At 71.6% G+C, this 98964-nt stretch carries 93 protein-coding genes and 2 pseudogenes; 56 read left to right on the forward strand and 39 right to left on the reverse strand.

Going from position 1 to position 98964, the window contains the following annotated elements; translation table 11 throughout:
* Positions 1-525, reverse strand: a 525-nt coding sequence (locus tag BU52_RS25620) for an RNA-binding S4 domain-containing protein (RefSeq protein WP_167343542.1), incomplete at its 3' end; no start/stop codon positions are given.
* Positions 526-600: 75 nt separating this feature from the next.
* On the opposite strand from BU52_RS25620, the gene BU52_RS25625 reads away from it, so the two are divergent.
* Complete coding sequence (locus BU52_RS25625) at positions 601-1314, forward strand: uracil-DNA glycosylase (protein ID WP_037938507.1); 714 nt, start codon at positions 601-603, stop codon at positions 1312-1314.
* 41 nt (positions 1315-1355) lie between these two features.
* A complete protein-coding gene (gene pip / locus BU52_RS25630) occupies positions 1356-2327 on the forward strand; it encodes a prolyl aminopeptidase (RefSeq protein WP_037938699.1) in 972 nt (323 codons plus the stop codon).
* Between the two features lie 14 nt (positions 2328-2341).
* On the opposite strand, the gene BU52_RS25635 is transcribed toward pip, so the two are convergent.
* The 3 genes from BU52_RS25635 to BU52_RS25645 all read right to left on the reverse strand — a co-directional run bounded on the left by BU52_RS25635 (position 2342) and on the right by BU52_RS25645 (position 4443).
* On the reverse strand, positions 2342-2806 hold the full coding sequence (locus BU52_RS25635) for a GNAT family N-acetyltransferase (RefSeq protein ID WP_037938510.1): 465 nt from the start codon (positions 2804-2806) through the stop codon (positions 2342-2344).
* Entirely contained in the window at positions 2803-3216 is a 414-nt protein-coding gene (locus BU52_RS25640) for a RidA family protein (RefSeq protein ID WP_037938512.1), read from the reverse strand. Before BU52_RS25640 ends, BU52_RS25635 begins: the two co-directional genes overlap by 4 nt.
* A gap of 90 nt (positions 3217-3306) precedes the next feature.
* The gene (locus tag BU52_RS25645; protein WP_037938513.1) at positions 3307-4443 is read right to left on the reverse strand and encodes a glutathione-independent formaldehyde dehydrogenase; all 1137 of its coding nucleotides are present in this window, start codon (positions 4441-4443) and stop codon (positions 3307-3309) included.
* A gap of 208 nt (positions 4444-4651) precedes the next feature.
* On the opposite strand from BU52_RS25645, the gene BU52_RS25650 reads away from it, so the two are divergent.
* The gene (locus tag BU52_RS25650; RefSeq protein WP_037938516.1) at positions 4652-4843 is read left to right on the forward strand and encodes a hypothetical protein; all 192 of its coding nucleotides are present in this window, start codon (positions 4652-4654) and stop codon (positions 4841-4843) included.
* Between the two features lie 16 nt (positions 4844-4859).
* Here the strand turns inward: BU52_RS25650 and glpK are convergent, their stop codons facing one another.
* The gene (gene glpK / locus BU52_RS25655) at positions 4860-6377 is read right to left on the reverse strand and encodes a glycerol kinase GlpK (protein WP_037938519.1); all 1518 of its coding nucleotides are present in this window, start codon (positions 6375-6377) and stop codon (positions 4860-4862) included.
* 32 nt (positions 6378-6409) lie between these two features.
* A pseudogene (locus tag BU52_RS25660) lies at positions 6410-7242 on the reverse strand (MIP/aquaporin family protein).
* Positions 7243-7607: 365 nt separating this feature from the next.
* On the opposite strand from BU52_RS25660, the gene BU52_RS25665 reads away from it, so the two are divergent.
* Positions 7608-9467, forward strand: a complete 1860-nt coding sequence (locus BU52_RS25665) for an FUSC family protein (protein WP_078903444.1) — start codon at positions 7608-7610, stop codon at positions 9465-9467.
* A 10-nt stretch (positions 9468-9477) separates the two neighbouring features.
* Here the strand turns inward: BU52_RS25665 and BU52_RS25670 are convergent, their stop codons facing one another.
* Both BU52_RS25670 and BU52_RS35355 read right to left on the reverse strand, forming a co-directional pair.
* Positions 9478-10431, reverse strand: coding sequence for an endonuclease/exonuclease/phosphatase family protein (locus BU52_RS25670; RefSeq protein WP_037938526.1), 954 nt, complete (start codon positions 10429-10431; stop codon positions 9478-9480).
* A gap of 12 nt (positions 10432-10443) precedes the next feature.
* A complete protein-coding gene (locus tag BU52_RS35355) occupies positions 10444-10608 on the reverse strand; it encodes a hypothetical protein (protein ID WP_157847913.1) in 165 nt (54 codons plus the stop codon).
* 398 nt (positions 10609-11006) lie between these two features.
* On the opposite strand from BU52_RS35355, the gene BU52_RS34095 reads away from it, so the two are divergent.
* A complete protein-coding gene (locus BU52_RS34095) occupies positions 11007-11189 on the forward strand; it encodes a hypothetical protein (protein ID WP_078903445.1) in 183 nt (60 codons plus the stop codon).
* A gap of 27 nt (positions 11190-11216) precedes the next feature.
* Here the strand turns inward: BU52_RS34095 and BU52_RS25680 are convergent, their stop codons facing one another.
* A complete protein-coding gene (locus tag BU52_RS25680; protein ID WP_037938530.1) occupies positions 11217-11657 on the reverse strand; it encodes a hypothetical protein in 441 nt (146 codons plus the stop codon).
* On the reverse strand, positions 11654-12367 hold the full coding sequence (locus BU52_RS32880; RefSeq protein WP_078903446.1) for an ATP-binding protein: 714 nt from the start codon (positions 12365-12367) through the stop codon (positions 11654-11656). Before BU52_RS32880 ends, BU52_RS25680 begins: the two co-directional genes overlap by 4 nt.
* Positions 12368-12590: 223 nt before the next feature.
* Between BU52_RS32880 and BU52_RS25690 the strand changes: the two genes are divergently transcribed.
* The 3 genes from BU52_RS25690 (at position 12591) to BU52_RS25700 (ending at position 14630) form a co-directional block, all read left to right on the forward strand.
* Positions 12591-13451: a helix-turn-helix domain-containing protein gene (locus tag BU52_RS25690; protein WP_037938532.1), complete on the forward strand. Its 861-nt coding sequence runs from the start codon at positions 12591-12593 to the stop codon at positions 13449-13451.
* The gene (locus BU52_RS25695; protein WP_037938534.1) at positions 13452-13736 is read left to right on the forward strand and encodes a DUF397 domain-containing protein; all 285 of its coding nucleotides are present in this window, start codon (positions 13452-13454) and stop codon (positions 13734-13736) included.
* Between the two features lie 90 nt (positions 13737-13826).
* Entirely contained in the window at positions 13827-14630 is an 804-nt protein-coding gene (locus tag BU52_RS25700) for an SAM-dependent methyltransferase (RefSeq protein WP_037938536.1), read from the forward strand.
* Positions 14631-14687: 57 nt separating this feature from the next.
* Here the strand turns inward: BU52_RS25700 and BU52_RS25705 are convergent, their stop codons facing one another.
* A complete protein-coding gene (locus BU52_RS25705) occupies positions 14688-16178 on the reverse strand; it encodes a glutamate synthase subunit beta (protein WP_037938537.1) in 1491 nt (496 codons plus the stop codon).
* Positions 16179-16320: 142 nt separating this feature from the next.
* Positions 16321-16803 carry an anthrone oxygenase family protein gene (locus BU52_RS25710; protein ID WP_037938538.1) on the reverse strand — a complete coding sequence of 161 codons (483 nt, stop codon included), beginning with the start codon at positions 16801-16803 and terminating at the stop codon, positions 16321-16323.
* A 264-nt stretch (positions 16804-17067) separates the two neighbouring features.
* Here BU52_RS25710 and BU52_RS25715 point away from each other — a divergent pair, with 264 nt between their 5' ends.
* Together BU52_RS25715 and BU52_RS25720 are read left to right on the forward strand one after the other, a co-directional pair.
* A complete protein-coding gene (locus BU52_RS25715; protein ID WP_037938539.1) occupies positions 17068-17700 on the forward strand; it encodes a nucleoside/nucleotide kinase family protein in 633 nt (210 codons plus the stop codon).
* Between the two features lie 154 nt (positions 17701-17854).
* Complete coding sequence (locus BU52_RS25720) at positions 17855-18283, forward strand: CBS domain-containing protein (protein ID WP_037938541.1); 429 nt, start codon at positions 17855-17857, stop codon at positions 18281-18283.
* Between the two features lie 45 nt (positions 18284-18328).
* On the opposite strand, the gene BU52_RS25725 is transcribed toward BU52_RS25720, so the two are convergent.
* The 3 genes from BU52_RS25725 to BU52_RS25735 all read right to left on the reverse strand — a co-directional run bounded on the left by BU52_RS25725 (position 18329) and on the right by BU52_RS25735 (position 21444).
* Complete coding sequence (locus BU52_RS25725) at positions 18329-19447, reverse strand: magnesium and cobalt transport protein CorA (protein ID WP_037938544.1); 1119 nt, start codon at positions 19445-19447, stop codon at positions 18329-18331.
* 161 nt (positions 19448-19608) lie between these two features.
* Positions 19609-20526, reverse strand: a complete 918-nt coding sequence (locus BU52_RS25730) for a carbohydrate kinase family protein (RefSeq protein WP_037938546.1) — start codon at positions 20524-20526, stop codon at positions 19609-19611.
* Between the two features lie 6 nt (positions 20527-20532).
* A complete protein-coding gene (locus BU52_RS25735; RefSeq protein WP_037938547.1) occupies positions 20533-21444 on the reverse strand; it encodes a pseudouridine-5'-phosphate glycosidase in 912 nt (303 codons plus the stop codon).
* Positions 21445-21545: 101 nt separating this feature from the next.
* Here BU52_RS25735 and BU52_RS25740 point away from each other — a divergent pair, with 101 nt between their 5' ends.
* Positions 21546-21974, forward strand: coding sequence for a VOC family protein (locus tag BU52_RS25740; RefSeq protein ID WP_037938549.1), 429 nt, complete (start codon positions 21546-21548; stop codon positions 21972-21974).
* Positions 21975-21998: 24 nt separating this feature from the next.
* Here BU52_RS25740 and BU52_RS25745 read toward each other — a convergent pair whose 3' ends face one another.
* Both BU52_RS25745 and BU52_RS25750 read right to left on the reverse strand, forming a co-directional pair.
* Positions 21999-22574 (reverse strand): methylated-DNA--[protein]-cysteine S-methyltransferase, encoded by a 576-nt coding sequence (locus BU52_RS25745; protein WP_037938552.1) that lies wholly within the window; start codon positions 22572-22574, stop codon positions 21999-22001.
* An 85-nt stretch (positions 22575-22659) separates the two neighbouring features.
* On the reverse strand, positions 22660-23532 hold the full coding sequence (locus BU52_RS25750; RefSeq protein ID WP_037938554.1) for a glycerophosphodiester phosphodiesterase: 873 nt from the start codon (positions 23530-23532) through the stop codon (positions 22660-22662).
* A 280-nt stretch (positions 23533-23812) separates the two neighbouring features.
* Here BU52_RS25750 and BU52_RS25755 point away from each other — a divergent pair, with 280 nt between their 5' ends.
* The 6 genes from BU52_RS25755 (at position 23813) to BU52_RS25780 (ending at position 32343) form a co-directional block, all read left to right on the forward strand.
* Entirely contained in the window at positions 23813-24676 is an 864-nt protein-coding gene (locus BU52_RS25755; protein WP_037938556.1) for an MHYT domain-containing protein, read from the forward strand.
* 40 nt (positions 24677-24716) lie between these two features.
* On the forward strand, positions 24717-26867 hold the full coding sequence (gene uvrB, locus BU52_RS25760; RefSeq protein ID WP_037938559.1) for an excinuclease ABC subunit UvrB: 2151 nt from the start codon (positions 24717-24719) through the stop codon (positions 26865-26867).
* 136 nt (positions 26868-27003) lie between these two features.
* On the forward strand, positions 27004-27582 hold the full coding sequence (locus tag BU52_RS25765; protein WP_037938564.1) for a TerD family protein: 579 nt from the start codon (positions 27004-27006) through the stop codon (positions 27580-27582).
* 82 nt (positions 27583-27664) lie between these two features.
* Positions 27665-29671: a TerD family protein gene (locus BU52_RS25770; RefSeq protein WP_037938567.1), complete on the forward strand. Its 2007-nt coding sequence runs from the start codon at positions 27665-27667 to the stop codon at positions 29669-29671.
* Between the two features lie 284 nt (positions 29672-29955).
* Complete coding sequence (locus BU52_RS25775; RefSeq protein ID WP_037938570.1) at positions 29956-30957, forward strand: TerC/Alx family metal homeostasis membrane protein; 1002 nt, start codon at positions 29956-29958, stop codon at positions 30955-30957.
* A 285-nt stretch (positions 30958-31242) separates the two neighbouring features.
* Positions 31243-32343, forward strand: coding sequence for a calcium:proton antiporter (locus tag BU52_RS25780; RefSeq protein WP_037938577.1), 1101 nt, complete (start codon positions 31243-31245; stop codon positions 32341-32343).
* Positions 32344-32363: 20 nt separating this feature from the next.
* Here BU52_RS25780 and BU52_RS25785 read toward each other — a convergent pair whose 3' ends face one another.
* Positions 32364-33410 carry a S66 family peptidase gene (locus BU52_RS25785; protein ID WP_037938581.1) on the reverse strand — a complete coding sequence of 349 codons (1047 nt, stop codon included), beginning with the start codon at positions 33408-33410 and terminating at the stop codon, positions 32364-32366.
* 102 nt (positions 33411-33512) lie between these two features.
* Here BU52_RS25785 and aroQ point away from each other — a divergent pair, with 102 nt between their 5' ends.
* A complete protein-coding gene (gene aroQ, locus BU52_RS25790) occupies positions 33513-33986 on the forward strand; it encodes a type II 3-dehydroquinate dehydratase (RefSeq protein WP_037938583.1) in 474 nt (157 codons plus the stop codon).
* A gap of 46 nt (positions 33987-34032) precedes the next feature.
* On the opposite strand, the gene BU52_RS25795 is transcribed toward aroQ, so the two are convergent.
* Together BU52_RS25795 and BU52_RS25800 are read right to left on the reverse strand one after the other, a co-directional pair.
* Positions 34033-34689, reverse strand: coding sequence for an MBL fold metallo-hydrolase (locus BU52_RS25795; protein ID WP_037938586.1), 657 nt, complete (start codon positions 34687-34689; stop codon positions 34033-34035).
* Positions 34690-34763: 74 nt separating this feature from the next.
* Entirely contained in the window at positions 34764-35453 is a 690-nt protein-coding gene (locus tag BU52_RS25800; protein WP_037938587.1) for a maleylpyruvate isomerase family mycothiol-dependent enzyme, read from the reverse strand.
* A 223-nt stretch (positions 35454-35676) separates the two neighbouring features.
* Here BU52_RS25800 and uvrA point away from each other — a divergent pair, with 223 nt between their 5' ends.
* Positions 35677-38691, forward strand: coding sequence for an excinuclease ABC subunit UvrA (gene uvrA, locus BU52_RS25805; RefSeq protein WP_037938589.1), 3015 nt, complete (start codon positions 35677-35679; stop codon positions 38689-38691).
* Between the two features lie 78 nt (positions 38692-38769).
* Here the strand turns inward: uvrA and BU52_RS25810 are convergent, their stop codons facing one another.
* A complete protein-coding gene (locus BU52_RS25810) occupies positions 38770-39687 on the reverse strand; it encodes a carbohydrate kinase family protein (RefSeq protein WP_037938592.1) in 918 nt (305 codons plus the stop codon).
* Between the two features lie 51 nt (positions 39688-39738).
* Positions 39739-40791, reverse strand: coding sequence for a LacI family DNA-binding transcriptional regulator (locus BU52_RS25815; protein WP_037938595.1), 1053 nt, complete (start codon positions 40789-40791; stop codon positions 39739-39741).
* A 528-nt stretch (positions 40792-41319) separates the two neighbouring features.
* On the opposite strand from BU52_RS25815, the gene BU52_RS25820 reads away from it, so the two are divergent.
* Positions 41320-41739, forward strand: coding sequence for a Rieske (2Fe-2S) protein (locus BU52_RS25820; RefSeq protein ID WP_037938597.1), 420 nt, complete (start codon positions 41320-41322; stop codon positions 41737-41739).
* A gap of 8 nt (positions 41740-41747) precedes the next feature.
* Here BU52_RS25820 and BU52_RS25825 read toward each other — a convergent pair whose 3' ends face one another.
* Both BU52_RS25825 and BU52_RS35800 read right to left on the reverse strand, forming a co-directional pair.
* On the reverse strand, positions 41748-42695 hold the full coding sequence (locus BU52_RS25825) for a hypothetical protein (protein WP_037938598.1): 948 nt from the start codon (positions 42693-42695) through the stop codon (positions 41748-41750).
* Positions 42696-42958: 263 nt separating this feature from the next.
* Positions 42959-43126: a hypothetical protein gene (locus BU52_RS35800; protein ID WP_167343543.1), complete on the reverse strand. Its 168-nt coding sequence runs from the start codon at positions 43124-43126 to the stop codon at positions 42959-42961.
* 181 nt (positions 43127-43307) lie between these two features.
* Between BU52_RS35800 and uvrC the strand changes: the two genes are divergently transcribed.
* The 12 genes from uvrC to BU52_RS25885 all read left to right on the forward strand — a co-directional run bounded on the left by uvrC (position 43308) and on the right by BU52_RS25885 (position 58638).
* Positions 43308-45392, forward strand: coding sequence for an excinuclease ABC subunit UvrC (gene uvrC / locus BU52_RS25830; protein ID WP_037938599.1), 2085 nt, complete (start codon positions 43308-43310; stop codon positions 45390-45392).
* Complete coding sequence (gene rapZ, locus BU52_RS25835; RefSeq protein ID WP_037938602.1) at positions 45389-46393, forward strand: RNase adapter RapZ; 1005 nt, start codon at positions 45389-45391, stop codon at positions 46391-46393. The genes uvrC and rapZ overlap by 4 nt, the downstream gene beginning before the upstream one ends.
* A complete protein-coding gene (locus BU52_RS25840) occupies positions 46390-47457 on the forward strand; it encodes a gluconeogenesis factor YvcK family protein (RefSeq protein WP_037938604.1) in 1068 nt (355 codons plus the stop codon). The genes rapZ and BU52_RS25840 overlap by 4 nt, the downstream gene beginning before the upstream one ends.
* A complete protein-coding gene (gene whiA, locus BU52_RS25845; protein WP_037938607.1) occupies positions 47448-48437 on the forward strand; it encodes a DNA-binding protein WhiA in 990 nt (329 codons plus the stop codon). The genes BU52_RS25840 and whiA overlap by 10 nt, the downstream gene beginning before the upstream one ends.
* Positions 48438-48582: 145 nt before the next feature.
* Positions 48583-51537: a M14 family metallopeptidase gene (locus tag BU52_RS25850; RefSeq protein WP_037938609.1), complete on the forward strand. Its 2955-nt coding sequence runs from the start codon at positions 48583-48585 to the stop codon at positions 51535-51537.
* 226 nt (positions 51538-51763) lie between these two features.
* Positions 51764-52771 (forward strand): type I glyceraldehyde-3-phosphate dehydrogenase, encoded by a 1008-nt coding sequence (gap, locus tag BU52_RS25855; RefSeq protein ID WP_037938614.1) that lies wholly within the window; start codon positions 51764-51766, stop codon positions 52769-52771.
* Between the two features lie 146 nt (positions 52772-52917).
* Positions 52918-54129, forward strand: coding sequence for a phosphoglycerate kinase (locus BU52_RS25860; RefSeq protein WP_037938617.1), 1212 nt, complete (start codon positions 52918-52920; stop codon positions 54127-54129).
* A gap of 6 nt (positions 54130-54135) precedes the next feature.
* The gene (tpiA, locus tag BU52_RS25865; protein ID WP_037938619.1) at positions 54136-54912 is read left to right on the forward strand and encodes a triose-phosphate isomerase; all 777 of its coding nucleotides are present in this window, start codon (positions 54136-54138) and stop codon (positions 54910-54912) included.
* 95 nt (positions 54913-55007) lie between these two features.
* Complete coding sequence (gene secG / locus BU52_RS25870; protein ID WP_235216422.1) at positions 55008-55244, forward strand: preprotein translocase subunit SecG; 237 nt, start codon at positions 55008-55010, stop codon at positions 55242-55244.
* A gap of 222 nt (positions 55245-55466) precedes the next feature.
* The gene (locus BU52_RS25875; protein ID WP_003957010.1) at positions 55467-55802 is read left to right on the forward strand and encodes an RNA polymerase-binding protein RbpA; all 336 of its coding nucleotides are present in this window, start codon (positions 55467-55469) and stop codon (positions 55800-55802) included.
* Positions 55803-55939: 137 nt separating this feature from the next.
* Positions 55940-57592, forward strand: coding sequence for a glucose-6-phosphate isomerase (gene pgi, locus BU52_RS25880; RefSeq protein ID WP_037938622.1), 1653 nt, complete (start codon positions 55940-55942; stop codon positions 57590-57592).
* 89 nt (positions 57593-57681) lie between these two features.
* Entirely contained in the window at positions 57682-58638 is a 957-nt protein-coding gene (locus BU52_RS25885; RefSeq protein WP_037938623.1) for a DUF3824 domain-containing protein, read from the forward strand.
* 20 nt (positions 58639-58658) lie between these two features.
* On the opposite strand, the gene BU52_RS25890 is transcribed toward BU52_RS25885, so the two are convergent.
* The 3 genes from BU52_RS25890 to BU52_RS25900 are packed head-to-tail and all read right to left on the reverse strand — an operon-like array spanning position 58659 to position 62245.
* Complete coding sequence (locus tag BU52_RS25890; RefSeq protein WP_037938625.1) at positions 58659-60941, reverse strand: ABC transporter permease; 2283 nt, start codon at positions 60939-60941, stop codon at positions 58659-58661.
* Between the two features lie 39 nt (positions 60942-60980).
* Positions 60981-61733, reverse strand: a complete 753-nt coding sequence (locus BU52_RS25895) for an ABC transporter ATP-binding protein (protein ID WP_037938627.1) — start codon at positions 61731-61733, stop codon at positions 60981-60983.
* Positions 61730-62245, reverse strand: coding sequence for a PadR family transcriptional regulator (locus tag BU52_RS25900; protein ID WP_037938629.1), 516 nt, complete (start codon positions 62243-62245; stop codon positions 61730-61732). Before BU52_RS25900 ends, BU52_RS25895 begins: the two co-directional genes overlap by 4 nt.
* Positions 62246-62370: 125 nt before the next feature.
* Between BU52_RS25900 and BU52_RS25905 the strand changes: the two genes are divergently transcribed.
* From BU52_RS25905 to BU52_RS25925, 5 genes are all read left to right on the forward strand, one after another.
* A complete protein-coding gene (locus tag BU52_RS25905; RefSeq protein ID WP_037938630.1) occupies positions 62371-63642 on the forward strand; it encodes an ABC transporter substrate-binding protein in 1272 nt (423 codons plus the stop codon).
* 181 nt (positions 63643-63823) lie between these two features.
* Positions 63824-65446, forward strand: a complete 1623-nt coding sequence (locus tag BU52_RS25910; RefSeq protein ID WP_037938632.1) for a glycoside hydrolase family 13 protein — start codon at positions 63824-63826, stop codon at positions 65444-65446.
* 37 nt (positions 65447-65483) lie between these two features.
* Positions 65484-66812, forward strand: coding sequence for an ABC transporter substrate-binding protein (locus BU52_RS25915; protein ID WP_037938633.1), 1329 nt, complete (start codon positions 65484-65486; stop codon positions 66810-66812).
* A 5-nt stretch (positions 66813-66817) separates the two neighbouring features.
* Positions 66818-68182, forward strand: coding sequence for an ABC transporter permease (locus tag BU52_RS25920; RefSeq protein WP_037938636.1), 1365 nt, complete (start codon positions 66818-66820; stop codon positions 68180-68182).
* Positions 68179-69018: a carbohydrate ABC transporter permease gene (locus BU52_RS25925; RefSeq protein WP_037938637.1), complete on the forward strand. Its 840-nt coding sequence runs from the start codon at positions 68179-68181 to the stop codon at positions 69016-69018. Before BU52_RS25920 ends, BU52_RS25925 begins: the two co-directional genes overlap by 4 nt.
* A gap of 120 nt (positions 69019-69138) precedes the next feature.
* On the opposite strand, the gene pgl is transcribed toward BU52_RS25925, so the two are convergent.
* Genes pgl through tkt form a run of 5 tightly spaced genes read right to left on the reverse strand, consistent with a single transcriptional unit; the run spans position 69139 to position 75771 of the window.
* Complete coding sequence (gene pgl, locus BU52_RS25930; RefSeq protein ID WP_037938640.1) at positions 69139-69924, reverse strand: 6-phosphogluconolactonase; 786 nt, start codon at positions 69922-69924, stop codon at positions 69139-69141.
* Positions 69921-70973: a glucose-6-phosphate dehydrogenase assembly protein OpcA gene (gene opcA / locus BU52_RS25935; protein ID WP_037938643.1), complete on the reverse strand. Its 1053-nt coding sequence runs from the start codon at positions 70971-70973 to the stop codon at positions 69921-69923. Before opcA ends, pgl begins: the two co-directional genes overlap by 4 nt.
* Positions 70970-72493: a glucose-6-phosphate dehydrogenase gene (gene zwf / locus BU52_RS25940; protein ID WP_037938646.1), complete on the reverse strand. Its 1524-nt coding sequence runs from the start codon at positions 72491-72493 to the stop codon at positions 70970-70972. Before zwf ends, opcA begins: the two co-directional genes overlap by 4 nt.
* A gap of 4 nt (positions 72494-72497) precedes the next feature.
* Positions 72498-73616: a transaldolase gene (gene tal, locus BU52_RS25945; RefSeq protein WP_037938648.1), complete on the reverse strand. Its 1119-nt coding sequence runs from the start codon at positions 73614-73616 to the stop codon at positions 72498-72500.
* Between the two features lie 34 nt (positions 73617-73650).
* On the reverse strand, positions 73651-75771 hold the full coding sequence (gene tkt, locus BU52_RS25950) for a transketolase (RefSeq protein WP_037938650.1): 2121 nt from the start codon (positions 75769-75771) through the stop codon (positions 73651-73653).
* A gap of 343 nt (positions 75772-76114) precedes the next feature.
* Between tkt and BU52_RS25955 the strand changes: the two genes are divergently transcribed.
* From BU52_RS25955 to BU52_RS36525, 4 genes and pseudogenes are all read left to right on the forward strand, one after another.
* Positions 76115-77068 (forward strand): heme o synthase, encoded by a 954-nt coding sequence (locus tag BU52_RS25955; RefSeq protein WP_037938651.1) that lies wholly within the window; start codon positions 76115-76117, stop codon positions 77066-77068.
* 92 nt (positions 77069-77160) lie between these two features.
* Entirely contained in the window at positions 77161-77481 is a 321-nt protein-coding gene (locus tag BU52_RS25960; protein ID WP_037938652.1) for a hypothetical protein, read from the forward strand.
* Positions 77482-77580: 99 nt separating this feature from the next.
* Positions 77581-78687 (forward strand): amidohydrolase family protein, encoded by a 1107-nt coding sequence (locus BU52_RS25965; protein WP_037938654.1) that lies wholly within the window; start codon positions 77581-77583, stop codon positions 78685-78687.
* Between the two features lie 32 nt (positions 78688-78719).
* A pseudogene (locus tag BU52_RS36525) lies at positions 78720-78961 on the forward strand (nucleotidyltransferase); the annotation flags it as partial.
* Here the strand turns inward: BU52_RS36525 and BU52_RS25970 are convergent.
* The 4 genes from BU52_RS25970 to BU52_RS25985 are packed head-to-tail and all read right to left on the reverse strand — an operon-like array spanning position 78919 to position 82535.
* Positions 78919-79968, reverse strand: coding sequence for a COX15/CtaA family protein (locus BU52_RS25970; protein WP_200881295.1), 1050 nt, complete (start codon positions 79966-79968; stop codon positions 78919-78921). The pseudogene BU52_RS36525 and the gene BU52_RS25970 overlap by 43 nt on opposite strands.
* Positions 79969-80000: 32 nt before the next feature.
* A complete protein-coding gene (locus BU52_RS25975; protein ID WP_051858603.1) occupies positions 80001-80717 on the reverse strand; it encodes an ABC transporter permease in 717 nt (238 codons plus the stop codon).
* A gap of 50 nt (positions 80718-80767) precedes the next feature.
* Positions 80768-81676, reverse strand: a complete 909-nt coding sequence (locus BU52_RS25980) for an ABC transporter ATP-binding protein (protein WP_037938660.1) — start codon at positions 81674-81676, stop codon at positions 80768-80770.
* A 46-nt stretch (positions 81677-81722) separates the two neighbouring features.
* The gene (locus BU52_RS25985) at positions 81723-82535 is read right to left on the reverse strand and encodes an aminoglycoside N(3)-acetyltransferase (protein ID WP_037938661.1); all 813 of its coding nucleotides are present in this window, start codon (positions 82533-82535) and stop codon (positions 81723-81725) included.
* 159 nt (positions 82536-82694) lie between these two features.
* On the opposite strand from BU52_RS25985, the gene BU52_RS25990 reads away from it, so the two are divergent.
* The 11 genes from BU52_RS25990 (at position 82695) to dapD (ending at position 91285) form a co-directional block, all read left to right on the forward strand.
* Positions 82695-83408: a helix-turn-helix transcriptional regulator gene (locus BU52_RS25990; protein ID WP_037938663.1), complete on the forward strand. Its 714-nt coding sequence runs from the start codon at positions 82695-82697 to the stop codon at positions 83406-83408.
* Positions 83405-84826, forward strand: a complete 1422-nt coding sequence (gene sufB / locus BU52_RS25995) for a Fe-S cluster assembly protein SufB (protein ID WP_037938665.1) — start codon at positions 83405-83407, stop codon at positions 84824-84826. The genes BU52_RS25990 and sufB overlap by 4 nt, the downstream gene beginning before the upstream one ends.
* A gap of 58 nt (positions 84827-84884) precedes the next feature.
* A complete protein-coding gene (gene sufD / locus BU52_RS26000) occupies positions 84885-86105 on the forward strand; it encodes a Fe-S cluster assembly protein SufD (RefSeq protein WP_078903449.1) in 1221 nt (406 codons plus the stop codon).
* The gene (locus BU52_RS26005) at positions 86102-86419 is read left to right on the forward strand and encodes a non-heme iron oxygenase ferredoxin subunit (RefSeq protein ID WP_037938670.1); all 318 of its coding nucleotides are present in this window, start codon (positions 86102-86104) and stop codon (positions 86417-86419) included. The genes sufD and BU52_RS26005 overlap by 4 nt, the downstream gene beginning before the upstream one ends.
* A 7-nt stretch (positions 86420-86426) precedes the next feature.
* Positions 86427-87191, forward strand: coding sequence for a Fe-S cluster assembly ATPase SufC (gene sufC, locus BU52_RS26010; protein WP_037938672.1), 765 nt, complete (start codon positions 86427-86429; stop codon positions 87189-87191).
* On the forward strand, positions 87188-88444 hold the full coding sequence (locus tag BU52_RS26015) for a cysteine desulfurase (RefSeq protein ID WP_037938674.1): 1257 nt from the start codon (positions 87188-87190) through the stop codon (positions 88442-88444). Before sufC ends, BU52_RS26015 begins: the two co-directional genes overlap by 4 nt.
* Before the next feature lie 11 nt (positions 88445-88455).
* Entirely contained in the window at positions 88456-88920 is a 465-nt protein-coding gene (gene sufU / locus BU52_RS26020; protein WP_037938675.1) for a Fe-S cluster assembly sulfur transfer protein SufU, read from the forward strand.
* Positions 88917-89249: a metal-sulfur cluster assembly factor gene (locus BU52_RS26025; protein ID WP_004989638.1), complete on the forward strand. Its 333-nt coding sequence runs from the start codon at positions 88917-88919 to the stop codon at positions 89247-89249. Before sufU ends, BU52_RS26025 begins: the two co-directional genes overlap by 4 nt.
* A 94-nt stretch (positions 89250-89343) precedes the next feature.
* Positions 89344-89664, forward strand: a complete 321-nt coding sequence (locus BU52_RS26030) for a DMT family transporter (protein ID WP_037938678.1) — start codon at positions 89344-89346, stop codon at positions 89662-89664.
* Positions 89664-90242: a TetR/AcrR family transcriptional regulator gene (locus tag BU52_RS26035; RefSeq protein ID WP_051858596.1), complete on the forward strand. Its 579-nt coding sequence runs from the start codon at positions 89664-89666 to the stop codon at positions 90240-90242. The genes BU52_RS26030 and BU52_RS26035 overlap by 1 nt, the downstream gene beginning before the upstream one ends.
* A 53-nt stretch (positions 90243-90295) precedes the next feature.
* Entirely contained in the window at positions 90296-91285 is a 990-nt protein-coding gene (gene dapD / locus BU52_RS26040) for a 2,3,4,5-tetrahydropyridine-2,6-dicarboxylate N-succinyltransferase (protein ID WP_037938681.1), read from the forward strand.
* A 140-nt stretch (positions 91286-91425) separates the two neighbouring features.
* Here dapD and dapA read toward each other — a convergent pair whose 3' ends face one another.
* Positions 91426-92304 (reverse strand): 4-hydroxy-tetrahydrodipicolinate synthase, encoded by an 879-nt coding sequence (dapA, locus tag BU52_RS26045; protein WP_235216423.1) that lies wholly within the window; start codon positions 92302-92304, stop codon positions 91426-91428.
* Positions 92305-92435: 131 nt separating this feature from the next.
* On the opposite strand from dapA, the gene BU52_RS26050 reads away from it, so the two are divergent.
* The gene (locus BU52_RS26050) at positions 92436-92852 is read left to right on the forward strand and encodes a phage holin family protein (protein ID WP_037938683.1); all 417 of its coding nucleotides are present in this window, start codon (positions 92436-92438) and stop codon (positions 92850-92852) included.
* On the forward strand, positions 92849-93199 hold the full coding sequence (locus BU52_RS26055; protein WP_037938685.1) for a DUF3618 domain-containing protein: 351 nt from the start codon (positions 92849-92851) through the stop codon (positions 93197-93199). The genes BU52_RS26050 and BU52_RS26055 overlap by 4 nt, the downstream gene beginning before the upstream one ends.
* 76 nt (positions 93200-93275) lie before the next feature.
* On the opposite strand, the gene BU52_RS26060 is transcribed toward BU52_RS26055, so the two are convergent.
* Positions 93276-95084 carry an endonuclease/exonuclease/phosphatase family protein gene (locus BU52_RS26060; RefSeq protein ID WP_037938688.1) on the reverse strand — a complete coding sequence of 603 codons (1809 nt, stop codon included), beginning with the start codon at positions 95082-95084 and terminating at the stop codon, positions 93276-93278.
* A gap of 213 nt (positions 95085-95297) precedes the next feature.
* Here BU52_RS26060 and BU52_RS26065 point away from each other — a divergent pair, with 213 nt between their 5' ends.
* A complete protein-coding gene (locus BU52_RS26065) occupies positions 95298-96728 on the forward strand; it encodes a hypothetical protein (RefSeq protein ID WP_037938689.1) in 1431 nt (476 codons plus the stop codon).
* Between the two features lie 113 nt (positions 96729-96841).
* Entirely contained in the window at positions 96842-98287 is a 1446-nt protein-coding gene (locus BU52_RS26070; protein ID WP_037938691.1) for an alkaline phosphatase PhoX, read from the forward strand.
* Between the two features lie 64 nt (positions 98288-98351).
* Here BU52_RS26070 and BU52_RS26075 read toward each other — a convergent pair.
* Positions 98352-98964 (reverse strand): TerD family protein (locus tag BU52_RS26075; RefSeq protein WP_037938694.1); only part of this gene is annotated, 613 nt, incomplete at its 5' end.

Here is a 98964-nt window from a genome sequence, read left to right on the forward strand (position 1 = left end):
CGCGGCGCCCGGGTCACCGGGCTCACCCGCCCCACCCGTCCAGCCGGGGCCGGCGAAGCTCCCGGGGCCGGCGAACCCGCCCGGTCCGCCCAGCCCGCGCAGGCGATCCATGTCGCGGCGGTCGCGCTTGGTCGGACGGCCCGCGCCGCGGTCGCGGACACCGGCCGGGGCGACGGCCTCACGCGGCGGGGGCGGCGGGGAGTTGTCGACGTAGCACTGGACCGCCACCGGGGCGCCCACCCGCTTGCGGATCAGCCGCCTGACGACGACGACCCGCTCCCGGGTCTCGGCCCGCAGTCGCACCTCGTCACCGACACGGACGGAGTGCGAGGGCTTCACCCGCTCGCCGTTCACCCGGACGTGCCCGCCCCGGCAGGCGGCGGCACCGAGGGACCGCGTCTTGACCAGGCGCACCGACCAGATCCAGCTGTCGATCCGTACGGACTCACCGGCCCCCGGCCCGGCCGCCTCGGCGGCGGCCACGGCAGCGGCGGTCCTGGGGTCCTCGGCACTCTCAGAAGCCATGGTTCCGACCTTAGTCGCCGACTGGACCGGTGGTGCGGGGATTTTCCCGCTCCCGGCGGCGCCTACCGTGGAGCCATGGACCCCAGTGGCCTTTCCCGTCTCGACCGGCGCATCGCGGGCTGCCGTGCCTGCCCCCGGCTGGTCGACTGGCGTGAGGAGGTCGCCCGTACCAAGCGCGCCGCGTTCGCGGACTGGACGTACTGGGGCAGGCCGGTGCCCGGGTTCGGCCCACCGGACGCCCGGCTGCTGATCGTCGGACTGGCACCCGCGGCGCACGGCGGGAACCGCACGGGCCGCATGTTCACCGGGGACCGCTCCGGGGACGTGCTGTACCAGGCGCTGTACGACGTCGGGCTCGCCTCGCAGCCGACGTCCGTGCACACCGGGGACGGCCTGGAGCTGTACGGCGTCCGCGTCACGTCGCCCGTGCACTGCGCCCCGCCCGCCAACAGGCCCACGCCCGGGGAACGGGACGCCTGCAGGCCCTGGCTGGTGCAGGAGCTGCACCTGCTGCGGCCGACGGTCCGGGCCGCGCTGGTCCTCGGTGCCTTCGGCTGGCAGGCCGCGCTGCCCGCGTTCGCAGCGGCGGGCTGGACCGTTCCCCGGCCCCGGCCCGCCTTCGCGCACGGCGCCCGCGTCACGCTGGACGCCGCCGACGGGCCCGGCCTCGACCTCTTCGGCTGTTTCCACGTCAGCCAGCGCAACACCTTCACCGGCCGCCTCACCCCCGGGATGCTCCGCGCGGTGCTGCGTTCCGCCGCCGACGCGGCGGGACTGGGCACGGCGTAAAGGAGATGATCGGCCCCGCCCGGGGGCGTTACGGTGCTCCGATGGCCAGATACCCGGAGATCGAACCGTACGACCACGGCATGCTCGACGTCGGGGACGGCAACCGCGTCCACTGGGAGACCAGCGGGAACCCGCACGGCAAGCCCGCGCTGGTGCTGCACGGTGGTCCGGGCTCGGGGACGGGCCCGAACCTCCGGCGCTACTTCGACCCGGCCGCCTACCGGATCGTCATGCTCGACCAGCGCGGCGCCGGGCGGTCGCTGCCGCCCGCGAGCGACCCCGCCACCGACATGAGCGTCAACACGTCCGCGCACCTCATGGCGGACCTCGAGCGGCTGCGCGCCCACCTGGGCATCGAGCGGTGGCTGGTGTGGGGCGTGTCATGGGGGTCGGTCCTGGGACTGCGGTACGCGCAGACGCACCCGGGCGTCGTCTCCGAACTCGTCCTCACCGGGGTCGCCACCGGCTCGAACGCCGAAGTGGCGCTTCTGACCCGCGGACTGGGCAAGATCTTCCCCGAGGCCTTCGAGCGCTTCCTGGCGGAACTGCCCCCCGGCGAGCGCGACGGCAACCTGGCCGCCGCCTGCAACAGACTGCTCGAGTCACCCGACCCGGCGGTCAGGGAACGGGCCGCGCGGGCCTGGACCGACTGGGAGACGGCGATCATCCCCGCCCCGCCGGGCTCGGTCGCACGCTTCCAGGATCCCGGGTTCCGCAGGGGCTTCGCGCGTACCGTCACCCACTACTGGGGCAACGACCACTTCCTCGGCGAAGGCGAGGACGACGGCGGGGGCGTCGTCCTCCGTGACGCCCACCTCCTGCGGGGCATCCCCGGCACCCTGGTGCAGGGCAGCCTGGACCTGGGCAATCTCCTCGGCATCGTCTGGCGGCTCCACCACGCCTGGCCGGACAGCGAGCTGGTGATCATCGACGAGGCGGGCCACGACGCGGGCGCAGCCGGCGACGACGCCCTCGTCGCGGCGACGGACCGGTACGCCCGCCGCCACGACTGACGCCCGCGCCCCGCCTACGGCCGCCACACGTACCGCACGTCCGGCTCCCTCTCCTCGTTCCCGGAGCCGTCCGTCCACTCCACGGCCGTGAAGCCGTGCCGTGCGTAGAAGCGGTGCGCGGGCGTGTTGACCTGGAAGGTCCACAGGGAGAGACCCCCGGGGCTGCGCTCCTTGGCGAGGGCGACGAACCGGTCACCGACCCCGCGCCCGCGCCAGGCGGGGTCGAGGTACAGCTGCTCCAGTTCCTCGCCGTCCAGCACCAGCACACCGATGACGCCGTCGTCCGCCGTCCGGGCCACCCACGTCTCCCGCAGGGGCACCAGGACGTGCCGGAAGTACTCGCGGACCTCTTCGTCGGACCGGGGCCGGACCACGCTCGGCAGTGCGGCGGCGAAGGACCGCAGCCAGACGCCGGCCGCCGCCTCGGCGTCGGGGGGAAGGGCGCGGCACACCTTCACGGCCCCCTCGCCGGCCGTCACGCGCCGGCGGCGTCGGGCACGACCGCCGTCGCCGTGATCTCCACGAGCTGCCCGGTGTAGCCGAGGCAGGCCACACCGAGCAGCGTCGACGAGTGGGGCCCCGTACTCAGCCCGGACGCCTCCACGACGTCCCACACGGCGGACAGCACGGCCGGCTCGGAACTGACGACGTACACGTCCGTCGAGACGACGTGCTCGAGGCCGCTGCCCACCGCACGCAGTTGTTCCTGGAGATGGGCGATCACCTGCCGGGCCTGTCGCACCGGGTCGTCCCCGCCGACCAGTTGCCCGTCGGCGTCCAGGGGGACCGATCCGGCGAGGAACGCCAGCCGGGTGCCCGCCTCGACGACCGAGGCGTGGGAGTAGCGGGGCGGCGGGAACAGGGAGGGCACGGTGACGCGCTGGATCACGGGGACTCCTGGAGCGGCGGACGGTGGACGCCGTCGATCGTCCACGGGCCCGGCCGCCGCCGCATCCGAATTACTCCCGCCGGCCCGGGGCTACGGGTGCAGCACCACCTTCGTGTAGCCCTCGATCCGCTTGTCGAACTTGTCGTAGGCCGACGGTGCCTGGTCCAGGGGCAGCTCGTGGGAGACCACGAAGCTGGGCTTCGCCCTGCCGTCGATGATCATGTCGCGCAGGAACCGGTTGTAGCGCTTCACGTTGCACTGGCCGGTCCCCATCCGCAGGCCCTTCTCGAAGAGCTTGCCGACCGCCACCAGGAGCATGCCCTGCTTGGACTGCTCGTCCGGGGCACCGGGGTCGGACGGGACGTAGAGCCCGGGCACGCCGAGCATTCCGGTGGCCCGCACGGTACGGACGAGGGAGTTCAGGACGGTCGCCGGTTCCTCGCGGTCCGTGCCGCCGCCCGCCGCGGCCTGGTACCCGACGGCGTCGACGCCCTTGTCGGTGCCCATGCCCTCGGTCTGCGCGTGGATCTGCTCGACCGGGTCGCCCTCGGCGAAGTTGATGGGAACCGCGCCGATCTCCTCGGCCTTCTGCAGCCGCTCGGCGACCCGGTCCACGACGAACACCTTGCGCGCGCCGCGCAGCAGCGCCGAGTAGGCGGCCATGAGACCGACCGGGCCCGCGCCGTACACCGTCACGCTCTCGCCGGGCCGGACCTGGGCCAGTTCACAGCCGTGATAGCCCGTGGGGAAGATGTCGGCGAGCAGAATGAAGTCGTTCTCGTGCTCCTTGCCCTCCGGCAGTTTCAGGCAGTTGAAGTCGGCGTAGGGGACACGCAGGTATTCGGCCTGGCCGCCCTTCCACGGTCCCATGGCGACATAGCCGTAAGCGCCGCCGGGGAAACCGGGATTGACGGTCAGACAGTATCCGGTGAAGCCCTCGACGCAGTTGGTGCAGAACCCGCAGGCGACGTTGAAGGGCATGACCACGCGGTCGCCCTCCTTGAGCGCGGTGACGCCCGGGCCGACCTCCGCGATGATGCCCATGTTCTCGTGGCCGAAGGTGATGCCGGGCTCGGCAGCGGTACGGCCTTCGTACATGTGCAGGTCCGAGCCGCAGATCGCGGTGGAGGTGACCTTGACGATCACGTCGTTCGGATGCTGGATGCTGGGGTTGTCGACTTCCTCGACCGCGACTTCGAACGGTCCCTTGTACACGACGGCCTTCATGGCTACGACCTCCACTCGGTGGCGTACGTGTCCGGTTGTCGCGCCTCTTCTGATGATTCGCGTGACCGATATCTCATAATTCTCCGGTCTGCCCGATGGGGCAAGCCGGTAAAATTTCCAGGAATATCGTCCGGCGTCGTACGGAGAGTGTCGTACGAAAAGGAATGCCGCACGAGGAATGTTCTTCCGAGAATGGAGAGGGGCCGACATGGCAGCGCAGCGGCTGGGCACCCTGCTTGTTTCCGTGCCCGGGCTGTCCGGCACCACCTATCCGCCGGGCACGACGGTGACGGTCCGCGGCCGCGGCGCCACCGTCGACGGTTACGTGAACGGCGACTGGCTCCCGCTGACGTGGTGGGAGTTCTCCGACGGCCTGCGTGAGGACATCGCCGACCGCTGAGCGCCGCCCGGCCGCGTCAGGTGACCTTGACCCAGTCCAGGGTGCGCTCCACGGCCCGCTTCCAGTCCTGGTAGCCCTGCTGGCGCCGCTCCTCGCTCCACTGCGGTTCCCAGCGCTTCGACTCGTGCCAGTGCGTGCGCAGTTCGTCGGTGTCGCGCCAGAAGCCGGTGGCGAGTCCCGCGGCGTAGGCGGCGCCCAGCGCGGTGGTCTCGGCGACCACGGGACGGCTGACCGGCACACCCAGCACATCGGCCTGGATCTGCATGCACAGGTCGTTCGAGGTGACGCCGCCGTCGACCTTCAGCACGTCCAGGTGCACACCCGAGTCCTGCTCCATGGCCTCGACCACGTCACGGCTCTGGTAGCAGATCGCCTCCAGGGTCGCCCGCGCGATGTGCCCGCCGGTGTTGTACCGGGCCAGCCCCACCATGGCGCCGCGCGCGTCGGAGCGCCAGTAGGGGGCGAACAGGCCGGAGAACGCCGGGACGAAGTACATCCCGCCGTTGTCCTCCACCGAACGCGCCAGCTGCTCGCTGTCCGGGGCGCTCCCGATGATCTTAAGCTGGTCGCGCAGCCACTGCACGGCCGCGCCCGTGACGGCGATGGATCCCTCCAGCGCGTAGACCGCGGGGCTGCCCGCGAACTGGTACGCCACCGTCGTCAGCAGACCGTGCTGCGAACGCACCAGCTCCGTACCGGTGTTGAGCACGAGGAAGTTGCCGGTGCCGTAGGTGTTCTTGGCCTCGCCGGGGGAGAAGCAGACCTGGCCGACGGTCGCCGCGTGCTGGTCGCCGAGCACACCGGTGATCGGAACGGCGGCGCCCAGCGGCCGGGAGGTGCGGGCCTCGCCGAACGCCTCGGGATCGGACGAGGGGTGGATGGCCGGCAGCATGGACCGCGGGATGCCGAAGATCGCCAGCAGCTCGTCGTCCCAGTCCAGCGTCTCCAGGTTCATCAGCATGGTGCGGCTGGCGTTGGTCACGTCCGTGGCGTGCACCCCGCCGTTGGGCCCGCCGGTGAGGTTCCACAGCACCCAGGCGTCCGTGTTGCCGAACAGGGCGTGGCCCGCCTCGGCGGCCTCGCGCAGCCCGTCGACGTTCTCCAGCAGCCACTTGATCTTTCCGCCGGAGAAGTAGGTGGCCGGCGGCAGACCGGCCTTGTGCCGGATGACGTCGCCGTGGCCGTCCCGTTCGAGGGCGGCGGCGATGCTGTCGGTGCGGGTGTCCTGCCAGACGATGGCGTTGTAGTACGGACGTCCGGTGCGCGGGTCCCAGACCACCGTCGTCTCGCGCTGGTTGGTGATGCCGACGGCCTTCAGGTCGGCGGCCGTGAGACCGCCGTCCCGCAGGCCGTTCTGGATCACCGTGTTGGTGCGCTCCCAGATCTCGACCGGGTCGTGCTCGACCCAGCCGGACCGCGGCAGGATCTGCTGGTGCTCGAGCTGGTGCTTCGCCACCTCGTTCCCGTCGTGGTCGAAGATCATGAAGCGGGTGCTGGTGGTCCCCTGGTCCACCGCGCCGACGAATTCGGGCATCGCTGCCACCTCTCATGGTGTGACGACAGGGACTAGGGTTCCTCGGTGGCCGGGCCTTCTTCCTGCGCCCCCGCCCTGGCTTTGATCACCGGCTTGATGATCAGGTCGTACACGAGGACTCCGACGACCCCGCCGATCAGCGGGCCCACGATGGGGATCCACCAGTAGCCGCTGAACCACCCGAATGTGCCGGGAAGGGCGATGTCGCCCCAGCCCTCGAAGTAGGTGAGAAGTCGCGGTCCGAAATCTCGTGCGGGATTGATCGCGTATCCGGCATTGGTGCCGAACGTCAATCCGATCGCGACGACCACCAGGCCGATGAGGAACGGGTGGAGATTCGACAGCGGAGCCGTGTTCCGCATGTCGATCAGGGCGCAGATGAGCAGAAGGAGAATCCCTGTTCCCACGATCTGGTCGAGCAAGGGGCCCCACCAGGAATCACCGAAGTATTCGGCGGGAAACGTGGCGAAGATGGAGTAGGTGCCCAGCGATTCGTCCCGGGGGAGTCCCGCCTTCGTGTCGGCCGCGTCGATCGCCCACCGGTAGCAGGCGTAGATGAGCGCCGCGGCGACGAAGGCGCCCAGGACCTGGGCCAGCCAGTACGGGAGCACCTTGCGCCAGGGGAAGTCCTTGCGCACGGCGAAGGCGAGCGTCACCGCGGGATTGAGGTGAGCACCGCTGATGCTCCGGCCACATAGACGCCGAAGACGACGGCGAGGCCCCAGCCCCACGAGATGATGAGCCAGTTCGCCGGCCCGAATTCCACCGCCTGTCGCCCCGATCCCGGTAGGCCGACGACGGCGACCGCCACCGACCCGATGCCCAGCAGAAGCAGGACAAAGGTCCCCAGGAATTCGGCGAGCATGTCACCGCCGACACCTTCTCGATAACCACGTCGACGTGTAGTGCGTTCAGCCGTGATGCGTTCAGCCATCGGCTCTCCTCGGCAGGAATGGCGTGGGCCTTTCCTCCCCCTACCGGCAGCGTATGCGTATCGCGGTGATCGGGCGCGCGGGGCGTCGTCTTTCCGTCCGATGGAGCAATGCGCGACCCTCCCGGGTGGCCACCCGGCCCCTGTCGTGCCCCCGCGCGCGGGGGCTCATTTCACGTGCCGGAAACACGGCCGTTCACCTGCCTCCCCCGGCACCGCTTACCGTGGAGACCCCACCCTCGGCCCGGTCGGCGTCGTCCGCGAGCTCGACTGCGATCCCGTGCGACGACTGGAGCCCCGTGAGCCGTTCCGCCCCCGCCGTTCCCCCGTGGCTCGCCCATGCCCTGCGGACCCAGGGAGGGCCGGTCGCCCGGAGTGCGGTCGTGCGGGGCGCGCTGGGAGGCGGGCCCCTGCTGCTCGCCGCGGTTCTCGCCGGGCGTCCCACCCTGGGGGTCGTCGCCGCGATCGGGGCCATGTTCGCCGGGATCAACGACCGGCCCGGCAGCCGGCGGGCCTCGGTGGGGCGGATCGGGGGGCCCGCCCTCGCGGGGGCGGCCGGACTGGCCGTCGGAACGTACGCCGGCGACCGTCTGCCGGCCGTACTGCTCACGGTGCTGCTGACCGCGCTCGGGCTGGTGGCCGGCGCGGTCAGCGCACCGGGGCCCGTGGGATCCGCCGTCGGCACGCAGTTGCTCGTCGGCGCGGCGGTCGGGGCCGGAATGCCGCTGCCCGAGCCGGGATGGCAGCGGGCGCTCGCCCTCCTCGCCGGCGCCGGGTGGCTGCTGGGGCTTCGGCTGGCGCTGCCTGGCTCACTGGCCGGCACCCTTCGGCTGGACTTCCGGTTCGACGGTGAGCGGGGCGCCGTCGCCGGGGTGTACGACGCCGTCGCCGCGCTGCTCGACGCCACCGGGACGGAGGCCGCCACCGCACGCAGGGCCGCGCTCACCGCCGCCCTCGACCATGCACAGGACGCGCTCGCCGGGCCCCGGCTGCGCCGCTGCGCCTCCTCCGCGGCCGAACGCCGGCTCCACGCCCGGTACGCGGCCGCCCTGCCGCTCGCGGAGGCCGCGACCGCGCTGGCCTGGGCGGGGGAGGCGGTACCGGCCCGCGCGTCCGAAGGGCCCCGGCGCCTCGCCGCCGCCGTACGCGGCGGCACCCCGACCGGGCCGCTGCCGGCCCCTTCCCGCACGGCGCCCGCCCTGCGCGCTCTCGACGACGCCCTGCTGCGCGCCGCCGAGGCCTTCGACGGGGGCGGGGGCGGCGACCTGCACAGCCGGAAGCGGCCCCGGGCCGGCCGCCTGCGGACCGTCCTCGGCGCCCGGGGCCGGGAGTACGGGATGCGGGTCGCCCTCTGCTTCGGGGTGAGCGTCGCCGTCGCCCAGGCCCTGCACCACGCCCGCTGGTACGGACAGCACACCCACTGGTACTGGCTGCCCGCCACCGCCGTCTTCCTCGTCAAGCCCGACCTCGGGCCGCTCGCCTCCCGGGTACTGTCCCGGGCCGCCGGAACCGTGCTCGGGGCGCTCCTGTTCGCCGGGTTCGCCGCGGTGCTGCCCCGGCCGGAGGGGCTCGTCGCCCTGGTCGTGGCCGGCGGGGCGCTGATCCCCTTCGCCGCACGGCACTTCGCCGCGCAGACCGCCGTCGTCACGGTGCTGGTGCTCGCCCTGGTGATGGCGGGCGGCGAACCGCAGGCCTCCGTCGGCCGGATCGGCGAGACCCTGCTGGCCTGCGCCATCGTGCTGGTCGTCGGCCATCTCCCGATGCCGGGACAGCGCGGCGACGCCATCCGCGCCCTGCTCGCGGAAGCGGGCGGCGCCGCCCGGGCCTACCTCGACCACGTCCTCGGCGGGTCCGAGGACCGCGCGGCCCGCTGGGCCCTGCGCCGCGAGGCGTACCGCACCCTCGCGGAAGCCCGTACGGCCATCGCCCTGGCCTCCGCCGAGCTGCCCGCGCTCGCCCGGCACGCCGACGGCACCGACGAGATCGCCGCGACCCTCGAACTGCTCGTCGACACCACCACCGCCTGCGCCGTCCACCTCGACGACACCGGCCGGCTCGACCCCCGGCAGATGGCGCGGCTCGCCGAACTCAGGGACGAACTCGCCCGGGGCCACGACCGGGTGGGCCTGAAGGCGCCCGAGTTGCGGGTCGCCGGGTGAAGCGCCCAGCTCAGGCCACCCGCACCCACACCGGCGCGTGGTCCGAGCCCGCCGCGCCGCGCCGCTGCCCGGGGTCCGGCCCGACCGACGGCAGCCTCGGCGGGCCCTCGTCCGGCAGCCCGGCGCCCGCCACCGTCACCCGGCGCACCAGACGGTGACTGAGCAGCACGTGGTCGATCAGCTCCCGGCGGCCGGAGTTCACCCGTGAATAGCGCTGGGCGGCGGGGATGAGCGGGGCCACGTCCCACAGCCGCGCCGCGTCGCCGTCGTCCGGACGGTCGTAGCCGGGCGTGCCGATCTCCGAACCGGGCGGGCCGAGCAGCAGCTGGGTGGTCGCCGCCTGCACCTCGTCGTTGAGGTCGCCGAGCACCGCCACGTCCCGGTCCCGTCCGTCACCGTCGAGCAGGTCGTCCGCCAGGGAGCGCAGAGCCGTCGCCTCCGCCGTCCGCCGGTAGAGGGCGTAGGCGCCGTAGCGGGCCCGTTCGCCCTCGTCCCGCGGGTGGAAACGGTGGCCCGGGTACGACAGCAGCTTCGACTTCAGGTGACAGACCGCCACCCGCAGCGGCGACCCGTCCGGGCCGGCCGCCTCCACCGCCAGGAAGCCGCGGCCGGCCTCACCGGCCGTCAGCCCCGCGTCGTCCGCCTGCACCGGGCGCAGCTCCGCCGGGAACGCCGTGGTGTCGGCGACCACCGTCAGCTCCGTACGGCTGAGGAAGCCGACCCGTATGCCCCGGCCGTCCGCGTGCTCGGACAGGGCGATCCGCCAGTCGTCGTCGAGCATCCCGGCCAGATCCTCCAGCGCGCCGGGGTCGCCGACCTCCTGCACGCCGAGCAGCCTGGGATCGAGCTCCGTGACGACGGCGGCGAGCGCCGCCAGTTTCGACTCGTACGCGGCCTCGTCCCCGGGCCCGAACGGGCCGCCAGGCCGGTAGAGGTTCTCGAGATTCCAGGTGCCGAGGAGCATTCCGGGCCCCTTTCAGCCGTGGGCGGGCTCGTGGTGGGGCCGGGTGTGCGCCCGGCCCGCCCCGCGACGGAGCCGCGACGGGATGTCGCGGTTCGGCTCACTCCGGGTCAGGACCGCGTCGTACGTCGTCGTGATGACGCCTGCTGCCGTGGAGAGTCCCGCCGGGCTCATCATCACCGGATGCACCGTCCTCCCGCACGACGATCAAGAGCGGATCGGATGCGCGGAGGATGCGGCCGTCGTCGTGCGTGACGGGACCTGCTGACGATCGACGTGCCCGAGGTGCTGCGGGAACTCCGGGAGCAACCGCCGGCCCTGTCGGCATGAACGTGTCAGACACCACCGGGGCGCGCGCGACGGCTCCCGTGCCGCCTGCGAAAACTGAGCCCGCCCGCCGCCACGGCAGGTACGGCGGGCGACACGGACGGTGACGGATTGCTCCGGAAAGCCGAGAGCCCGCTCACACTTGGCGGTGAACAGGTGTCAACTACGTCTCAGTACCATCACTGGGCGAGGCGTTCGCCCCATGGTTGGCGTTTAACTCTACGAGTACAGCGCAACATGGAGGTGGCAGGGTGAACGGGCGAACAGTGCTCGAACGCTTTCCCGCAGGTGGACCGCGTGGCTCGTGGCCGGCGGAGGAGTTCGCGCACGCGCGGCGCCTGGAGGGACTGCCCGCCGAGGTTGTCATGGACCTCGCTACCGACATGTTCCTGGTGATCGTCCGCGGCGACGGCGGCGGTGACGCGACGGCGTGAGCGGACGCGGGGGACGTCCGGGCGCTGCTACGCGCTGACCGGGCTGGACCAGGCCGGAGCCGTGTCCGTCAGCCGGCACAGGGTCAGATAGAGGGGTATCGGCGGCGTGTAGGGGAGCGTGCCGTCGGGGCGGTGGATCAGGCCGGGCAGCTCGGCCGGCCCGGCGTCGGGGAGGACCGCGCCGGCGGCGTAGTGCGCGGGCGCGGGCCACTCCAGCGCGTAGTCGGAGTCGGACGGAACGAGCCACCACCAGTGCGCCCGGTCCGCGTAGACGCAGCCCACCCGGGGCAGCCGGGGCAGCACCAGCGGGCCGAAGCGGGCGGGTACCGCCACCGCGTCGCAGCCCATGGGCGCCGTCATGCCGTCGGGTACCGGGAGCCGCCGGAGGGCGGCCGGGGCGTTCCGTCCGCGCCGGAGGCGGACCAGCGAGTCGAGGCTCAGTACGCGGGCACCGGCGGCTCCTGTCACACCAGGCCCCCGTCCTGGGGGACGCGCCGGCGCGGGGGCGGGTCCGCGGTCGCCGCCGGGTGTGCGTTCCGGGCCGGCGCCGGCGTCGCCGTGACCCGGTGCGCCTGGGTGGCCTTGTCGCCCTCGCCGTCACCGTCGTCCGGGTCGCCTCCCGGAACGGGCTTCGGGCGGGCGCCCCACCCCAGGTCGTCGCGGGGCTGGGCGGGGGCGGACGGGGTGACCGCCCCGCGGGGGAGATCGGCCCAGACGAGCAGTCCGGGGCCGTGTTCGTGGGCGCCCCACGCATGACACAGGGCGTCGACGAGGAGCAGTCCCCTCCCGTGCTCCTCCTCCGGCTGCTGCCGGGTGTTCGCCCGCGGCCGGCCGGGCGCGCAGCCCTCGTCCCGCACGGCTATGCGCACCAGGTCCTCACCGTCGTGCAGTTCGCAGACGACGCGGCCGCTCGCGGTGTGCACGATGGCGTTGGTGACCAGCTCGGAGACGACCAGTTCCGCGGTGTCGCAGACGTCCTCGCACACGGACCAGCCGGTCAGCCGTGCCCTCGTCAGGCGTCTGGCCTGAGCCGGGGAACCCGGATGAGCGGCCAGTTCGAAACGGAACCGGCGCTCGGCGAGGGTTCCCGACGGGACGGGTGCCGAGGTGGCGCCGAGGCCGATGGAACCTGCGGCGGCGTCTGTTCCTAAGGGCGCGGACGGAATCACGCTTGCCACTATCGCCCCGCCGTGAACACTTGGCAAGTGTCACTCTGAAAAATGCAGAGTGCTGTATGACGGTCTGGAACGCCGTGGCACACTGCTCGCAACAGCACCTCGCGCGGCGCCAGTTGGGATCGCCGGAGATTCATTCGAACGAGAGTTCGCATTCCATGGATCTTCGAAAGGATCTTCGAATGGCGCCGCCGGGCTGTCAGGATTTGTTCGAGGGAGGTGGAGTGTGAGTGAACCCCGGTCCGCGCCGACGGTGGGCCAGGTCGTCCTCGGCCGGCGCCTGCTGGACCTGCGGGAACGCGCGGGACTGAAGCGCGAGGAGGCCGCCCGCATCCTCCGGGTCGCCCCCGCCACCGTGCGCCGCATGGAGATGGCCGAGGTCGCGCTCAAGATTCCCTACCTCCAGCTCCTGCTGAAGGCGTACGGAGTCTCCGACGACGAGGCCGACGCCTTCGTGCAACTGGCGGAGGACGCCAACCGCCCCGGATGGTGGCAGCGCTTCCACGACATCCTGCCCGGCTGGTTCTCGATGTACGTCAGCCTGGAGGGCGCGGCCTCCCTCATCCGCAGTTACGAACCCCATTTCGTCCCCGGAGTGCTCCAGACCGAGGACTACGCGCGTGGCGTGCTGCGCTCAGGTGCCATTGGGCAGACCCGGCCCGAGGACATCGAGCGCCACGTCGACCTGCGCATGCAACGGCAGGAACTGCTCACTCGTAAGGACGCGCCCCGGCTGTGGGTCGTGATGGACGAGACCGTGCTCCGCCGCCGGGTCGGCGGCCCGGAGGTGATGCGTGCCCAGATCGACAAGTTGCTCGAGGCTACGAAGCTGCCCCATGTGACGCTGCAGGTCGCGACCTTCGCCGGGGGGCCGCACCCCGGCACGTACGGGCCGTTCGTGCTGTTCCGATTCGCCATGCCCGAACTGCCGGACATGGTCTACAGCGAGTACCTGACCGGCGCCGTCTACCTCGACGCGCGCACCGAGGTGGCGACCCACCTCGAGGTCATGGACCGCATGGCGGCGCAGGCCGCTACGGCACATCGCACGAAGGAGATCCTCCGGGATCTCCGCAAGGAGCTGTGAATGGAACTCATCAAACGCCCGAAGTCGCTGCCCCGCCCGCAGGCGCACGCCGGAAGGATCTACAACGGCATGCCCGCGCGGGACCTGGGCAGCGAGGGCTGGCACAAGCCGTGGAGCGGCGGCAACGGAGGGAACTGCCTGGAGGCCATGAAGCTCGACGACGGCCGGATCGCCGTACGCCAGTCCACCGATCCGGACGGCCCCGCGCTCATCTACACCTCTGCCGAGATGACGGCCTTCATCGAGGGAGCGAAGGCGGGAGAGGCGGATTTCCTGCTGTCCTGAGACCTGTTGCCCGCTCTACCTTTGCGTTCCACCTTCTGATTGTGGCGCTGACTTGACTACTAACAGTTGCGAAGAATCACGGAGTCCGTCATGACCGGGCAGCACCCCGCGGAGATCGACACGAGCAGGCCGCACCCCGCTCGGATGTACGACTGGTACCTCGGCGGCAAGGACAACTACCCGGTCGACGAGGCCATGGGCCGGCAGATGCTGGCCCTGGACCCGCGGGTGCCGGTGATGGCACGGGTGAACCGCGCCTTCATGCAGCGGGCCACGCGGTGGCTGGCCGGGCACGGCGTACGCCAGTTCCTCGACATCGGCACCGGCATCCCCACCGAGCCCAACCTGCACCAGGTGGCCCAGGGGATCGTGCCGGACGCCCGCGTCGTGTACTGCGACAACGACCCCATCGTGCTGGCCCACGCGGCGGCGCTGCTGCGGGGCACGGACGAGGGGGTGACCGAGTACCTCCAGGCCGACGTGCGGGAACCGGACGCCATCCTGGAGGGCGCGCGGAAGATCCTCGACTTCGACGAGCCGATCGCGCTCTCGCTCATCGCGCTGCTGCACTTCGTCCCCGACGAGGACGGCGCGCACGAACTGGTCGGGCGGCTGCTGGCGGCCCTCCCCTCCGGCAGTCACCTGGTCGTCACCCACGCGACGGCCGACTTCACCCCCGAGGAGTCGAGGGCGGCGACCGAGAAGCTCAGGGCCGCGGGCGTCACCCTGGCCCTGCGCTCCCGGGAGGAGTTCACCCGCTTCTTCGACGGCCTGGACCTCGTCGACCCGGGCGTCCGGGTCCCGCACGAGTGGCACCCCGAACTGGGCGACCCGGTGACGGGCCAGGACGACGGTGTGATCCCGGGCTACGGAGCGGTGGCCCGCAAACCGTAACCGCCGCCGCTGGCGGACGCGGACGGCGTGACACCCCCCGGCTCCCGGCCGGGGGCGTCACGCCGTCATCGGACGGTCGTACGGACCGATCGGCGCCGGCAGGCGGCTCGGCGCGTCGATCAGGAAACGGTCGACCGCCGCCGCCACCGCCCGCCCCTCGGCGATCGCCCACACGATCAACGACTGGCCCCGGGCGGCGTCCCCCGCCGCGAACACACCCGGCACGTTCGTCGCGAAGTCCGGTCCCCGCGCGATCGTCCCCCGAGGCTCCATCGCGAGCCCCAGCCGGGCGACGAGCCCGTCCCCGGGATCCGGTCCGGAGAACCCGAGCGCGAGCAGGACGAGATCGGCGGGCAGCGTCCGCTCCGTGCCCTGCACCGGCCGGCGCGCGGAGTCCACCTCGACCAGACACAGCGCACGCACGCGTCCCTCCCCGTCCCCCGTGAAGCGCAGCGTCGATGCCGCGAACAGCCGCGCATCCGCTTCCGCCACCGGCGCCGTCCGCAGATCACGCGCCTCCTCGTGCGCGGCGGACAGCCGGTACAGCCTCGGATACGTCGGCCACGGCTCGGCGTCCTCGTCCCGCTCGGTACCCGGCCGGCGGTAGATGTCGAGCTGGGTGACCGACGCGGCTCCCTCACGCACGGCCGTCCCCAGACAGTCCGCACCCGTGTCGCCGCCGCCCACGATGACGACGCGCCGGCCCGCGGCGGACAGCGGCGACGAATCGAGGTCCCCCTCGCACACCCGGTTGGCCAGCGGCAGGTACTCCATCGCCTGGTGGACACCGCACAGTTCCCGTCCGGGCACCGGCAGCTCGCGCCACGCGGTCGCCCCCGTGGCGATCACCACGGCGTCGTAACGGGTCCGCAGCTCCGCCGCGTCCACGTCCCGCCCGACCGTCGTGGACGTACGGAACCGCGTCCCCTCCGCCCGCATCTGCTCCACCCGCCGTTCCAGATGACGCTTCTCCATCTTGAACTCGGGGATGCCGTACCGCATCAGCCCGCCGATCCGGTCGTCCCGCTCGTACACGGCGACCGTGTGACCGGCCCGGGTGAGCTGCTGGGCCGCGGCCAGTCCGGTGGGGCCGGAGCCGACGACCGCGACCGTCCGGCCGGAGAGCCGGTCCGGCGGCACCGGGGGAGCGAAACCCTCTTCCCAGGCCCGGTCGGCGATCGCGCACTCGACGTTCTTGATGGTGACCGCCGGCTGGTTGATGGCGAGTACACAGCCGGCCTCGCAGGGCGCCGGACACAGCCGGCCGGTGAACTCGGGGAAGTTGTTGGTGGCGTGCAGCCGCTCCGCCGCCGCCCGCCAGTCCTCCCGGGACACCAGGTCGTTCCACTCGGGGATGAGATTGCCCAGCGGACAGGCCTCGTGGCAGAAGGGCACGCCGCAGTCCATGCAGCGGCCGGCCTGTGCGCCGACGATGGGCAGCAGCGCCCCGGGGACGTACACCTCGTTCCAGTCGCGGACGCGTTCCGCCACCGGCCTGCGCGGCCATTCCTCGCGGGGCGTGGTCAGGAAACCCTTGGGATCGGCCATGGCCGTCTTCCTTGCGTGCGCGATGACAGGCCGTGCGTCGTCGGGCGGCGCTCTCGCGGCCACGATACGTCCGCCCACCCACGCCCGCAGAGTGCCGCGACAGCGCTTTCCCGGACACGGGCGGGGGACGGCGGCGGGCCCGTCAGCCCGCGAGAGCCAGGACGTACGCCAGCGCCGCCCCGGCCGAGGCCAGCGTGCGGACGTGATTCCACAGCGTCCACCCGCGCACGTAGGCCGGCCAGTACGCGGCCGCCTCGGGGCTCCCCGGTTCCAGCCGGGCCAGCGTTTCGTTGCGCGGTACGTTCGCCAGTACGGTCGGGCCGAACGAGCCCAGCAGGAACAGGACGCCGCCCACCAGCAGCTCGGCCGCCCCCTCGTCCGGCCACAGCACGAACGTCACCACCGTGAGTACGGCGCAGAGCACCGCCGAGCCGAGGAACACCAGCATGAAGGCGGGCCGCACCGCCGCCTCGTTGACCGCCCGCATCGCCGCCACGCCCCGCGCGGGCGGCAGCGCCGCGAGCCCTCTCATCACGAAGGTCGAGAAGGCGCAGAAGACCCCGGCGACCAGCCCGGTCCCGAGCACGCCCAGCACCGTCAGCACGTAGTACGGTCCGTCGATCACGTCGTCACCTCCGCTCGCCGGGATCCCTCCCGGCCACCACCGTCACCCCGAGTGAACACGCACCCGGGCGCCCCCGGCCATGGCCGAGGGGAGCGGACGCATGCGCGAGCGTCCAGGGCCGGGCGGCTGAACCGCCGGCCGTCACCCGGCGGAAACCGGCTCCTCCGCCGACCACCCCCGCAGCACCGTCCACGGCCGCGGCGGTCCGCCTCCGCGCCCGGCACACCCGCCCGCTGCCCGGACGGGCTGACGCATGATGGGCGTGTGCGACTCGAAGCGATCACCTGGGACCGGCTCGGCGACCTCCTCGCCGAGCGCCTGCTGGAACTGAAGACCGCCGACGGCGGCCCCCGGCCCCGGGTGGCCCTCGACGGCGCTCCGGCCGCCCGGCCCGGAGACCTCGCCGAACGGGTCGCCCGGGCACTGCGGATACGCGGCCGGCCCTCCCTGGTCGTGGGCACCGACGGCTTCCTGCGCCCGGCCTCGGTCCGCCTCGAGTACGGCCATCAGGACGTGGAGTCCTACTACGACGGGTGGTACGACACCGGCGCCTTGTGGCGCGAGGTGTTCGGTCCCCTGGAACCCGGCGGGAACGGCCTGGTCCTGCCCGACCTGTGGGACCCGGTCACGGACCGCGCCACCCGCAGTCCCTACGCCGAGCTCCCGCCCGGTGGCGTGCTGCTGCTCCACGGTCCCCTTCTTCTGCGTCACTGGTTCCCCTTCGACCTGAGCGTCCACCTCCTCCTCTCCCCGGGTGCCCTGCGCCGCCGTACCCCCGAGGCCGAGCACTGGACCCTCCCCGCCTTCGCACGCTACGAGCGGGAGACCGACCCGGCCGGCACCGCCGACGTACTCGTACGGGCCGACGATCCCCGCCACCCCGCCTGGCGCGGCTGACCCCGACGGGCCCCGTCGGGCCGTGTCCGGCCGCCCTCCCGGCGTGAGCGGCCCCTCCGGGTGCCGTCCGGGCACGGCCCGACGAGAATGAGACGCGTCGGGACTCGCGGTGCGCCCCGCACCGCGCCGGCCGTCCGGCACCGGGAGGCAGACCATGACCACCGCCGGAGACATCATGCACCGCGGCGCCCAGTGGATCCCCGCGCACGAAACCCTCGACCGCGCCGCCCAGTTGATGCGCGAGCTGAACGTCGGCGCCCTGCCCATCAGCGACGAGAACGAGCGGCTCTGCGGCATCCTCACCGACCGCGACATCGTCGTCGGCTGCGTCGCCATGGGTCACGACCCCGCCCGGGTCACCGCCGGTGAGATGGCCAAGGGCACCCCGCGCTGGATCGAGGCGGACGCCGGCGTCGACGAGGTGCTGCACGAGATGCGGTCCCACCAGATCCGCAGGCTGCCCGTCATCGACGGCAAACGCCTGGTCGGCATGATCAGCGAGGCCGACCTCGCCCGGCACCTGACGGAGGACCAGATGGCCGCCTGGGCCGAGAGCGTCTACGCCAGGTCCACCACGGGCTGAGCCCGCCCGCTGCGCCGCGGGGACCGTGGTGCGCGCGGGTCCGCGTCAGAGCCAGTGGCTGCGCCGGAACGCCCGGTACAGCAGCAGACACGCCACGGATATCACTCCGACGACCATGCCGTAGCCGTACCGCCAGTGCAGCTCCGGCATGTGGTCGAAATTCATGCCGTACATCCCGCACACCATCGTCGGCACCGCCACGATCGCCGCCCAGGCGGTGATTTTGCGCATGTCCTCGTTCTGCGCGACCGTGACCTGGGCGAGGTGCGCCTGGAGGATCGAGTTGATCAGCTCGTCGAAGGCCGCTATCTGCTCCTTCGCCCGCAGCAGGTGATCGGAGACGTCACGGAAGTACGCCTGTGTCTCCGGGGCGACGACCCGGATCGGTCGTGTCGCCAGTTCCTCCAGCGGCCGGCCGAGCGGCACCACCGCCCGCTTCAACTCGAGGAGTTCCCGCTTGAGCTGGTAGATGCGGCCCGGATCGACCCGCGCGCCGTGCTCCGCGAACACGTCCGTCTCGATCTGGTCGATGTCGTCCTGGACGGAGTCGATGACGGTGAGGTAGTCGTCGACCACGTGGTCCGCGACCGCGTGCAGCACCGTGGAAGGCCCCTGGGCGAGCCGCGCGGGCTCGTCCTCGAGCCCCTCACGCAGCGGTCCCAGCGAACCGTGCCGTCCGTGCCGCACGGTGACCACGAAGTCTCCTCCGAGGAACACCATGATCTCCCCGGTGTCCACCACCTCGCTGTTGGCGGTGAGTTCCTCGTGCTCCACGTAGCAGACCGTCTTGAACACGGCGAACAGCGTCTCCCCGTACCGCTCCAGTTTGGGCCGCTGGTGGGCCTCGACAGCGTCCTCGACCGCCAGCGGGTGCAGGTCGAACAGCTCGGCGATGCCGGCAAACTCCCGGTCGTTCGGCTCGTGCAGCCCCAGCCAGACGAACCCCTCCCCGTCCCTGCGGACCCGCTTGACGGCCTCCACCAGGTCACCGCGCGCGGAGACGCGGTGACCGTCCCGGTACGTCACGCAGTTCACCACCGAGGAGCCCAGCGGTGAACGGACCGGATGACTGAGGTCCACGCGAGGACGCCGCCGGGCCAGACGGGCCACCCGGCGCAGCCCGCCGAGACGCGTGACCTTCCGCAGATTCCCTGCCATGGACATGTGGCCCCCTTGCGTGTTCCCCCGTGCCGTTCCGGCTTCCCGTGTCCGGCTCGTCAGTCTGCCAGTCCTCGGCGCACCGCGTGCGAGGCTGTGCGCAGGAGTCGTTCCGCTTTGTTCCCGCCTGTGGACAAAGGGAGTTCGCCCGGTGAAGGGCCCGCCCCTCAGGCGCCTGCCGGCGGGCGTCCCCCTGTCCGTCCCACCGCCTGCGCGCCCGCCCGGCAGCCCTCCTTCGCCGCCTGCTCCGGGCCGGCGCCCGCGAGCAGAGCCGCGAGGAACGCGCCGGTGAAGGCGTCACCGGCGCCGGTGGTGTCGCGAGCCGTCGCCGGCACGGCGGGCACCCGGGCGCACACCTCGCCGGACCGCGCGATCAGCGCCCCCTCCGCGCCCCGCTTGACCACCACCAGCGGGACGCGGCGGCTCAGCCGTGCCGCGGCGTCCGCGGCGTCGGACGTCCCCGTCAGCAGGCAGGCCTCGTCACGACTGGGCAGCAGCACGTCCATGCCGTCGACGAGGGCCGGGAAACGGTCGACGCCCAGCGTGCCGAGGAACCCCGCCGACGCGGGATCCAGACTCACCGGAACCCCCCGCGCACGTGCCGCCTCCAGCGCCACCGCGACGAAGGCACGGCTCGCCTCGGCGAACAGCAGGTAGCCCGACAGATGCAGCCATGCCACCCCGTCCAGCAACGCGTCCGACCAGTCGCCGGGGCCGAGCCGCAGTGACGCGCCGCTGTCGGTGAGGAAGGTCCGCTCGGCCGCCGCGTCCCCGTCGACCAGGCAGATCACCGTGCCCGTCGGCACCCGGCCGTCCACGAGGAGCAGGGGGCGGACCCCGCAGGCGGTCAGTTCCCGCTCGTGCCACGCCGCGGTGTCCGCGCCCACCCGCCCGACGAGCCGGACCTCGGCGCCCTCCCGGCGCGCGGCCCAGCAGGCCACATTGGCACCCGCGCCGCCCGGTACCGTCCGGATCACGGCCGCCGTGTCCGTCCCCGGGGCGAGCGGCCCCCGGTGCCGGGCCACCACGTCCGTGATCACGTCACCGACGACCAGCAACGCCCCCACCCGCACGGGCTCCGGCACTCCCCGTCACTCCCCGGCGGCCCAGGCGGACGCGACGCGGGCCGCCAGGCGCACATTGCCCCGGACCGCGGCCAGGTTCGCGGCGAGGGAGGCGCCGTCGGTGTGGCGGACCAGATGGTCGAGCAGGAACGGGGTGACCCCCTGGCCTGTCACCCCCTCCGCCGCACAGGCCCTCAGTGCCTCGTCGAGCACCCGCGCGTGCACCCCGGGATCCAACTGCTCGTCCTCGGCCACGGGATGGGCGACGATCAGCGCCGACTCGGGTCCGCCGAGCGCGTCCTGCGCCCGCATCACCTGCGCCACCTGCTCCGGGGTGTCCAGCCGCCAGTCCACGGGATGTCCCGAGTCCGAGAGGTAGAAGCCCGGAAAACGGTCCGTGCCGTATCCGGCGACGGCCACGCCCAGTGTCTCCAGCCTCTGCAGGGTCGCGGGCACGTCGAGGATCGACTTCACCCCCGCGCACACCACGGTGATCCGTGTGCGCGCCAAGAGGCCCAGGTCGGCCGACTCGTCCTGGGTCACCGTCCACTCCCGGTGCACCCCGCCCAGTCCTCCGGTGGCGAACACCCGTATGCCCGCGAGCGCCGCGAGCAGGGCCGTGGCCGACACCGTGGTCGCCCCGCTCGCCCCGGCCGCCGCCACGAGCGGCAGATCACGGTGACCCAGCTTGCGGATGCCCTCCCCGCTCCCGATCCGCTCCAGTTGCTCCTCGTCCAGGCCGATCCGGGGCCGTCCGTCCAGGACGGCGATCGTGGCCGGGACCGCGCCCTCCTGCCGTACGGCCGCCTCCAGCTCCAGCGCCACCCGGAGATTGCGCGGACGGGGCAGCCCGTGCGCGATGATCGTGGACTCCAGGGCGACCACCGGCCGGCCCGCGGCGATCGCCTCCCGCACCTCTTCGGACACCATGGGCACCACGCGTCTGCCTCCCGTCTGCCGCCTCTCCTTCATCTCTGGCGGGCCGCGCCCCGGGCCAAACCCCCTTGCGGGCCGTCGCGCGGATCACGGAGGCTGGCGGCATGACGGACAACACGACTCGGCTCGACCACATCGTCCTGTGGGTGCGTGACCCCCTCGCCAGCGCCGGTTTCTACGAGAAGGCCGTGGGCCTGGAGCCCGTCAGGCTCGCCGACTTCTCCGCGGGCGAGGCCCCCTTCCCCTCGGTGCGCGTCAACGAGGAGACCATCCTCGATCTCATGCCGTCGGCCATGGCGGAACGCATGACGATGCTCCCCGGCGCCGCCGAGAGCTCCGGACACCCCGTGAACCATGTCTGCGTCTCTCTGCCGGCCGACGGTTTCGACGCACTCCGCGGCCGCCTCGAGAGGCAGTCCGTTCCGGTGACGGACGTCTCGCACAACTCCTTCGGCGCGCGCGGCCTGGCCAAGCGCAGCTTCTACTTCCGCGACCCGGACGGCAACGTGTTCGAGGCGCGGCACTACGACTGACCCGGGACCCGAGGCGTGCCCGGGTCAGAACAACGGCTCGGGCAGCACCCCCTCCAGGGTGAGCAGCCGCCGCTTCGTCTCCGGGCCACCCCCGAAACCGCCGATGCCGCCGCCGCTCTCCACGACCCGGTGACACGGCACCACCACGGGCAGGGGATTGGCACCCATCGCCGTCCCGACGGCCTGCGCCGCGCCCGGCCGGCCCACCCGTCCGGCCAGGTCGCCGTACCCGACGACCGCGCCGAACGGCACCCCGGCGGCCAGCTCCCGCAGCACCTCCCGGTTGAAGCCCGCTATCAGCGACCAGTCCAGCGGCAGGTCGAAGGACCGCCGCTCGCCGGCGAAGTACGCCTCCATCTGTCGTATCGCCTCGGCCAGCAGCGGACCGCCATACTCCCCGGACCGTCCGGTTCCCAGCTCGACCGGTGCGGCGCCGAGCCGGGAACCGAGCCGCTCCAGCGCGATGTCGCGCACCTCGGCCGTGGCGTGGAACACGACGTTGACCAGCCCCCGGCGGGTCGCGGCCAGCAGCAGCGGGCCGATTCCGGTGTCCATGACGGCCCACACGACCCGCTGTTCGTCCTGCCCATGGCTGTCCATGCGACCCACCGTACGGCCCGGCACCGACAACGCCGGGTGGGCGCCGGCGGCCGGAAGGGCTACTCGGCCGCCGGCCGCGCGGGCGTCAGCCGCCGACGGCGTCCCGCACCACGTCGGGCGTGTTGGTGATGATCCCGTCGACGCCGAAGCCGGCGACCCGCCGTGCCGCGGCCGCGTCGTTCACGGTCCAGGTGAACACCTCCATGCGCTTGCCGTGCGGGCCCCGGAAGCCCTGCACGGCGGCGACGTAGGCGGCGGAGAGCGAGCCGTGCGAGGGATTGATCTGGTCGCTGAAGCCGGAGTAGGCGGGCAGGTCCGCGACCGGTGGCGTCCCGAGGAACCCGGTCTTCACCGCGGGCTTGAGGTCATGGACCGTCCGTACGCTGTCCGCACTGAAGCTCTGCACGATCAGCCGGTGCTTCACGTGCCGGCGGTCGAGCCACCCCTCGTTGCTCAGGACCTTCAGGGTCTCCCGTTCTATGCCCGGGTAGAGCTGGGGATTTTTGATCTCCAGGAGCAGCTTCTGGTGGTACCGCTCCACACGGTGCACGAACTGCTCCAGTGTCGGAACGCGCGCGCCCGCGTACGCCGGGTCGAACCAGCTGCCCGCGTCCAGCCGGGCGATCTCCGCGGCCGTGAAGTCCTTCACCTTCCAGGGGGCCCGGTCGGGAAAGACCTCCTCCACGTCGGTGGTGCGCTGCAGGCTGTCGTCGTGCAGGACGACGAGTTCGCCGTCCTTGGTGCGCTGGACGTCGTTCTCCACCCAGTCGACACCGAGGGCGGCCGCCTTGTCGACGGCCGCGAGCGTGTTCTCGGGCGCGTACGCGGAGGCGCCCCGGTGAGCGACGATCACGGGGCGGGCGCCGTCGTCGGCGGCCCGTGCGGGGGAGAGAGGGAGCAGGAGGGCGGCCGTCCCCAGGAGCGCGGTGGTCGAGGCGGCAACAGCGCGTGCGTGCATGCGTACTCCTCGCGTCGAACGTTCACGGTCAGCTCAACTGTGACAGCAGAGGGTCAACGCGAGGCGGGTGCAGGATGGCCACGGATTGAACGCAGTTGCCCGAACTCCGCACACTGGTGGCACACACCTGGGGCAAGGACGTGTTTCTTTGCCGGAAAGTCGTTCGACCATTCCGGTGGGGGTCATACTCTCTGCGTCAACCCTGGCCGCCCTCGCGGTCCCGGGAGGGGGACCAGAACGGAACATTGCGGGACGTACAGGGCGGGAAGGGCAGCCGCGCATGCAGGGCACGGTCGACGGATTCAGCTACGGCCTGGTCACACCGCTGGTGGCCTTTCTCATGGCCTGTCTCGGCGGAGCCCTGGGCCTGCGCTGCGTCACCCGGTCCCGAACGGCGCCCCGGGTGTGGCGCCCCGGCTGGCTGGCCCTGGGTTCCGTGGCCATCGGCTCCGGGATCTGGACCATGCACTTCATCGGCATGATGGGCTTCACGATCGAGGGCACCCCGATCCACTACGACCGGGCCCTGACCTTCGCGAGTCTGGCCGTGGGCATCGTCATGGTGGGCACGGGGATCTTCATCGTGGGATACCGGGGCGCCTCGGGAACGGCCCTGTTCACCGGGGGCACCGTCACCGGCCTCGGCGTCGCATCGATGCACTACCTCGGCATGGCCGGCATGAGCCTTGACGGCCGGCTGGAGTACAACACCGTCGTCGTCGCCGTCTCCGTGGCCATAGCCATGGCCGCCGCCACCGCCGCCCTGTGGGCGGCCGGACAGGTGAGGGGCTTCCTGTGGAGCGTGGGCGCGAGTCTCGTCATGGGTCTCGCGGTCACCGGCATGCACTACACCGGCATGGCCGCACTCGACGTACACGTCCACGGCACGACCACCCCGGCCGCGGGGGAGGCCGCGGCCAGCCTGCTGGGCCCCCTGATGGTCGGTCCGCTCGCCTTCCTCGTCCTCGCGGGCATCGTGGTGGCCTTCGACCCGCTGCTGGTCACGGGCGGATCCGGCGCGCCCCCTGCCGAGCGCAAGCCCGGCATCCCCGCCCACTCCCCGGCCCACCACCGCCCGACGCGTTCGCGGCTGCGCCTGCGCGGCCCGGTGGAACACCGTTCCGGGACCCCGCAGCGACGCTGATCCGGACCCGTTGTCAGTGGGGGGTCGTACGGTGGATGGCATGCGGCCCGTTTCCCAGATCGAACGCACGGTGGCGCCCTTCGAGGTCGTCAGCCCCTACCAGCCGAGCGGCGACCAGCCCGCGGCCATCGCCGACCTCGCCCGGCGCATCGAAGCAGGCGAGAAGGACGTCGTCCTGCTCGGCGCGACCGGTACCGGCAAGTCCGCCACCACCGCGTGGATGATCGAGAAGCTCCAGCGCCCCACCCTGGTGATGGCGCCGAACAAGACCCTGGCCGCACAGCTGGCCAACGAGTTCCGCGAGCTGCTGCCGAACAACGCGGTCGAGTACTTCGTCTCGTACTACGACTACTACCAGCCCGAGGCGTACGTTCCCCAGTCGGACACCTACATCGAGAAGGACTCCTCCATCAACGAGGAGGTCGAACGACTGCGCCACTCGGCGACCAACTCGCTGCTCACCCGCCGCGACGTCGTCGTGGTCGCCTCCGTCTCCTGCATCTACGGCCTGGGCACGCCGCAGGAGTACGTGGACCGCATGGTCCCCCTCCGCGTCGGCGACGAGCACGACCGCGACGAGCTGCTGCGCCGCTTCGTGGACATCCAGTACACGCGCAACGACATGGCCTTCACCCGCGGCACCTTCCGGGTCCGCGGCGACACCGTCGAGATCTTCCCGGTCTACGAGGAGCTGGCCGTCCGCATCGAGATGTTCGGCGACGAGATCGAGGCGCTGTCCACCCTCCACCCGCTCACGGGCGAGATCATCAGCGACGACCAGCAGCTGTACGTCTTCCCCGCCTCCCACTACGTCGCTGGCCCCGAGCGGCTGGAGCGCGCGGTCAACGACATCGAGAAGGAGCTCGGCGAGCGCCTGTCCGAGCTGGAGAACCAGGGCAAGCTCCTGGAGGCCCAGCGGCTGCGCATGCGGACCGCGTACGACATCGAGATGCTCCGCCAGATCGGCTCCTGCTCCGGTGTGGAGAACTACTCGATGCACTTCGACGGCCGCTCACCGGGCTCGCCGCCGAACACCCTGCTGGACTACTTCCCGGACGACTTCCTCCTCGTCATCGACGAGTCGCACGTCACCGTCCCCCAGATCGGTGCCATGTACGAGGGCGACGCCTCCCGGAAGCGCACCCTCGTCGACCACGGCTTCCGGCTGCCCTCCGCCCTGGACAACCGACCGCTGAAGTGGGAGGAGTTCCAGGAGCGCGTCGGCCAGACCGTCTATCTGTCGGCCACCCCCGGACAGTACGAGCTCTCCCGCTCGGACGGCTTCGTCGAGCAGATCATCCGCCCCACCGGCCTCGTCGACCCCGAGGTCGTGGTCAAGCCCACCGAGGGCCAGATCGACGACCTGGTCCACGAGATCCGCGCGCGCGTGGAGAAGGACGAACGCGTCCTGGTCACCACGCTCACCAAGAAGATGGCCGAGGACCTCACCGACTACTTCCTCGAACTGGGCATCCAGGTGCGCTACCTGCACAGCGACGTCGACACCCTGCGTCGCGTCGAACTGCTGCGGGAGCTGCGCAGCGGCGAGTACGACGTCCTCGTCGGCATCAACCTGCTGCGCGAGGGCCTCGACCTCCCCGAGGTGTCCCTGGTGGCCATCCTCGACGCCGACAAGGAGGGCTTCCTGCGCTCGGGCACCTCCCTGATCCAGACCATCGGCCGCGCGGCGCGCAACGTCTCCGGACAGGTCCACATGTACGCCGACAAGATGACCCCGGCGATGGAGAAGGCCATCGACGAGACCAACCGCCGCCGGGAGAAGCAGATCGCGTACAACCGGGCGAACGGCATCGACCCGCAGCCCCTGCGCAAGAAGATCAACGACATCGTCGCGCAGATCGCCCGCGAGGACATCGACACCGAGCAACTCCTCGGCTCGGGCTACCGCCAGGCCAAGAAGGACGGCGGCGGCACCAAGGCGCCCGTGCCCTCCCTCGGGAACAAGGCCGCCAAGGGCGCGACGAAAGCCAGGGGTGCCAGGGGCAAGGCCGCCGCGACCGCGCCGACCGACCGTCCCGCCGCCGAACTCGCCGGGCAGATCGAGGAACTCACCGCGCGCATGCGCGCCGCCGCCGCCGACCTGCAGTTCGAGATCGCCGCCCGGCTGCGCGACGAGGTGTCGGAGATGAAGAAGGAACTGCGGCAGATGCAGGAGGCCGGCCTGTCCTGACGGCCGCGTACGGGATGTGTTGCAAGAACGCCACAAAGTGCGGACCGGAGTACGTCACTGTCAGTGCCCCTGCGTAGGGTTCTGGTCAACCGCGGTTCCGCGGCAACAGGGGACAGTTCGAGAGGGGAATCAGCGCGTGACCGTCAACATGACCAAGGGTCAGGCCATCAGTCTGCAGAAGAACGACGGCGGCAGCCTGACCGCGGTGCGCATGGGTCTCGGCTGGCAGGCGGCTCCCCGTCGCGGCCTGTTCGGCTCGCGCACCCGGGAGATCGACCTGGACGCCTCGGCCGTCCTGTTCGCCGACAAGCAGCCGGTCGACGTCGTCTTCTTCCGCCACCTCGTGAGCGACGACGGCTCCGTGCGCCACACCGGTGACAACCTCGTCGGCGGTGTCGGCCAGGGCGGCGACGACGAGGCCATCCTCGTCGACCTGTCGCGCGTCCCCGTCCACATCGACCAGATCGTCTTCACCGTGAACTCCTTCACGGGCCAGACCTTCCAGGAGGTGCAGAACGCCTTCTGCCGCCTCGTCGACGAGACCAACGGCCAGGAACTCGCGCGCTACACGCTGGCCGGCGGCGGCGCCTACACGGCCCAGATCATGGCCAAGGTGCACCGCAACGGCACGGGCTGGACGATGACGGCGCTCGGCAACCCGGCCAACGGCCGCACCTTCCAGGACCTGATGCCGGCGATCCTGCCGGTCCTCTAGGCACCCGAAGGGCTCACCGGCCCCTCGCCGGGCCGGTGAGCGGCACACGATCCATCACATGCGACACAGGGGGACGAAGGCGATGACGGCCGAGCTGGTGCGGGGACAGAACCACCCGCTCTCCCAGTCCCGTCTGGAGATCCGGATCTCCGCCGGCACGCCGGTCGTGGCCGCGGCCGCGCTCGGCGACGAGAACGGCCGGATCCACGGGACGGACTGGGTGGCCCACCCGGGCGCCCCCACCCGGCCCGGGCTGGAGGTGTCGCGTCAGGCGGCCGCCGACCACCGTCTCGCCGTCGACCTGGACGCCATGACGGACGCGGTCCACCGCGTCAGCGTGCTGCTCTCCCTGCCCGCCCCCGGCGGCGTTCCGGGGCCCGCCCGGTTCGGCGCCGTGGCGGCCCCCTTCGTCGCCGTCACCGGGCTGGACGGCGACGAGGTCGCCAGTTACACCATCACGGGCCTGGAGGCCGAGTCGGCCGTCGTCGCGCTGGAGCTCTACCGGAGGCAGGGCGCCTGGAAAGTGCGCGCAGTCGGCCAGGGCTACGCGGGCGGTCTGACGGAACTCCTCACCGACCAGGGCCTGCCCGAGGCCGTGCAGCTCGCGGGCAGCATCGACGAGGCGATCGCGACGGGCCTCGCCCGTTCCGTGCAGGCACCCCCGCCCCGCACCCCCGACGGGGACCGTTCGCGACAGGCGGCCGCCCCCGCGGTCGGCCCCGACCAGGGCGGCGCCGTACCCCAGGGCGCGCCCGGCCCGGTGCCGCCGTCGTACGGCGGGCAGCCGGCCGGCGGGCCCGGGCAGGGCGGACCCCAGCCGGCGTACGGCGCGACCGGCGCCGCGGAACCGTCGGCGACCGCCGGCGGCCCGGTCGACTACAGCCACCCCCGCCGGCAGACCTCCGCTCCGCCGCCACCGCCGCCGGCCGCGCCGCAGGCCCCGCCCGGCCAGCCCGCGCAGCCCGTGGCCGGGGACGCGACCGGCTGGTCCATGGAGGAGCGCCTCTACAACCAGGTCTGGGGCATGTTCGAGGACCTGGCCCGCACCACCGCCGCCTACCGCAGCGCCGTCGACTTCGCCGAGTCGCGCATGGACAAGGAGCTCGAGCAGGCCCTGTCCGACCCGCGCAACCGGATCGGCGGTCAGGGCGACGCCGCCCGCGAGAGCGCCCGGGCCCGGCACGCCCAGCTCGTCGGCCGGGCGCGGGAGTCCCTCGACCGGGACCTCGCCCAGCTCGTGGCCGAGGCCGAGGTCGTCGAGCCCGCACTGCCCCCCGCCTTCGCCCGCTGGGACAACCCCGCCTGGCACGCGTACCGGGTGCCGATGGAGATACCCATGGCGCTCCGCCTGGGCGACCTGCGCCTCCCCGAGGCCGAACGGATCCGCATCCCGATGCTGCTCCGGCTGCCGCTGGAGCGCGGTCTGTGGATCGACAGCGGGCGCGCCGACTCCGTGGACGGGTCGTTCACCGACTCGCACGACATGCGGCGCCTCGCCATGGAGGCGGCGGTGGCGCACGCGGCCCGGCTGCTGGCCGTCTATCCGGCCGGCGAGTTCACCGTGCACGTCGTCGATCCGGCCGGGTCCGGCACGCAGGCGCTGGCACCCCTGACGCAGACCGGCGTACTGGCGGTCCCGCCCGCACAGGGGGCGGCGGGCGTGACGGAGGTGCTGGGCCGGCTCACCCAGCGGGTCGACCTGGTGCAGATGGCCCTGCGCGGAGGCGCCCCGGACGCGCTGCCGCCCGGATTCGACACCTCCCAGCACCTGCTGATCGTCAACGACTTCCCGCACGGTTTCGACGACCGGGCGGTGAACCAGTTGCGCTACCTCGCCGACGAGGGTCCGTCGGTCGGCGTCCACCTGATGATGGTCGCCGACCGTGAGGAGTCCGGGGGCTACGGCCCGCTCCTCGACCCGCTGTGGCGCTCGCTGCTGCGGCTGACCCCCGTGCCCGACGACCATCTGGCCGACCCGTGGGTGGGGCACGCCTGGACGTACGAGCCACCGCTGGTGCCGCCGGGCAGCCAGGTTCTCCACCAGGTGCTCACCCAGGTCGCAGCGGCCCGCCGTGCCTGGAACAGGTGACCTCGCGGCCTTTGATCAAGCCCATGCAAAGCCCCCGTGAGCTGGGTCTTTGTGAGTTTCTTTACTTGAGCCTTTACCAATCCTTGGTGATTCGGTACTGTTGACCGCACGGAGGGGAGTACTCCCTGTCTGTGCGGCGACCCCGTCAATACGGATCAGGCCAGATCCCGGGGCGTCGGCCCGAAGGACCGTCCGGCGCGATCGAGCGCCGGAGGCCCGGGTGGAAGAGACCTCCGGCAGCGACGACGCTGACATTTGCCCTGTGACGTACTGCCGGAGGCGCAGTGGATGTTTCCTTGACCCTGTGGGTCCTGACGATCGTGGGCCTGTGCGCCCTCATCGCGGTCGACTTCTTCATCGGCCGCAAGCCGCATGACGTGTCCGTCAAAGAGGCCGGAATCTGGACCATCGTCTGGATCGTCCTGGCCGCCCTCTTCGGGCTCGGTCTGCTGGTCTGGGGCGGGGGACAGCCCGCGGGCGAGTTCTTCGCCGGCTACATCACCGAGAAGTCGCTGAGCGTCGACAACCTCTTCGTCTTCGTCCTGATCATGGCGAAGTTCGCGGTTCCGTCGCAGTACCAGCAGCGGGTGCTCCTCGTCGGTGTGCTCATCGCCCTGGTGCTGCGCGCGATCTTCATCGCCGCCGGCGCCGCCATCATCGCCAGCTTCTCGTGGGTGTTCTACCTCTTCGGCGCCTTCCTGATCTGGACCGCCTGGAAGCTCATCCAGGAGGCCCGGGCCGACGAGGAGGACGAGGAGTTCGAGGAGAACAAGCTGCTGAAGGCTGCCGAGCGCCGCTTCGGTGTGGCCGACCGGTACCACGGCACCAAGCTCTGGATAGAGCAGAACGGCAAGCGGGTCATGACCCCGATGCTGGTCGTCATGCTCGCCATCGGCACCACGGACGTCCTGTTCGCGCTCGACTCGATCCCCGCGATCTTCGGCCTGACGCAGGACCCGTACATCGTGTTCACGGCGAACGCGTTCGCGCTGATGGGCCTCAGGCAGCTGTACTTCCTCATCGGCGGACTGCTGAGGAAGCTGGTGCACCTTTCCTACGGGCTGTCGATCATCCTCGGCTTCATCGGCGTGAAGCTCGTGCTGCACGCACTGCACGAGTCCGGGGTGCACGTGCCGGAGATCAGCATCCCCGTCTCGCTGGGCGTGATCTGCTCGGTCCTGGTCGTCACCACGATCACCAGCCTCCGCGCCTCCCGCAAGCAGGCACAGGCCGCGGCGGCCGGGGAGCGGGAGGACACCCCCACGAAGAACAGCATCGACGTCTGACCCTGTCGGACAGGGAAACACGGGCACCGGGAACGGAGGGCAGCACAACGCCGGCCACCGCTCCCGGTGCCCTCCTGCTCCCACCCGCGCCGCCCGCCGGCGCCGACCGTGTCCGACTCGTACGAGGAGGCCATGCATGGCACTGATGACCCCGAGACGATCAGGAGGGCGCAGCGGAGGGACCCGCCGTGCGGCGGTGACACCTCTCGTGCCCGCCACGGTCGGCCGTCGGGCGCAGGACCCCGGCGAAGTGCGACGCCCCGTCCCGTCCGGGACAATCGCACCATGATCGCTCGGCTCAGGCCGCTCGCGGCGCAGTGGACGACCGTGGTGCCCGCCCTCGCCGTGATGCTGCTGGTGCTGACGTGGGGGCGGGACCTGCCCGGCTGGCTCGTCGTGGTGGTGACCCTGGTGCTCGCGGGGTCCGTGCTGGCGGCCGTGCACCATGCCGAAGTCGTCGCGCACCGGGTCGGTGAGCCCTTCGGCTCCCTGGTCCTCGCCGTCGCCGTCACCGTCATCGAGGTGGCGCTGATCGTCACGCTGATGATCGACGGCGGGGACAAGAGCGCGACGCTCGCCAGGGACACCGTGTTCGCGGCCGTGATGATCACCGTCAACGGAATTCTCGGACTGAGCCTGCTGGTCGGCTCGCTGCGTCACGGCACCGCCGTCTTCAACTCCGAGGGCACCGGAGCGGCCCTCGCCACGGTGGCCACCCTGGCGACCCTCAGCCTGGTCCTGCCGACGTTCACCACGAGCAAGCCGGGCCCGGAGTTCTCCACCGTGCAACTCTCGTTCGCGGCGGTCTCCTCGCTGATCCTCTACGCCCTGTTCGTCGCCACCCAGACCGTCAGACATCGCGACTACTTCCTGCCGGTGAGCAAGCAGGGCGAGGCGCCCGCGCCGGACGAGCACGCCCCGGCGCCGTCCACCCGCACCGCCGTGACCAGCCTGGGTCTGCTGGGCCTGGCCCTGGTCGGAGTGGTCGGCCTGGCCAAAGGGGTCTCGCCCACGATCGAGTCCGGAGTGGAGAGCGCGGGGCTGCCCCACTCCGTCGTCGGTGTGATCATCGCCCTGCTGGTTCTCCTCCCGGAGACCATCGCCGCGGTGCGCTCCGCGCGCCGCGACCAGGTGCAGACCAGCATGAACCTCGCCCTCGGCTCGGCGATGGCCAGCATCGGCCTGACCATCCCCGCCGTCGCGCTGGCCTCCCTGTGGCTCCCCGGCCCCCTCGTCCTCGGCCTCGGCAACACCCATATGGTGCTGCTCGCCCTGACCATGGTCGTGGGCGCGCTGACCGTGGTGCCCGGCCGGGCCACGCCGCTTCAGGGCGGTGTGCACCTGGTGCTGCTCGCCGCCTACCTGGAGCTGGCGGTCAATCCGTAGGACGGCGGTTCCGCCCGGCTTCAGTAGGTGACGGTGATGCGCCGGGCGGGCCCGTCGACACGGACCAGGCCCCCGTAGGGGATCACCACATGCGGATCGGTGTGCCCGAGGTCCACGTCGAAGACGACGACGGCCTCGGGCGCGTAGGCCCGCATCGCCCGCGTCACGGCCTCACGCTGCTCGGTGGCGTAGGCCGCGGCCTCCTCCGGCGTGTGCGGCCGCTCGAAGGACCACGTCTTCGGACGGCCCATCAGGAGCGCCGAGAAACGTCCGAGCAGTCCCCGCTCACCCATGTTCCGCAGGGTGCGGAAGACCTCCTCCCCGCTCGGCAGCTCCTCCGAGGTCTCCAGGAACAGCACGCCGCCGTCGTACTCGGACAGGTCCCGCGCGACGCCGCGGCCGGCCATCAGCATCCAGCCGACGATCTCCAGGCACCCGCCCCAGGTGCGGCCCTCGACCAGGCGGTCGGCGTTCAGCCAGGTCCAGCCAGTCCCCGGCCGCGTCTCCGGCTCCGCGTCGAACGTCGCCGGATCGGCCCAGTCACGGTCCATGTCACGCCACCGTTCGGCCGGACGCAGTTCGTACTCGCCCGGGGTGAACAAAGCGGCCCGCAGGGACTCGGCGGTCTGCGGATGCATCGCCCCGGGGCGGCCCAGCTCGACCATCACGGTCCCCCCGTGGAACCCGACGATCCCGCTCTCGCGGAGAAGGGCGAGGAGGTTGGTGTTGTCGCTCATCCCGAAGAACGGCTTCGGGTTGGCGCGGATCAACTCCCGGTCCAGCAGGGGCACCACGGTGATCTGGTCGTCACCGCCGATCGACGCGAAGACCGCCTTGACGTCCGGGTCGGCGAAGGCGGCGTGGAGGTCGTCGGCACGCTGCCGCGGTGTCGCGCCCATCGTGCGCGTCGCCGGGTACTCGACCGGCTCCAGCCCGTACTCCTCGCGCAGCCGTCGCAGCCCCAGCTCGTAGGGGAGCGGGAGGAGTCCTGGCAGACCCGAGGAGGGGGAGAGCACGGCGACGCGGTCACCCGGGGAGGGCTTGGGAGGGTACGAGAGTGTCGTCATGGCGGGAGGTTAGGGCCCAACGGCCGTGCGCCGCACCGTGATAAACCGGGGGCGAGCAGCGGTTCCGGCGGGAACCGCCCCACCCGACCGACCGGAGGAACCGTGCCCCGCACGCTGGCCAGCGCCCCGATCATGATCCTCAACGGCCCCAACCTGAACCTGCTCGGGCAGCGCCAGCCGGAGATCTACGGCTCGGACACGCTCACCGACGTGGAGGCGCTGTGCGCCGGGGCGGCGGCCGCGCGGGGCGGCACGGTGGACCTGCGGCAGTCCAACCACGAGGGCGAGCTGGTGGACTGGATCCACGAGGCCCGGCTCAACCACTGCGGGATCGTCATCAACCCGGGCGCCTACTCGCACACCTCCGTCGCGATCCTGGACGCCCTCAACGCCTGTGACGGCCTGCCCGTGATCGAGGTCCACATCTCCAACATCCACCGGCGCGAGTCCTTCCGGCACCACTCCTACGTCTCCCTGCGCGCCGACGGGGTCATCGCGGGGTGCGGGGTGCAGGGCTACGTGTTCGCGGTGGAGCGGATCGCGGCACTGGCCGGCCCGGGACTGACCGAGGCGTGAGCCCCGGGCGATCGGACCGGCCCCGACCACGGGCCCGCCCGCGCCGTCACCAGCCCCGCGCGTGCCACTCCGGCAGGTGCGGGCGCTCCGCGCCCAGGGTGGTGTCGTTGCCGTGGCCGGGGTAGACCCAGGTCTCGTCCGGCAGCACGCCGAAGATCTTGGTCTCTACGTCGTGGATCAGACTGGCGAACGCCTCCGGATCCTTGTGGGTGTTCCCCAGACCGCCCGGGAACAGACAGTCCCCGGTGAACACGTGCGGATGCCCGTGGGGGTCGTCGTAGACGAGGGCGATCGAGCCGGGGGTGTGGCCGACCAGATGGCGGGCGGTGAGCTCCACCCGTCCCACGCGGATGACGTCGCCGTCGTCGACCAGCACGTCCGTCGGCACCGGGATGCCCTCGGCGTCGTCCCGGCCCGCGTGGGTGCGGGCGCCGGTGGCCGCCACGACCTCGGCGAGGGCCTGCCAGTGGTCGCCGTGCCGGTGGGTGGTGACGACGGACGCGATGCCGTCGTCACCGATCGTGCCCAGCAGGGTCTTTGCGTCGTTGGCCGCGTCGATCAGCACCTGCTCGTCGGTGGACCGGCAGCGCAGCAGGTAGGCGTTGTTGTCCATGGGACCGACCGCGACCTTGGTGATCATCAGGTCCTTGAGTTCGTGCACGTCGGCTGGGCCGCCGACCGTCACCCGACCGCTGTACGTCATGGCCGTCAGCCTATCGCCGGAACCCGCGCCGGTCGTCCCGGCACCGGGCCCCGGTGTCGGGGCGCCCCGGCGTCCTACAGCGGGGGAAGCGACGGGAGGCCGCCGCCCTTCACCGCCAGGCCGGAGCCGTCCCGGCGGCCGGCGAGCCAGCCGAGCAGTTGGGCGGGCGTCCCCTCGACCGCGACCGGGCCGCCGTCCGCCCCGCCGCCGGTCGTCCACGTCCTGCCGTCCACGGTGGTCAGGGTGGTCGCCGGGACGTTCCGGTGACCGGCGAACCTCGCCGCGAGGAAGTCGATCTCCCGCTCCGTGAAGCCCGCCGGCAGGTCCTCCAGCTCGTAGCCGATCCCGAGGTCCACGTGGTGCAGCTCCACCTCGACCCAGCGCCGGAACGGCACCCGCTCCGCCCGGTCGGTGACACCGTTGCGCAGCTCCACCGTGCGCGACCAGTCCGCCGGTGCCGCGCCCACCGCGCGGAAGCGCTCCGCGCTCTCCCGCAGGTCGGCGAGGTGGGCGTCGAGGGGGCGCGGGGCTCCCCGCTCGATGTCGGCGTCCCGGGCCTCGCCCGAGACGTACATGGGACGGCCCTCCAGGACGTTCACCAGGGCGTCGGCATTACGGGCCAGGTGGGCCAGGACATGACCGCGGGACCAGCCGGGCAGGCGTGACGACTGGGTCACAGCCGCGTTGTCCAGGGCACCGACCGCGGTGAGCAGCCGCTCGGTGGCGGCGTGTACAGACGCCAGGTCATCAGCGTGATCAATCATGGTGCTGACCCTAGTCCCGTCACACCTTCGGGTGAAGGCAGTGAACCGGCACGCTAAATCGAATGCACGTGCTATAAGGTCGGGTGCGGCGTCGGGCATGCTGGAGAGCCGGGGATTGTTGACAACCCGTGAACCCGAACCGGCGTTGTCAGTGGCTCCCCCTAGTCTGAGGAAGACGGGGGCCCCGCCCCTGTCACTTCTCTCAAGAAAGGTGCGGACCGGCGTGGCCGACCGTCTCATCGTCCGTGGAGCGCGCGAGCACAACCTCAAGAACGTCTCGCTCGATCTCCCGCGCGACTCGCTCATCGTCTTCACGGGCCTGTCGGGGTCGGGCAAGTCCTCGCTGGCCTTCGACACGATCTTCGCCGAGGGGCAGCGGCGCTACGTCGAGTCGCTCTCCTCGTACGCCCGGCAGTTCCTGGGCCAGATGGACAAGCCGGACGTCGACTTCATCGAGGGGCTGTCCCCGGCGGTCTCCATCGACCAGAAGTCGACCTCGCGCAACCCGCGCTCGACGGTCGGCACCATCACCGAGGTCTACGACTACCTGCGTCTGCTCTTCGCGCGCATCGGCAAGCCGCACTGTCCCGAGTGCGGCCGCCCGATCTCCCGCCAGTCGCCGCAGGCGATCGTCGACAAGGTCCTGCAACTGCCCGAGGGCAGCCGCTTCCAGGTGCTCTCCCCGCTGGTGCGCGAGCGCAAGGGCGAGTTCGTCGACCTCTTCGCCGACCTCCAGACCAAGGGCTACTCCCGCGCGCGGGTGGACGGCGAGACGGTCCAGCTCTCCCAGCCGCCCACGCTGAAGAAGCAGGAGAAGCACACCATCGAGGTGGTCGTCGACCGCCTCACGGTCAAGGACAGCGCCAAGCGCCGCCTCACCGACTCCGTGGAGACCGCCCTCGGACTCTCCGGCGGCATGGTCGTGCTCGACTTCGTCGACCTCCCCGAGGACGACCCCGAGCGCGAGCGCATGTACTCCGAGCACCTGTACTGCCCGTACGACGACCTGTCCTTCGAGGAGCTGGAGCCCCGCTCCTTCTCCTTCAACTCGCCCTTCGGCGCCTGCCCCGAGTGCACCGGCATCGGCACGCGCATGGAGGTCGACCCCGAGCTGATCGTCCCCGACCCGGACAAGAGCCTCGACGAGGGCGCCATCCACCCGTGGTCGCACGGCCACACCAGGGACTACTTCGACCGCCTGATCGGCGCCCTCGCGGACGCGCTGGGATTCCGTACGGACATCCCGTTCGCGGGGCTGCCGCTGCGGGCCAGGAAGGCCCTGCTGCACGGCCACAAGACACAGGTCGAGGTGCGGTACCGCAACCGCTACGGACGCGAGCGCCGGTACACGACGGCGTTCGAGGGCGCCGTCCCCTTCGTCAAGCGCCGGCACAGCGAGGCCGAGAGCGACGCCAGCCGGGAGCGCTTCGAGGGCTACATGCGCGAGGTGCCCTGCCCCACCTGTGAGGGCACCCGGCTCAAGCCGGTCGTCCTCGCCGTCACGGTCATGGGCAAGTCGATCGCCGAGGTCTCCGGCATGTCCATCAGCGACTGCGCGGACTTCCTGGGCGAGCTGAAGCTCACCGCGCGCGACAAGAAGATCGCCGAGCGCGTGCTCAAGGAGGTCAACGAGCGGCTGCGGTTCCTGGTCGACGTCGGCCTGGACTACCTCTCGCTCAACCGCGCCGCGGGCACCCTCTCCGGCGGCGAGGCCCAGCGCATCCGCCTCGCCACCCAGATCGGCTCCGGACTCGTCGGCGTGCTCTACGTCCTCGACGAACCGTCCATCGGCCTGCACCAGCGCGACAACCACCGCCTCATCGAGACGCTGGTCCGGCTGCGCGACATGGGCAACACGCTCATCGTCGTCGAGCACGACGAGGACACCATCAAGGTCGCCGACTGGATCGTCGACATCGGCCCCGGCGCCGGCGAGCACGGCGGCAAGGTCGTCCACAGCGGCTCCCTGAAGGAGCTGCTGGCGAACGCGGAGTCGCAGACCGGCCAGTACCTGGCCGGCAAGAAGGCCATCCCGCTGCCCGTTGTCCGCCGCCCGCACGACCCCTCGCGCCGGCTCACGGTGCACGGTGCCCGCGAGAACAACCTGCAGGACATCGACGTCTCCTTCCCGCTGGGCGTGTTCACCGCGGTCACCGGTGTGTCGGGCTCCGGCAAGTCCACGCTGGTCAACGACATCCTCTACACCCACCTGGCGCGCGAGCTGAACGGAGCCCGCAGCGTCCCCGGCCGGCACACGCGTGTGGAGGGCGACGACCTCGTCGACAAGGTCGTCCACGTCGACCAGTCGCCCATCGGCCGCACCCCGCGCTCCAACCCGGCGACGTACACGGGTGTCTTCGACCACGTGCGCAAGCTGTTCGCCGAGACGACGGAGGCGAAGGTCCGCGGCTACCTGCCGGGCCGCTTCTCCTTCAACGTCAAGGGCGGCCGCTGCGAGAACTGCGCGGGCGACGGCACGATCAAGATCGAGATGAACTTCCTCCCGGACGTGTACGTTCCGTGCGAGGTCTGCCACGGCGCCCGCTACAACCGGGAGACCCTGGAGGTCCACTACAAGGGCAAGTCCATCGCCGACGTGCTGAACATGCCGATCGAAGAGGCCATGCACTTCTTCGAGGCGGTCCCGTCGATCTCGCGCCACCTCAGGACGCTCAACGACGTCGGCCTCGGCTACGTCCGCCTCGGGCAGTCCGCGACCACCCTGTCCGGCGGCGAGGCACAGCGCGTGAAACTCGCCAGCGAGCTGCAGAAGCGCTCCACCGGCCGCACGGTCTACGTGCTGGACGAGCCCACCACCGGTCTGCACTTCGAGGACATCAGCAAGCTGCTGACGGTGCTGTCCGGCCTGGTGGACAAGGGCAACACGGTCATCGTCATCGAGCACAACCTCGACGTGATCAAGACCGCCGACTGGGTCGTCGACATGGGCCCCGAGGGCGGGTCCGGCGGCGGGCTGGTCGTCGCGGAGGGCACGCCCGAGCAGGTGGCGGGTGTTCCGGCCAGCCACACCGGCAAGTTCCTGCGGGAGATCCTCAGCGCCGAGCGGATCAGCGACGCCACCGAGGTCCGGGCCCCGCGCAAGACCGCCGCGAAGAAGACGGCCGCCGCGACGTCCGCCACCCGGAAGACGGCGACCAGGACCGTCGCCGGTGCCGCCGCCAAGAAGACGGCCACCAAGGCCGCCGCGAAGAGGACGACGCGCGCCACCAAGTCCTGACCTGCGAAGCCCGCACGCACGCGCCGTGCCGCCGGGGCCCACGCCCCGCGCGGCACGGCGCGTGCGGGCGGGCGGGCGTCACGGGGTCCCCGGCTCCAGCTCGTGCGCGTACGGCGGTTCCGCACCTGCCCGGGAGCAGGTGACCGCCGCCGCGCGTGCCGCGAATCCGAGCGCCCCCTTCCAGCCCTCCGCTCCCAGTGCGGTCACGCCCTCCTCGCTGAGCGCGTCCCGGGCCGCCAGGCCGTGCAGCAGCGCCGCGTTCACCGTGTCGCCGGCGCCGATCGTGTCCACCACCCGCACCCGCTCACCCGGCACCGAGTACTCCTCGCCCTCGCGGGTGAACACGGTCAGCCCGTCACCGCCCCGGGTCACCACGACCGCCGCCGGACCGGCCGCCAGCCAGTCCCGCGGTGTTCCGCCGAGCCACCGGGCGTCCTCCTCCGACAGTTTCAGCAGCGACACCGACGGCAGCCAGTGCCTGAACCGGGCCCGGTAGGCGTCGGGATCCGGGATCAAGCCCGCCCGCACATTGGGGTCCAGTGCCGTGAAGACGCCCCGCGCGGAGGCGGTGCGCATCAGCTCCTCGTAGGCGCTCGCACCCGGCTCCAGCACGAGCGAGCAGGTTCCGAAGGAGACCGCGCGGGTGCCGGCGGGCAATACCGAGGGAGCCGTGAAGAGCCGGTCGGCCGTCCCTTCCACGTAGAAGGAGTAGGCCGCCGAGCCGTCGCTGCCCACGGTGGCCACGGCGAGCGTCGTCGGCTCGTCGCCACGCTGCACGGCCGTCACGTCCACCCCGGTCTCCCGCAGCCGGTCCAGCAGCGCCTCACCGAAGGCGTCGCGGGACACCCGGGAGCAGAAGGCGACGGGGGAGCCGAGGCGGCCCAGTGCCACCGCCGTGTTGAAGGGACCGCCGCCGAGGGCGGGCGTCAGCGCCGCGAGCGCGCCCGCGCCCCGCGGTACCAGGTCGATCAGTGCCTCACCGGCTACGACGATCACGAGAGGGGTCCTTTCTCGGGGACTCGGGGGCTCGGGGGACGCTCGGTGGTGCTACGGCAGGTCGGGGCGTGCGGGCCGTCGCGGTTCCTCCGGGCAGCCGCAGGAGTTCCGGTGCACGAAGGCACACGGAAGCCGTTCGGTCCGGGCCGGGCGGTCCGGGTGGGCGAGGCGGTCCAGGAGCACCCGCACGGCACGGGCCCCGATGTCCCTGCTGGGCTGGGCGACGGCCGTCAGGCGGGGTGAGAACAGGTCCGCCCAGGCGAAGTCGTCGAAGCAGCACAGGGCGATGTCCCCGGGAACGGACAGCCCGTGGGTCCGCAGGGCCCGCGGCGCGCCGATCGTCATGGCGTTGTCGGCGGTGACCAGCGCGGTGGGACGCGAACCGAGGGTCAGCAGGCCGGCAGTGGCCCGTTCCGCCCCCGCCGGCGAGGAGCCGCCGTGCACCAGGATCCGCTCGTCGTACGGCAGGCCGGCGGCCGCCAGCCCGTGCCGGTAGCCGGTGATCCGCTCGGTGGTCGTGCTGAGCCCGGGCAGCCCGGCGACCAGGGCGATGCGGCGGTGGCCGAGAGCGGCGAGGTGGGTGACCAGGTGGGCCGTCGGTTCGGCGCTCTGGGCGCCGACCTGGTCGAAGCGCGGTGCGTCGCCGGCTTCGGACGCGTCGACCAGCCGGTCCAGGAACACGGCCGGCACCCGGTGGCGCCCGAGGTGGGCGAGGAGCTCCCGCGGTCGTGCGGAGGGCGCGACGATCATGCCGTCCACACGGCGCTCGTGCAGCAGCTGCGCGACCTTGCGTTCGTGCACCGGGTCGTCGTGCGGATCGGCGATCAGGAGGCTGTAGCCGTGCTCCAGGGCCGCGGCCTCGACGCCCCGCAGGATCTCCGTGAAGTACGGGTTGCTGATCGCCGACACCGCGAGGCCGATCGACCGCGTCCGGGAGGTCACCAAGGAGCGGGCGAGGGTGTTGGGGGTGCAGCCGAGCTCCTCCACGGCGTCGAGGACCGCCTGACGGGTGTGCGGCAGTACCGGCCGGGTGCCGTTCAGTACGTGCGAGACGGTCGCGACGGAGACGTCGGCGCTGCGTGCGACGTCCGCCATGGTCGCCATCGTGCGGTCTCCTCCGGTGCGCTCGTGGGCCGGGTGGGGACCGTATCCCACCCGGTGTGGACGTAAAGGTTTGCGCAAGCGTTTACGCGCGTCGGGCGGACCCGGGGATGTGCGCGCAGCCCGGCGCTCGTGGGGTGCCTCCCGCACTCTCGGCTGCGCGCGGGCGGGAGGTGCCCCCATCACCCGCCCGTGCCGGCCTGCGGCACGACTGCCCGCGGGAACGGCGGGAAGGCGGGAAGGGCGGGAACGGCGGGAACGAGGCGAGCGGCGGGAGCGGCCTGAGCGGCCTGAGTCGCAAGAGCGGCGCCGAGTGGAAGAGCGGCGCAGTGGCCGGAGTGGCGAAGCCCGGCGGGATCAGCGGGAGGGGCGGCGTCGGCGCTGCGCCGGGACCCGCGCTCCCGGGGTTGCCGTCGCGCCCGCCCGTGCCGCTCCGGAACGCTGGGTTCCGACCCGGGCGGAGTCGGGGCGGCCGCCCCCGGTATCGTCCCGCGTGACCCCCGTCCGCGCCGTCCCGCCAGTGGAGCCCTCATGCCCGCCCGACCCGCCGCGAGCCGCCGTACCGTCCTGCGGGGCGCGGCCCTCACCCCCGTCGCAGGACTGGGCCTCACCGCGTGCCAGGGCGGCGACGACAGGTCCGCGCCGCTGGCCGGACCCGTCGAGCTCGGCCCCGAGAGCGAGGTCGCCGAGGGCGGCGCGAAGCTGTACCGGGACCACAACGTGGTGGTCAGCCGGGGCGGCGACGGCACCCTCAAGGCGTACAACACCGTCTGCACGCACGCGGGCTGCCCGATCAACAAGCTGGACGGGACGAAGCTGATCTGCCCCTGCCACGGCAGCGAGTTCGACGTCACCACCGGCAAGGTGCTGCGCGAGCCGGCCGTGGCCCCCCTGAAGCCGCTGACCGTCGAGGTGGAGAACGGCACGATGGTGGCGCGGCCGCAGACCTGACCGGTGGGTCAGTCCCAGTCCCAGGCGATCCCCACGTAGCCCGACCGCAGACGCGGTTCCACCAGGTGCACCGAGCGGTGCCGTCCGCTGAGCGGCAGCTCCTGGCGCCCGCCGCGCGGCGCCGCCGCCGAATGCTGGGTGAACCGGTGACAGCGCACCGGGAGCACCCCGGAGTCGAAGCACACCTGGAGCGCGTACTGGCCACCGGGGGAGTCCGCCCCGCGCAGGTACTCGCGTGAGACGCCGGCCGTGCCGTCCTCGACGGCGTAGCGGAAGAGGAAGGTGTCACCGGCCCGCAGCCGGGTGTCGAAGAGCAGCTCCGCGGCGAGCACCCCGGTGTCGTGGTGCCAGCGGACGCGGCCGGTCCGGCAGTTCTCCAGGGCGTGCACGCTCATCCGCTCCGGCGCGGAGCCGGGGCCGCCGTGGTACACGGCCACATAGCGGTCGACACCGTCCCGGTGCGCGCGCACTATGTGGTGCGACTCGCGCTCCGCCAGCTCGCGGCGCGTCCCTATCCGCACCCGCTCGTGATGCCCGAGGGTGTGCAGCCCGCCGTCGCGCCGGGTGCCGAACTCGGCCAGCAGCCGGTCCAGCACGCCCGACGCCTCCACCAGCGAGCGGTAGGACCGGCCGGGGGAGCGACGGTCCGCCGTGCGCCCGTCCGGCTCGGCGAGCAGCCGGATCAGCGATTCCTCCGGCAACTGAAGGATCTCCTCCAGCGCCCGTACGGCGCGCAGCGACTCCGGGCGCTGCGGGCGGCGGGCGCCCTGCTGCCAGTAACTGAGACTGGTGACGCCGACCTTCACGCCGCGGCGCGACAGATGGTGCTGCACCCGCTGCAACGGCAGCCCCCGCGCGGCGATCGCGGCGCGCAGGGCGACGTGGAACGGTCCGCCGCGCAGGGCCGAGTCCAGTTCCGCGGTGGCGACGTCCGCGTGCTGTGTGGCGTGCGGCATGCAGGGGCCTTTCTGTGAATGTCCACAACGGCTGGTCAGACCGTTCGCGCGGGGCATCCCGGGGCCCACCCCCGCCGGCGCGGCGGAGCCTTCACATCCGTACGCCGCCGTTCAGGGACCCGAGTTCCCCCGCATTGAAGCGTGTTGACCAAGTCCCGACAACACCTGAGTCCCCACGGCGGCGCACACCCGCCGGGGGCCGCGCCGGCCTCGGGCCGGCACGGCCCCCGGGGCACGTACCGTGATGCGGTTTTCGTCCGGCTCTACGCGCCTGTGGCGCCGTCCGGCTCCTGGAGGCGCGGCCGCAGGCGCTTCGCGCGCACGATGTCCGGATCGCGCGGGTCGAGGGACTCGGCGAGCGCCGACGTCTCTTCCGCGTACCGGCGGGACCGGGCCGGCCGTCGTGGTTTCTCGATCCGCGTCCGTCGCATCCGATCAGCCCTCCGACTCGTGACCGCCCTCGTGGCCGCCTCCGTGCCCGTGCTCCGGTCGTCCGGAGGACGGACCCACCACCTTCCCGCTTCCCGACCGCCGTAACCCATCCGGGCCCGCCCGGGCTCCGGTGTCCACAGCCCCGCCGCGGTGTCGGTCCCCGCCAGTAGGGTGTGAGACATGGCCGACCCCTCCAGCTACCGCCCCAAACCGGGTGAGATCCCCGACTCGCCGGGGGTCTACCGGTTCCGCGACGAGCACCGCCGGGTGATCTACGTCGGAAAGGCGAAAAGCCTGCGCCAGCGCCTGGCGAACTACTTCCAGGACCTGTCCGGGCTGCACCCGCGCACCCGCTCGATGGTCACCACGGCCGCGTCCGTGGAGTGGACGGTGGTGTCCACCGAGGTCGAGGCGCTCCAGCTGGAGTACTCCTGGATCAAGGAGTACGACCCCCGGTTCAACGTCAAGTACCGCGACGACAAGAGCTACCCGTACCTCGCGGTGACGATGAACGAGGAGTTCCCGCGCGTGCAGGTGATGCGCGGTCAGAAGAAGAAGGGCGTCCGCTACTTTGGTCCCTACGCGCACGCGTGGGCGATCCGCGACACCGTGGACCTGATGCTGCGCGTCTTCCCGGTGCGCACCTGCTCGGCCGGCGTCTTCAAGAACGCCGCGCGCACCGGCCGCCCCTGTCTGCTCGGCTACATCGGCAAGTGCTCGGCGCCCTGCGTGGAGCGCATCCCCGCCGAGGACCACCGGGAACTGGCCGAGGAGTTCTGCGACTTCATGGCCGGCCGCACCGGCACCTACCTCCGCCGTCTGGAAGGACGGATGACACAGGCCGCCGAGGAGATGGAGTACGAGCGGGCGGCGCGCCTGCGCGACGACATCGGCGCCCTGAGGAAGGCCATGGAGAAGAACGCGGTCGTGCTCGCCGACGCGACCGACGCCGACCTGATCGCGGTCGCCGAGGACGAGCTGGAGGCAGCCGTCCAGATCTTCCACGTCCGCGGCGGACGCGTGCGCGGCCAGCGCGGCTGGGTCACCGACAAGGTCGAGGAGATCACCACGGGCGCCCTGGTCGAGCATGCCCTGCAGCAGCTCTACGGCGAGGAGACCGGCGACGCGGTCCCCCGGGAGGTCCTGGTCCCCGCCCTGCCGGACCCGCTGGAGCCGGTCCAGCAGTGGCTGACCGGACGCCGCGGCTCCGGCGTCTCCCTGCGCGTCCCGCAGCGCGGCGACAAGAAGGCCCTGATGGAGACCGTGGCGCGCAACGCCCAGCAGGCGCTCGTGCTGCACAAGACCAAGCGTGCCTCCGACCTCACCACACGCTCGCGCGCGCTGGAGGAGATCACCGACGCCCTGGGCCTGGACAGCGCCCCGCTGAGGATCGAGTGCTACGACATCTCGCACCTCCAGGGTGACGACGTGGTGGCCTCCATGGTCGTCTTCGAGGACGGGCTGGCCCGCAAGAGCGAGTACCGGCGCTTCCAGATCAAGGGCTTCGGGGGGCAGGACGACGTCCGGTCCATGCACGAGGTGATCACCCGCCGGTTCCGGCGCTACCTCGCGGAGAAGGAACGGACGGGGGAGTGGACCGACGGCGAGGATCCCGGTGCCGGGGACCCGGCCGGAGGCCTCGGCGAGCCGCCCGCGAGCACGCTGACCGAGGACGACGGCCGCCCCAGGCGCTTCGCCTACCCGCCGCAGCTCGTGGTGGTCGACGGTGGCGCCCCGCAGGTCGCGGCGGCCCAGCGCGCACTGGACGAGCTGGGCATCGACGACATCGCCGTGTGCGGTCTCGCCAAGCGGCTGGAGGAGGTCTGGCTGCCCGGGGACGACGACCCCGTGGTGCTGCCCCGGACCAGCGAGGGCCTCTACCTGCTCCAGCGGGTCCGTGACGAGGCGCACCGCTTCGCGATCACCTATCAGCGCGCCAAGCGTGCCAAGCGCTTCCGCTCCAGCCCTCTGGACGACGTGCCGGGCCTCGGCGAGACCCGCAAGCAGGCGCTGATCAAGCACTTCGGTTCGTTGAAGAGGCTGCGATCGGCGACAATCGATCAGATCTGTGAGGTCCCGGGCATAGGCCGCAAGACGGCCGAGACCATCGCCGGGGCCCTCGCACGGACGGCACCCGCTCCCGCCGTGAACACGGCGACGGGCGAGATCATGGATGACACGGAAGAACCCGGGCAGGCGACGGGTTCTCCCGGGGAGCCCGTGTCGACGGGCGCCCCGGACGAACGACGGGGGCAGGAGCGATGACGGAGCACGAGACAGGGCCCGTGACGGAACAGGACGGGGCGCGGCAGCACACCGGTGGGGACGGAACCCGCCGGAGCGCCCGCCAGGACGACGGAGCACAGGTGACGACGGGCAAGGAAAACGCCGGGGTGCCCGAGGCGGGCATCCCCGAGCTGGTGATCATCTCCGGCATGTCCGGGGCCGGCCGCTCGACGGCCGCGAAGTGTCTGGAGGACCTCGGCTGGTTCGTCGTCGACAACCTGCCGCCCGCGCTGATCCCCACCATGGTGGAGCTCGGCGCGCGCTCCCAGGGCAACGTGGCGCGGATCGCGGTCGTCGTCGACGTCCGCGGCCGCCGCTTCTTCGACAATCTGCGCGAGGCCCTCGCCGACCTCGACGTGCGCGGAGTGACGCGGCGGACCGTCTTCCTGGAGTCCTCAGACGAGGCCCTGGTGCGCCGCTTCGAGTCGGTGCGCCGCCCGCACCCCCTCCAGGGCGACGGCCGGATCGTGGACGGAATCGCCGCCGAGCGGGAGCTGCTGCGCGAGCTGCGCGGCGACGCCGACCTGGTGATCGACACCTCCAGCCTCAACGTGCACGAGCTGCGCGCCAAGATGGACGCCCAGTTCGCCGGCGAGGAGGAGCCGGAGCTGCGCGCCACCGTCATGTCCTTCGGCTTCAAGTACGGCCTCCCGGTCGACGCCGACCTGGTCGTGGACATGCGGTTCCTGCCCAACCCGCACTGGGTCCCCGAGCTGCGCCCGTACACCGGCCTCAACGAGGAGGTGGCGTCGTACGTCTTCAACCAGCCCGGCGCCAAGGAGTTCCTCGACCGGTACGCCGAGATGCTGCGGCTGGTCGCAGCGGGCTACCGCCGTGAGGGCAAGCGCTACGTGACCATCGCGGTCGGCTGCACCGGCGGCAAGCACCGCTCGGTCGCCATGTCGGAGAAGCTCGCCGCCCGGCTCGCCGCCGAGGGCGTGGAGACGGTGGTCGTCCACCGGGACATGGGACGGGAATGACGCGACGCACTCCGCGGCTGAGCCGGCTGCGCAGAGCGGTCCCCGAGGGCCGCGCGGGCCGGCCGGTCGAGACCCGTGGCGCGCGACCGCGCCGCCGAGGCACCCAGCCCAAGGTCGTCGCCCTCGGCGGCGGCATGGGCCTGTCGGCCTCGCTCGCCGCCCTGCGCCGGATCACCGGCGACCTCACCGCCGTGGTCACCGTCGCCGACGACGGCGGCTCCAGCGGACGCCTGCGCGACGAACTGGGTGTGCTACCGCCCGGTGACCTGCGCAAAGCACTCGCCGCGCTGTGCGGTGACGACGACTGGGGCCAGACCTGGGCCCGCGTCATCCAGCACCGCTTCCAGTCCCAGGGCGATCTGCACGAGCACGCGGTCGGCAACCTGCTCATCGTCGCCCTGTGGGAGCAGCTCGGCGACCACGTCCAGGCGCTGGACCTGGTGGGCCGGCTGCTCGGCGCGCACGGGCGGGTGCTGCCCATGTCCGCCGTGCCGCTGGAGCTCCAGGCCCTGGTCAGGGGCCACGACCCGGAGCGGCCCGAGGAGGTCGGCACGGTCCGCGGACAGGCCACCGTCGCCCTCACCCCGGGCGAGGTGCAGTCCGTGCACCTCGTGCCGAACGACCCGCCCGCCGTCCCCGAAGCGGTGGAAGCGGTCCTCGACGCCGACTGGGTGGTGCTCGGGCCCGGCTCCTGGTTCTCCTCGGTCATCCCGCACCTCCTCGTGCCCGAACTGCTGGACGCCCTCATCGAGACGAAGGCGCGCCGGGTACTCTCGCTGAACCTCGCACCGCAGCCGGGAGAAACCGAGGGCTTCTCTCCGCAGCGTCATTTGGAGGTTTTGGGACGACACGCCCCTAAACTCGCCCTGGACGTGGTGCTGGCCGACGAGGCCGCCGTGCCCGACCGCGACTCCCTGACCGACGCCGCCAAGCGGTTCGGCGCCGCGGTCGAGCTGGCGCCGGTGGCCCGGCCCGACGGAAGCCCCCGGCACGACCCGGAGCTGCTGGCCGCCGCGTACGACCGTATTTTTCGGATGCATGGAAGGATCGGCCCATGGCGATGACGGCAGCGGTGAAGGACGAGATCAGCCGGCTCCCCGTCACCCGTACCTGCTGCAGGAAGGCGGAGGTCTCCGCCATTCTGCGGTTCGCCGGCGGCCTCCACCTGGTGAGCGGGCGCATTGTGATCGAGGCGGAGCTGGACACCGCGATGGCGGCCCGCCGCCTCAAGCGGGACATCCTGGAGATCTTCGGCCATGCCTCCGAACTGATCGTGATGGCACCGGGCGGACTGCGCCGCGGTTCACGCTACGTCGTCCGGGTGGTCGCGGGAGGTGACCAGCTCGCCCGCCAGACCGGTCTGGTCGACGGCCGTGGCCGGCCGATCCGGGGTCTGCCCCCGCAGGTGGTCTCGGGGGCCACCTGTGACGCCGAGGCGGCCTGGCGCGGTGCCTTCCTGGCCCACGGCTCGCTCACCGAGCCGGGCCGCTCCTGCTCGCTCGAGGTGACCTGCCCCGGTCCCGAGGCGGCGCTCGCCCTGGTCGGCGCCGCCCGCCGGCTGCACATCGTCAGCAAGGCGCGCGAGGTGCGGGGCGTGGACCGCGTGGTGGTCCGTGACGGCGACGCGATCGGTGCGCTGCTCACCCGGCTCGGCGCGCACGAGTCGGTGCTGGCCTGGGAGGAGCGCCGGATGCGCCGCGAGGTGCGGGCCACGGCGAACCGGCTGGCCAACTTCGACGACGCGAACCTGCGCCGTTCGGCCAGGGCGGCCGTGGCCGCCGGTGCCCGGGTCCAGCGCGCCCTGGAGATCCTCGGCGACGACGTCCCCGAGCACCTCGCCGCCGCCGGCCGGCTGCGCATGGACCACAAGCAGGCCTCCCTGGAGGAGCTGGGCGCGCTGGCCGATCCGCCGCTCACCAAGGACGCCGTGGCCGGCCGGATCCGGCGGCTGCTGGCCATGGCCGACAAGCGCGCCTCCGACCTCGGCATCCCCGGCACGGAGGCCAACCTCAGCGAGGAACTGGCCGACAACCTCGTCGGCTGACGGCAGATCAGCGGACCGGCGCCGGCGCCCACTTGGGTGGCCGGCGCCGTGTGCGTGTGTCGTGGTGGCACCCTTGACTCGATCATGTTGTGTCATGAGCCTGGCATCTGTTCGCCGCTGTGGCGGACCACTCTCTGGGGGGCTCATGAGACACAGAGCGAGATCGATCCTCGCTGTCGGCACGCTCCTGATCGGCGGAGCGGGCTTCGCACCCATCGCCCAGGCACAGCCCGCACACCCCGGGGCCTCCGGCTCGGAGGAGGTCAAGGTCTTCCGAGCCGACGTGACCCGGGAGCAGGTGCCCCTGCTCCTGGCCGCGGGGCAGGACGGCCACGAACTCGGCGAGCAGGTGCCCGACAGGGGCACCGCCACCGTCGAGGTCTACCTCACCGACGGGCAGGCCGAGAAGCTGGAGAAGCAGGGCGTCGACCTCACCGAGCACACCCTGTCCGCCCGGGCGGAGAGCCGCGTCGAGGACGCCGCCGAGGGCGTGTTCCGCCCGTACGGCGGAAAGGGCGGCATCCAGGAGGAGATCCTCCGGACCGCACGGCAGCACCCCGGCCTCACCAAGGTCGTCTCCATCGGAAAGACGATCAAGGGGCAGGACATCCTCGCCCTGAAGCTCACCAAGAAGGCCAAGAGGACCCGGGACGGATCGAAACCGGCCGTCCTCTACATGTCCAACCAGCACGCACGCGAGTGGATCACCCCGGAGATGACCCGGCGGCTGATGCACCACTACCTGGACGCGTACGGGACGGACAAGCGGATCAGGAGGATCGTCGACACCACGGAACTGTGGTTCGTCCTCTCCGCCAACCCCGACGGCTACGACCACACCTTCGCCGACGACGACAACCGCCTGTGGCGCAAGAACCTGCGGGACGTCAACGGCGACGGCGTCATCGGCACCGGCGACGGCGTCGACCTCAACCGCAACTTCCCCTACAAGTGGGGCTACGACGACGAGGGGTCGTCCCCCAGCCCCACCAGCCAGACCTACCGCGGCGCGAGCCCGGGCTCCGAGCCCGAGACCAAGGCCGTCGACGCCTTCCAGAAGCGCATCGGCTTCACCTACGGCATCAACTACCACTCCGCCGCCGAACTCCTCCTCTACGGGGTCGGCTGGCAGGTGGCCACGCCGACCCCCGACGACGTCCTCTACGAGGCCCTCGCGGGCACGCCCGGCAACTCCGCGATCCCCGGCTACCACCCGCAGCTCTCCTCCGAGCTGTACACCACCAACGGCGAGGCGGACGGCCACGCGGCCAACGTCAACGGCATGGCGATGTTCACCCCCGAGATGTCGACCTGCCAGACCGCGTCCGAGGCCGACCCGGACGACGAGTGGAACCCGGGTGACTGCCGGTCGGGCTTCCACTTCCCCGACGACGAGAAGCTGATCCAGCAGGAGTTCGCCAAGAACGTCCCGTTCGCGCTCTCCGTCGCCGAGTCCGCCGCCCACCCCGACCGGCCGTCCTCCGCGGTCGGCCTGGAGGCCGCCGACTTCACCCCGGCCGCCTTCGGCACGTCGTACGCCCGCGGCGCCGGCCAGGAGGTCTCCGTCGTCGCGCGCAGGGCCGTGCGCGACAAGGAGCTGAAGTACCGGGTCGGCGGCGGCCGGACGCACGCCGTCGACCTCGGGCGCTGGCGGGGCGGCGAGCGGTACGGCGGCGAGGACAACCTCTACTTCGACGAGTACCGGGCCGTGGTGAGGCACGGCGGACCCGGCGACGAGGTCGAGGTGTGGTTCACCGGCGAGGACCGCAGGGGCAGGAAGGTCTCCAGCGAGCACTTCACCTACACCGTCGCCGAACGGCCACGCGCGGACGTCCTCGTCGTCTCCGAGGAGGGCGCGAAGGCCACCCGGACGCAGACGTACGTCGACGCGCTCAGGGCGAACGGCCGCCGCGCGGCGGTCTGGGACGTCGCCGAGCGGGGAGTCCCGGACGCGCTCGGCGTGCTGAGCCACTTCCGCACGGTCGTGCACCACACCGGTGCCGGCACCCCGGGCGTCGCCACCCAGCTCCAGCTCCGGGCCTTCCTCAACGAGGGCGGCCGGCTGATCGAGGCGGGGGAGCGGGCCGGCGGCAGCGTCGACCTCGGCGGCGGCACCCTGTCCGACGACTTCAGCCAGTACTACCTGGGCGCCTACGGCCGCACCTCGACCCCCGGCGCCACCGCCTTCACCGGCTCCGGCGGACTGGGCGGCTTCACCGGCCCGCTCGCCGACGCGCCCGGCAACCCGCTGGACCGGGCCGGCACCTACGGCGTCACCTCCGACGAGCTGCCCGCCGCGCAGTACCCGCGGTTCGCGAGCGCCGGCGCCGGACAGTTCTCCGGGACGGTCAACCCCTACGGGCCCTACGCCGGTTCCCACATGGCGGCCGCCGTGCACACCGACGACGGCTACAAGCGCCTCACCCGCACCGTCGACCTCACGGGTGTCGCCGCCACCGAGCGGCCCGCCCTGAGCACCCGGCTGCTGTGGGACACCGAGCCCGGCTACGACCACGTCGTCGTCGAGGCGCACACCGCCGGCGCCGACGACTGGACGACCCTGCCCGAGGCCGGCGGAGCGACCCGCACCACCGTGCCGGCCGAGTGCGCGGCCGGGTTCTTCATGGGCGGGCACCCCTGGCTGGAGCACTACCTGACCCTCGCCGACGACGGCTGCGCCGCGACCGGCACCACCGGTTCCTGGAACAGCCTCACCGGTTCCTCCAGCGGCTGGCAGCAGGTGGACTTCGACCTGAGCGCCTACGCCGGGAAGACGGTCGAGGTCTCGATCGCCTATGTCACCGACCCGGGCAGCGGCGGCCACGGCGTCCTCGCCGACGAGGCCTCCCTGGTGGTCGGCGGCACGGCCACCGGGACGGAGGGCTTCGAGACCTCCCTCGGCGTCTGGAGGGTGTCCGGGCCGCCCGCGGGCAGCCCGGCCGTCCTGAAGGACTGGACACGCACCGGAGCGCTGTTCCGGACGTACGGAGCGGTCACCACCGACGACACCGTGCTGCTGGGCTTCGGTCTGGAGCACCTGGCCTCCGCGGCCGACCGGTCCGCACTGCTGAGGAAGGCGCTGGCGGCCCTCGACGGGTGACACCGCACGTCGACGGAGACCGGCGATACGTGGCGGAATGGGGTGAGAAGGGGTCACCGGGAAGGGCGGTCCGTACCCTACTGACGGGTACGAACCGCCCTGCCGGGTATGGGGCAACTCGATGTCACGACCGGGGCCCCGGAGAGGTAGGGTCGACAGTGGTCGGGGACATCCCAAATACAGCTCGCCGGCGTCACAGCCGGCGTACCAACGAGGAGATCGGTTCGTGACGATCCGCGTAGGCATCAACGGGTTTGGCCGCATCGGTCGCAACTACTTCCGGGCACTGCTGGAACAAGGCGCCGACATCGAGATCGTGGCCGTCAACGACCTGGGTGACACGGCGACCACTGCACACCTGCTGAAGTACGACACGGTCCTGGGGCGCCTCAAGCAGGAGGTCTCGCACACCGAGGACACCATCACCGTCGGCGGCAAGACGGTCAAGGTCCTCTCCGAGCGCAACCCCGCCGACATCCCGTGGGGCGAGTTCGGCGTCGACATCGTCATCGAGTCGACCGGCATCTTCACCAAGAAGGAAGACGCCGAGAAGCACATCACCGGCGGCGCCAAGAAGGTCATCATCTCCGCCCCGGCGAAGAACGAGGACATCACCCTCGTCATGGGCGTCAACCACGAGCAGTACGACCCGGCGAACCACCACGTCATCTCCAACGCCTCCTGCACCACCAACTGCGTGGCGCCGATGGCGAAGGTCCTCGACGAGAACTTCGGCATCGTCAAGGGCCTGATGACGACGGTGCACGCGTACACGAACGACCAGCGCATCCTGGACTTCCCGCACAAGGACCTGCGTCGTGCCCGGGCCGCCGCCGAGAACATCATCCCCACCACCACCGGTGCCGCGAAGGCCACCGCCCTGGTGCTGCCGCAGCTCAAGGGCAAGCTGGACGGCATGGCCATGCGCGTCCCGGTCCCGACCGGCTCCGTCACCGACCTGGTCGTCGAGCTCTCCCGCGAGGTCACCAAGGAAGAGGTCAACGCCGCCTTCCAGAAGGCCGCCGAGGGCGAGCTGAAGGGCTACCTCGAGTACACCGAGGACGCGATCGTCTCCTCCGACATCGTCAACGCCCCGGCGTCCTGCACGTTCGACTCCTCCCTGACCATGGTCCAGGACGGCAAGAACGTGAAGGTCATCGGCTGGTACGACAACGAGTGGGGCTACAGCAACCGCCTCGTCGACCTGACGGTCTTCGTGGGCAACCAGCTCTGACCGTGGAGCAGGCGGCCTGATATGAGTGCAGGGCTCGGCCGGCGCGGCAACGCGCTGTCCGAGCCCTGACGCACGTATCGGAACGGTCGCCCCCTTTCGATCACGAGCGATCACGAGCGAACACGAGCTCAAGCCAGGGAGCCCCTATGAAGACGATCGACGAACTCCTCTCCGAAGGTGTCGCGGGCAAGCGGGTCTTCGTCCGCGCCGACCTCAACGTGCCGCTGGACGGCACCACCATCACCGACGACGGCCGCATCCGCGCCGTGGTGCCCACCGTCAAGGCCCTCGCCGAGGCGGGCGCCCGCGTGGTCGTGGCCTCGCACCTGGGCCGTCCCAAGGGCGCCCCGGACCCCGCCTTCTCACTCGCCCCGGCCGCCGCGCGCCTCGGTGAACTCCTCGGCGCCGACGTCGCGTTCGCGACCGACACCGTCGGCGAGTCCGCCGGCGCCACCGTCGCGGGCCTCGCCGACGGGCAGGTCGCGGTCGTCGAGAACCTGCGCTTCAACGCCGGCGAGACGTCCAAGGACGACGCCGAGCGCGGCGAGTTCGCCGACCGGCTGGCCGCCCTCGCCGACGTGTACGTGGGCGACGGATTCGGCGCCGTGCACCGCAAGCACGCCTCGGTCTTCGACCTCCCGGCCCGCCTGCCGCACTACGCCGGGTACCTCATCGCCACCGAGGTCGGCGTGCTGAGGAAGCTCACCGACGACGTCAAGCGCCCCTACGTCGTCGCCCTCGGCGGTGCGAAGGTCTCCGACAAGCTCGCCGTCATCGACGAACTGCTCGGCAAGGCCGACCGCATCCTCATCGGCGGCGGCATGGCGTACACCTTCCTCAAGGCCCAGGGCCACGAGATCGGGACGTCCCTGCTGCAGGAGGACCAGATCCCGGCCGTCCGCGAGTACCTGGAGCGCGCCGAGAAGAACGGCGTCGAGCTGGTGCTGCCGGTCGACACGCTGGTCGCCGCGGAGTTCCCCGACATGAGGACCAAGGCTCCGGGCCACCCCGCCACCGTCGCCGCGGACGCCATGCCGGCCGGGCAGATGGGCCTGGACATCGGTCCGCAGACCCGCAAGCTGTACGCCTCGAAGCTCGCCGACGCCGCCACCGTCTTCTGGAACGGCCCCATGGGCGTCTTCGAGCACCCCGACTACGCCGAGGGCACCAAGGCGGTCGCCCAGGCCCTCATCGACTCGCCGGGCTTCACCGTGGTGGGCGGCGGAGACTCCGCCGCCGCGGTCCGTACCCTGGGCTTCGACGAGCAGGCATTCGGCCACATCTCGACCGGAGGCGGCGCCTCCCTCGAATACCTCGAGGGCAAGACGCTCCCCGGCCTTGCCGCACTGGAGGACTGACCCTCAATGACCACCCGTACGCCGCTGATGGCGGGCAACTGGAAGATGAACCTCAACCACCTCGAGGCCATCGCCCACGTCCAGAAACTCGCCTTCGCCCTGGCCGACAAGGACTACGAGGCCGTCGAGGTCGCCGTCCTGCCGCCCTTCACCGACCTGCGCTCCGTGCAGACCCTGGTCGACGGCGACAAGCTGAAGATCAAGTACGGCGCCCAGGACATCTCGGCGCACGACGGCGGCGCCTACACCGGCGAGATCTCCGGCCCCATGCTGGCCAAGCTGAAGTGCACCTACGTGGCGATCGGCCACTCCGAGCGCCGCCAGTACCACGCCGAGACCGACGAGGTCGTGGGCGCCAAGGTGAAGGCCGCCTACAAGCACGGCATCACCCCCATCCTCTGCGTCGGCGAGGAACTGGAGGTCCGCGAGGCGGGCAACCACGTCGCGCACACCCTCGCCCAGGTCGAGGGCGGCCTGAAGGACCTCCCGGCCGAGCAGGCCGAGACGATCGTGATCGCCTACGAGCCGGTCTGGGCCATCGGCACCGGCAAGGTCTGCGGCGCCGAGGACGCCCAGGAGGTCTGCGCCGCCATCCGCGGCAAGGTCGCCGAGCTCTACAGCCAGGAGCTGGCCGACCGGGTCCGGATCCAGTACGGCGGCTCGGTCAAGTCCGGCAACGTCGCCGAGATCATGGCGCAGGCCGACATCGACGGTGCCCTGATCGGCGGCGCCTCGCTGGACGCCGACGAGTTCGTCAAGATCGTTCGTTTCCGCGACCAGTGAGTATGCGGTAACGACGATTCGTCGTACCCTTGCGGGGTCCAGTCCTGTGCTGGGCCCCGCGTCGTCCATCCGCATCCGAGGAAGTTGGTCCAGCCGTGGTTCTGGGGTTCTCCATCGCCCTGATCGTCTTCAGCCTGCTGCTGATGCTGCTGGTGCTGATGCACAAGGGGAAGGGCGGCGGCCTCTCCGACATGTTCGGTGGTGGCATGCAGTCCTCCGTCGGCGGCTCCTCGGTCGCCGAGCGCAACCTCGACCGGATCACCGTCGTGGTCGGTCTGCTCTGGTTCGCGTGCATCGTCGTGCTCGGCATCACGATGAAGGTCAACAACTGAGCCGAGGGCACCGTCCGCCCGCCATACCCCCCCATTCCCGACCCAAGGCCCCATGTTCGGTACGCGCAGCAGAGCGCGGCCTATCATGGGGCTTGCGTCTGGAAGCGGGGGCGGGTAACTCCTACCACTGGACGCGCGTTGGGCCTTACGTAGACTGAGGCGCTCGCAGCGAAGCGGAACGCCGACTCGCTTCGCGGCACCATCACGCAGGGAGTTACGACCGTGGCAAGTGGCAACGCGATCCGGGGAAGCCGGGTCGGGGCGGGGCCGATGGGCGAGGCCGAGCGCGGCGAGTCCGCGCCGCGGCTGCGCATCTCCTTCTGGTGCTCCAACGGGCACGAGACACAGCCGAGCTTCGCAAGCGACGCGCAGGTGCCCGATACCTGGGACTGCCCCCGCTGCGGATTCCCGGCCGGGCAGGACCGCGACAACCCGCCGGACCCGCCGCGCACCGAGCCCTACAAGACCCACCTCGCCTACGTGCGGGAGCGGCGCAGCGACGCGGACGGCGAGGCCATTCTCGCCGAGGCGCTCGCCAAACTGCGGGGCGAGATCTAGCCCCGGCGGGACGGGCCCCGGGACTCCTCCCGGACCGGTTCGCACTGCGGACTCCTTCAGTCCTCCTCACCGCTGATCAATTAGGTTGGGAACAGCCGGCACAGCGGGGACACCAAGGAAGAAGGCTGAAGTCCGAGATGAACGCAGACGGCCGTACGAGGCTCAACCAGAGGCCCGAGTGGGCCGCACTGGCCAAGCACCGCGAGGAGCTCGGCGAGGTGCGGCTGCGCGAGCTGTTCGCCGCCGACCCCGGCCGCGGCACCGGGTACACCCTCCGGGTCGGTGACCTCTACATCGACTACTCCAAGCACCTGGTCACCGACGAGACCCTGCGGCTGCTGCGGGAGTTGGCCGCCGCCACCGACGTGGCCGGGCTGCGCGACGCCATGTTCCGCGGCGAGAAGATCAACACGACCGAGAACCGGGCCGTGCTGCACACCGCGCTCCGCGCCCCGCGGGACGCGGTGGTGGAGGTCGACGGCGAGAACGTCGTCCCGGCCGTGCACGCCGTGCTCGACAGGATGGCCGACTTCGCCGGCCGGGTCCGTTCCGGTGAGTGGACCGGCCACACCGGCAAGCGCATCCGCAACGTCGTCAATGTCGGCATCGGCGGCTCCGACCTGGGCCCCGCCATGGCGTACGAGGTGCTGCGCGCCTTCACCGACCGCGACCTCACCGTCCGCTTCGTGTCCAACGTGGACGGCGCCGACCTGCACGAGGCCACCCGGGACCTGGACCCGGCCGAGACGCTGTTCATCATCGCGTCCAAGACGTTCACGACCATCGAGACGGTCACCAACGCCACCTCCGCGCGGACCTGGCTGCTCCAGGGGCTCGGTGACGACAAGGCGGTCGCCAAGCACTTCGTCGCGCTCTCCACCAACGCCGAGAAGGTCGCCGAGTTCGGCATCGACACGGCGAACATGTTCGAGTTCTGGGACTGGGTCGGCGGACGCTACTCCTACGACTCCGCCATCGGCCTGTCGCTGATGATCGCCATCGGCCCGGACCGCTTCCGGGAGATGCTCGACGGATTCCGCCTCGTCGACGAGCACTTCCGCACCGCCCCCGCCGAGTCCAACGTTCCGCTGCTGCTGGGCCTGCTCGGCGTCTGGTACGGGAACTTCCACGACGCGCAGTCGCACGCGGTCCTGCCGTACTCGCACTACCTCTCGAAGTTCACCGCCTACCTCCAGCAGCTCGACATGGAGTCCAACGGCAAGTACGTCGACCGCGACGGGCGCGAGGTGGAGTGGCAGACCGGGCCGGTCGTCTGGGGCACACCGGGCACCAACGGGCAGCACGCCTACTACCAGTTGATCCACCAGGGCACCAAGCTGATCCCGGCGGACTTCATCGGCTTCGCCGAGCCCGTCGCCGAGCTGAGTGACGAACTCAAGTCCCAGCACGACCTGTTGATGGCCAACTTCTTCGCCCAGACCCAGGCGCTGGCCTTCGGCAAGACACCGGACGAGGTGCGCGGCGAAGGGGTGCCCGAGGAACTCGTCCCGCACAAGACGTTCAAGGGCGACCACCCGACGACCACGATCCTCGCGCGTGAGCTCACGCCGTCCGTGCTCGGCCAGCTCGTCGCGCTCTACGAGCACAAGGTGTTCGTCCAGGGCGCGCTCTGGAACATCGACTCCTTCGACCAGTGGGGCGTCGAACTGGGCAAGGTCCTCGCCAAGCGCGTCGAGCCCGCCCTCACCGAGGGCGCCGAGGTGCCGGGCCTGGACGCGTCCACGAAGGCCCTGGTCGCCACCTACCGGGAGCTGCGCGGGCGGCGGTGAGCACGCCGCGGTGAGCGGGCGGCGGGGGGCCGTCCGCTTACCGTAGAATCCCCGGCGATCATCACAGCGAGCGCTCGGGGGAGCACAAGGTGGCACGCACGTACGGACGTTGGACCGGCGGCACGCTCAGTGCGCGGACCTTCCTGAAGCCCCATCACGTCGCGTCCGCGGTGTTCCACCCCGCGTGGATCCCGCCGTCGCTCGACCCGTCCGTCGAACGGCTCAAGCGCATCCGGGTCATCGCCGGGGCGGTCGCGTCCGTCGGTGTCTACACCGTCCTCGAGGGCGGCTTCGACATCACGGAGCTGCTGGAGAACGCGCTGACCGCCTCGGCGGTGCTGCTGTTCGTCACCCCGCTGACGGTCGGCGTGATGCTCTTCGTCTGGCGGCGCACCGGCACCGTGCGCCAGCTGCGGGTGCCGCTGCTCGACTCTCTCAAGCTGCTCCTGCTGTTCATCGGCTGCGTGGTCGCGGTGGTGCTGCTGGCGCAGACGACGAACAGCTCCGGCAGCGTCCTGATGATCCTCGGGGTGGGTGCGACGATGATGTGGATGCTGATCTTCGTCGCCTACGGGGCCGTGCGGGTCTCCGGCAACTTCTTCGGCACGGCAGCCGTGCACCGCTGTCTGCCGGCGCTGCTCGCCACGGTGACGAGCTGGCTGATGGCGATCCCCGACCTGGTCACCGGCGACCTGCACGGGCTCGGCCTCACCATGGGCGTCGTCTTCATCCTGGGCGCGCCCGTCACCGTCACGGCGATCGCCCTGCTGGAGACGGGACGGCTCAGGCGCCGCTACGGCATCCGGCTGGCCACCCATCCGGCGAGCCTCCCGCCGGTGCCCGGCCCCGTCCCGCCCGTGCCTCCGGTGCCGCCGTCCGGACTGCCCCACGTACCGCCGCAGGGGAACCCGTACGGCCCCACGCACCCCCTGCCCCCGTACGTCCCCGGGGCCGGCGGCCATCCCTACGCACCCGGCACGGGCGGGAACCCGTACGCACCGCGGCCGCCCTACGGCCCGCAGGGCCACGGACCCTACGGCGGCTGACCGGGCCGGGCCGACAGGGCTCAGGCCACCGCGCTCAAGGTGTCCGCGAGGCGACGGCGGGCCGCGCGTGCGGCCGGGACGGCGGCGAGGGCGGCGGCGCCCAGCACCGCGGCCGTCCCGAGCAGCAGCAGGAGCGCGGGGGAGGGCCCCTGGGCGATGCCGGCGCCGATGCCGCTCGTGCTCCCCTGGGCGTCGATCAGCCAGTGGGCCAGCGGCAGTCCGAGAGCCGTGGCGAGCAGCACGGCCGCGAGCGCGGTACCGGCGGTCGCCGTGACCGTGACCGCGGTGATCTGCCGGGGGGAGAGACCGATGGCTTTGAGCGCCAGCAGATCGCGTTCGCCCTCACGGACCGTGCCGCCGATCGCCGTCAGCAGTTCGATCAGCCCGATCAGGGCGAGGACTGCGATCATCCCGAGGACGACCGCGCGCAGCGGCGACAGCCCGTCGGCCGGGTTCGCCACGGTGTGCACGTCCAGGTGGCCGCGGCCCGCCGCGTCCAGCCGGGCGGCGACCTCGGCGGGGTCGGCTCCGGGGTCCAGCCGCACCTGGTAGATGCTCGGCCGCAGGCCAGGGTCGTTGGCGCGGAGGGTGTCCAGCGAGGTGGAGATGACCCGGCCGGCGTTCTCCGGTTCGATGCTGCGGCCGACGATGTGCAGGATCTGCGGCTGGTCGCCGACGGTCATCCGCACCCAGTCGCCGACCCGGACGTGCAGCAGGTCGAGCAGCCCCTGCCCGGCCACCGCCTCGTCAGGACCGCGCGCGGCGCGGCCCTCGGCCAGGGTGAACGGGTAGGGCTCCCGGGCGGTGCCGAGCCCGCGCAGGGCGATCGTGGCGGTCTGGCCCGGGACCAGGGCGGCCACCTCCACGCCCGGGTAGGCGGCGGCGACCTCGGGGGCGCGCTCCAGCAGGGCGCGGGCCTCCCGGTCGCCCAGCGAGGTGTCCGCTCGGACACCGAGCGCCGTGGGCATGCCCATCCGCTCGGGGCTGCCGTGGAAGCGGTCGATGGTGGTCCAGGCACTCAGCGCCACCACGATCAGCAGCAGGGGCAGCGCCAGCCTGGCCACCGCGCCCAGGGAACGCGGCCGGCGCGTGAACGCCTTGTGCCAGCCGAGGACCAGCGCCGGCGGCACCTTCGCGCCCAGCGCCCGCCGGGCCACACCGGTCAGCCCACCGGCGGGAGGCGCCGCGGGGCGCGGCACCGGGACCGGCGGCACCCGTCCGGCCCGCCAGGCGGCCAGCCCGGTGGTCGCGCCGATGAACAGCACCGCACCCACCGGCACCACGAACAGCGCCACGGTGTGCCCGGGCAGGTCCTGCCACACGTCGACGGCGTCCCCGAGCCGCCCCGGCACCGCGCTGCCCAGAGTCCCGGTGAGCGCGGCGGCGGCCACGGCGCCGAACAGGGCGTAGACCAGGTGCTGGATCAGGAAGACCCGGACGACCTGGCCGGGCGTGAAGCCGATCGCCTTGAGGACGGAGATGTCCCGCAGGTGCCCCCGGATCCGGGTGGCGATCGCCCCGTGCACGGCGAACCCGGCGGCGACCAGCGCGCCCAGACCGAACAGGCCGAGCACCTGACCGAGCAGCCGGTTGTCGCCCTGGGCCTCGGCACGCGCCTGCTGCCAGGTGGCGACCTCGCCGATCGCCCCGGCGCCCAGCTCCGTCACCGCGCGCTGCACGGCGTACCCGGTGTCGCCCGGGTCGGTCAGCCGCAGCCCCACCACCTGGCCGTCCGGGTCCGTCACGGCCGAGGGCAGGGCCCACACCAGGCCCGTCCGTTCACCCGGCCGGTAGCGCGGCTCGGCGCTGTCGGCGACGCCCACCACGGTCAGCCGGCGCGCGGTGCCCGGCACGGTGAGCGTGTCGCCGGGGGCCGTCAGCAGCACACGGGCGAGACGGCTCTCCAGCACCACCCCGCGGGGGGTGGCCGGGTCCAGCCAGTGCCCCGACGTGATCAGCGGGCGGCCCACGTCGGGCCGGCCGGAGGTGCCGCGCAGCTCCACCGAGGCACGGCCGCCCTGCGAGGCGAGGGTGACCGAGGCCGTGGGGTAGGGGCCGGCCACCGAGTCCACACCGTCCAGGCCGGCCAGCTCCCCGGCGTCGGCGGAGGCGGTGGTGTGCAGGGTGACGTGCGCGCCGTGCGCCTGGGTGAACACGCGCTGCCAGGGGTTGGTGGCGTACCCGAACAGGGCCGTGGCCAGCAGCAGGGACGCGACGATGCCCGCGGTGGCGAGGACCAGGAACAGTGCCTCACCGCGGTGCGTCCGCAGATCGGAGTGCGCCCAGCGCAGAGTCGCTCGCACCGGCCTCAGCCCTTCGCGGGTCGGTCGTTCAGGCGCATGTCAGTCCTTGAGCTCCAGCACACCCGATATCCCGGTCCGCCGCGGTGGCGCGCCGCCGTCGAGTTCGGCGTCGTCGGCTATCCGGCCGTCGAAGAAACTGATCACCCGGTCCGCGGCGCTCGCCAGGCGCGCGTCGTGCGTGACCAGCAGGATGGTCTGCCCGCGCTGGTGGAAGCGGGCCAGCAGCCGCATCACCTCACGGGTGCCCTTGCTGTCCAGGCTGCCCGCGGGCTCGTCGGCCAGCAGCAGCGGAGGATGGTTGACCAGCGCCCGGGCGAGGGCGACCCGCTGCTGCTCCCCGCCGGACAGCTCGCCGGGCATGCTGCGTTCCTTGCCCTCAAGACCCAGCTCGGCGAGGAGTTCCTCCCGTGCGGCGCGGGCCTTCTTCGGCGACACCCCGGCGAGCAGGGCGGGCAGCTCCACGTTGTCGGCGACCGACAGGTCGGAGACCAGGTTGAAGAACTGGAAGACGATGCCGATGCGCCTGCGGCGCTCGACGGCCCAGCGGGCCTCGTTGTAGCCGTCGGTGCACTCGCCGTCCAGCCAGATGCTGCCCGCGTCGGGCCGCTGGAGCCCGCCGAGCAGATGGAGCAGTGTCGACTTCCCCGCACCTGACGGACCGGTGATCGCCACGAACTCTCCCGGCGTCACGCGCAGGTCGACCCCGCGCACCGCGTGCGCCGGGGCGCCCTCGCCGTGGTGCGTCTTGACCAGGCCTTCGGCGCGCAGCACGGGAGTGGTGCTGTCCCTCACTCCAGCTCCTCCAGCTCTTCCTGGCACCGTTCCAGCCAGTCGAGGTCGGCCTGCAGGTGCAGCATCGCGCCCTCGATCAGCAGATGGGAGATGCGGTTGTCCCGGTCCTCGGCGGCGGCCAGCTTCGACAACTGCCGCATGGTGTTCAGATACTGGCGCCGCTGCGTGTTGATCAGGGCGATCTGGTCGGCGAGACCGGTCTGCGGGGCCAGGGCCAGTTTCATGAAGAACTCGTCCCGCACCCGCGGCTCGTCCGCCGTCTCCTCGTACCAGGCGCGCAGCGCCTCCCGCCCGGCGTCGGTGAGGTGGTAGACCTTCTTGTTGGGCCGGCTCGACTGCGCGACGTCCTCGCCCTCGATCAGTCCGGTCTTCTCGAGGCGGCCGAGGGTGACGTAGATCTGGCCGACGTTCGGCTGAGGGTACGCGGAGCCCAGCAGTTGCTCAAGGTCCTGCTTCAGCTCATAGCCGTGGGCGGGACCGCGGGCGAGAAGGGCCAGGAGGGGCAGCCGCACTCGTGCTCTCCTCCTCGCATCCTGGGTAATGTGCCGCAGGACCTAGTATCGCCCATACCTAACGGGTATACATGGCCTCTGACCCGGGCAAGGGTGCCCGGGTGCCGGTGCACAGGGAGGAACCTATGCGGTGGATGCGTGCCGCGGGTAGGGGCCTCCTTGTCCTCGTCGTCGTCCTGACCGGCTACGTCGCCTCCGGAGCGCGGGCCGGCGAGGCCGGCGCGGGCGCGCGTGGACCCCTCACCCTGGCCACCGCCGGCGATCTCACCGGCTATCTCGGTTCCGTGCTCGACGGCTGGAACCGCAGCCATCCCGGCGAGAAGGTCACCCTCGTCGAGCTGCCCGACTCCGCCGACGAGACGCGCGCACAGATGATCACCGATCTGCGCGGCGGTGAGCGCGGCCGGTTCGACGTCCTCAACATCGACGTCAGCTGGACCTCGGAGTTCGCGGCCGCCGGCTGGATCCGCCCGCTGCCCCGCGACCGCTTTCCGCTCGACACCTTCCTGCCCCCGGTCGTGCACACGGCGACCTACGACGACCGGCTCTTCGCCGTCCCGTACGTCACCAACGCCGGCCTGCTGCTGTACCGCAAGGACGTCCTTGCCGAGGCGGGCGTCCCGCCGCCGCGCACCTGGGCCGATCTGGAGCGGGCCGCGAGGACCCTCGCCCCGGAGCACGGTCTCGACGGTTACGCGGGCCAGTTCCTGCCCTACGAGGGCCTGACCGTGAACGCGGCCGAGGCCGTCTACTCGGCGGGCGGCACGATCCTCGGCGACGAGGGCGAACGCGTCACCGTGAACTCCCGGGCGGCCCGGGAGGGCATCGGCTTCCTGGCCCGTGGCGTCCGCGAGGGCTGGATCCCGCGCCGGGCGCTGACGTACAAGGAGGAGGAGTCCAAGCAGGCCTTCCAGAACGGGCGGCTGCTCTTCCTGCGCAACTGGCCCTACGCCTACGTCGCGGCGTCCGCCCCGGGCTCCGCGGTCGCCGGAAAGGTCGGCGCCGTGCCGCTGCCGGGGCCGGACGGCCCGGGCACCAGTGTCCTCGGCGGCTCCAACCTTGCCGTCAGCAGCCATGCCCGGCACCCCGACTCCGCCGCGCGCCTGATCGCGTACCTCACCAGCGAGCGCGTCCAGCGCCAGGTGCTCACCCGTGGCGCGCTGCCACCGGTACGGGCCGACCTGTACGACGATCCGGAACTGGTCCGGGACTTCCCGTACCTGCCGACCCTGCGCGAGAGCGTGCGCTTGGCCGCTCCGCGCCCCAAGAGCCCGCACTACGACCAGGTGAGCCTGGTGGTGCAGGCGGTGGTGCACGACGCGATGACCGGGCGGCAGACGCCCGAGGCCGCGGTGCGCCGGCTGGCGGGCGAACTCGCCGCCGTCTCCTCCCGCTAGGGGTCCCTAGTTACATGTTAGGTAACGCGGACGTCTCAAATGCGTCCGCCCTGTCCGGGTATGCCCCGATGTAGCGAAACCAACCCCTCAGTAGCTTGCGTAAGTTCATTGACACCCTCTCGACACCCCTACCTAACATGCATGCATAACGACTAGCGCTCCTCACAGACAGGTCAATGGGGTGAACAGGCATCACTGGTGGCGTGACGCGGTGATCTACCAGGTGTACGTCCGCAGCTTCCTGGACAGCACCGGTGACGGCATCGGCGATCTCGCCGGAGTCAGAGCGGGACTGCCCTACCTGAAGAAGCTCGGCGTGGACGGGATCTGGCTGAGCCCCTTCTACCCCTCGCCGCAGCACGACCACGGCTACGACGTCGCCGACTACCGCGACGTCGACCCGGTCTTCGGCGACCTCGCCGAATTCGACCTGCTGGTGGCGGCCGCCCGCCGGCTCGGCATCAAGGTGCTGCTGGACATCGTCCCCAACCACTGCTCCAGCGAGCACCCCTGGTTCCGCGCGGCGCTCGCCGCCGGCCCCGGCAGCCCCGAACGCGCCCGCTTCCACTTCACCGACGGCCGCGGCCCCGACGGCAGCGAGCCGCCCAACAACTGGCACGCCATGTTCGGCGGCCCCGCCTGGACCCGCGTCACCGAGCCGGACGGCCGCCCCGGCCAGTGGTACCTGCACATGTTCACGCCCGAACAGCCGGACTGGAACTGGCGCGAGCCCGAGGTCGCCGACGACTTCGACCGCACCCTCCGCTTCTGGCTGGACCGGGGCGTCGACGGCTTCCGCATCGATGTCGCCGCCGGCCTGTTCAAGCACCCCGAACTGCCCGACTCCCCGGACCCGGAGGCCGACGCCCGCACCCGCGACTCGGTCAACCCGCTCGCCTGGAACCAGCCCGAGGTCCACGACGTGTGGCGGCACTGGCGCGCGGTGTGCGAGGAGTACACCGCCCGGGACGGCCGCGAACGCCTCCTGGTCGGCGAGGTCTCCGTGCCCACCGCCCGCGAGCACGCCCGGTACGTCCGCCCGGACGAGCTGCACCAGGCCTTCTTCTTCGACCTGCTCGGCGCCCACTGGGACGCCGACGCCTTCCGCAAGGTCATCTCCGAGGCCATGCAGGACATAGCCGGCACCGGCTCGACGGTCACCTGGGTGCTCAACAACCACGACCAGGTCCGCACCGTCACCCGCTACGGCGAACCCGCTCCCGAGGGCAGCGGTCTCGGCGCGGCCCGGGCCCGCGCCGCGGCCCTGCTGATGCTGGCGCTGCCCGGAGCCGCCTACATCTACCAGGGCGAGGAACTGGGCCTGCCCGAGGTCGTCGACCTGCCCGACGACGTGCTCACCGACCCGATCTTCCGCCGCACCGGCAGCCGCGCCCGGATAAGGGACGGCTGCCGGGTGCCGCTGCCCTGGTCGGGACAGGCCTCCCCGTTCGGCTTCACCTCCGGCGCCGAGGGCGCCAAGCCGTGGCTGCCGCAGCCGGAGTACTTCGCCGAGTACGCCACCCACCGCGCCCTCGCCGACACCCGCTCCTCCTGGCACCTGTACCGCGACGGACTGCAACTGCGCTCCGCGCTGCACCAGCTGGGCGAGGGCACGCTGCGCTGGCTGGACACCCAGCCCGGCGTCCTCGCCTTCACCCGCGGCGACGACCTCGTCTGCGCCGTCAACTTCGGCACCGCCCCCGTACCCGCTCCGGCCCCCGGCACCCCGCTGCTCGCCAGCGGTCCCTGCCCGCCCGGAGTGCTTCCCGGCTCCACCGCCGCCTGGTGGATCGACGGCTCCTGAAAAGTCCGGTCAACTCCCGTATCCCGAAGGGACATCGATGATGATGCGACGTACCACCCTGCTCACCGGATGCACCGCACTCGTCCTCGCGCTCGGCGCGACCGCCTGTGGCGGCGGCGAACCCGTCTCGGCCGGCGGCGGCGACAAGTCGCTCGACGGCCAGACCGTCACCGTTGCCGGCGTCTGGTCCGGCAGCGAGCAGAAGAACTTCCAGAAGGTGCTGGACGCCTTCACCGAGAAGACCGGCGCCAAGACCCAGTTCGTCTCCACCGGCGACAACGTCTCCACCGTCGTCGGCAGCAAGATCGAGGGCGGCAACGCCCCCGACGTCGTCATGGTCCCGCAGGTCGGCGTGCTCAAGCAGTTCGCCGGGAACGGCTGGCTCAAGCCGCTGGACGAGAAGGTCCGCTCCACCGTGGGTGCCAACTTCGCCGAGGTCTGGCAGAACTACGGCACCGTCGACGGCACCCTGTACGGCCTCTACTTCAAGGCCGCCCACAAGTCGACCGTCTGGTACAGCCCCGAGGCCCTCGAACAGGCCGGTGTCACCCCGCCGAAGACGTACGACGCCATGCTGAAGGACGGGCGGACGGTCTCCGACTCCGGACTCGCCGCCTTCTCCGTCGCCGGACAGGACGGCTGGACCCTCACCGACTGGTTCGAGAACGTCTACCTCTCCCAGGCCGGGCCCGAGAAGTACGACGCCCTCGCCGCGCACGAGATCAAGTGGACCGATCCCACGGTGGTCGAGGCGCTCACCACCCTCGGCAAGCTCTTCAAGGACAAGCAGCTCATCGCGGGCGGCCAGAAGGGGGCCCTGAACACCGACTTCCCCGGCTCGGTGGAGAAGGTCTTCGGCCCGAAGGCCGAGGCGGCCATGGTCTACGAGGGCGACTTCGTCGCCGGCGTCGCCAAGGACCAGTTCGGCAAGAGCATCGGCACCGACGCGAACTTCTTCCCCTTCCCGCCGGTCGGTGACGGCAAGGCGCCCGTGGTCAGCGGCGGCGACGCGGCCGTCGTCCTCAAGGACGGCAAGAACAGCAAGGCCGGCATGGCCCTGCTGGAGTACCTGGCCACGCCCGAGGCCGCCGCCGTGTGGGCGGAGGCGGGCGGCTTCCTCTCCCCGAACAAGAAGCTCGACCTCTCCTCCTACGGCGACGACGTCACCCGTGCCACCGCCAAGTCCCTGGTCGCCGCCGGCGACTCGGTCCGCTTCGACATGTCCGACCAGGCCCCCGCGGCCTTCGGCGGCACCAAGGGCGCCGGCGAGTGGAAGATCCTCCAGGACTTCCTGCGTGACCCGGCCGACCCGGCGAAGACCGCCGCCGAGCTCGAGAAGGCCGCGGCCAAGGCGTACGGGAACTGACGGCCATGACCGCCACCCTGGTGAAAGAGGCGAGCCCTCCGGCACCTGTGCACCCCGACGGCGCGCGCGGCCGACGCCTGCGCCGTCGGGGGCGGGTCATCGCCCTGCTGTTCGTGTTCCCCGCGCTGCTCCTGCTGGGCGCGCTGGTGGTGTACCCGGTGCTGTTCTCCGTCGGACGCAGCCTGTTCGACGCCTCCGGGAACGAGTTCGTCGGCGCGGAGAACTACGCCGAGATGTTCCGGGACCCGACCACCCTCACGGCCGTCCGGAACACGGCCATCTGGGTCGTCGTGGCGCCGACCCTGCTGACCGGGCTCGGTCTCATCCTGGCCGTGCTGGTCGAGAAGGTCCGCTGGGCCACCGCCTTCAAGCTGCTGCTGTTCATGCCCATGGCGGTGTCCTTCCTCGCCGCCGGCATCATCTTCCGGCTCGCCTACGACGAGGACCCCGACAAGGGCGTGCTGAACGCCGCGGTCGTCTCCGTCCACGACGCCTTCGAGGGCACCTCCGCCTACCCGACCGCCCGCGCCCGTGACGGCGAGGGCCTGACCAAGCAGGCGGACGGCTCGTACGTCACCGGCGCGGACCTCTCGCCCGGCGGCACGGCCGCGCTCGGGCTGGTCGGCGTCGCACCCAAGGACCTGCCGGGCGACGCCCGACCCGCCGCCGCGGCGGCGGCGGGGAAGGCGAACTCCGACGAGGTACGCGGTGTGGTGTACCTCGACTTCATCCCCGGCGGGGGAGGGAAGCCGGGCGTGGTCGACCGGGAGGAGAGCGGCCTGCCCGGGGTGACGGTGGAAGCGGTGCGCGACGGGAAGACGGTCGCCGGCACCACCACCGCGGCCGACGGTTCCTTCCGCCTCACCGGACTGGACGGCGGCTCGTACGCGATCAAGCTGCCCTCCTCCAATTTCGCGGCACCTTACGACGGCATCTCCTGGCTCGGCCCGGCGCTCGTCACGCCGGCGATCATCGGAGCGTACCTATGGATATGGACCGGTTTCGCGATGGTGCTCATCGGCGCGGGGCTCGCGGCCCTGCCGCGGGACGCCCTCGAGGCCGCGCGCATGGACGGTGCCAACGAGTGGCAGATCTTCCGCCGCATCACCGTTCCGCTGCTCGCGCCCGTCCTCACCGTCGTCTTCGTGACCCTGGTCATCAACGTCATGAAGGTCTTCGACCTGGTGTACATCATCGCGCCGGGACCGGTGCAGGAGGACGCGACCGTGCTGGCGACCCAGATGTGGCTGGTGTCGTTCGGCGGCGGCAACAACCAGGGCCTCGGCAGTGCGCTCGGTGTGCTGCTCCTGCTCCTGGTCATCCCCGCCATGGTGTTCAACGTCCGCCGTTTTCGAAGGAGTCAGCGATGAACGCGATCCGGCGCGGCCTCGGCAACACGGTCGTGCAGGCGTTCCTGGTCGTGATCGGCCTGGTGTGGATGACCCCGCTGGCCGGCCTGTTCCTGTCGTCGCTGCGGTCCGCCGAGGACACGGCCGAGGGCGGGTGGTGGACCGTGTTCACCAGCCCGGGCCAGCTGTCCTTCGACAACTACTCGGCGCTGCTGGAGAACTCGGGCATCACCCAGGCGTTCTGGAACACCGTACTGATCTCGGTGCCGACGACCGTACTGGTCGTGGTCGTCGCGGCGCTCGCCGGGTACGCCTTCGCCTGGCTGGACTTCCCCGGCCGTGAACCGGTGTTCCTGCTGGTCGTCGCGCTGCTGGTGGTGCCCGTGCAGATCGGGCTCCTGCCCGTCGCCAAGCTCTTCGGTCAACTGGGGCTGTTCGGGACCATTCCCGGCGTCGTGCTGTTCCACGTGGCGTACGGGCTGCCGTTCGCGGTGTTCCTGCTGCGGAACTACTTCGCCGAGATGCCGAAGGAGATGCTGGAGGCCGCCCGGATGGACGGGGGGAGCGAGTGGCGGATCTTCACCCGGCTGGTGCTGCCGGTGGGCCGGCCGGCGATCGCCAGCCTCGCCATCTTCCAGTTCCTGTGGGTGTGGAACGACATGCTGGTCGCGCTGTTGTTCGCGGACAGCTCCTCGCAGCCGCTGACGGTGCAGCTGCAGTCGCAGATCCGGCAGTTCGGGAGCAACATCGACGTGCTCGCGCCGGGGGCGTTCCTGTCGCTGGTGGTGCCGGTCGTGGTGTTCTTCGCGTTCCAGCGGCACTTCGTGCAGGGGGTCATGGCGGGGTCGGTGAAGTAGGGAGTGGGGGGGAGGGTTCCTCGCCCCCCTCCGCCCCTTCCCTTCCCGTCCCCGGGGGCTCTGCCCCCGGACCCCCTGCGGCCCTGAACGGGCCTCGTCCTCGAACGCCGGACGGGCTGTCTAGGGCGACGCCGGCGGGTACAGCGACCTCGGGAGCTGGGACGCCGCCGGCCTGTCCAGGAGCCACAGGGTGCGGGCGCGGCCGTGGGCGCCCGCCGCCGGGGCCTGGATCTCGCCCGCGCCCGAGAGGGCGATCGCCGCTGCCTCCGCCTTGTCCTCGCCCGCCGCCAGGAGCCAGACCTCCCGGGCCGCCCGGATCGCGGGGAGGGTCAGGGTGACCCTCGTCGGCGGGGGTTTGGGCGCGCCGTGCACGCCCACCACCGTGCGCTCCGTCTCCCGGACCGCCGGGAGTTCCGGGAAGAGGGAGGCCACGTGCGTGTCCGGGCCGACGCCCAGCAGCAGGACGTCGAAGGCCGGGACGGACGCGTGGTTCTCCGGTGCCGCGGCCGCGGCCAGTTCCGCCGCGTAGGCGGCCGCCGCCGCGTCCACGTCCGTGCCGTGCGGGCCGTCCGACGCGGGCATGGCGTGCACGCGCCCCGGGTCGAGCGGCACCGAGTCGAGCAGTGCCTCGCGGGCCTGGGTGACGTTGCGGTCCGGGTCGCCCTCGGGGAGGAACCGCTCGTCGCCCCACCACAGGTCCAGCCGCGCCCAGTCGACGGCGTCCCTGGCCGGTGCCGCGGCCAGCGCGGCCAGCAGGCCGTTGCCGTTGCGGCCCCCGGTCAGGACCACGGACGCGGAACCCCGGGAGGCCTGCGCGTCCACGATCCTGGTGATCAGCCGGGCCGCCGCGGCCTGCGCCATCAGGTCCTTGTCCCGGTGCACGACCAGCTGGGGTGCCGTACTCACTTCGCCGCCGCCTTCTTCACCGGTGCCTGCGCCGCCGCCTCGGCCGCGGGAGCTTTCGCAGCCGACTCGACGGGAGCGGGGACCGCCTCCCGTTCTCCTTTGGCCGGCGCGTCGTTCCCGTCCGAGGACGTCAGGCGTTCCACGCCGAAGCGCAGGGCGGAGGCGTAGGTGTCGTCCGGGTCCAGGCGGCGCAGTTCCTCCGCGATCAGCTCCGCCGTGTCCCGGCGCTTGAGCGCCACCGCGCGCTTGGGCTGCCCCTGGATGGACAGCGTCGCCAGCGAACCGTCGGCGCGGTCCAGGACGATCGGGCCGCAGTCGGTGTCCATGCGGACCGCCGTGAGTCCCGGGCCGGCGGAGTGCGACCGCCTGACGGGGACGCCCAGCCGGTCCGCGAGCCACATCGCCAGCAGCTCGCAGCTCGGGTTGAACTCCTCGCCCTCCACCTCGACGCCCTGCACCTCGCAGGCGACCTGATCCAGCGCCGCGGCCAGCATCGAACGCCAGGGCGTGATGCGGGTCCACGACAGGTCCGTGTCCCCGGGGGCGTAGGCGTCGGCGCGGGCGGCGAGCTCCTTCACCGGCTGCTCGCAGGCGTAGGTGTCGGTCACCCGGCGCTGGGCCAGCGCGCCCAGCGGGTCGTTCGCCGGATCCAGCGGGGCGTTGACCGGCCACCACACCACCACCGGGGCGTCCGGCAGCAGCAGCGGCAGCACCACCGACTGGGCGTGGTCGACGACCTCGCCGTACAGACGCAGCACCACCGTCTCGCCGGTGCCCGCGTCCGCGCCCACCCGCACCTCGGCGTCGAGGCGGGACTGGGTGCGGTCACGGGGCGAGCGGGAGACGCGCTTGATGACCACGAGCGTGCGCGAGGGGTGCTCCCGCGAGGCGTCGCTCGCCGCCTTCAGCGCGTCGTAGGCGTTCTCCTCGTCCGTCACGATGACCAGCGTGAGCACCATGCCGACGGCAGGGGTCCCGATGGCCCGGCGCGCCTTCACCAGTGCCTTGTTGATCTTGCTGGCCGTGGTGTCCGTGAGGTCTGTCTTCATGGCCGGCGCCAGCTCCGTCCGTCTCGCTCGAGCATTTCATCGGCCTCGACGGGCCCCCACGTACCGGCCCGGTACTGGGCCGGCCTGCCGTTGTTGTCCCAGTACTCCTCGATCGGGTCGAGGATCTTCCAGGACAGCTCGACCTCCTCCGTGCGCGGGAAGAGATTGGAGTCGCCGAGCAGGACGTCGAGGATCAGCCGCTCGTACGCCTCCGGGCTGGACTCGGTGAACGACTCGCCGTAGGCGAAGTCCATCGACACGTCCCGGATCTCCATCGACGTGCCCGGCACCTTCGAGCCGAAGCGCACCGTGACGCCCTCGTCCGGCTGGACGCGGATCACGATCGCGTTGGAGCCCAGTTCCTCCGTGGCCGTCGTGTCGAAGGGCGAGTGCGGCGCGCGCTGGAAGACGACGGCGATCTCCGTCACCCGGCGGCCGAGCCGCTTGCCGGTGCGCAGGTAGAAGGGGACCCCCGCCCAGCGGCGGTTGTCGATGCCCAGCCTGATCGCCGCGTACGTGTCGGTCTTCGAGGAGGCGTCGATGCCCTCCTCCTCCAGGTACCCGACCGCCTTGGCACCGCCCTGCCAGCCGGCCGCGTACTGCCCGCGCACGGTGTCCCGGCCCAGGTCCCTCGGCAGCCGGACGGCCCCGAGCACCTTGGTCTTCTCGGCGGCCAGCGCGTCCGCGTCGAAGGAGGCGGGCTCCTCCATCGCGGTCAGCGCGAGGAGTTGCAGGAGGTGGTTCTGGATGACGTCGCGGGCGGCGCCGATGCCGTCGTAGTAGCCGGCCCGGCCGCCGATGCCGATGTCCTCGGCCATGGTGATCTGCACGTGGTCGACGAACGAGCGGTTCCAGATCGGTTCGAACATCGTGTTGGCGAAGCGCAGCGCCAGGATGTTCTGGACGGTCTCCTTGCCCAGGTAGTGGTCGATCCGGAAGACCTGGTCCGGCGCGAACACCTCGTGGACGATGGCGTTGAGCTCCTCGGCCGACTTCAGGTCGTGACCGAACGGCTTCTCGATGACCGCACGCCGCCAGGAGCCGCCGGTCTGGTCGGCCAGCCCGTGCTTCTTCAGCTGCTGGATGACCACCGGGAACGAACGCGGCGGCACCGACAGGTAGAACGCGAAGTTGCCGCCCGTGCCCTGGGCCTTGTCCAGCTCGTCGATCGTGTCGCGCAGCCGTTCGAAGGACTCGTCGTCGTCGAACGTGCCCTGCACGAAGCGCATCCCCTGGATGAGCTGCTGCCAGACCTCCTCGCGGAAGGGCGTGCGGGCGTGCTCCTTGACCGCGTCGTGGACCTCCTGCGCGAAGTCCTCGTGCGCCCACTCCCGGCGGGCGAAGCCCACCAGCGAGAAGCCCGGCGGCAACAGCCCCCGGTTGGCCAGGTCGTACACGGCCGGCATCAGCTTCTTGCGCGACAGGTCGCCCGTGACACCGAAGATGACCAGGCCCGACGGCCCCGCGATACGCGGGAGCCGTCGGTCCGCGGGGTCACGCAGCGGGTTGCTGCTCGACAAGGTGTCAGCCCTCCGACGGGGCGAGGCGCTGCAGTTCCGCCTCGGTGGACTTCAGCAGGTCGTTCCAGGACGCCTCGAACTTGTCGACGCCCTCGTCCTCCAGGAGCCGCACCACGTCGTCGTACGCGATGCCGAGCGCCTCGACCGCGTCCAGGTCGGCGCGGGCCTGCTCGTAGGTCCCGGCCACGGCGTCGCCCCGGATCTCGCCCTGCTCCTCGGTGGCGAACAGCGTCGCCTCGGGCATGGTGTTCACCGTGTTCGGCGCCACCAGCTCGTCGACGTACATCGTCGCCTTGTAGGCCTTGTCCTTCACACCGGTCGACGCCCACAGCGGACGCTGCGCGTTGGCGCCCTCGCGCTCCAGCGCGCTCCACCGCTCCGAGGAGAAGACCTCCTCGTACGCCTGGTAGGCCAGACGCGCGTTGGCGATGGCGGCCTTGCCGCGCAGGGCCCTGGCCTCGTCGGTGCCGAGCGCGTCGATCCGCTTGTCGATCTCGGTGTCCACGCGGGACACGAAGAAGGACGCCACGGAGTGGATCTTCGACAGGTCCAGTCCGCGCTCCCTGGCCTTCTCCAGGCCGGTCAGGAACGCGTCCATGACCTTGCGGTAGCGCTCCAGGGAGAAGATCAGCGTGACGTTGACGCTGATGCCCAGGCCGATCGTCTCGGCGATCGCCGGGATGCCGGCCTCGGTCGCCGGGATCTTGATCAGCGTGTTGGGCCGGTCCACCAGCCAGGCCAGCTGCTTGGCCTCGGCGACCGTCGCCCTGGTGTCGTGCGCCAGGCGCGGGTCCACCTCGATCGAGACCCGGCCGTCCCGGCCGTCCGTGGCGTCGTAGACCGGGCGCAGGATGTCGGCGGCGTCACGGACGTCCGCCGTGGTGATCATGCGGATGGCCTCTTCGACGGTGACCTTGCGGGCGGCCAGGTCGGTCAGCTGCGTCTCGTAGCCGTCGCCCTCGGAGATCGCCTTCTGGAAGATCGTCGGGTTGGTGGTGACGCCCACGACGTGCTGCTGGTCCATCAGCTCGGCGAGGTTGCCGGACGTGATCCGCTTGCGCGACAGGTCGTCCAGCCAGATCGCGACGCCTTCCTCGGAAAGGCGCTTCAGTGCGTCCGTCATGGAAATTCCATCTCCTACGTGTCGTGTGTGGGCGTCAGCGCCGGGCTGCGGCGGTCCCAGCGGTCGAATCAAGCACTGCCCTGGCGACAGCCGCCACGTTCTCGGCGGTGAAGCCGAACTCCTCGAACAGCACCTTGCCGTCGGCGGAGGCCCCGAAGTGCTCCAGGGACACGATGCGGCCGGCGTCCCCCACGTACTTGTGCCAGGTGAGGCCGATCCCCGCCTCGACGGCCACGCGCGCCTTCACGGAGGGCGGCAGGACGCTGTCCCGGTACCCCTGGTCCTGCTCCTCGAACCACTCCACGGACGGCATCGACACCACGCGGGTGGGCACGCCGTCGGCCTGGAGCCGCTCGCGCGCCCCGACGGCGACGTGCACCTCGGAACCGGTCGCGATCAGGATCACCTCGGGCTCCGCGTCCTGCCCTTCGCGCCCTTCGGCCTCGAACAGGACGTAGCCGCCCTTCGCCGCGTCCTCGTTCGGCTCGTACGTCGGCACGCCCTGGCGGGTCAGCGCCAGACCGTGCGGGGTGCCCTTGCCGAACTCCTTCGTCCAGCGGGTGAGGATCTCCCGCCAGGCGATCGCGGTCTCGTTGGCGTCCGCCGGACGGACGACGTTCAGACCGGGGATGGCGCGCAGCGAGGCCAGGTGCTCGACCGGCTGGTGCGTCGGGCCGTCCTCGCCCAGACCGATGGAGTCGTGCGTCCACACGTACGTCACCGGCAGGTGCATCAGCGCCGACAGCCGCACCGCGTTGCGCATGTAGTCGGAGAACACCAGGAAGGTGCCGCCGTAGACGCGGGTGTTGCCGTGCAGCGCGATGCCGTTCATCTCGGCGGCCATGGCGTGCTCGCGGATGCCGAAGTGGATCGTGCGGCCGTAGGGGTCCGCCTCGGGCAGCGGGTTGCCCACCGGGAGGAACGAGGACGTCTTGTCGATCGTGGTGTTGTTCGACCCCGCGAGGTCGGCCGAGCCGCCCCACAGCTCCGGGACCACCGCGCCGAGCGCCTGGAGCACCTTGCCGGACGCGGCACGGGTGGCCACGCCCTTGCCCGGCTCGAACACCGGGATCGCGTCCTGCCAGCCCTCGGGGAGCTCACCGGCGGCGATCCGGTCGTACTCCGCGGCGCGCTCGGGATTGTTGTCCCGCCACTGCTGGAAGGACTTCTCCCACACCGCCCGGGCCGCCTGGCCCCGCTCCAGCGCCTTGCGGGTGTGGCCGATGACCTCGTCGGTGACCTCGAAGCTCTGCTCCGGGTCGAAGCCGAGGACCCGCTTGGTGGCCGCGACCTCGTCGTCGCCGAGCGCCGAGCCGTGCGCGGCCTCGGTGTTCTGGGCGTTGGGGGCGGGCCAGGCGATGATCGACCGCATGGCGATGAAGGACGGCTTGTCCGTGACCTTCCTCGCCTCCTGGATCGCGTCGTAGATCGCGTTCGGGTCCAGGTCGCCGTCCGGCTTCGGGGCCACGCGCTGCACGTGCCAGCCGTAGGCCTCGTACCGCTTGACGACGTCCTCGGAGACGGCGGTCTCGGTGTCGCCCTCGATGGAGATGTGGTTGTCGTCCCACAGCAGCACCAGGTTGCCCAGCTTCTGGTGCCCGGCCAGCGAGGATGCCTCCGCGGAGATGCCCTCCTGGAGGCAGCCGTCACCGGCGATGCAGTAGACGAAGTGGTCGAAGGGGGACTCGCCCTCGGCGGCCTCCGGGTCGAACAGCCCGCGCTCGTAGCGCGCGGCCATCGCCATGCCCACCGCGTTGGCGACACCCTGGCCCAGCGGCCCGGTCGTGGTCTCCACGCCCGTGGTGTGGCCGTACTCGGGGTGGCCCGGGGTCTTCGAGCCCCAGGTGCGGAACGCCTTCAGGTCGTCCAGCTCCAGGCCGAAGCCGGCCAGGTACAACTGGGTGTACAGGGTCAGGGACGAGTGCCCCGCGGACAGCACGAAACGGTCGCGCCCGACCCAGTCGGCGTCCGCCGGGTCGTGCCGCATCACCTTCTGGAAGAGGGTGTAGGCGGCAGGCGCCAGGCTCATCGCCGTACCCGGATGGCCGTTACCGACCTTCTGTACGGCATCGGCGGCCAGGACGCGGGCGGTGTCGACGGCCCGCTGGTCCAACTCGGTCCACTCGAGGTCTGTGGTGGTCGGCTTTGTGCTCACCCTGAGTCAGGGCTCCTCTCCACATGATTCCGGATGCCGGTGACTGCCCACCGGCGTGGTCGAGCCTACCCCCGTGGGAGGTGCCTTCCTCCGAGTCGTTCCAGAGTGCGGGCACTCCTTCGGATCCGCCTCCTGACTGGGAAGTTTCCACATTCGGCAGATGAATACGGAGCCGCTCATCCGCGTGCTCAATCGAGCTTCGAGGCGCACCTCGGAGGGCGCCGTCCAACACGAGCGGACCCCCGCGAATGTCCGGGTCTGGGCAAGGTCTACAGTGGCGTGGTACGCGCGAGCCTTTACCGCCACTTCACCTGGGGAGGCTTGCTGGGATGTCTCTGTAGGGGTGTGCGTGACGGCCGTTGAATCCCGTCCAGCCGGGTTGCTGGGGACGACTCAGAGCCCTGCCCATCGGCCGTTCGGGGCCCGTGTGATGGCATTCGTGGCTCTCACCAAGCCGCGGATCATCGAGCTGCTGCTCATCACCACCGTCCCGGTGATGTTCCTGGCGCAGCAGGGCGTGCCCGACCTGGGACTGGTGCTGCTGACCTGCGTCGGCGGCTACCTGTCCGCGGGCGGCGCCAACGCGCTGAACATGTACATCGACCGGGACATCGACGCGCTGATGGACCGCACCTCGCAGCGGCCGCTGGTCACCGGGATGGTCAGCCCGCGCGAGTGCCTCGTCTTCGGCGTCACCCTCGCGGTCGTCTCGACGCTGCTGTTCGGGCTCACCGTCAACTGGCTGTCCGCCTGGCTCTCCCTCGGCGCGCTCCTCTTCTACGTCGTCGTCTACACGATGATCCTCAAGCGGCGCACGTCGCAGAACATCGTGTGGGGCGGCATCGCCGGGTGCATGCCGGTGCTGATCGGCTGGTCCGCGGTCACCAACTCGATGGCGTGGGCGCCGGTCGTCCTCTTCCTCGTGATCTTCTTCTGGACGCCGCCGCACTACTGGCCGCTGTCCATGAAGGTGAAGGAGGACTACGCGCGCGTCGGCGTGCCGATGCTGCCGGTCATCGCCGGAAACAAGACGGTCGCCCGGCAGATCGTGGCCTACAGCTGGGTCATGGTCGCGGTGTCGCTGCTGCTCACCCCGCTCGGCTACACCGGCTGGTTCTACACGGCGGTCGCCCTGGTGGCGGGTGGCTGGTGGCTGTGGGAGGCGCACGCGCTGCTGCACCGGGCGAAGGCCGGGGTGACGGGCGGCAAGCTCAAGGAGATGCGCCTGTTCCACTGGTCCATCACCTACGTGTCGCTGCTCTTCGTGGCCGTCGCGGTGGATCCGTTCCTGCGCTGACGCCCCCCGGGCTCCGATCGGGCGGGGTACGTGGTCAAGGCCACGGACCCCGCCCGTCGCCGTTTGATCTACCCGTCGGTAGCATCCTGTTCATGGCAGACACGCAGCAGGTGGACCCGAAGGCCGAGCAGAAGGCCGCCCGGCTCGCCAAGCAGATCGGCGGCTTCGCCACGGCGCACGGCGGCGCCGAGGGCCAGGTCGCGTACCTCGGGCAGCGCGGCGCACGGATCGTCCTCGTCGGTGAGGACGGCGCGTGGGGCGACGTCTTCGCGCCCTCCATGGACGTCGCCCGCAAGGCCCTCGAGAAGGCGGGCATCACCGTCCACGAGGACTTCGACGGCGAGTTCGCGGCGAAGGTGAGGACGGGCCCGTACGAGTGGAAGAGGATGGCCGGCATCCAGGTGGGCGGCTGACCCACCGGCATCCGGTGGCCGCCCCGCGCCACCTCACCCCGGGTTCACCCGTTAGGCCCCGTGAAGCGTCACCACACGGTCCCGCCCCGGGGAGCCCGGATGATCGACACGCCCGCACTCGTGGACCAGTACTGCCACGGAGTGCTCCGCACGGAGCTGGGCCTCGGAACCTTCGAGGCCCAGCTGGTCCGCACCGAGGGGCCGCCCGCCCCCGGCACCACCCTCTTCGACACCCAGACCGGGTTCGCCGTACGCCGCTGGTGCCCGCCCCTGCTCGGCCTGGAGCCGCACTGTCCGCCCGCCCGGTACCTCGCCCGGCGCCGTGAGCTGGGCATGACCGAGGCGGGGCGCCGGCTGCTGCGGGGCAGCGGCATCACCGCCTACCTCGTCGACACCGGCCTCCCCGACGACCTCACCGGGCCGGCCGAGCTGGGCCGGGCGGGGGACGCCGAGGCCCACGAGATCGTCCGTCTGGAGCAGCTCGCCGAACAGGTCGCCGACACCTCGGGCACCGTCGCGTCCTTCCTCGCCAACCTCGCCGAGTCCGTGCACGGCGCCGCCGCGCACGCGGTGGCCTTCACCTCCGTGGCCGTGTCGCGGCACGGTCCGGCGCTCACCCCCGAGCCGCCGGGACCCGGGCAGGTCCGTGGCGCGGCGGGACGCTGGCTGGCCGGCCGCCGGGCCGGGGACGAGCTGAGCGACCCGGTGCTGCTGTGCCACCTGCTGTGGATCGCGGTCGCCTCCGGCCTGCCCCTCCAGCTCCACGCCGGTCTCGGCGCGCCCGGCACCCGCGCCGACCGGACCGACCCGGTCCTGCTGACCGACTTCGTCCGCGCCACCGCGGGACTCGGCACCGACCTCGTGCTGCTGCACGGTTACCCGTACCACCGCCACGCCGCCCACCTGGCCGGCGTCTTCCCGCACGTCTACGCCGACTGCGGTGCCGCCCTGGTCCGCACCGGTGCACGCGCGGCGACCGTCCTCGCGGAGGTTCTGGAGCTCGCCCCCTTCGGTAAGATCCTCTTCTCCAGCGGCGCCCGTGGCCTGCCCGAACTGCATGTCGTCGGCGCCCGGCTGTTCCGCGAGGCGCTCGGCCGGGTGCTGGGCACCTGGGTGGCCGAGGGCGCGTCGTCGCCCGCAGACGCCCAGCGGGTGGCCGGTCTGATCGCCTCGGGCAACGCGGGCAGGGTGTACGGCCTTCACTGAGTCGTGAGGACTGGGCGGATGCCGGCCGACGTGACCTGGGCCTGCTGACCTTCGCCCGCGCCACCGTCACCCTCCGCGAGGGCCGGCTGATCTCCGAGCGGGAGGCCCTGGCGGTCCTGCCCGGACTCGGAGCGCCCGAGGAGGTCGTCGCGGACGTCAGGAGGCGGCGCTACGGAGGCCCGGCACCGTCCGCCGGGAGTGGGCGCTGCGCCGGGCCCGGCTGACCCGGGACTACCTGGGACCGGCGATCGACGCGCTCGTGGCAGGCTCCTGAGCCGCCGGTACGGCCGCGTCCGGGGCGGTGGCTCCAGGGCGTTCGCGCAGCGACAGCAGCACCCGCAGCACCCAGATCCACATCACGCACGAGCCGAACATGTGCAGGCCCACCAGGACCTCGGGGAGGTCGGTGAAGTACTGCACGTAGCCGATGACGCCCTGAGCGAGCAGGATCAGGAACAGCTCGCGGGTGCGGGCCAGGGGGTCCCGGGGGGCGTCGACGGCCTTCAGGACGAACCACAGGGCGAACGTCAGCGTCACCACGATCCACGCCAGCACGGCGTGCACCTTGCTGACCGTCTCCCAGTCCAGCGGCATCCGCGGGACCTCGCTGGAGTCACCCGCGTGCGGGCCCGCGCCCGTGACCACCGTGCCGACCGCGATCAGCAGCACGGAGGCGGCCACCATGAACCACACCAGCTGCCGCACGGCCGTGCCGACCAGCGGCCGGGGTTCGGCGTCGCCCTCGCGGGTGCGCTGCCACATCGCCGTGGCGACCGCGATCAGCGCCGTGGACAGCAGGAAGTGCGCCGCGACCGTGTACGGGTTGAGACCCACGAGGACCACGATGCCGCCGAGGATCGCGTTGCCCATGACGATCCAGAACTGCACCCAGCCCAGCCGGGTCAGGCCGCGCCGGTACGGCTTCTCCGAGCGCGCGGCGATGATCGCCCAGCCCACGGCCGCGCACAGCACGTACGTCAGCAGGCGGTTGCCGAACTCGATGACGCCGTGCAGACCCATCTCCCTGGTGCTGGTGAGCGAGTCTTCGGTGCACTTGGGCCAGGTCGGGCAGCCCAGGCCGGAGCCGGTCAGCCGGACGGCACCGCCGGTGACCACGATGACCACCGCCATGACGAGCGCGGTGAGGGCCGCCCGCCGGACGGTCCGCGGATCCGGGGTCCAGCGTGCGGCGATGAAGGCGAGCGGGTTGCGCAGGGCCGCCTGGGCGTCGGCGCGGGTCACGTTTGGCACGTGTCCCATCGTAGGCGGCCGCTTGTGCATGCTTTCACGAGGGTCCGGCCCGGCCATGACGTCTACTCCCAGCGGAAGAACGCGCCGGCCGCCGCGAGGCCCGCGACCGCCCACGCGGCGAGGATGCCGAGGTTGCCCCACGGCATCCCGGCGCCGTGCTGGAGCACGTCCCGCAGACCCTCCGACAGCGCGGAGATGGGCAGCAGGCCGAGCACGTCCTGCGCCGCCTCGGGGAACCTGTCCAGGGGGACGACCACCCCGCCGCCGACGAGCAGCAGCAGGAACACCAGGTTGGCGGCGGCGAGCGTCGCCTCCGCCTTGAGCGTGCCCGCCATCAGCAGGCCGAGCCCGGAGAAGGCGGCGGTGCCCAGCACCAGCAGCAGGAAAACGGAGAAGGGGTCGCCCTGCGGGTCCCAGCCGAGCGCGAGGGCGATCACCGTCACGAGGGTCACCTGCAGCACCTCGGTGACCAGGACCGACAGCGTCTTCGCGGTCATCAGACCCCAGCGCGGCAGCGGCGACGCGGCCAGCCGCTTCAGCACGCCGTAGCGGCGCTCGAAGCCGGTGGCGATCGCCTGACCGGTGAACGCCGTCGACATCACCGCGAGCGCGAGGATGCCGGGGGCGAGGAAGTCCACCGCCTCGCCGTCCCCGGTGTCCACGACGTCCACGGTGCCGAAGAGCACCAGCAGCAGCGTGGGGATGATCACCGTCAGCAGCAGCTGCTCCCCGTTGCGCAGCAGCATCTTCGTCTCGAGCACCGCCTGTGCGGCGATCATGCGGGACAGGGGTGCCGCGCCGGGCTTCGGTGAGTAGATGCCGGTGGCCGTCACGAACGCAGCTCCTTGCCGGTGAGCTCCAGGAAGACGTCTTCGAGGGTGTGCCGTTCCACCGAGATCCGGTCCGGCATCACCCCGTGCTGCGCGCACCAGGACGTCACCGTGGCGAGCAGTTGCGGGTCGACCCTGCCCACGACCCGGTACGAGCCCGGGGCCGTCTCGGCGGCCGTGGTGTCGGCGGGCAGGGCCTTCAGCAGCGAGGCCACGTCCAGTCCCGGGCGGCCGGAGAAGCGCAGGGTGTTCTCGGCGCCGCCCCTGCACAGGTCCTCGGGCGAACCCTGGGCGATGACCCGGCCGTCGTCGATGACCGCCACGTCGTCCGCGAGCTGTTCGGCCTCGTCCATGTAGTGCGTGGTGAGGATGACGGAGACGCCGTCGGAGCGCAGGTCCCCGATCAGGTCCCAGGTGGCGCGGCGGGCCTGCGGGTCGAGGCCGGCCGTCGGCTCGTCCAGGAACACCAGTTCGGGACGCCCGACCACGGCCATCGCCAGCGCGAGCCGCTGCTGCTGGCCGCCGGACAGCCGCCGGTAGGCGGTCCGGCCGCAGGAGCCGAGCCCCAGGCGTTCGATCAGCGCGTCCACGTCCAGCGGGTGCGCGTGCAGCCGGGCCACGTGCCGCAGCATCTCGTCGGCCCGCGCGCCCGAGTAGACGCCGCCGGACTGGAGCATCACCCCGACGCGGGGCCGCAGCCGCGCCGACTGCCGCACCGGGTCGAGGCCCAGGACGCGTACCGTGCCGGAGTCCGGCCGCCGGTACCCCTCGCAGGTCTCGACCGTGGTCGTCTTGCCCGCCCCGTTGGGGCCGAGCACGGCGGTCACGCCCTGCCGGGCCACCAGGTCGAGGCCGTTCACCGCGGTCTTCGCGCCGTACCGCTTCACCAGGGCCTGCACCTGGACCACGGGCTCACTTCGCATGGGTCACGAGTCTAGGGAGGTGGCCGGGGTCTCAGACCGCGGGGTGGCTCAATCCCTCCTCCCGTGGCCGGTGCACCGGCAGCCACCGCTCGGCGTAGGCCACCGCGTCGGCCAGGGGGAACAGCCGCGCCTCCGCCGCCCCGGCCCGGCCGCGTACGACGGGGCGGTCCCGTTCGAAGTCGTGCCCCAGCTCGTCGAAGCGCTCGGAGCTGATCGACACCTCGGTCACCGTCTCCCAGCCGTCCGGACCGGGACGGCCCACCTCCACGCGCGGGGTCGGCACGCGGTACTCGGCGAGGTGGAAGGCGGTGCAGCTGTCGTAGCCGGCGCCGAGCAGCAGCACCCGCGCGGCGAGCCGTTCCAGCGTCGCCAGCGGGCTCCGCTCACCGAGCCGGCAGTCCGTCGCGTGCCCGGCGACGATCTCCGCCGCGCGGGGTCCGACCGCCGCGAACGACGTCTGCGGATGCGCGCTGCGGCGGGCGCCCGGCCAGGTCCGCACGGTCTCCGGGATCACGCCGACCCCGCGGGAGGGCGTGGTCAGCGGGTCGTAGGCGGGCATGGTCGCCCGGATGGCCCCCCACCACTCCTCGGGCACGGGCGGGGCCTGCCACAGCGCCGGGTCGGAGAGGTGGCCGGACTGGGTGGGGACCACCAGCGTGCCGTCCGGGCCGAGGGCGTCGAGCAGTGCGTGGACGACCGTGACCGGTCCGCCGTTCACCCAGCCGAGGGAGCTGAGCGAGGAGTGCACGAGGAGGATCCCGCCGGGCCGCACACCGAGCTCGCGCAGCTGGGGGGTGAGGGTGGCGCGGGTGACAAGAGTGCCGGTCGGAGGGGGTGTGGGCATGGCCGTGAGTGTCCTGGACGCGGCTCACCGACGCCACCGATTTGATTGATCAATGATCGTTTCCGCAGGTCACATTAGGTTTACCTAAGTGATGCAGCGCACTTCGGGCCGTCCGGGCGCGGCTTGCCGGGCTCGGACGAATTACGCAACAATGGCGTTGTGAAAAACGTCGGCGAGGCTCCCCACGAGGAACTGGCAACCGGTGAGCGGTCCACCCGCAACCGCGTCGCCCGCTCCATCCTGGACCACGGCCCCTCGACCGTCGCCGAACTGGCCGGACGGCTCGGACTCACCCAGGCGGCCGTACGCCGGCACCTGGACGCGCTGACCGCAGACAACGTCGTGGAGGCCCGTGAGCGACGGGTGTACGGCGCGCGCACGCGCGGGCGCCCCGCCAAGGTCTTCGCCCTGACGGACTGCGGGCGCGACGCCTTCGACCAGTCCTACGACAAGCTGGCCGTGGACGCCCTGCGCTGGATCGGCGAGAGGGAGGGCGGCGGCGAGGCGATCGCCGCCTTCGCCCGCGCCCGGATCGCCGCCCAGGCGCAGACGTACCGCAGGGCGGTCGCCGCCGCGGCGCCCGAGGACCGGACGGAGGCACTGGCCAGGGCCCTGAGCGCGGACGGGTACGCTGCGACTGCGCGGAGCGCGCCGGTCGGCGAACAGCTCTGTCAGCACCACTGCCCGGTCGCCCACGCCGCCGAGGAGTTCCCGCAGCTGTGCGAGGCCGAGACGGAATTCTTCGCCGAGCTTCTCGGTACGCATGTGCAGCGACTGGCGACCATCGCGCACGGCGACGGCGTCTGCACGACGTTCATCCCCAAGATTTCCCACCACGCATCTGAAAGTACGTCCGGGAGGAACCCCGCATGACTCTCCCCACGGAGACTGCCCACCCCGAGCTGGAGGGTCTGGGCACCTACGAATACGGCTGGGCCGACCGTGACGAGGCCGGTGCGTCGGCGCGCCGCGGCCTGAACGAGGACGTCGTCCGGGACATCTCCGCGAAGAAGGACGAGCCGGAGTGGATGACCAAGCTCCGTCTCAAGGGCCTGCGCCTGTTCGAGAAGAAGCCCATGCCGAACTGGGGCTCCGACCTCTCCGGCATCGACTTCGACAACATCAAGTACTTCGTGCGGTCCACGGAGAAGCAGGCGGAGTCCTGGGAGGACCTGCCCGAGGACATCAAGAACACCTACGACAAGCTGGGCATCCCCGAGGCCGAGAAGAAGCGCCTCGTCGCCGGTGTCGCCGCCCAGTACGAGTCGGAGGTCGTCTACCACCAGATCCGTGAGGACCTGGAGGAGCAGGGCGTCATCTTCCTCGACACCGACACGGCCCTGAAGGAGCACCCCGAGCTCTTCAAGGAGTACTTCGGCACGGTCATCCCGGTCGGCGACAACAAGTTCGCGTCGCTGAACTCCGCCGTGTGGTCCGGCGGCTCCTTCATCTACGTCCCGCCGGGCGTGCACGTCGAGATCCCGCTCCAGGCCTACTTCCGGATCAACACCGAGAACATGGGCCAGTTCGAGCGGACCCTGATCATCGTCGACGAGGGCGCCTACGTGCACTACGTCGAGGGCTGCACCGCCCCGATCTACAAGTCGGACTCGCTGCACTCCGCGGTCGTCGAGATCATCGTCAAGAAGAACGCCCGCTGCCGGTACACGACCATCCAGAACTGGTCGAACAACGTCTACAACCTGGTCACCAAGCGCGCCGTCGCCTACGAGGGCGCGACCATGGAGTGGGTCGACGGCAACATCGGCTCCAAGGTGACGATGAAGTACCCGGCCGTCTACCTCATGGGCGAGCACGCCAAGGGCGAGACGCTGTCCATCGCCTTCGCCGGCGAGGGCCAGCACCAGGACGCGGGCGCCAAGATGGTCCACATGGCCCCGAACACCTCGTCCAACATCGTGTCGAAGTCCGTGGCGCGTGGCGGTGGCCGCACCTCCTACCGCGGTCTGATCGAGATCGGCGAGGGCGCCCCGGGTGCGAAGTCCAACGTGCTCTGTGACGCTCTGCTCGTCGACACCATCTCCCGCTCGGACACCTACCCGTACGTCGACGTCCGCGAGGACGACGTGTCCATGGGCCACGAGGCGACCGTCTCCAAGGTCTCCGAGGACCAGCTCTTCTACCTGATGAGCCGTGGTCTGAGCGAGTTCGAGGCGATGGCGATGATCGTGCGCGGCTTCGTCGAGCCGATCGCCAAGGAACTGCCGATGGAGTACGCGCTGGAGCTCAACCGGCTGATCGAGCTGCAGATGGAAGGCGCGGTCGGCTAAAGCACCACGCCGTTCCGTCAAGCCCCTTACGCAAAGGAAAGCGAGCACTACGACAGCCATGGCTGAGGCTCAGAACTCCCCCACCTCCGGCTCCGCTCCGGCGGGGGGACCCCCACCCGTGGGTTCCACCACCGCGGGCTCGATCGCGGTCGCCGCGGAGTCGACCGTCGCGACCCGCATGAGCGCGCCCCCGTCCTTCGACGTGGCGGACTTCGCCGTCCCCCACGGCCGCGAGGAGGAGTGGCGGTTCACCCCGCTGGAGCGGCTGCGCGGTCTGCACGACGGCACCGCCACCGCCACCGGCGGGGGCGTCAAGGTCGCCGTCGAGGCGCCCGAGGGCGTCACCGTCGAGAGCGTCGGCCGCGACGACGCGCGGATCGGCCGCGCGGGCACCCCGGTGGACCGCGTCGCCGCCCAGGCGTACTCCGCCTTCGAGCAGGCCTCGGTCGTGACCGTGCCGAAGGAGACCGTCCTCACCGAGCCGATCCGCATCGCGGTACGGGGCGAGGGCGGTACCGCCTACGGCCACCAGGTGATCGAGCTCGGCGTCTTCGCCGAGGCCCTCGTGGTCATCGACCACACCGGTGACGCGGTGCTCGCCGCCAACGTCGACTACGTCCTCGGTGACGGCGCCAAGCTGACCGTCGTCTCGGTCCAGGACTGGGACGACAAGGCGGTGCACGTCGCCCAGCACAACGCCCTGGTCGGCCGCGACGCCTCCTTCAAGTCGGTCGTCGTCACCTTCGGCGGCGACGTCGTACGCCTCCACCCGCGCGTCACCTACGCCGGCCCCGGCGGCGAGGCGGAGCTGTTCGGCCTCTACCTCACGGACGCCGGCCAGCACCAGGAGCACCGTCTCCTGGTCGACCACAACGTCCCGCACTGCAAGTCCAACGTCGTCTACAAGGGCGCGCTCCAGGGCGACGACGCGCACGCCGTGTGGATCGGTGACGTGCTCATCGAGGCCAGGGCCGAGGGCACCGACACCTACGAGATGAACCGCAACCTGGTCCTCACCGACGGCGCCCGCGTCGACTCCGTGCCCAACCTGGAGATCGAGACCGGCGAGATCGTCGGCGCCGGCCACGCCTCCGCGACCGGCCGCTTCGACGACGAGCAGCTGTTCTACCTGATGGCCCGCGGCATCCCGGAGAAGGACGCCCGCCGCCTGGTGGTCCGCGGCTTCTTCGCCGAGCTGGTCCAGCAGATCGGCCTCCCCGACATCGAGGAGCGCCTGATCGCCAAGATCGAGGAGGAGCTGGAGGCCGCGGTCGCATGACCTTCGTACGCGTCTGTGGACTGGGCGAGCTGGAGGAGGACACCCCGAAGCGGGTGGAACTCGACGGCACGCCGGTCTCCCTCGTGCGGACCGGGGGCGAGGTGTTCGCCATCCACGACATCTGCTCGCACGCGAACGTCTCCCTCGCTGAGGGCGAGGTGGACGACTGCCACATCGAGTGCTGGCTGCACGGCTCGCGTTTCGACCTCCGTTCCGGCAAGCCCGACGCCCCTCCGGCGACGCGCCCCGTCCCCGTATACCCCGTAAAGATCGAAGGGGACGACGTGCTCGTCTCCCTCACCCAGGAGTCCTGAGGCACCCATGGCAACGCTTGAAATCCGAGACCTGCACGTCACCGTCGAGGCCGACAACGCCACGAAGGAGATCCTCAAGGGCGTCGACCTCACCGTGAAGCAGGGCGAGACGCACGCCATCATGGGCCCCAACGGCTCCGGCAAGTCGACCCTCGCCTACGCGCTCGCCGGTCACCCCAAGTACACCGTCTCCGGCGGCACCGTCACCCTCGACGGCGAGGACGTCCTGGAGATGTCCGTCGACGAGCGCGCCCGCGCCGGCCTCTTCCTCGCCATGCAGTACCCGGTCGAGGTCCCCGGCGTCTCCGTCTCCAACTTCCTGCGCACCTCCGCCACCGCCGTCCGCGGCGAGGCCCCCAAGCTGCGCACCTGGGTGAAGGAGGTCAAGGAGGCCATGGAGCGCCTCAACATGGACCCCGCCTTCGCCGAGCGCAACGTCAACGAGGGCTTCTCCGGCGGTGAGAAGAAGCGCCACGAGATCCTCCAGCTCGAACTGCTCAAGCCGAGGGTCGCGATCCTCGACGAGACCGACTCCGGCCTCGACGTCGACGCCCTGCGCATCGTCTCCGAGGGCGTCAACCGAGTCCGCGAGTCCGGCGAGGTCGGCACCCTGCTGATCACGCACTACACGCGCATCCTGCGCTACATCAAGCCCGACCACGTCCACGTGTTCGCCGGCGGCCGCATCGTCGAGTCCGGCGGCGCCGAGCTCGCGGACAAGCTGGAGAACGAGGGCTACGAGGCATACGTGAAGGGTGGCGCATCCGAGTGACACAGCTGCCGGGCCTCCTCGACACCGAGGCGATCCGCAAGGACTTCCCCATCCTGGACCGGCAGGTCCACGACGGGCGCAAGCTCGTGTACCTGGACAACGCGGCGACCAGCCAGAAACCGCGCCAGGTGCTGGACGCACTCGGCGAGTACTACGAGCGCTACAACGCCAACGTCCACCGCGGTGTGCATGTGCTCGCCGAGGAGGCCACGGCGCTGTACGAGGGCGCGCGCGACAAGGTCGCGGAGTTCGTCAACGCGCCGAGCCGCGACGAGGTGATCTTCACCAAGAACGCCTCCGAGTCGCTCAACCTCGTGGCCAACATGCTCGGCTGGGCCGACGAGCCCTACCGGGTGGACCACGAGACCGAGATCGTCATCACGGAGATGGAACACCACTCCAACATCGTCCCGTGGCAGCTGCTCGCGCAGCGCACGGGCGCGAAGCTGAAGTGGTTCGGGCTGACCGACGACGGCCGGCTCGACCTGTCGAACATCGACGAGGTCATCACCGAGAAGACGAAGATCGTCTCCTTCGTGCTGGTGTCCAACATCCTGGGCACGGTCAACCCGGTCGAGGCGATAGTGCGCCGCGCCCAGGAGGTCGGCGCCCTGGTGTGCGTCGACGCCTCCCAGGCCGCGCCGCACATGCCGCTGGACGTCCAGGCCCTCCAGGCCGACTTCGTGGCCTTCACCGGCCACAAGATGTGCGGCCCGACCGGCATCGGGGTCCTCTGGGGCCGCCAGGAGCTGCTGGAGGACCTGCCACCGTTCCTCGGCGGCGGCGAGATGATCGAGACCGTGTCGATGAGCTCGTCGACGTACGCCCCGGCACCGCACAAGTTCGAAGCGGGCACCCCGCCGATCGCCCAGGCGGTCGGTCTCGGCGCGGCGATCGACTACCTGTCGGCCATCGGCATGGACAAGGTCCTCGCCCACGAGCACGCCATCACCGAGTACGCGGTCAAGCGGCTGACCGAGGTCCCGGACCTGCGCATCATCGGCCCCGCCACCGCCGAGGACCGCGGCGCCGCGATCTCCTTCACCCTGGGTGACATCCACCCGCACGACGTGGGCCAGGTGCTCGACGAACAGGGCATCGCGGTGCGCGTGGGTCATCACTGCGCGCGCCCTGTCTGCCTGCGGTACGGAATTCCTGCGACCACCCGGGCGTCCTTCTATCTGTACTCCACGCCGGCCGAGATCGACGCACTGGTCGACGGCCTGGAGCACGTACGGAACTTCTTCGGATGAGGGGCTGAGGCGTGAAGCTGGACTCGATGTACCAGGACGTCATCCTGGACCACTACAAGAACCCGCACGGGCGTGGTCTCAGGGACGGCGACGCCGAGGTGCACCACGTCAACCCGACGTGCGGTGACGAGATCACGCTGCGCGTGAAGTACGACGGCACGAAGATCAGCGACGTCAGCTACGAGGGGCAGGGCTGTTCCATCAGCCAGGCCTCCGCCTCCGTGCTGAACGACCTGCTGGTCGGCAAGGACCTCGCCGAGGCGCAGCGGATCCAGGCGACCTTCCTGGAACTGATGCAGTCCAAGGGGAGGATCGAACCCGACGAGGCGATGGAGGAGATCCTGGAGGACGCGGTCGCGTTCGCCGGGGTCTCCAAGTACCCGGCCCGGGTCAAGTGCGCCCTCCTCAGCTGGATGGCGTGGAAGGACGCGACGGCCCAGGCGCTGGGCGCCGACGCCGAAAGGACAACGGCATGAGCGAGACCGTGGAGATGAAGCCGGCCTCGGAGGAGGAGCTCCGCGAGGCCCTGATGGACGTCGTCGACCCCGAGCTGGGCATCGACGTCGTCAACCTCGGCCTGATCTACGGCATCCACGTCGACGACTCCAATGTGGCGACCGTCGACATGACCCTGACCTCCGCGGCCTGCCCGCTGACGGACGTCATCGAGGACCAGGCCAAGTCCGCCACGGACGGCCTGGTCAGCGAGTTGCGCATCAACTGGGTGTGGATGCCGCCGTGGGGTCCGGACAAGATCACGGACGACGGCCGTGAGCAGCTCAGGGCGCTGGGCTTCAACGTCTGAGACACGCCTCGACGCTTCGAACGGACAGCGGCGGCGCCTTTCGGCGCCGCCGCTGTCCGTGTCCGGGCGGACGCCGTTGTGTACGCTCGTACACATGGGATACCTGCTGCTGGCCGGGGCCATCGCCGCCGAGGTGGGCGCCACCACCGCCATGAAGTACAGCGACGGCTTCAGCAGGCTCTGGCCCTCGCTGCTGACCGTGGCCGGCTACGTGGTCTCCTTCGCCCTCCTCGCCCAGACGCTCCGTACGGTCTCCATCGGCACCGCCTACGCGATCTGGGCCGGCGTGGGCACCGCGGCCATCGCCACGATCGGGATCCTCTTCCTGGGGGAGGGGCTCACCGCCGCCAGGGCCGCGGGTATCGCGCTGATCATCGTCGGCGTCGTCGTGCTGAATCTGGGCGGAGCACACTGATGGCCCGGCGCCACGACCCCGAGCGGCGGCAGCGGATCATCGACGCGGCGATCCGGGTGGTGGGCCGCGGCGGCATCGCCGGTCTCAGCCACCGCAGCGTCGCCGCGGAGGCCGACGTCCCGCTCGGTTCCACCACCTACCACTTCAAGACCCTCGACGAGCTCATGGTCGCCGCACTGCGGCAGGCCAACGAGGGCTTCGCCAAGGTGGTCGCGGCGCACGGAGGCCTGGAGGATCCGCGCACCGACCTGGCGGCCGGACTGGCGGGCCTGATGGGCGCATGGCTCGCCGGAGAGCGCACCGGCGTGGAGCTGGAGTACGAGCTGTATCTCGCCGCCCTGCGCCGCCCCGCCCTGCGTCCCGTCGCGGAGGAGTGGTGCGAGGGCGTCGCCGGGCAGCTCTCCCGGCGCACGGACCCGGTCACGGCCCGGGCCCTGGTCGCGCTCATGGACGGCATCTGCCTCCAGGTGCTGCTGACCGGCGCGCCCTATGACGAGGGGTATGCCAGGGAGGTGCTGGGGCGGGTGATCGCGGGAGGTGACGCGGCGCCGGGCCGGGGCGGGACGTCCGGCGCGTGAGACGCGGGGGCACTGGTTCGCCTCCGTGCCCGCCCGGCGGTTAGGTTGCCCTCATGACCGACACGACTGCTCAGAGCACCACCGGCGCAGTGGCCGCCGGCCTCGCCACCGTCGCCGCCGACGGCACCGTCCTCGACACCTGGTTCCCCGCCCCCGCACTCGCCGCCGAGCCCGGCCCGTCGGGCACCGAGCGGCTCTCCGCCGAGCGGGCCGCCGAACTGCTGGGCGGCGGCGCCACCGCCGCGGTCGGCCCGGACGCCCGCCGGGGTGTGGAGGTCGTCGCGGTCCGCACGGTCATCGCCTCGCTGGACGAGAAGCCGGTCGACGCGCACGACGTCTACCTGCGCCTCCACCTGCTCTCCCACCGCCTGGTCCGGCCGCACGGCCAGAACCTGGACGGCATCTTCGCCCACCTCGCCAACGTCGCCTGGACCTCGCTCGGTCCCGTCGCCGTGGACGACCTGGAGAAGGTCCGGCTGAACGCCCGCGCCGAGGGCCTGCACCTCGCCGTGACGTCCGTCGACAAGTTCCCGCGCATGACGGACTACGTCGCCCCCAAGGGCGTCCGCATCGCCGACGCCGACCGGGTGCGGCTCGGGGCGCACCTCGCCGAGGGCACCACCGTGATGCACGAGGGCTTCGTCAACTTCAACGCCGGCACGCTCGGTACGTCGATGGTCGAGGGCCGCATCTCGGCCGGTGTCGTGATCGGCGACGGCTCCGACATCGGCGGCGGCGCCTCCACGATGGGCACCCTGTCCGGTGGCGGCAACGTGCGCATCTCCGTCGGCGAGCGGTGCCTGATCGGCGCCGAGGCGGGTGTCGGCATCGCCCTCGGTGACGAGTGCGTGGTCGAGGCCGGACTGTACGTCACCGCCGGTACGCGCGTCACCATGCCCGACGGTCAGGTCGTCAAGGCGCGTGAGCTGTCCGGCGCCTCCCACATCCTCTTCCGCCGCAACTCCGTCACCGGCGCGGTCGAGGCGCGCCCGAACAACGCGGTCTGGGGCGGTCTCAACGAGGTTCTCCACAGCCACAACTGACGTGCCGTCATGCCGGTACGGGCCACGCCCCGGGACGACCGACCCACCGGGTCGACCGGGGCGCCGGGCCGCGGGACATGCCGGGCGGGCCGGATCACCACGGGGTGTGGGGATCCGGCCCGCTTCCCGTCGCGCGGGTGTCAGGCCGTCAGGTCGTCGAGGAGCGCGGTGAGCCGGGCCGTCGCCCGGGGGCCGGCGGGCCGCAGGGGCGGGCGGACCGGGCCCGCGGGCAGACCCAGCACCGGCAGGAGGGCCTTGGCGGTGACCGCGCCGGGGAGGCCACCCGCCATCATCGCCTCGATGAGGGGCGTCATCTGCCGCTGGAGGCGGGCGGCGCGGGCCGTGTCGCCCGCGTCGAAGGCGTCCAGGACGGCGCGGACGCGGTCCGGGACCACGTTCGCGACCGTGCTGACGCAGCCGGCGCCGCCGACCGCGTAGAGGGCGAGGTTGAGCTCGTCCGAGCCCGCGTAGTACGCGAGGTCCGTGCGGGAGATCAGCTTCTGCGCCGCCAGGAAGTCGTACGAGCAGTCCTTCACCGCCACGATCGCGGGGTGCTCCGCGAGGCGGAGCAGGGTGTCCGGTGCGATGCGGGTGCCCGTGCGGGAGGGGATGTCGTACAGGACCAGCGGGAGGCCCGTCGTGTCCGCGATCTCGAGGAAGTGCGCCTCGATCGCGTCCTGCGGGGGGAGGCTGTAGTACGGGGCGGTCACCAGGAGGCCGTCGGCGCCCGCCTTCTCGGCCCCGCGGGCCAGTTCGGCGGTGTGCGCCGTGTCGGGGGTGCCGACGCCCGCGACGATCGTCGCGCGGGTGCCGACGGCCTGGCGCACCGCCGTGATCAGGGCCGACTTCTCGGCGTCCGTGGTGGTGGGGGACTCACCGGTGGTGCCGGAGAGGACCAGGCCGTCGCAGCCCTGGGCGACCAGGTGGTCGGCCAGGCGCTGGGCACCCTCGAGGTCGAGCGCGCCGGTGGGGGTGAACGGGGTGATCATCGCGCACAGGGTGCGGCCGAAAGGGGTCATGGGAGTAGTCTCGGCCGTCATCATGTGAAGTTCTACTTACAGGTGATGGCCAATACTGGTAAGCGTTGCTTGATGGATAGGGCGAGGTGCGCGGGGGTACTCGGGTCTCCCGACCAGGAAGGAGGCGCATCGTGACCGAAACCATGGAGCGACGGCCGGTCCGCGACGAGCACAGCGTGGGCGAGCTCGTCGGGCAGGCCACCGAACAGATCTCGCGACTCGCGCGGCAGGAAGTGGCGCTCGCCAAGGAAGAACTGGCGGAGAAGGGCCGTCGTGCCGGGCGCGGCGGCGGGATGCTGGGGGCCGCGGGCGCGTTCGGCTATGCGGGGCTGCTCGCGCTGGCCGGTACGGGTGTCGCCGCGCTGGACCTGGTGCTGCCTCTGTGGGCCGCGGCGCTGATCGTCACGGGCGTGCTGTTCCTGATCGCCGGTGTGCTGGCGATCGCCGGCCGTGGGCAGCTGCGCAGGGCGACGCCGGCCAAGCCCGAGCGGACGCTGGGCAGCGTGCGGGCCGATGTGGAGGAGATCAAGGGAAGGGCGCACCGATGACGCACGACGTGAGCCGGGCGGGGGCCCATGTGGATGCCGGGGCGGAGGCCGCCGCTTCGGGGCGCGGGGCCAAGGGGCCCGATGAGCTGCGACGCCAGATCGAGCGGACGCGGCACGAACTGGGCGACACCGTGGCGGAGCTGGCTGGGAAGATGGACGTGAAGGGGCGGGCGAGGGCGCGGGCCGACGATCTCCGCGACCGGGCCGGGGCGATGACCGTGCAGATGCGCAGCACCGCCGCGCACGCGGGGGAGGCCGGCATGCGGCACCGCAAGCCGGTCATGATCGCGGGTGCGGTGGTCGCCGTGGCCGTGGGTGCGGTGATGGTGCAGCGCCATCGGTGCTGAGCGGTCGGTGGGTCGGGCCGGGCCGGCGCGGGATGTCCCCGCACCGGCCCCTCACCGTCGTGGGTGACCGACTTCCCTACGGGCGGAACCGCAGGATCTGCGGGTCGTGGTCGCTGATCTGGTCGTGGAACTCCGCGTTGATGTGCACGCTGTCGTAAGCGAAGCGGCGGATGGACGGCGTGATCAGGATCTGGTCCAGGACCTGGCTGTTGCCCTGGTAGACGTAGGAGTAACGCTCTGATTCCGGAAGGGACTTCACCGCCGACCAGAGCGTGCCCTCGCCCTCGAGGATCTCGGTCGTCTCCGAGAACTCGAAGTCGTTGATGTCTCCGAGGACCACGACCTTCGCGTTCTGCTGCGCCTCGAGGATCTTCGCGGTGAAGTCGTGGACCGCCCGGGCCTGGAGGTGGCGCTGGGTCTCCGAGTTCCGGGACGGGGGCTGGTACTGGGAGGTCAGGCCCTGGTCGCCGCCCTTGGAGGAGAAGTGGTTGGCGATGACGATGACCGTGCGGCCGCGGAAGGTGAACTCGCCGGCCAGGGGCTTGCGGCTGTCCTCGAACGCCTCGGACGCCGGGTCGATCCGGCCGGGTGAGTTCGTCAGGGCGGCCCTGCCGCGGACCTCGGTGACGTCGACGGGGGTGGTGGCGTCGCCGCCGGGGCGGTCGGTGAAGGAGACCCGGGCCGGATTGAAGAGGAACGCCTGGCGGATGTTGCCCCCCGGCTGGCCGCCGTCCTGCTTGTCGGCCGGGTCGATGGCGCGCCAGTCGTAGCGCGGGCCGCCCGCCGCCACGATGGCGTCGATCAGCCCGGCCAGGGTCCGGTCGGCGGCGACCGTGCCGTCGTCGGTCGCGCCGTTGTTGTCCTGGATCTCCTCCAGGGACACGATGTCGGGGGACTTGAGGTTGTCCACGATCGCGGCGGCGTGCGCGGCGAAGGTGTCGTCGGAGGGGTCGAGGTTCTCGACGTTGTAGGTCGCCACCGCGAGTTCACCGGTGTGCTGGGCGCGCGTGGTCTCGCGGCGCAGGCCCGAGGACTCCAGGGTGCCGAGGTCGTCGGCCACCAGGGTGTAGCCGCCGTACTGGTTGTAGTCCAGGGGGCCCGTGGTGTCCCCGGCGAGGGTGTCGCCGACGTTCGCGTCGGGGAAGTCGGCCGCCCTGCCGAGCGACTGGATCTGGAGGCGCCCGGTGTTCTGGGAGTCGTAGGAGCCGTAGACCGTGCCGCCGCGGAGGTTGCGGTGCTCCCAGGGTTTCACCGTGACCCAGAGCTCGGTGTACGGGTCGGTGGCGCCCACCACCCGGGTGTCGGAGACCTGGACGTTCATGCCCTCCAGGGACTCGTAGTGGTCCAGGGCGTAGGTGGACGGGCGCAGGGGGAGGTCGTTGACCGAGCCGTTCGGCGTGGGGGTGTAGGCCGCCGGGACGGACCGCGCGGTGATCGGCGTCGCGGCCGGGACCTCGTTGCCGCTGGAGACGACCGTGAAGACCGGGCGGGTGATCTCCGTCAGGGACTGGTTGCCCGAGGAGGCGCCGCCGGGGACGAACTCCGAGACTGTGCCGGACACCGTGACGGCGTCGCCGGCCGCGACGCCCTTCGGCGTGGAACCGGTGAAGACGAAGACGCCCTCACTGGTGGCCGGGTCCGTGTCCGGGGAGGGGTCCTGGATCCAGAAGCCGCGGGACGAGCCGTAGGTGCGGACGCCGGTGACGATTCCGGTCACATCGGTGACCTGCTTCCCCGCGTACGGCGATATGCGGGTGTCGCCCTGGATGTCATGGATGCGCACGGAGTCCGCGTGCGCGGGCGAGGTGAGGACGACGGTGGACGCCGCGGTGCACACGGCGGCGACGGTGAGCGCGGCGAGGCGCGCGGACGACTTGCTCGGCAACGGATTTCCCTCCGGGAACGTGATCTACGCCGGGACGAGGGTGGAGCGTGGGTCACTCCCTGTCTACGCGCGTCAATCTCCAGCCTGGCCAAGTCACTTGTCAAGGTTTCGGCCATGTACGGTTGCCGAAGGGGAGATGAAGCGGGCGGCATGGGTGGAAATCCGTCTAGGCTGAGCGGCTGAGTCGTAAGAGGCCCTAGGAGAAACAAGCCGATGTCAGACAGCTCCATCCTGCCGCCGGCGCGGCTGCGTCCCGAAGCGGAGCTGGCGCGCGACGCCCTGTCCACCCCGGTGCTGTCCCGGGCCGCCCGGCTCGCCCGCTGGGCCGGGCCCGCCACCAGGGTGGACGCCGGCGGCGGGCTCGTCGAGGAGCAGCTGCCCGCGGCGGCCGGGGAACTCGGGCTGACCGGGGACGACGCCGCGGCCCACGCCAGTGAGGCCTGGCGCGTCGCCGTGGACACCGGGCTCGTCGAGGTGGTCGACGAGGAGGAGGGCACCGTCACCGCGGGCGCGGACCTCGCGCTGCTCACCGGGGGAACGCCGCGGGACGTGCTGGAGGTATGGCTCGGCGCCCTGGAGACGCTGCTCGGCGACGCGAGCGTCCCCGACCTGGGCGGGCTGGTCGACGCCATCGCCGAGGGGGAGGGGGAACTCGACCTGGACGCGCTGGGCTGGGACCCCGAGGCCGAGGCCGAGTTCCTGGACGGAGTGCTCGGCAACCTCTACCTGCTGACCGTCGGGGAGGAAGGGCCCGGCGGGGCACCCGTGCCGCTGCCCGCGCTGGCCGCGTCGGTCATCGTGCCCGGCGACATGGCGGAGCCCACCAACGACGTCCTCGAGCAGGTGTCCGACGCGATGATGCGGCTGGACGGCCAGTTCCGCATGCTGGAGCCCGTGGGACTCGTGGAGTACCAGCCGGTCGACGAGGCGGTCATGGCCGACGCCGACGAGGAGCCCGCGACGCCGGGGGACGACACCGACGTCTCCCGCTACGGCATGGTGCGGCTGACCCCGCTCGGTCTCTACGGACTGCGCGCCCGTCTGCTGGAGGCCGGGTTCCGGGCGCCGGCGGTCGGGGACCTCGCGGACAAGGGCGCCGACGCGCTCCTCGACGGCACGGCCGGCTTCCCGCCGGTCGCGGCCCACGCGGAGACCGAGCAGTGGCTCGCCCGGCGTGAACCCCTGGTTGCCGCGCGGGAGTTGCTGGCCGCGGCACGCGGGACCGACGAAGGCGCGCCGCTGCGGCGGCTGCGGTGCCAGCAGGCGCTCTCACTGGTCGGCGCGAGCGCCGAACCCGTCCTGCGCGAGGTGCTGGACGATCCCGAACTCGGCGGGCTCGCGCGGGTGTGGCTGGCCGAGCACGGCGCCGCCGACGTGCCGCCGCCGTCCGAGGCCATGATCTTCTGGCTGACCATCGACACGGTCGCCGCCCAGCTCGCCGCGGAGGGCAACTCGGAGGAACTGCGCTCCCTGGTGGAGGGGCTGGCACGGCAGCACGGCGGCTTCTTCGACACCGCCTGGCGGGTGGACCACCCGGCCACCGCGGACGTACTGGAGGCCATGGGGCGCCTGCACCCGGACAAGAAGGTCGCCAAGGAAGCACGGAAGGCCGCCTTCAAGGCACGGTCGCAGCACGGGGGCTGAGCTTCACGGGAGCGGGCCGCGCCGTGACCCCCGCCGTTCAACCCGCGTTCAGGCGGGGGCGGGAGCGTGACGGCGCACAGTCCACGGTCTGTCCACCGTCACCTGGAGACAGCATGTCGCTCACCCGCAGGGACTTCGCCAGAACGTCCGTGATCACCGGTGCCGGGATCGCGCTGGCGGGCACGGCGGGCGCCCTCGCCTCGGCGCCCCACGCCCTCGCCTCCGCCGACCTCGCCGACGAGGCGTCCGGCCGGCAGGCAGGCGTGGGGTACGGGCCGCTCGTGCCGGACCCGCGCGGAGTCCTCGCGCTGCCCGCCGGGTTCACCTACCGCGTCCTCACCCACACCGGGAAGACCCGTCTGGAGTCGGGTGAGTTCACGCCCGCCGAGCACGACGGAACGGCCGCCTTCCCGGGCCCGCGCGGCAGCACCCTCCTGGTGAACAACCACGAGATGGACGGCCCGCGCGACGAGGCCGAGTTCCCGGTACCGCTCACCGAGGGCCTCGTCTACGACCCGGCCGCACCCGGCGGCTGCACGATCGTGGAGGTGCGCCCCGACGGCGGCGTCGCCGAATGGGTCGGCATCGCCGGGACCGCCAACAACTGCGCGGGCGGCAGCACCCCCTGGAACACCTGGCTCACCTGCGAGGAGAACTCCGACCGGGCCGGCGAGAACGGCATGACCAAGGACCACGGTTACGTCTTCGAGGTCGACCCCGCCGACCGGCGCGCCAACCGCGACCCCAAGCCGCTGAAGTTCTTCGGGCGCTACGACCACGAGGCCGTCGTCATCGACCCCCGGCGCGGCCACGCCTACCTCACCGAGGACGCCGACGGGCCCAACGGCCTCTTCTACCGCTGGACCCCGCCGCGGGACTTCCGCCACGGCCCCCGCATGTTCCGCACGCTCGCCGACGACGCGGGTGTCCTCCAGGCGCCCAAGTGCTACGACTCCGGCGGCCGGTACGTCGACGACCTCTCCCGCGCCACGCGCATCGGCACCGTGTACGGCGTCGACTGGGTGGACGTGCCCGACCGTGACGCCCGCGACGTGGCGGTCCGCGAGCAGTTCGGACCGGGCGAGGTCACCCGTGGCCGCAAGCTGGAGGGCATGTGGTGGGGCGACGGCGGGGCGTACATCGTCTCCTCCTACGCCCGTGCGGAGAGCCCCGTGCAGCACGACGGCCAGGTCTGGTTCCACGACCCCGGGCGCCGCACCCTGACCCTGAAGGTGCTGCTCGGCGCCGGCCGGGACCCGGGCGCGGACGGCGCCTTCGACGGCCCCGACAACATCACCGTGTCGCCGTACGGCGGTCTGATCGTCGCCGAGGACGGAGACGGGGCGCAGCACCTGTTCGGGGCCACCGACAGCGGACGCACGTATCCCATCGCCCGCAACGAACTGAACATCGGCACCGAGGACGAGCCGGAGTTCGGCGAGTTCACCGGCGTCACGTTCTCCCCGGACGGCCGGACCCTGTACGCCAACATCCAGGAGCCGGGCATCATGGTCGCCATCACGGGGCCCTGGAAGCGGCAGCGGGTCCAGCGCGGCTGAACACCGCGTCCGAGGAGCGCCGGGCAGCTCCTCCCGCGGGGCGCCCGGCGTTCCGCGCGGGTGGTTACAGGGCCTGGGCGGCCGGTTTCACCATGCCGCGGACCGTGCGGGACTTCACGAAGTCGCCCATCGCGGTCATCTCCCACTCGCCGGAGAACTGGCGGATCAGCTTCGCCATCATCACGCCCGTCTGCGGCTCGGCGCCGGTGAGGTCGAAGCGGACCAGTTCCTCGCCGGTGGTGGCGTCCAGCAGGCGGCAGTAGGCCTTGGCGACCTCCGTGAACTTCTGGCCGGAGAAGGAGTTGACCGTGAAGACCAGGCCGCTGACCTCCATGGGAAGACGGCCCAGGTCGACGGTGATCACCTCGTCGTCACCGCCGCCCTCGCCGGTGAGGTTGTCGCCGGAGTGGCGGATCGCGCCGTTCACGATCTGGAGCTTGCCGAAGTAGCAGCTGTCGATGTGGTTGCGCTGAGGGCCGTAGGCGATGACCGAGGCGTCCAGGTCGATGTCCTTGCCGCGGTAGGCCGGCTCCCAGCCGAGGCCCATCTTGACCTGGGAGAGCAGCGGGCGGCCGCCCTTCATCAGGGAGACGGTCTGGTTCTTCTGGAGGCTGACCCGGCCCTTGTCGAGGTTGATCTTCCCGGTGCCGGGGGCGGGGGCGGGCGGTGCCGGGGGC

Source organism: Streptomyces toyocaensis (assembly GCF_000725125.1).
In the GTDB taxonomy this organism is placed as follows: Bacteria; Actinomycetota; Actinomycetes; order Streptomycetales; family Streptomycetaceae; genus Streptomyces; species Streptomyces toyocaensis.

What these genes read in the sequence shown, in the direction of transcription:
- BU52_RS25625 (WP_037938507.1), top strand. Translation starts at nt 601, where the DNA reads ATGGACCCCAGTGGCCTTTCCCGTCTCGACCGGCGCATCGCGGGCTGC.
- pip (WP_037938699.1), top strand. Translation starts at nt 1,356, where the DNA reads ATGGCCAGATACCCGGAGATCGAACCGTACGACCACGGCATGCTCGAC.
- BU52_RS25645 (WP_037938513.1), bottom strand. Translation starts at nt 4,443, where the DNA reads ATGAAGGCCGTCGTGTACAAGGGACCGTTCGAAGTCGCGGTCGAGGAA.
- BU52_RS25650 (WP_037938516.1), top strand. Translation starts at nt 4,652, where the DNA reads ATGGCAGCGCAGCGGCTGGGCACCCTGCTTGTTTCCGTGCCCGGGCTG.
- glpK (WP_037938519.1), bottom strand. Translation starts at nt 6,377, where the DNA reads ATGCCCGAATTCGTCGGCGCGGTGGACCAGGGGACCACCAGCACCCGC.
- BU52_RS25670 (WP_037938526.1), bottom strand. Translation starts at nt 10,431, where the DNA reads ATGCTCCTCGGCACCTGGAATCTCGAGAACCTCTACCGGCCTGGCGGC.
- BU52_RS25695 (WP_037938534.1), top strand. Translation starts at nt 13,452, where the DNA reads ATGGAACTCATCAAACGCCCGAAGTCGCTGCCCCGCCCGCAGGCGCAC.
- BU52_RS25700 (WP_037938536.1), top strand. Translation starts at nt 13,827, where the DNA reads ATGACCGGGCAGCACCCCGCGGAGATCGACACGAGCAGGCCGCACCCC.
- BU52_RS25705 (WP_037938537.1), bottom strand. Translation starts at nt 16,178, where the DNA reads ATGGCCGATCCCAAGGGTTTCCTGACCACGCCCCGCGAGGAATGGCCG.
- BU52_RS25720 (WP_037938541.1), top strand. Translation starts at nt 17,855, where the DNA reads ATGACCACCGCCGGAGACATCATGCACCGCGGCGCCCAGTGGATCCCC.
- BU52_RS25725 (WP_037938544.1), bottom strand. Translation starts at nt 19,447, where the DNA reads ATGTCCATGGCAGGGAATCTGCGGAAGGTCACGCGTCTCGGCGGGCTG.
- BU52_RS25740 (WP_037938549.1), top strand. Translation starts at nt 21,546, where the DNA reads ATGACGGACAACACGACTCGGCTCGACCACATCGTCCTGTGGGTGCGT.
- BU52_RS25745 (WP_037938552.1), bottom strand. Translation starts at nt 22,574, where the DNA reads ATGGACAGCCATGGGCAGGACGAACAGCGGGTCGTGTGGGCCGTCATG.
- BU52_RS25750 (WP_037938554.1), bottom strand. Translation starts at nt 23,532, where the DNA reads ATGCACGCACGCGCTGTTGCCGCCTCGACCACCGCGCTCCTGGGGACG.
- BU52_RS25755 (WP_037938556.1), top strand. Translation starts at nt 23,813, where the DNA reads ATGCAGGGCACGGTCGACGGATTCAGCTACGGCCTGGTCACACCGCTG.
- uvrB (WP_037938559.1), top strand. Translation starts at nt 24,717, where the DNA reads ATGCGGCCCGTTTCCCAGATCGAACGCACGGTGGCGCCCTTCGAGGTC.
- BU52_RS25770 (WP_037938567.1), top strand. Translation starts at nt 27,665, where the DNA reads ATGACGGCCGAGCTGGTGCGGGGACAGAACCACCCGCTCTCCCAGTCC.
- BU52_RS25780 (WP_037938577.1), top strand. Translation starts at nt 31,243, where the DNA reads ATGATCGCTCGGCTCAGGCCGCTCGCGGCGCAGTGGACGACCGTGGTG.
- BU52_RS25785 (WP_037938581.1), bottom strand. Translation starts at nt 33,410, where the DNA reads ATGACGACACTCTCGTACCCTCCCAAGCCCTCCCCGGGTGACCGCGTC.
- BU52_RS25795 (WP_037938586.1), bottom strand. Translation starts at nt 34,689, where the DNA reads ATGACGTACAGCGGTCGGGTGACGGTCGGCGGCCCAGCCGACGTGCAC.
- BU52_RS25800 (WP_037938587.1), bottom strand. Translation starts at nt 35,453, where the DNA reads ATGATTGATCACGCTGATGACCTGGCGTCTGTACACGCCGCCACCGAG.
- BU52_RS25815 (WP_037938595.1), bottom strand. Translation starts at nt 40,791, where the DNA reads ATGGCGACCATGGCGGACGTCGCACGCAGCGCCGACGTCTCCGTCGCG.
- BU52_RS25820 (WP_037938597.1), top strand. Translation starts at nt 41,320, where the DNA reads ATGCCCGCCCGACCCGCCGCGAGCCGCCGTACCGTCCTGCGGGGCGCG.
- BU52_RS25825 (WP_037938598.1), bottom strand. Translation starts at nt 42,695, where the DNA reads ATGCCGCACGCCACACAGCACGCGGACGTCGCCACCGCGGAACTGGAC.
- BU52_RS35800 (WP_167343543.1), bottom strand. Translation starts at nt 43,126, where the DNA reads ATGCGACGGACGCGGATCGAGAAACCACGACGGCCGGCCCGGTCCCGC.
- uvrC (WP_037938599.1), top strand. Translation starts at nt 43,308, where the DNA reads ATGGCCGACCCCTCCAGCTACCGCCCCAAACCGGGTGAGATCCCCGAC.
- rapZ (WP_037938602.1), top strand. Translation starts at nt 45,389, where the DNA reads ATGACGGAGCACGAGACAGGGCCCGTGACGGAACAGGACGGGGCGCGG.
- BU52_RS25840 (WP_037938604.1), top strand. Translation starts at nt 46,390, where the DNA reads ATGACGCGACGCACTCCGCGGCTGAGCCGGCTGCGCAGAGCGGTCCCC.
- whiA (WP_037938607.1), top strand. Translation starts at nt 47,448, where the DNA reads ATGGCGATGACGGCAGCGGTGAAGGACGAGATCAGCCGGCTCCCCGTC.
- BU52_RS25850 (WP_037938609.1), top strand. Translation starts at nt 48,583, where the DNA reads ATGAGACACAGAGCGAGATCGATCCTCGCTGTCGGCACGCTCCTGATC.
- BU52_RS25860 (WP_037938617.1), top strand. Translation starts at nt 52,918, where the DNA reads ATGAAGACGATCGACGAACTCCTCTCCGAAGGTGTCGCGGGCAAGCGG.
- tpiA (WP_037938619.1), top strand. Translation starts at nt 54,136, where the DNA reads ATGACCACCCGTACGCCGCTGATGGCGGGCAACTGGAAGATGAACCTC.
- pgi (WP_037938622.1), top strand. Translation starts at nt 55,940, where the DNA reads ATGAACGCAGACGGCCGTACGAGGCTCAACCAGAGGCCCGAGTGGGCC.
- BU52_RS25905 (WP_037938630.1), top strand. Translation starts at nt 62,371, where the DNA reads ATGCGGTGGATGCGTGCCGCGGGTAGGGGCCTCCTTGTCCTCGTCGTC.
- BU52_RS25915 (WP_037938633.1), top strand. Translation starts at nt 65,484, where the DNA reads ATGATGATGCGACGTACCACCCTGCTCACCGGATGCACCGCACTCGTC.
- BU52_RS25920 (WP_037938636.1), top strand. Translation starts at nt 66,818, where the DNA reads ATGACCGCCACCCTGGTGAAAGAGGCGAGCCCTCCGGCACCTGTGCAC.
- BU52_RS25925 (WP_037938637.1), top strand. Translation starts at nt 68,179, where the DNA reads ATGAACGCGATCCGGCGCGGCCTCGGCAACACGGTCGTGCAGGCGTTC.
- opcA (WP_037938643.1), bottom strand. Translation starts at nt 70,973, where the DNA reads ATGAAGACAGACCTCACGGACACCACGGCCAGCAAGATCAACAAGGCA.
- tal (WP_037938648.1), bottom strand. Translation starts at nt 73,616, where the DNA reads ATGACGGACGCACTGAAGCGCCTTTCCGAGGAAGGCGTCGCGATCTGG.
- BU52_RS25960 (WP_037938652.1), top strand. Translation starts at nt 77,161, where the DNA reads ATGGCAGACACGCAGCAGGTGGACCCGAAGGCCGAGCAGAAGGCCGCC.
- BU52_RS25965 (WP_037938654.1), top strand. Translation starts at nt 77,581, where the DNA reads ATGATCGACACGCCCGCACTCGTGGACCAGTACTGCCACGGAGTGCTC.
- BU52_RS25970 (WP_200881295.1), bottom strand. Translation starts at nt 79,968, where the DNA reads ATGCACAAGCGGCCGCCTACGATGGGACACGTGCCAAACGTGACCCGC.
- BU52_RS25975 (WP_051858603.1), bottom strand. Translation starts at nt 80,717, where the DNA reads ATGATCGCCGCACAGGCGGTGCTCGAGACGAAGATGCTGCTGCGCAAC.
- BU52_RS25985 (WP_037938661.1), bottom strand. Translation starts at nt 82,535, where the DNA reads ATGCCCACACCCCCTCCGACCGGCACTCTTGTCACCCGCGCCACCCTC.
- sufB (WP_037938665.1), top strand. Translation starts at nt 83,405, where the DNA reads ATGACTCTCCCCACGGAGACTGCCCACCCCGAGCTGGAGGGTCTGGGC.
- sufD (WP_078903449.1), top strand. Translation starts at nt 84,885, where the DNA reads ATGGCTGAGGCTCAGAACTCCCCCACCTCCGGCTCCGCTCCGGCGGGG.
- BU52_RS26005 (WP_037938670.1), top strand. Translation starts at nt 86,102, where the DNA reads ATGACCTTCGTACGCGTCTGTGGACTGGGCGAGCTGGAGGAGGACACC.
- sufC (WP_037938672.1), top strand. Translation starts at nt 86,427, where the DNA reads ATGGCAACGCTTGAAATCCGAGACCTGCACGTCACCGTCGAGGCCGAC.
- BU52_RS26025 (WP_004989638.1), top strand. Translation starts at nt 88,917, where the DNA reads ATGAGCGAGACCGTGGAGATGAAGCCGGCCTCGGAGGAGGAGCTCCGC.
- BU52_RS26030 (WP_037938678.1), top strand. Translation starts at nt 89,344, where the DNA reads ATGGGATACCTGCTGCTGGCCGGGGCCATCGCCGCCGAGGTGGGCGCC.
- BU52_RS26035 (WP_051858596.1), top strand. Translation starts at nt 89,664, where the DNA reads ATGGCCCGGCGCCACGACCCCGAGCGGCGGCAGCGGATCATCGACGCG.
- dapD (WP_037938681.1), top strand. Translation starts at nt 90,296, where the DNA reads ATGACCGACACGACTGCTCAGAGCACCACCGGCGCAGTGGCCGCCGGC.
- dapA (WP_235216423.1), bottom strand. Translation starts at nt 92,304, where the DNA reads ATGACCCCTTTCGGCCGCACCCTGTGCGCGATGATCACCCCGTTCACC.
- BU52_RS26055 (WP_037938685.1), top strand. Translation starts at nt 92,849, where the DNA reads ATGACGCACGACGTGAGCCGGGCGGGGGCCCATGTGGATGCCGGGGCG.
- BU52_RS26065 (WP_037938689.1), top strand. Translation starts at nt 95,298, where the DNA reads ATGTCAGACAGCTCCATCCTGCCGCCGGCGCGGCTGCGTCCCGAAGCG.
- BU52_RS26070 (WP_037938691.1), top strand. Translation starts at nt 96,842, where the DNA reads ATGTCGCTCACCCGCAGGGACTTCGCCAGAACGTCCGTGATCACCGGT.